This is a genomic window from Pandoraea sp. E26 (assembly GCF_000681415.1).
Classification (GTDB): domain Bacteria; phylum Pseudomonadota; class Gammaproteobacteria; order Burkholderiales; family Burkholderiaceae; genus Pandoraea; species Pandoraea pnomenusa.
In genome coordinates this window covers 57,672-161,209 of sequence record NZ_AYXJ01000027.1, presented here as the reverse complement: position 1 = coordinate 161,209, position 103,538 = coordinate 57,672, and the positions used below count along the sequence as shown (strand labels likewise).

Sequence of the window (103,538 nt, the reverse complement as noted above, 5' to 3'; positions counted from 1 at the left end):
ACCGCCTCTTCCACCGCGATCTCGTCGAACGGATTCATCGACATCTTCACGTTCGCAATGTCGACGCCACTGCCGTCGCTCTTCACGCGAACCTTTACGTTGTAATCCACTACCCGTTTGACCGGTACCAGGATCTTCATGTGAACTCGCTCCAAGTTTACGTTTACGTCAATCCGCTGCCATTATAACCACACGATGAACGACGCATTTATTGCGAATTTGCGGCATTTTGTGGCACGAGTCATGACGGCGCATTCCGATGTCTTCCCGACTTGCCGAGCCTGACGGGTCTTCGCGATAGTGGCGTCCGCCCTCGGCGGACAAGCGCTCCCCGACGTCGCCCCGGCCCCGAACGATCGTGCTATTTTTATGCAAATCGTGACGCACAGCCAGTGCCGGCGTGGTGCATTTCCTCTAGAGAAAACACCCCGCCGCGCGCACGTCTATGATCGAATGGCGCACCCGATCATCGCCACGCCGGCGTCGGGCCGCCGCGGTCGTAGTCGACGTCACGACGTCACGACGTCACGACGTCACGGCGTCCCGGCGACGGCGGCCACGCCAGCGCGTCAGGAGGAGACATGACCATGCCGAATTCGACGGTTTCGTATCAGGAATCGCGTCTGCAGGCCAGCGACGGCCTTATGCTGCACATGCACACGTGGCGGCCCGCCGACACCCACGCGCCGCTGCGCGCCGTCGTCGCCATCGTGCACGGCATGGGCGAACATGGCGCCCGCTATGCGTCGCTGGCCGGACACTTCGCGTCGTTGGGCATCGCCACGGTCGCGTACGATCTGCGCGGACACGGCCGCTCCGGCGGCAGCCGCCTCTTCGTCAAGCAATTCGACGAATATCTCGACGACACCGAGATCTTTCTCACCCAGGTGCGCACGACCTTCGGCCCGACCCCGCTCTTTCTGCTCGGCCACAGCATGGGGGGCGCGATCGCGGCGTTGTACGCGATTACGCGCGCGCCGGCGAACGTACGCGGACTGATGCTGAGCAGCCCGGCGCTCGGCCCCGGCGAGCCGGTGGCGCCATGGATGATGGCCGCAGGCCGATGGGTGTCGCGCTGGCTGCCGAAAGTGCCCGTCTTCAAGGTCGATCCGGCGCTCATCTCGCGCGACAAGCGCGTCGTCGAGGCCGCCAGGCAGGACCCGCTCAACGCCTATCGCGGCACCCCGGCGCGCACCGCCGCCGAACTGCTCGACGCAATGGCGCGCATCCATGCCAACGCCGATGCCCTGCAATTGCCGCTCTACGTGTTTCACGGCACCGCCGACCGGCTCACCGCCCCCTGGGCGAGCGAGCAATTTCACGGCAATGCCGGCTCGAAAGACAAGACGCTGCGCCTCTATCCCGGGGGCTTTCACGAAACGCTCAACGACCTCGACAGGCAAACGGTCATCGACGAGTTGACGCAGTGGCTGCTACGTCATCTGCCCGATGCACCATCGATGGCAGCCGCGCCGTCAGTGCCCCGGCAGGCCGCGTTGGGCGCCCACGGCAACGGCTGAACGCGACGGGGCGGGACGCGACGCCCGCCGCCTCCGGAACCCAGCATGCGAGGAGGGTCTCGCCGCGTCGTATCGCGCAGCGCGTTACACTGAAGCGGTGTGGAATCGCGAGGAGCCCCCGGCATGCAATCGCAGACGAAGTACTCGCCGCAAACGGTCACCGGCATGCATTTCTGGACGCCGACGATCTTCAGCATCAAGACGACGCGCCCCGCCGGCCTGACCTTCACGCCGGGCCAGTTCGTGCGACTGGGACTGCCTGGCGACGACGGACAGCTGATCTGGCGAGCGTTCTCCTTCGTGAATTCGCCCGCGGAAGATACATTGGAGTTCTATGCAATTACGGTGCCGGGCGGGCAACTCTCGCCGCGCCTGTCGCAACTCGAGGTCGGCGATGAGCTCTTCGTCGATCACACCGCCTATGGCTTTCTGACGCTGGATCGTTTCACGGGGGGCGACGATCTCTGGCTGCTCGCCACGGGCACCGGCCTCGCACCGTTCGTATCGATCCTGCGAGACCCCACCGTGTGGCAGCGTTTCGAGCGCATCTTCCTCGTGCACAGCGTGCGATGGGAGCGAGACCTCGCCTACTACGAGGAACTGAAGCATTTCTCGCATCCCGACGTCGATCCGTCGCTCGTGAGCAAGCTGCATTTCGCCGTCAGCGTCACGCGCGAGCAAACGCCCGGTGCGCTGTCGGGGCGCATCACGTCATTGCTGGACTCGGGGGAACTGGAAAAGGCGATGGGGGCGACGCTCGACCCGGCCACGTCGCGCATCATGGTGTGCGGCAACCCGGACATGATCAAGGAATTGCGCGCCTGGTTCACGCAACGCGGCTACGCCGTGAGCCGTACCGCCACGCCCGGGCCGCTTGTGCTCGAAAAGCAGTGGTGACGCGCGGGCGCCAATGTCTCAGGCCGTCGGCGGCTTTGCCCAGTCGGGCGGGCGTTTCTCGATGAATGCCTGCACGCCTTCGAGCGCGCACGCGTCCATCATGTTGCAAGCCATCGTTTGCCCGGCCATCTGATACGCGGCTTCGATACCGGTTTCGACTTGCCGGTAGAACAGCCCCTTGCCCGCCGCCACCGCAGCCGCGGGCTTGGCAAGAATCGAGCGGCACAGCGCCGCGACTTCCGCATCGAGCCGCTCCATGGCCACCACGCGATTGACCAGCCCCCGCTCGCGCGCCGTTTGCGCGTCGATGAAGTCGCCGGTGAGCAGCATCTCCATGGCCTGCTTGCGAGAGAGGTTGCGCGAAAGCGCCACGCCCGGCGTCGCGCAGAACAGGCCGACATTGATGCCGGAAACGGCGAACCGCGCCACCGAGGTGGCAACCGCCAGATCGCACATCGCCACCAGTTGACAGCCCGCGGCGGTCGCGATGCCGTGCACACGTGCGATGACCGGTTGCGGCATGCGCTGCATCGTCAGCATCACGCGGGTGCACTGATTGAACAGTTTGCGGTAGTAGTCGAGCGACGGCTCGGCGCGCATCTCCTTGAGATCGTGTCCCGCGCAGAACGCGGCGCCCGCGGCGCCCAGCACCACCACGCGCGCGCTCGCGTCGCTCGCCACCACGTCGAGGGCGCGCCCGAGCGCATCGAGCATCGCTTCGGACAACGCATTGAACTGACGCGGTCGATTGAGCGTGAGCGTCACCACGCCGGCCAGGTCACCCTCGCCGCGCGTCACAAGCACGAGAGGCTCGGGCGTCGCCGAGAGGTCCGCCGAAAGGTCGGTTGCCGTCATGGTTGTCTCCTGTGCCGTGTGTGCGCGGCCGCGAAGGGTTGCCGCCGCGAGCTCTCAGACGTCGGCGAGCACCTTCAGATGCGCAACGACGCTGCGCCCGAGCGCCGAGAGGTTGTAGCCGCCTTCGAGGCAACTCACGATGCGACCCTTCGCATGACGGTCGGCAACGGCCTTCACCCGCTCCGTGATCCAGGTGAAGTCGGCTTCGGTCAAACCCAGCCCGCCGAGATCGTCTTCGCGGTGCGCGTCGAATCCCGCCGAAATGAAGACCATTTCCGGGCGGAACGCGTCAAGTTGCCCCAGCCAGCCAAGGTCGATCGCTTCGCGCGCCTGCATGCCGGAAGAGCGCGCGGCAAGCGGGATGTTAAGCATATTCGGCGCCGGATCAAGCGCGCCGGAGAACGGATAGAACGGATGCTGGAAGATGCCGCACATCAGCACACGCTCGTCGTTGGCGAACGTCGCTTCCGTGCCGTTGCCGTGGTGCACGTCGAAATCGATGATCGCCACGCGCGAAAGCCCGTGCACTTCGAGCGCGTGCGCGGCGGCGATGGCCACGTTGTTGAACAGGCAGAACCCCATGGCCCGCGTCGGCGTGGCATGGTGCCCCGGCGGACGCACGCTGCAGAACGCATTGTCGAGTTCGCCGCGAATGACGGCATCGGTTGCCGCGACAGCCGCGCCCGCCGCACGTGTGGCTGCGCGCCACGAGTACGGATTGAGCAGCGTGTCGGGGTCGATCGGGAAATAGCCCGACTCGGGAATGTTGTCGCGAATGAAGTCGATGTGGTCCTGCGTGTGCACGAGCCGCAGGCTGGCCTCGTCGGCCGCCGGCGCTTCTCGGCGTTCGAGCAGGCCGTCGATGCGCCCGGCAATCAACTGGTCCTCGATGGCGCGCAGTCGTTCGGGGCATTCGGGATGCCACTCGCCCATTTCGTGACGGACGCAATCGGGATGCGTATAAAACCCGGTAGCCATGCCTTGTGTCGCCTATCGCTTCGAATCGTTATCGTGGGACGGGCGGGGAATGCCCGCCGCGCCGTGGTGTCGCAAGTCCGGTAGCGGCCGGACGCAGCCCCCTGGCAAACGCGGCACGCAAGCATGAAACATCACTCGCACACGCTTGCCGATGGCCGGCATTCCCCATGAGCACTGTCACCGACAGCGCACAGGCCTTAAGGTATCACAGGTGCACTCGGTTATACTGCCAAGCAGTCTCCCAGCAGACCCGTGTCAGCCGGCAACGGCCGTTCTCCCGAAATTCGGGACGGCAGTAACTGGCATGAATGGTCGATGCCCTTGTCAAAACCGCGCGTCACGCGACATCGATGCGCACCGATCCCGGCATCGACGCGACTAACGCGGCGACCATCGTTCCCCGGCGGCGCCGCATTCGGACTTCATACAGGCCTGACAGACAGCATGACATCACCGGTACGGATGTACGATTCACTCTCGCCGGCGCGCTCGCGCCTCGCACCTCGACCGGAAATGGCCGGCAACCCCTGCCGCGCGACCGACGCCCCTGGCTCGCCCCGGCACTCAACACGCGCTGCGTTCTCGCGTACTGCACGCACCTTCGGCGTCGTCCTGTCGCTGTGCCTCGGCACGTTCGCGCTCACGACGACCGCCGCGCATGCGCAGACACGCGGCAAGCAGGTTGCGCAGACCGAGTTCGAGGAGGAAGTCGTGCCGCAGCGCTACGCGGCCAATCCCGAAGTCGACGCGTTCATCAACGACATCGTGGCGCGTGACGGCTTCGATCGCGCCGAGTTGCAGCGCGTGTTCTCACGCGTGGTCTTCTCGCAAACGGCCGCTCGCCTGGCCGCGCCGCCCGCCACGCCCGGCCAGAAAAACTGGACCCGCTACGAGAAGAATTTCCTCGACAACACGCGCATCAATGGCGGCGTGCGCTTCTGGAATCAGAATGCGGCCGCGCTGTCGCGAGCAGCCCAGCAATTCGGCGTGCCCGAGGAAATCATCGTCGCCATCATCGGCGTCGAGACGATCTACGGGCGCCACATGGGCAACTTCCGCACCATCGACGCGCTCACCACGCTCGCGTTCGACTACCCGCCCGCGCGCAACCGATCCGAGCGCATGGCGCTGTTCCGCACCGAGCTGGAGAACCTGCTGCTGTACGCCCGCGAGCGCGGTGTCGACCCCTTCAGCATCTACGGCTCATATGCGGGCGCCATCGGCATTCCGCAGTTCATGCCCTCGTCGATTCGCAACTACGCCGTCGACTTCTCGGGCGACGGCAAGATCAATCTGACGACCGACGTGGCGGACGCCATCGGCAGCGTTGCGAACTTCCTCAAGCAACATGGCTGGCAGGCCGGTCAACCTGTCGTCTGGAATATCGCCAATGATCGGGGCAGCCAGGGGTTGGCCGAGGCCGGCGCGGACGGACAACCGGAGCCGCACTGGAAACTCGGCGACTTCATCAAGGCAGGCATGCTGATGAATGAGCCACGGCTCGACGTGGGGGCGAAGCTCGACACGCCGGTGCTCATCGTCGACCTGCCGACGCCGGGCCAGCCGACGCAATATCGTATGGGCCTGAACAATTTCTACGTGCTCACGCGTTACAACCGGAGCTTCTTCTACGCGATGTCGGTGTACGACCTCGCCGACGCGATCAAGGCGGCACGCGCCCCCTGAGAACGGCGTTGGCCGGAAAACAAAACGGGACCCTCGGGTCCCGTTTTTCGTGACGCGGCGCAGGCACCGCACCGGCATCGTCCCCCACATCACGCGGGGAACACCCCCGTCGACAGATAGCGGTCGCCGCGATCGCAGACCACGAACACGATGGTCGCGTTCTCGACCTCGTGCGCCAGATTCAAAGCGATCTGGCAGGCGCCGGCGGCCGAAATGCCGCAGAAGATCCCCTCTTCCGCCGCGAGGCGCCGCGCCATGATTTCGGCTTCCGCCTGCGTGACGGACACGGTGCGATCCACGCGAGCGCGATCGAAAATCTTCGGCAGATAGGCTTCCGGCCACTTGCGGATGCCGGGAATGCGGGAGCCTTCCGCCGGCTCCGCGCCGATGATCTGCACGGCGTCGCTCTGCTCCTTCAGGTATTGCGACACGCCCATGATGGTGCCCGTCGTGCCCATCGCGGAGACGAAGTGCGTGATGCGGCCTTCGGTGTCGCGCCAGATTTCCGGGCCCGTCGTCTCGTAATGCGCCAGCGGATTGTCGGGATTGGCGAACTGGTCGAGGATGATGCCGCGCCCGTCGCGCTGCATCTGCTCGGCGAGGTCACGCGCATATTCCATGCCCCCCTTGACCGGCGTGAGGATGATCTGGGCGCCATAAGCCCCCATGCTCTGACGGCGCTCGATGGACAGATCCTCCGGCATGATGAGGATCATCTTGTAGCCGCGAATCGCCGCGGCCATGGCCAGCGCAATGCCTGTATTGCCCGAGGTCGCTTCGATGAGCGTGTCGCCCGGCTTGATGCGTCCGCGCAATTCGGCGTGCTTGATCATCGACAGCGCCGGGCGGTCCTTCACCGAACCCGCCGGGTTATTGCCCTCGAGCTTTCCGAGAATCACGTTGTTGCGGCGGCGGATTTCGTCGTCGGGCAAACGCACCAATTGCACCAGCGGCGTATTGCCGATGGTGTCTTCGATAGTCTTGTAGGCCATTGCGCTAAGCTTTTTCGGTCGGGAATCGAAGCATTCTAATCCACCGGCCATGACCGCGCTCGTAGCGAGGTGACGGCCGGGCGCCGCAAGTGCGACCGCCCGGCGCCCCGACGGGCCTCAGACCTTCGGCGCACTCGCGGCCGACGGCGCTTTCTCCTTCTTCGATTTCGACGATTTCGACGACTTCGCCGGCGCCGCACCGGTCGCCGTCGGCGCGGATCCCGCCGATGCCGCGGCCTTGTCCGTCTTGTCCGTCTTGTCCGTCTTGGACTTCTTCGACTTCGGGCCACCGGCCGGTGCCGCAGGCGATGCGGGTGCGGCTGCAGGCGCGGACGCGGCACCTGGCGCGACACCCCCGGCCTTGTCGGCCCTGGACTTCTTCGATTTGCCACCCTTCGCATCGGCGGCGGCAGGTCCCGACGCGGCGCCCGGCAAGGCGGTAGCGCCCGGGGACGCCGGCTTGGCCGTCGAACCGGCGGCGGGCACCGGCGTGGGCGTATGCTGGGTGGCGCTCGGCGGCATTGCGGGCGTGGCGGGCGTGGCGGCAGGCGTGGCCGGCTTGCCCGGCGCTGCCGGGGTCTGCTGCATGGCTGGCGGCGCCGGACGGCCCGTCGTGGCAGGGACCTGAGCGGCAGGCGCCGTCGCCGCAGGGGGCTTCGTCGCGGGGACCGGCGCGGCAGGTGCCGTCGTCGCAGGGGTCTTCGCCGCAGGGGCCGGTACGGCAGGCGCCGCGCCCTGACCATTGATCGTCATGCCTTCGCTCTGGAGCGTGGCGACGGACTTGGTGCCGAGGCCCTTCACGCGCCTGGCGACGTCGGCGGCATCCTTATACGGCCCGTGGGCATTGCGTTCGTCGATGATGGCTTTGGACTTGACCGGTCCGATGCCCTTGAGCGATTCGAGCTGCGCCTGATCGGCGGTATTGATGTCGACAGCGGCCATGGCCAGGCCGCAGAGGGTGAAAAAGGTAACCACCGCCAGCAAGAGTTTGCGAAGCATGATGTATTCCCTGTAAGGTCACTCGGGACAATATCCCCACCTCGGGACACCCCCGATACTCCCTTAACGCCCGAGACTGCGCACGGATGACATATCCCGGCGCGCCAAACGAAACGGGGAGCCATGCGGCTCCCCGTCGAGACTTCGGTCCCGCCATCGCCAGGGATGGCATCGGGCCCGTGCCTGTTGGCCCGTTTGCCTATTGGGCCAACAGCCAGCGCACGTAGCGCGAGACGCCCTCACCGACCGTATAGAACGGCTGCTGATACCCACCCGCCTGGCGCAGATGCTCGACGCTCGCCTGGGTGAAGCACTGATACTTGCCACGCAGCGCGTCGGGGAACGGGATGTACTCGACGAGCCCCTGTCGCACCATCTCGTCAAGCGAGAGCGGCGCCTCGCCGGCCTCTTCGCGCAACGTGTTGATCACGGCGACCGCAATGTCATTGAACGGCTGCGCGCGGCCCGTGCCGAGGTTGAAGATGCCGCTTCGCTCGGGATGATCGAAGAAGTGCAGATTCACCTTGACCACGTCCTCGACGGACACGAAGTCGCGACTTTGCGTGCCCGCCGCATAGCCGTTGTACTCGCCAAAGAGCTTCACGCGGCCGTTGGCGCGGAACTCGTTGAAGTTGTGGAACGCCACCGAGGCCATGCGCCCCTTGTGCGCTTCGCGCGGGCCGTACACGTTGAAGTAGCGAAACCCCGCCACCTGGCTCGGCAGCTTGCCGCCCGCCTCGCGCATGGCGCGACGCACGATCTGGTCGAAGAGGAATTTCGAGTACCCGTAGACGTTGAGGGGCTTCTCGTACTCGCGCGATTCCACGAACGTTTCCGAGGCGCCGTACGTCGCCGCGGAAGACGCGTAGAGGAACGGCACCGTCTGCGTCTGGCACGCCTCGAACAACGCGCGCGTGTAGCGGAAGTTGTTCTCCATCATGTAGCGGCCGTCGGTCTCCATCGTGTCGGAGCAGGCGCCTTCATGGAAAATCGCGCGCACGCGACCGAACTCGCGGCGCTGGAAACGCGCGACGAAATCGGTCTTGTCGAGGTAGTCGCTGATTTCGCAATCGACCAGATTGCGGAATTTGTCGGCGCGTGTGAGGTTGTCGACCGCCACGATGTCGGTCTCGCCGCGCTCGTTGAGGGCTTTGACGAGGTTCGCGCCGATGAAACCGGCGGCGCCGGTGACGATGATGGTCATGTCAGATCGGAAAAGAGTTCGGTGTAATCCACGGTCGCGGTGCCCAGCTTGCCCACGACGATACTGCCCGCGCGATTGGCGAGCACCACCGCCTGCGCAAGCGGCAGACCGGCGGCGAGCGAGGCGGCGAGCGTGGCAATCACGGTGTCGCCCGCGCCCGACACATCATACACTTCGCGTGCCTGGGCCGGGACGTGCAGCGCACCGTTCTGGGTGAAGAGCGTCATGCCCTCTTCCGAACGCGTGAGCAACAACGCTTCGAGCCCCAGCGATTCGCGCAGATTCTGCGCGCGAACCGTCAAATCGTCTTCCGAATGCCATTCGCCCACGACCTGCTGCAATTCGGAGCGGTTCGGCGTGAGGATGGTGGCACCCCGATAACGCTCGTAATCGCTGCCCTTCGGATCGACGAGCACGGGCTTGCCCGCCTTGCGCGCCGCTTCGATCATCGGCTGGACATGCGTCAGGCCGCCCTTCGCATAATCGGAGAGCAACACGACGTCATAGTTCGCCAGCAACTGGCGATACTGATCGAGCACGGCGAGCAGCACTTCGCGCGCCGGCTGATTCTCGAAGTCGATGCGCAGCAATTGCTGTTGACGCGACACGATGCGCAGCTTGATCGTGGTCGACAGATCCGCATCGCGCGTGACGAACGCCGTCACGCCGCTCGCGTCGAGCAGATCGACCACCCGCTCGCCGGGCTCGTCCTCGCCGAGCACGCACAGCAGCCCGGCCTGCGCCCCCAGCGACGTGGCGTTGAGCGCCACGTTCGCCGCGCCGCCCAGACGTTCCTCGTTGCGCTTGACGTGCACCACGGGCACCGGCGCCTCCGGCGAAATGCGATTGACGTCGCCGAACCAATAGCGATCGAGCATCACGTCGCCGACGATCAGCACGCGCGCGCGGTGGAACGCCTCACGCGACACCGTGGGCACGCCGGGCGCCTGCACCGTGCGAGAAAGCGAAGTTGCCGTCAAAGTCATTCGTCGATCCTCGCGATTCAGACGGTGTCGTGCTGGCCGCGGCCGATGCCGTGGTACTCGATGCCCAGCTCCTGCATGGTCTGCGGCTCGTACAGGTTGCGACCGTCGAAGATCAGCGCAAGCGACAGTGCCGACTTCATCTTGGCGAAGTCCGGGCTGCGGAAGGCCTTCCACTCCGTGACGATCACGAGCGCGTCCGCGCCCGTCAGCGTGTCGTCTTCCGTCGCGCAGAATTCGATGCGGGCGTGTCCGGCCGGATCATCGGCAAAGTCGAGCGCGATCACGCGACGCGCCTCTTCCAGGGCCACCGGATCGTAGGCGCGCACGCGGGCGCCCCGACGCACCAGCTCCGCGATCACACGACGGCTCGGCGCCTCGCGCATGTCGTCGGTGTTCGGCTTGAACGCCAGCCCCCAAAGGGCGAACGTCTTGTCCGACAGATCGTTGCCAAGGCGCGCGACGATCTTGTCGATAAGGACCGCCTTCTGGGTTTCGTTGACCGCCTCGACGGCATTCAGGATGCGCAGCGGCAGACCGTAGTCCTCGGCTGTCCGCACGAGTGCCTGTACGTCCTTCGGGAAGCATGAACCGCCATAGCCGCAGCCGGCATACAGGAAGTGATAACCGATACGCGGGTCAGAGCCGATGCCCTGACGCACGTCCTCGATATCCACGCCCACGCGATCGGCCAGATTCGCGAGCTCGTTCATGAACGAGATCCGCGTCGCCAGCATGGCATTGGCCGCGTACTTGGTGAACTCGGCCGAGCGCACGTCCATGTACAGCGTGCGTTCGTGGTTCCGGTTGAACGGCGAGTACAACCGCTTCATCATCGCGCGCGCCTGCTGGCCCTGCGCGTCGTCGTCCACGCCGATCACGATGCGGTCCGGGCGCATGAAATCCTCGACGGCCGCCCCTTCCTTCAGGAACTCGGGATTCGAGACGACCGAGAACGACACGTCCTCGCCGCGCTTGGCAAGTTCGTCGGCGACTGCCGCGCGCACCTTGTCCGCGGTGCCGACCGGCACGGTCGACTTGTCGACGATCACCTTGAAGTTCGTGGCGTAGCGTCCGATGTTGCGCGCCGCCGCAACGACGTATTGCAGGTCGGCCGAGCCGTCCTCGTCCGGCGGCGTACCCACCGCGATGAACTGCACGTCGCCGTGCGCGACCGACGCCTCGACATCCGTCGAGAATTGCAGACGGCCGGCCTTGCGATTGCGGGCGATGATTTCCTGCAGCCCTGGCTCGTGAATCGGCACGCCGCCGTTGTTCAGGATTTCGATCTTGCGCGGATCGACGTCGAGACAGAACACGTCGTTGCCGACGTCTGCCAGACAGGCGCCCGTAACGAGGCCGACGTAACCGGAGCCGATGATGGTGACTTTCATGATTGCGCGAACTTGAGAAAATTAGGAGGCCGCCGGCACGTCGGCACGTCGCGGCGTATACGTCTCCCAGCCGTTACAGCCGGGGCACTGCCAATAGAACAATCGCGCGCGGAAGCCGCACTGGTCGCAGACGTAGCGCGGCAGCGACTTGGTGCGCTGCGTGATGAGCTTGCCCATGAGCTGCAGATCCGACTGCGTGTCGCCATGGGCGGTTGCGGCATGCGCCTCGAGCAGGCGAGCCATGCCCGGCGCGCTCGGCGCCCGGTGCATCTGCTCGCGCATCAGCGCGAGCGCGGCTTCCGGTCCCTCGAGCGCCACCGTCTTCTCGTACACGATCTCGAGCAGATCGTCCGACGGATTCCTGTTGAGCGCGTCGCGCAGTACCGCCAGTCCTTCCGGCGCACGCCCCAGGGCTTCGTAAGCGCGCATCAGGCGCTTGGCCGCCAGCCCCAGATACACCGGGTTCTGCTGCTCGATGGTGCTCAGCACACGCAACGCGCCTTCGGCGTCGCCGGCGGAGAGCAGCATGTCGCCGCGCAGCAGCGGCGCGCGCACATTCGCGGGATTCACGGCGAGGGCGGCGTCGAGCTCGCGCACGACGGCATCCACCTCCTTGCGCTGCAGCGCTTCCTGCGCCAGCTCGCAATGGAACTGCGCGATCTCCTTGCGATACGACACCGCGGGGTCGAGCTCACTGAGGGTTTCGGCCTCGCTCAGCGCCTTGTGCCACTCCTTCTCGATCTGGTAGATGGTGAGCTTGGCGTGCTGTGCCGCCTTCGCAAACGGCCCCGTGTGCAGGCGACCGAAGGCGTCTTCGGCGCGGTCGAGCAAACCGGCCTTGAGGAAGTCGTGACCGAGCTCGTAGAGCGCGTGCTCCTGATCGGCTTGCGGCAGATCGTCGCGAGAGAGCAAATTCTGATGCACGCGAATGGCGCGCTCCGTCTCGCCCCGACGGCGAAACAGGCTGCCCAGCGCGAAGTGCAGTTCCGTCGTCTCGGGATCGAGCTTGGCCACCTCGATGAATGCGTCGATGGCCTTGTCCGGCTGCTCGTTGAGCAGGAAGTTGAGCCCGCGGAAATAGGACGCGGGCAAATTGCGGCTCTCCGAGAGCAGGCTGCGCAGATCCAGGCGCGCGGCTACCCAGCCGCAGCCGAAGATCACGGGGATGGCCAATAGCCACCAGACCTCGAATTCCATGAATGCGTGTTGTCGTTGAAACAGTCGGTGAGGGGGAGTGTCGTCGCCTTAGACCGGGGGCAGCATCGGCGGCTGATCGCTCGCCTCGGGGTCACGTTGCGCACGGGCCAGGTCGCGCCGGGTGCGGCGCAGTTCCAGACGCTGCCGCATCAGGCTCGGCAAGGTGGCGAGCACGCCGATCACGCCGCCCACCACGAAGAACGCCAGGCCGATCATGATGAGCGGTGCCGTCCACGTGTGGCCCAGGAACAGGTTCAACGTGACTTCGCCCGTGTTGGCGAGCGCGAGACACAGCAACACCACGAACACGATGAGACGAATGATCCAAACAATCAGCTTCATGCCGAAAGGCTCCTGCGGCAGGATTGCCGTATGTTTTGCAACTTGAGCGGCTCGCGCACGCCGGATCGGGACCCGCCGTCGCGCCGTGCCGGCACGTGGGCGTATTGTACCGGATGTGCCCCGCGAGGCGTCGTTACTGCATGCCGCTTCGCATTTGCGTCGATTGTGCGCGCGCGGCATCGGCACTCGCGCGCGCCACGAACGCCAGACGCAAAAAAAGCGCCCGAAGGCGCTTTTCTTGCGTAGTAGATCCCAAAGGGCCTTATTGGTCCGACGCCTTGTGATCAACCCGCTCTCGCAACTCCTTGCCGGGCTTGAAGTGCGGCACGAACTTCTCCGGCACCATCACCTTCTCGCCCGACTTCGGGTTGCGGCCGACGCGCGGTGGCCGACGGTTGAGCCCGAAGCTGCCGAATCCGCGGATTTCGATTCGATGACCGCGCGCGAGCGCATCGGCCATCGCGTCGAGAATCGTCTTCACCGCGAAATCGGCGTCCTTGAGCACCAACTGGGGAAACCGCGCCGCCAACTGGTTGACCAATTCAGACTTGGTCATAGGCCTTGGACCTTACTGATTCTGGCTGTCCAGCTTGGCCTTGAGCAGGGCACCCAGGTTCGTGGTGCCGCTCGCTGCCGAGCTATCCGACGACAGCTTGCTCATTGCCTCTTGCTGTTCAGCCGAATCCTTGGCCTTGATCGACAGGTTGATGTTGCGCGACTTGCGATCGATGTTGACGATCATTGCATTGACGGCATCACCTTCCTTGAGCACGTTGCGGGCATCTTCCACACGGTCGTGCGAGATTTCCGAAGCGCGCAGGTAACCTTCGACGTCATCGCCCAGCGACACGACGGCACCCTTCGGATCGACAGCCTTGACGGTACCGTCGACGATCGAGCCCTTGTCGTGGATCGCCACGAAGGTGTTGAACGGATCGCCTTCGAGCTGCTTGATACCCAGCGAGATGCGTTCCTTCTCGACGTCGATGCCCAGAACCACGGCTTCGACTTCGTCGCCCTTCTTGTACTTGCGAACGGCTTCTTCGCCGGCTTCGCTCCACGACAGGTCCGACAGGTGGACCAGGCCGTCGATGCCGCCCGGCAGACCGATGAACACGCCGAAGTCGGTGATCGACTTGATGGCGCCCTTGATCTTGTCGCCCTTCTTGAAGTTGCGCGAGAAGTCATCCCACGGGTTCGGCTTGCATTGCTTCATGCCGAGGCTGATACGACGACGGTCTTCGTCGATCTCGAGCACCATGACTTCGACTTCGTCGCCCAGCTGGACAACCTTGGTCGGCGCAACGTTCTTGTTGGTCCAATCCATTTCCGACACGTGGACCAGGCCTTCGATGCCCGATTCCACTTCGACGAATGCGCCGTAGTCGGTGATGTTGGTGACCTTGCCGAACAGGCGGGTACCTTGCGGGTAACGGCGAGCGATGCCTTCCCACGGATCTTCGCCGAGTTGCTTGACGCCCAGCGAGACGCGGCCCTTCTCCTGATCGAACTTGAGGATCTTGGCGGTGACTTCCTGGCCAACCGACAGGACTTCGCTCGGGTGACGCACACGACGCCATGCGATGTCGGTGATGTGCAGCAGGCCGTCGATGCCGCCGAGGTCAACGAACGCACCGTAGTCGGTGATGTTCTTGACCACGCCCTTGACGATCGCGCCTTCCTTGAGCGTCTCGAGCAGCTTGGCGCGCTCTTCGCCCTGGGTGGCTTCGATCACGGCGCGGCGCGAGAGCACAACGTTGTTGCGCTTGCGGTCGAGCTTGATGACCTTGAATTCGAGGGTCTTGCCTTCGTACGGGGTCGTATCCTTGACCGGACGCGTGTCCACCAGCGAACCCGGCAGGAATGCGCGGATGCCGTTGACCATCACGGTCAGGCCGCCCTTGACCTTGCCGGTGATCGTACCGGTCACGAGGTCGCCCGATTCGAGGGCCTTTTCCAGTTGCAGCCACGAGGCCAGACGCTTGGCCTTGTCGCGCGACAGCACGGTGTCGCCGTAGCCGTTTTCCAGGGCGTCGATCGCCACGGAAACGAAATCGCCGGCCTGAACTTCGACCTCGCCCTGATCATTCAGGAATTCTTCGATGGGGATGTACGCTTCGGACTTGAGGCCGGCGTTGACGACCACGAAGTTGTGGTCAACCCGAACGACTTCTGCGCTGATGACTTCACCAGCACGCATGTCTTGACGGGAGAGCGACTCTTCGAAAAGCGCCGCGAAAGATTCGTTGGTCGAGGTTTGCAGGTCGGACATAAAAGTGGATTACGCCGCTGACGTCCGTCTCCCGAGGGGGTTGACGCTAACGTACAACGGTTGGGTTAAAGGTTAAACAAAGCCGGGCCGGATGACTGCATGAAACATCCGGTCAAGCGCCTTGCGGGTACTGCACCTGCGCGAACCATTCGAGCACCTGAGCCACCGCCTGATCGACGTTGAGCTCCGACGTGTCGAGCACCCGCGCACCCTCTGCCGGTCGCAACGGCGCCTCTGCACGGGTACGATCCCGCGCGTCACGCGCCTCAAGATCCAGCATGAGACTGTCTATGTTAGCAGAAAATCCTTTTTCTATCAATTGCTTATACCGCCTCTCGGCACGAGCCTGCGGGGTGGCCGTCAAAAACACCTTCAACTCGGCCTCCGGGAAGATCACCGTCCCCATGTCGCGGCCGTCCGCCACCAGCCCCGGCGCGGTCTTGAATCCCCGCTGGAGCGCCGTGAGCGCCTGGCGAACCGCCTTGTGCACGGCAATGCCCGACGCCCGGTTGCCGATCGCCTCGGCACGGATGGCATCGGTCACATCTTCGCCCGCCAGCCAGATTCGCTCGTCCTTGAACCGCACGTCGAGCGTCTCGGCCAGCACTGTCAGCGCCCCTACGTCGTCCGTGTCGATGCCGTGACGCGCGCTCGCCAGCGCGGTGAGCCGATACAGGGCGCCGCTGTCGAGGTAGTGAAAGCCCAGCGCATCCGCCACACGGTGTGCCACCGTGCCCTTGCCGGATGCCGTCGGGCCATCCACCGTAATGACCGGAATCGAATCGTCCACCACCGTCAAATCAGGCATCCCTTCGTCTCTGTCTATCCAACACATTGAAAAATAAAACCACACACTCAAATGATAATGATTATCATTTAAATAAAGGCGCTACGGGCGCCGCTCGGATCGGTGACCGCCATGCAAAGCCGCGATTATCCCTTACTCAATCCCGAATGGGGGCCGCCGCCCGACCCTCGGAACCGCACGCCGCGTCGCCCGCAGCGATGGATGGGATTCGCCGGGGCGGGCACGCTCATCGCCGTAGGCTATATGGATCCGGGCAATTGGGCCACGGCCATTGCCGGGGGTGCCCGATACGGGTACACGCTGCTGAGCGTCGTACTGCTCTCGAGCGTGATGGCATTGTTGCTTCAGTGGCTCGCGGCGCGCGTCGGATTGGTCACCGGGCGCGATCTCGCGCAACTCTCACGTAGCCAGTATAGCCGCCGGACTTCGCTGGCGTTATGGGGGCTGTGCGAGACGGCGATCATCGCATGCGATCTCGCCGAGATCGTTGGCAGCGCGGTCGCCCTGCAACTGCTGTTCGGCGTGTCTCTGCCGATCGGCGTCGTGGTGGCGGGCGCCCTGGCCTTCGCCATGCTCGGCCTGCAAGGTTTCGGACAACACCGCCTCGAAGGCGCCGTCGCTGCGCTGATTCTGCTCACTGCGGGATGCTTCGTCGCCCAGTTGTCGCTGGCCCACCCTGACTGGCGTGCCGCCGCACACGGCCTGCGACCGCGCGCCGAGATCGTCGCGCAGGCGGGGATGCTTTGGCTGGCCACGGGCATCCTCGGCGCCACGGTCATGCCTCACAACCTCTATCTGCACTCGGCCTTGCTGCGCATGCGAGGTGAGGCCTTGCCCGAGCGGACTCGTCCGGCCCTCGCGCGTGCATTGCGCACCACACACTGGGACACCACGCTCTCGCTTGGCTTCGCGTTCCTCGTCAACGCCGCCCTGCTGATTCTGGCTGCCGCTGCCTTCCATGCCAGCGGCAACACGTCGGTGGAGTCGTTGGGCGACGCCCACAAACTCCTCGCGCCCCTGCTAGGCAACCAGTGGGCGGGTGCCATGTTCGCCGTTGCGTTGCTCGCATGCGGCCTGAACTCGACGGTGACGGCAACGCTGGCCGGGCAGGTCACGATGGAGGGTTTTCTGAATCTGCGAATGAAGCCGTGGCAACGCGCGCTCATCACCCGCGCGCTCGCCCTGGTGCCGGCGCTGCTCATCGTCGGGCATGGCGGCGAGGCGAGAACCACGGCTTTGCTGGTCTTCAGCCAGGTGGTGCTGAGCCTACAGCTGCCGTTCGCGGTGATACCACTCGTGCGGTTTGCGGGGGACGCGACGTTGATGGGGGAATGGCGCGTTCGCGGTGCGCTGTCGATCGCCGCGTGGGGCATCGCAAGTGCGATCGTCGTACTCAACGGCCTGTTGCTTTGGCAGACGCTGACGGGTCAGGGCTAATATGGCCCCGCTCGCCCGCGCGGCTTGCGCCGAATCACGCCCAACCACGCCGAATCGCGACGCATCACGAAGCACCGCGACGAACCGGATCAAACCGCGGCGCGGCCGCGCGCCGCCGGGCGGCACCCGGATGTCGAGAGCCTCGCGGGAGGCCTCCGGATGCGGCGCGTTTGTGGCGCGTTTGTGGCGCGTTTGTGGCGCGTTTGTGGCGCGCTTCCGACCCGATTACGACGCGATTACGACGCGATCCGAACGAACTCGGCGAAATACGTCGGGAACGTCTTGCCCACGCACTTCGGGTCGTTGATCGTCACCGGCACACCGCCCAAGCTCACGAGCGAGAAGCACATGGCCATGCGGTGATCGTCATACGTATCGATGGCGGCGTTCGGCGTCAACGCGGCGGGAGGGGTCACCCGCAGATAATCGGCGCCCTCTTCCACCGTCGCGCCGACCTTGCGCAGCTCCGTGGCCATTGCCGTGAGACGATCCGTCTCCTTGACACGCCAGCTTGCGATGTTGCGCAGCGTGGTCGTGCCATCGGCAAACAACGCCGCGACCGCAATCGTCATCGCCGCGTCGGGGATGTGATTGAAGTCCATGTCGAGCGCACGCAGCTTGCCGCTGGGCGTGTCGATGCCGTTCACTTCGATGGCATCGTCGTGCAACGTCACGCGCGCCCCCATCGCCTCCAGGGCTTCGACGAAACGCACGTCGCCCTGAATGCTGTCGCGCCCCACACCCTGCACACGCACCGGCCCGCCGCCAATGGCGCCGGCCGCAAGAAAATACGATGCCGACGAGGCGTCGCCCTCGACGCGGAGGTCTCCCGGACTGCGATACTTCGCGCCGTCCGCTCCCGCCGCCGGGAGCGTGAAGCGCGACCAGCCATCCTGCCGGACATCGATCCCGAAGCGCCGCAGCAACCGCAGGGTGATGTCGATGTATGGCCTGGAGATGAGTTCGCCCTCGACTTCCACGACGATCTCACCCGATGCCGAAGCCAGCAGCGGCAACGTAAGCAGCAGTGCCGTCAGGAACTGGCTCGAGACGTCGCCCCGCACGCGAATCGGCGATTGCGGCGCGTGCACGTCGGCAGGCCTGATATGCAACGGCGGATAACCGGCATTGCCGAGGTAATCGATCCGCGCGCCCAGTTGACGCAGGCCGTCGACCAGATCGCCGATCGGCCGCTCGTGCATCCGTGCCACGCCCGACACTTCGTAGTCGCCATGACTCAGCGAGAGCGCCGCCGTGAGCGGGCGAATCGCCGTCCCCGCATTGCCCATGAACAGCTTCGCGGCCTTGACGGGAAACGCGCCGCCACATCCCTCGACGATGAAGTCACGCGAATCGCCCACCTGCGTGCACTTGACACCGAGCGCGGCGAGCGCATCGAGCATCACCTGCGTGTCGTCGGACGCGAGCAGCTCCCGCACGCGAGTCGTGCCCCGCGAAAGCGCGGCGAGCAACAGCACGCGGTTCGAGATGCTTTTCGAGCCGGGCAAGCGAAGCGTGCCTTCGGCGTGGCCGTAAGGGCCGAGATCGAGCGTTTCCATTACTTTTCCTGTTGCCTGGCCCAGTCCGTGCGCGCCTGGCTGGCGCGCGCGAATACGGCCTCGAGACCGGCGCCGTCGCCGGCATCGATCAATTGTCGCAGCGAGCCGAGCGTGGCGAGGTAACCGTCGAGTTCGGCCAGCAACGCATCACGATTGGCCACGCAGATATCGCGCCACATTTCGGGGTTCGACGCCGCGATGCGGGTGAAGTCGCGAAAGCCTCCGCCCGCGAAGCCGAACTTCAACGACGCATCGGGTGCGTCGAGAATCTGGGCGATCAACGCATACGAGAGGACGTGTGGCAAATGACTGACCGAAGCGAACACGTGATCGTGCTGTGTTTCGGACATCTCCGATACGCGTGCGCCAGTCGTCTCCCACATGCCCCGGATACGCGCCACGTCCTCGCTGCGGTTGCCCGGTTGCGGGCAAAGCACCACGCGGCGATCCCGGTACAGATCCACCGTCGCGGCCTCGACGCCAGATCGCTCCGCGCCGGCAATCGGATGACCGGGCACGAAACGCCAGGCGTCATCCCCGAGCGCCGCACTTGCGGCAGCCACGGCGTCCGACTTGGTACTTCCGGCGTCGGTGACAATCGTATTTCCGCCGAGACAGGGCCGAATGGCGCTCAGCAGCGCGGGCGTTTGCGCCACCGGCGCCGCGAGCACCACGACATCGGCGCCTGTCACGGCAGCCGCCATCGACGTGGCCGCACGATCGATCACGCCAAGCTCGCACGCCCGCCGAAGCGACGCCTCACTGCGCCCGACGCCGATCACTTCCTTCACGGCGCCTTCCGCCTTCAGCGCTCGCGCCAGCGAGCCGCCGATCAGGCCCACGCCACAGATGACGAGTTTGTTCAGGACCATCGTCCCGTCCCCGCCGCTCATGCGGAGCGCGGGTAAGACCCGAGCACCTTGCAATACGCCGCATTCTGACGCAGCGATTCGAGCGCCTTGGCGACATTCGGATCGTCGCGATGCCCTTCGAAGTCGATGTAGAAGTAGTACTCCCACGCGCCGCTCTTGGCGGGACGCGACTCGAAACGCGTCATCGACACACCGTTGTTCGCGAGGGGCTCGAGCAATGCCACCACGGCGCCAGCACGATTGGGCACGGACAGAATGAGCGAGGTCTGGTCCCGCCCGCTCGGGGCAGGGTCCTGCGTACCGACGACCACGAAGCGGGTGCGATTGTGCGGATCGTCCTGCACATGCGAAAACGCGATTTGCAGTCCGTACTGGGTGGCGGCGGATTCGCCGGCAATCGCGGCGACGCTCGGATCCGCGGCGGCCATGCGGGCCGCCTCCGCGTTGCTCGACACGGCCTGACGCTCCAACCGCGGAAAATGTGCTGTCAACCAGTGCTGGCATTGCGCGAGCGACTGCGCGTGCGAGCAGATCCGGGTCACGCCGTCGAGCGTCCCGGATTGCGACATCAGGTTGTGATGGATTGGCAGCGCCACTTCGCCACTGATCGTCAGCGGGCTTTGCAGCAGCAGATCGAGCGTGCGCGACACCACACCCTCGGTCGAATTCTCGACGGGCACTACCCCAAAGTCCGCGCTGCCGGCCTCGACCGCACGAAACACCTCGTCGAGCGACGGGCACGGCAGGCCCTTCACACTCTGACCGAAATAAGAGAAGGCCGCCTGCTCGCTGTAAGTGCCGGCCGGCCCCAGATAGGCAACGGTCAGCACCTTCTCCAGCGCACGGCTGGCCGACATGATTTCGCGCCAGATCGAAGCAAGATTGTCGCCGTACAACGGCCCGTCGTTGGCTTGCTGCAAGCGCGAAATTACCTGCAGTTCGCGCTCGGGCCGAAACACCGGCGCGCCAAAACGCTTCTTGACCTCACCCACTTCCAGGGCGACGGCCGCACGTTGATTGAGCAGCTTCAGGAGCTGCGCGTCGATGGCATCGATTTTCTCGCGCAAGGGGCGCAGCGATGCGTTCAGATCTTCATCCATGGAGCGTATTGTCTTCTTGCGATGGGACATGGTCGGACGGCTCCCGGTGCGGAGTCCCGCAGGACGTTCAAAGCATGGAAAGCATTCGAATGCACCGGTCTCGCGTCCTCGTCAGCCGTGACTGCGCTCGAATTCACGCAGATAGTCGACCAGCGCCCGGACGCCGTCGAGCGGCATCGCGTTGTAGATCGAGGCGCGCATACCCCCCACGGACTTGTGGCCCTTGAGTTGCAGCAGCCCGCGCTCGCGAGCGCCGGCCAGGAAGGTCTCGTTCAATGCGTCGTCGTGCAGGAAAAACGGCACATTCATGCGCGAGCGGCAGTCCGGCGCCACCGGCGTGCGGTAAAAGTCGCTGCCGTCGAGAAAGCCGTACAGAAGCTCGGCCTTCGCCTTGTTCTGCGCTTCCATGGCGGCCAGCCCGCCTTGGCGCTTGAGCCACTGGAACACCAGACCCGCGATATAGATCGCGTAGGTCGGCGGCGTGTTGAACATCGAGTCGTTCTCGGCCACGATCTTCCAGTCGAACGCACTCGGCGTGAACGGCAATGCCCGCCCGAGCAGGTCGTCGCGCACAATGACCACGGTCAGGCCCGACGGCCCGATATTCTTCTGCGCACCGCCATACATCACGCCGAACTTCGACACGTCCATCGGGCGCGACAGAATGTGCGACGAAACATCCGCGACGAGCGGCACGTCGGCCAGCCCCGCGGTCGCCAGATCCGGTGTCCAGAAATACTCCACGCCGTGAATGGTCTCGTTCGTGCAGATGTGGACGTAGGCCGGATCCTTCGAAAGTCGCCACTCGTCCATGCCCGGCAAGCGTGTGAAGTGCTCCGCCTCGGTGCTCGCGGCGATATTGACGTCGCAATACTTGCGCGCCTCCTTCTGCGACTTCACCGACCAGGAGCCGGTCACGACATAGTCCGCCGTCTGGCGCTGCGCCGCGCGCGCGCCGCCGAGCAGATTCATCGGGATGATCGCGTTCTCGGCGAGCGCCCCGCCCTGCATGAAAAGAATGCGGTAGTTGTCGGGCACCGCGAGCAGTTCGCGCAGATTGGCTTGCGCGTCGGCCAGGATGCTCATGAACTCACGGCCGCGATGGCTCATTTCCATCACACCCATGCCGGCCCCGTGCCAATCGAGCATCTCTTCGGCTGCCTGGGTCAGCACCTCGGCAGGGAGCGCCGCCGGACCGGCGGAAAAGTTGAAAGCGCGCGTCATGATCGTTTTGCAGCAGTAAAAGTGAAACGCAAGCCGGCGGACATTGACCCGTGCGGCTTGCGTTTCACGTCTGACGATGGACCGCGGCGGTTCGGTCGCGAGTGGCCCCGCCAAACGATAGCCCGGGATGACCCGGCGACGGTTCGACGACGCTCTGAAGCCTGAGAAATGACCGAAAGGCGTATAAAAAGCGGCGGCAAGGCCCAACTATACCGCCAGTTGGGCACGACGTGCGGGTGTCAACCGCAAATCCGGCGTCGGATGACGGAAATCTGGAAAATTCCGAGAGGAATCTGCCGTTTTACCCCATCAAAGCAAAATGGCCGTTTGCGATCGCTCGCAAACGGCCATGATCGGTCGAATCCCGCGGGACCCGCCGACGTTACTTCTTGGCCGGACCCTTCGGTGCCGACTTGGCGGCCGCGGCGATCTCGGCGTCAGCTTGCTTGCTGGTCGCGTCGATCGATTGCGGCATGTACTTCTGCATCAGACCGCCAACGACTTCCTGGCCGACCTGGTCTTGCACCTTGATGTACTTCTGGCCGACCGGGCTCTTGTAGAACGCCGTCAGACCCTTGATTTCCTCGGTGGTGTAGAACTTGCCGTAAGCGTTGTACTGCGCTTGCACGGCGTCGTTCTTGAAGCTGTCCGAAGTGAAGACCTTGCCTGCACCGTCGACGAGCTTCTGAACCGAATTCTGTTGCAGCGTCGGCACGATGGCCTGCTTCTGCGCATCGGACAGCGTCTTGTTCTCGACCAGTTGACGCTCGAGCACTTGCGGCGCAAGTTGCTTCGCCTGCTGCTGCGCGCCTTCGCCGATGGCGGTCACGAGCTTGGACGAATCGATGGCGTCGAGCAGTTCCTTGATGGCTGCCTTCTTGTCAGCGTCGAGCGGGGCGCTCTGCTGAGCCATTGCCATTGCCGGTGCTGCCAGCAGCAGCCACATCCACTTCTTGACGTTGTGTTGCATAGTAATAGTCACTCCAAAGTTCGCCGGCTATCACCGACGATAAATAGATGCATCCTCGCCTGGGCACTTCACTGCATCGGGCCAGATTCTACTGACTTTTCGGGGCAATGCACCCGTAGCTTACATCGAGTTACGCCCGTATTACTCCGTGACATCCGCCTCGGGCGTCTCGTCGTCGCCGTGCGCGTCGCCATTTTCGGCCACTTCGGCGTCGGACTCGACGATCCGCTGCAAGCCCGACAGCGTCGTGCCTTCGTCCAGGCTGATCAGCGTCACCCCCTGCGTCGCGCGGCCCATTTCGCGAATTTCCGACACACGCGTACGGATCAGCACGCCGCCCGTCGTGATCAGCATGATCTCGTCATCCGGCTCGACCAGCGTCGCCGCGACCACCCGGCCGTTACGCTCGCTCGTCTGGATCGCAATCATACCCTTAGTGCCACGGCCGTGGCGGGTATATTCCGTGATCGACGTGCGCTTGCCGTAACCGTTCACGGTCGCCGTGAGCACCGACTGCTGCTCGTTCTCGGCGACCAGCAGCGCGATGACGTTCTGGCCTTCTTCCAGTTGCATACCGCGAACGCCGCGCGCCTCGCGCCCCATCGGACGCACATCGTTCTCGTCGAAGCGAACCGCCTTGCCGGCGTCGGAGAACAGCATCACGTCGTGAGCGCCATCGGTGATGGCCGCGCCGATCAGCACGTCGCCGTCATCGAGATTCACAGCGATGATGCCCTTCTTTAGCGGACGGCTGAAGGCCGCCAGCGGCGTCTTCTTGACCGTGCCCAAGCTCGTTGCCATGAACACGAAGCGATCTTCGGTGTACTCCTTGACCGGCAGCACCACGTTGATCTTCTCGCCTTCCTGCAACGGGAACATATTGACGATCGGACGGCCACGCGAGTTCCGCGAACCCTGCGGCACTTCGTATACCTTGATCCAGTACACGCGGCCGCGGTTCGAGAAGCACAGGATCGTGTCGTGCGTGTTGGCGATGAACAGCGTGTCGATCCAGTCGTCGTCCTTCGTGGCGGCCGCCTGCTTGCCGCGACCGCCGCGCTTCTGCGCCCGGTACTCGGACAGCGGCATCGACTTGATGTAACCGGAGTGCGACAGCGTCACGACCATGTCCTGCGGCGTGATGAGGTCTTCCGTATCCAGTTCGGTCGCGTTGTGCTCGATGGTCGAGCGACGGGCGTCGCCGAACTCGGCGCGCACCGAGGTCAGCTCTTCGCTGATGATCGTCGTCACGCGGATGGGACGCGCCAGGATGTCGAGCAGGTCGGCGATCTGGGCCATCACTTCCTTGTACTCGGAGACGATCTTGTCCTGCTCGAGGCCGGTCAGGCGCTGCAGACGCATTTGGAGAATTTCCTGCGCCTGCGTCTCCGACAGCCGATACAGGCCATCGGCCTGCATGCCGACGTCGGCGTCGAGCCCCTCGGGGCGATAAGCGGCACGACCGCCCTGGGTTTCGCTTTCGGCGCGCGCAAGCATTTCGCGCACCACCGACGAATCCCAAGACTTTTCCATCAGCGCGGACTTCGCGATCGGCGGCGTAGGCGCGGCCTTGATGATCGCGATGAAGTCGTCGATGTTCGCGAGCGCGACCGCCAGCCCCTCGAGCACATGGCCGCGCTCACGCGCGCGACGCAGTTCGTATACGGTGCGGCGAGTAATCACTTCGCGGCGGTGCGCAAGGAAGTGCACCAGCATCTCGCGCAGGTTCAGCAGCTTGGGCTGGCCGTCGACCAGCGCCACCATGTTCATGCCGAACGTGTCCTGCAGTTGCGTGTGCTTGTAGAGATTGTTCAGCACCACCTCGGGCACTTCGCCGCGCTTGAGCTCGATCACCACGCGCATGCCGCTCTTGTCGGACTCGTCGCGAATGTCGGAGATGCCCTCGAGACGCTTCTCGTTGACCAGTTCCGCAATACGCTCGAGCAGTGAGCGCTTGTTCACCTGATACGGCAGCTCGTCGACGATGATCGCCACGCGCTGACCGCGATCGATATCCTCGAAGTGAGTCTTCGCTCGCATCACCACACGGCCACGACCGGTGCGGTAGCCTTCACGCACCCCGGAAATGCCGTAGATGATGCCGGCCGTCGGGAAGTCCGGCGCCGGAATGATCTCGATCAGTTCGTCGACGGTGGCATCCGGATGCTTCAACAGATGCAGGCACCCCTCGACCACTTCGTTGAGGTTGTGCGGCGGAATGTTGGTGGCCATGCCCACCGCGATCCCCGACGAGCCGTTGAGCAGCAGGTTCGGGATGCGGGCGGGCAGGATCAGGGGCTCCTTCTCGCTGCCGTCGTAGTTCGGACCGAAGTCGACCGTTTCCTTGTCGATGTCCGCGAGCAACTCATGACCGATCTTGGCCATGCGCACTTCGGTGTAGCGCATGGCGGCGGCGTTGTCGCCGTCGACCGAACCGAAGTTGCCCTGGCCGTCGACGAGCATGTAACGCAGCGAGAATGGCTGAGCCATCCGCACGATGGTGTCGTATACGGAAGCGTCGCCGTGCGGGTGGTACTTACCGATGACGTCACCGACGATACGCGCCGATTTCTTGTACGCCCGGTTCCAGTCGTTGTTCAACTCATGCATGGCGAACAGCGCGCGGCGGTGCACGGGCTTGAGGCCGTCGCGCACGTCCGGCAAGGCGCGGCCGACGATCACGCTCATGGCGTAATCGAGGTACGACCGCCGCATTTCTTCTTCGAGCGAAATCGGGAGAGTTTCTTTGGCGAACTGATCCATTATTCTCGTCTATCAAACTCTAATCGCGATAGGCGGCTGCCGGCGATATGATCCCGTGATTCTAACATGCCCGTCATGGGCATCCGAATCGGGCGTGATGCGACGCACAAGAGATCTGCGGCACACCAAAACGACGAACATCGACGAGAAATGAAACGGTTGGCGAGGGGCCTCAAAAGGTGTTGCGCTCAAACCACAACTGCGCCACGACGGGCGGCAAACTTGGGGTTTTACTCGCGGGCGGCGGAACCGCTATGGCAAAATGCCGTGGCATAAGTTAGACATTATTCGAAGTGCATGGGCCACGCTTTCGCGCGCTTGCCGATGTTATACTTCGAGCGATGTAAGACTTTGGTTCTGTCGTCTAGGCTCGCAGTAAACCTGCGGAATCTCATTTCGAGAGGAGAAATATGAATAAATTCGCTAAGCTCGCGATCGTTGCAGCTACCGCAGTGATGGCTGCTTCGGCCATGGCTCAAAACTACGTCGGAACGGTTTCGGGTCCGGTCGCGGCCTCGAAGCAAGCTGTCAACGACAACTGGGTGAACGGCAGCGGCGAGTGGGTTTGGAAGAACGGTTCGGACGAGCTCTGCTGGCGCGATGCCTACTGGACCCCGGCCACGGCCAACGCCAAGTGCGACGGCTCGATCATCGCCCAGGCTCCGGCCCCGGCACCGGCACCGACCCCGGTCGCTCCGGTCTCGCAAAAGGTCACGTACCAGGCTGACGCCCTGTTCGACTTCGACAAGGCCATCCTGAAGCCGGCCGGCAAGCAGAAGCTGGACGACCTGGCCAGCAAGATTCAGGCGCTGAACCTGGAAGTTGTGGTTGCTACGGGCCACACCGACCGTATCGGTACCGACAAGTACAACGACCGTCTGTCGATGCGTCGTGCGCAAGCTGTCAAGGCATACCTGGTCAGCAAGGGCGTCGAAGCCAACCGCGTCTACACGGAAGGCAAGGGCAAGCGTAACCCGGTCACCACGGGTTGCAACCAGAAGAACCGCAAGGCCCTCATCGAATGCCTCGCGCCGGATCGTCGCGTGGAAGTCGAAGTCGTCGGCACGAACAAGTAATACGGTTCGCCGACTACGAAAAAACCCCGCCAAGGCGGGGTTTTTTTCGTCTGCGCCTCTCGCTTCGGCCTTGCCGCGCCGCGGCGTGAGCGCTTTCCACCGGGCCAAAGCGCAAATCGACGGCGTGCAGCGAGATCGACGCCAGGCACCCGCCCCGTCAATCTCGCGACGCCTTTCGACGCCTCTCGACGCCTTTCGACGCCTTTGCCCCCTCGATCCGCCGTCAGGCCTCGCTGCCGAGCTGAGGATACTGACGCCGCACCATGAACGCCATGAGCGCCTTGACCGGACGATCCCGCCACCATGAGCCGGTCTCGAGCGGTTTGAACATCATGCGCGTCGCGGCCTCCACCGGCATGTACTGCTTCATGACGTCGCCGGACATCTCCAGGAATGTCTCCCACGTCAGCGTCTCGAACGGCGGGTCAGTGCGCCAGAAACGATTGAGCGGCTCGAAGGCGAAGGCGATGTCCTCATCTCGCACGAGTTCGCTGCGTGCCACCATGGTGCGCAACCGGCTGATCACCCCATGCTGTTCCACGGCGTTGTACCGGTCGAACGTCTTGCGGAAGTAGCGGTAGTGGCCCACCTCCTCGGTGCTCAGCTTGTGCATCATTCGCTTGAGTTCCTCGACCGGCATGTAGGATTCGAGGCATCGATAGATCATGGCGGTCTGCGTCTCCGTGACGCACCTCGACAATGCCTCCAGTGCCAGCGACGGCCGCATGTACTGCACGTCGCACCGCGGCTTGTAGCGCGCCATGAAGGCATCGTAGGCATTCTCCCAATCGAACTCGGGCCAGACGCGCGCGATGTAATCCTTGGCGAGGCGCCCGTGCTCGACTTCCTCCGGTAGCCAGGTATCTCGCAGCCATGCGGTCACTTCAGCGTCGTCGCCGTACATCTGGTTCAGGGTGGAGACGAATTCGGGAACGCTGGTCTCGATGAACGACACCGTGGCGAGGGAGTAGAAGATAAATGCGTTGTTTCGAACAGACGGCTCTGCTGCCATGACACACTCTCCTATCGGCGTAGGGGGTTGAGCGCAGGCGCGACGAACGGCATGCCATTCGCCACATGAAACGTCACACGAAGATCACAAAGGCATAGTATAGGAATTGGCCTAATATCGCAGCGCGGCAAATCATTGATGACAAATGCACGGCCTTCGGGCACGTTTGCGCGATGTTTGTTCCCGTTGCGCCCACTTACTCATCAAAAAGACATGACGCAACGTTACTGGTTGATGAAGTCGGAACCCGAAGAGGCAAGCATCGACGACCTCGCCAACGCCCGGAATCAGACCCTGCCATGGACCGGCGTGCGCAATTACCAGGCGCGCAATTTCATGCGGGACGACATGCGCGTCGGCGACGGCGTGCTCTTCTATCACTCGAGCTGTGCCGTGCCCGGCATCGCCGGCCTGGCAACGGTGGCCTCGACACCGTATCCCGACCCCACGCAGTTCGACCCCAAGAGCCCCTACTTCGATCCCAAGTCGACGCCAGAATCACCGCGCTGGCTGCTCGTCGACGTCAAGCTCGATCGCAAGACGCGACTGGTGCCGCTCACGGAAATGCGCCAGACGCCCGAACTCGACGGCATGCTGGTCCTCGCCCGTGGCAATCGCCTCTCGATCACACCGGTGTCGCCGGCCCATTGGAAATTTATCAGCAGGCACTTACTTAGCGCGTGACGCGGGAGGAGGGAACCAAAATTGCTGCGATAGCGTCTCTATAACGTCATCGACATACGCATAGCACGTAATCAGGTGCGGTGCCGTACGTTTTGCGCACCTCGTATCGCGAATGCCGTCGACGACCGGTCAAACGTTCGCCGCCAAGACGCGAACTCACATACGAAAAAGGACAATACCTATGCGCAAATCTCTCGCCGCAGCGCTTCTGATCGCGACCGCCGCCAATGTGGCCTACGCTCAATCGGGTGACGACATGAACCGTCAGGTCTCGGGTGTACTGGGTCTCGAAGCACACGCCACGAAGGAAGTCGAACAGGACACCGTTCACATCACGATGTCGGCGCAGGAACAGGGGCCCGACGCGGCCACCGTCTCGCGCAATCTCACGCAGAAGGCCAACAGCGCGATGTCGATCGCCAAGAGTCAGAGCGGCGTGCAGGTGCAGACCGGCAACGTATCCCTCTATCCGACGACGAACCGCGACGGCAAGATCACCGCGTGGCGCGGGCGTACCGAATTGCAAATGACGTCGAAGGATTTCGGCGCCGCGTCGCGTCTGGCCAGCCAGATTTCCACGCAGATGCAAATGGACGGCGTGTCGTTCTCGCTCTCACGCGAAGCGCAGGAGAAGACGCAGGCCGAGCTGACCAACCAGGCGATCCAGGCGTTCCGCGATCAGGCGCAGAGCAACACCAAGGCCTTCGGCTACAGCAGCTACACGATCCGTCAGGTGCAGGTCGGGGCGAACGCACCGGTCATGCCGCGTCCGTATGCGATGAAGGCCATGGCGATGAGCGCCAGTGCCGACGCCGCGCCGCCGATGCAACTCGAAGGCGGCAAGACGCAGGTCACCGTGACCGTGTCGGGCACCGTGCAGATGCGCTGAGTCCGCAGCGCGACGACGAGGCGACGTCCGCTCGCGGGACGCTGCCAACAAAAAACCGCCCTGTGCTCCAGGGCGGTTTTTTTGTGCCGGACGCCGCCACCACGTCGCGCCACACATCGTTGCAGGCAGCACAACGTGTTAGCGCCGACCGGGGCACCGTGCCGCAACGCGCTTACTTGAACTGCTCGCGCAGCAGATTCTTCTGCACCTTCCCCATCGTATTGCGCGGCAACTCGCTGACGAAATGAACGCGCTTGGGCACCTTGAAGTTGGCGATGCGCTGCTTGAGCGCATCGATGACGGTACGCTCGTCGGGCGTTGGCTCACCGGCGCGCGGCACGATCACGGCCACCACGGCCTCGCCGAAGTCGGGATGCGGCACACCGATCACGGCCGACTCCGCCACGCCGGCCATCTCGTCGATGAATCCCTCGATCTCTTTCGGATACACGTTGTAGCCACCGGAGATGATGAGATCCTTCGAGCGGCCGACGATGTGCACGTAGCCGTCCTCGTCGACCTTGCCGACGTCGCCGGTCTTGAAGAACCCGTCTTGCGTGAATTCCTCCGCGGTCTTCTCCGGCATGCGCCAGTACCCGGCGAACACGTTCGGCCCCTTGACCTGGATGTGGCCGATCTCGCCTTGCGCGATCGGCGCACCGTCGTCGCCGACGATGCGCACCGTCACCTCCGGCAGCGGCACCCCGACGGTCCCCGCGCGACGCACGCTTGCCGGATCGCCGTGATAGGGGTTCGACACAAGCATCACCGTCTCCGACATGCCGTAGCGCTCTAGGATGGTGTGCCCCGTTCGCTCGCGGAACGCTTCGAACGTCTCGCGCAGCAGCGGTGCGGAACCGGAAATGAACAGGCGAATGTTGCGACACACGTCGCGATCGAGTCCGGGCTCGGCGAGCAGGCGCACGTAGAACGTCGGCACCCCCATGAAGACCGTGGCACGCGGGAGCTGACGCAGCACCTCGCGGGCGTCGAACTTCGTCAGCCAGATCATCTTGCTGCCGGAGTAAAGCGCCGCATGGCTCGCAACGAACAGTCCGTGCACGTGGAAGATGGGCAGTGCGTGCAGCAGCACGTCGCCGCCTTCGCGCTCGCCCCAGCCCCAGAACCGGTGCAACACGCGCGTATTGCTCGCGAGGTTGCCGTGCGAGAGCATCGCGCCCTTGCTGCGCCCCGTGGTCCCCGAGGTGTAGAGGATGGCGGCGAGATCGTCGGGCGAGCGCGGCACGGTGTCGAACGTGTCGCCGAACCAGGCCGCGCGCTCGAGCAGCGAGCCGGTGCGATCGTCGCCCAGCGTGAAGACGTGCCTTGCGCCGTTGGTGAACGCGATCTTCGAGACCCAGCCGAAATTCGCCGGGCTGCACACGACCACATCCGGCTCCGCGTTGCCGACGAAGTAGCTGATCTCGCTTTCCCGATAGGCCGTGTTCAGCGGCAGGTAGACGAGGCCGGCGCGCAGCGTGGCGAGGTACAGCAACAAGGCCTCGGGCGACTTCTCGACCTGCACGGCAACGCGCGCGCCCGGCGCGAGATCGAGGCTCGCGAGCAGATTGGCGATCCGTGCGCTCGCGTGCTCGATGTCGTCCCAGCTGTAATACAGCCCTTCGGGTGTTTCGATCGCGCATGCCGATCTGTCGGCGGGAAAACGTTCGGCGAAGCGTCGATAGAGGTTGGCGTCTTGCGTCATAAGGAGAACTGGAGAATAGCCTGGGTGAAAGCCGGGGGTGATCCCCCCTGAAAAAGCCAATGAAAAGGAAACACGGGATCGAGTCGCACCGGGCCCCGCCTATCGCCCCTGGAAATCGGGCGGACGTTTTTCGAGGAAGGCGGCGACACCTTCACGGTGATCGTGCGAGTCCCAATACGAGAACGCCTGCTGCCATTCGGCTTCGGACAATGGCGGCACGGGCGGCGACAATCGCGCGATGAGCCATTTGTTCAATTGCGCGGCGAGCGGCGCCCCGGCGACAAGGCGCCGGGCGCTGGCATAGGCCGCTTCCTCGACGGCGTCGTCGGCCACCACCCGCGTGAGCAAGCCCTTCTCGCGGGCTTCCGCGGCATCAAACACACGCCCTTCGAGCAAAATCTCCAGCGCCGCCGCGCGTCCGGCAAGCGCCAGCACACCGCGCAGTTCGCCAGGGGCCATCGGAAAGCCGAGCTTGTTGATCGGCACGCCGAATCGTGCGCCCTGCCCGGCAATGCGCAGATCGCAGTGTGTTGCGATCTCGAGCCCGCCGCCCACGCAAACGCCCTCGATCAGCGCCACGCTCGGATGCCGGCAGCGCGCCAGCGCATCGAGCGTGGGCCCGATGATCTCGCCGTGGTAACGCCGCAGCGTGTCGTAGCTGCCGCGCTCCGCGGGGAATTCCTCGATATCGGCGCCGGCGGCGAAGTTGCCCTGCGCGCCGCGAATCACGATGGCCCGCACTCGCGCATCGTCGTCCAGCGCCTGCACCTGCGCGCGCAACGCGCGCCACATCGCGACCGAAATCGCATTGAGCTTGCCGGGATTCGACAGCGTGAGCGTAACCCACCCCTTGTCCAGCGAACTGTCGTCGCGCAGCACTTCACTCACGGGAGTCTCCATTGCGCCGATGCCGGCATCGATAAGTCGTCATGATCAAAGCAAACGGGCGACGGCGCGCCCGAGCGCGGGCTCGCCGTCGATCAGGCGCTGCAGATTGGCGTCGAGCTCGTCGGGCTCGTAGAGATAATTGACCATCATGCCGCACGATTGCTTCGCGCCCTTCCTGGACAGGTCGGCGTGCCAATTGATACGTTCGACGCGCGCGCCGTTGCCCAGGTGGAAGCGGGCGACCGGATCGCGCGGCAGCCCGCGCACCTGCTCGCGCGCGAGATAGTGCGCCGCCAGCGATTCCCCCAGCGTGCGCTGTAGCGCCTGCCCGCCCTTTCGTTCGGGCGTCGATTGCAGCCACGCCATCAGTTGCGCGCCCGTGATGTCGCCGGCCAGCGCGTCGTCCTGCGCGAGCAGCTTGCATCGTTTCGGGCCGAGCACCTGCGCGAGCGCCGATGCATTCAGTTGCCGGAGCCAGTCGTTGAACCCCGGGATCGGCGAGAGCGTGGCGAAGTTGCGCAACTTTGGGAAGTCCACCTGCAGTTCGTCGATCACGCGCTTGAGCAGGAAATTGCCGAAGCTCACGCCGCGCAGTCCCGGCTGGGTGTTCGAGATCGAATAGAAGATGGCCCAGCGAATCCGTCGCAGGTCCTCGAGCGGTGCCTTTTCGTCGAGCAGCGAATGCACGTCGGCCGCCATGTCGGGCACGAAGGCCACTTCCACGAAAATCAGCGGCTCGCGCGGCATGCGCGGGTGGAAGAACGCGTAGCAGCGGCGATCCGAGTCGAGTCGGTTGCGCAAATCGGCCCACGACGAAATCTCGTGCACCGCCTCGTAGCGCATGAGCTTTTCCAGCAGCGACGCGGGCGAATCCCACGTGATCGGATGCAGCTCCAGCAGGCCGACGTCGAACCACGTCGAAAAGAGACTTCCCAGATCCTCTTCGAGCGAAGCCAGTCCGGGCAATGCCGCCCGGTGGCGAAGCATGTCCGCGCGCCAGCGCACGAGAAAGGGCAGGCCGTCCGGCAAGGCGTTGAAGCGCTTGAGGAAACGCACTCGGGCACTGCCCAGCGCCCCCGCCAGCCCACCGGCGGTGCGTTTGACGCTCGCGCCCTCGCCCTCCTTGGCGCCGTCCCTGCTTGCGTCGGCGCCGGCATGTCCGTCGTTCGCGCAAATGTCGGCAACGACGCCGAGCAGCGCCAGTTTCTCCTCGGGCGAGGCGGCGTCGTAGCGCGTCATGAAGTCGCGCGCAGCCTCGTTCGCGGCCGAGTCGGTCAGACGTGCCGAGAGGCACTGCGACAGCTGACGCCGCAGCGCATTTTCCGCTCGCGGCGAAAGTCTGGCCGCGTCGATCTTGCCGTCCTTGCCGTCTTTCGGGCCACCGCCTTGTCCGCCGGACTTGCCGCCGCGTCCGAACCATTGGCCCAGCCGCTCGCCCAGCGAGGGCTTGGGCGACGGCACTGGCGCGCTCACCTCCGACACGCTCTCGGGCGACGTGCGGCCCGGGGCGGACGACGGCGCCGACGACGCCATGGCCCCGGCAGCGCCCGACGAAGCCGGCGCGGACAAGGCCGACGTAGCGAATACAGCGGACATGGCAGACATCAGCGGCGCATCCTTCATGACGTTTCCTCACATGGCAAGACACTTCACCCCATCAGCTGATCGGGAAGCCACAGCGACAGACCGGGCATCAGACAGATGAGAACGACGGCAAGCACCATCAGCACCACGAACGGAAGCACCCCCCAGACGATGTCTCGCAAGGCGATATCGGGCGCCGTGTTCTTGATGACGAATATGTTGAGCCCCACGGGCGGATGGATCAACCCCAGTTCCATCACGATCGTCATGACCACGCCGAACCACACGAGGTCGAAGCCGGCGTCGCGCAGCGGGGGCAGGATGATCGGTGCGGTCATGAGGATGATGCTCACCGGCGGCAGGAAGAAGCCGAGCACCACGACCATCAGCAAAATCGCCGTAAGCAGCACCCAGCGCGACAGATGCAGTCCCACGATCCACTGCGCCGCGGACTGGCTGATGTGCAGATAGCTCATCACGTAGGAGTAGAGCAGCGACATGCCAATGATGAACATGAGCATGGTCGACTCGCGCAGCGTGCCGGTCAGGATCGGTGCGATCTGGCGCGGCGTCCACATCCGGTAGATCACCGCGATGAGGGCGAGCGCGAGCAGGCCGCCAAGTCCGGCCGTCTCCGACGGCGTGGCATAGCCGCCGTACAGTGCCGCCATCACCCCGATGAGCAGCGTGACGAACGGCAGCACGCGCGGCAGCAGCGCCAGCTTCTCGCGCAGGGTTGCCGGCGGCTCGGCGGGAAACGGCGACGGCGTGCCATCGCGCGCGAGCGCCGCCTGCGCCGCTCCGTACTCGCGCCGGTAGCGCCACGCCGCGTAACAGGAGAACAACCCCACGAGCAGCAGCGCGGGGACGATCCCCGCGAGGAACAGGCGGCCCAGCGACTGCTCCGCGGCCACGGCGTACAGGATCATCGTGATCGACGGGGGCAGCAGAATGCCCAGCGTGCCGCCCGCGGCGATGATCCCGGCGGCAAAGCCCGGCGAGTAGCCGCGCTGGCGCATCTCCGGAATGCCCGCGCTGCCGATCGCCGAACATGTCGCAGGACTCGAGCCCGCCATGGCCGCGAACAACCCGCAGGCGAACACGTTGGCAATGCCCAGCCCCCCGGGAATTCGACGCATCCACGCGTGCAGCGCGAGATACAGATCCTGTCCGGCACGCGACTTGCCGATGGCCGCTCCCTTCAGGATGAACAGCGGGATCGACAGCAGCGTGATGCTGGCCATCTCCTCGTAGACGTTCTGCGTGATCGTGTCGAGCGAAGACGCGGGCATGAACCCGAACATGAACGCCACGGCGACCGCCCCGAGGGCGAACGCAATGGGCATGCCGGAGAACATGACGACCAGCGTGGCGCCCCCGTACAGCAATCCGATACCGAGCTCGCTCATGCATGGCCTCCCGTCCGATCCTTCGTTGGCGCGGCGGCGTCCACGCCATGCGCGCGCCCCCCGTCATGCCGGCCCAGCTCGCATGCGCCGATGGCCACCTGCAACAGCAACTGCACCGAGAGCAGGCTCATGCCGAAGGCCATCAACCCGTAGGGAATCGACAGCGGCGGCCCCCACGTCGAACTGCTCGTCTGGCCGTCGACATAGGCCTCCCAGAACAGCGTCCAGGATTTCCACGCGAAAAAGGCGCAAAAGGCGAAGGTGACGATGTCCACCACCCAGCGCCGCACGCGATTCACGCGCGCCGAGAGCAGCGTGGTGATCGCCTCGATGCCGATGTGTCCTCGCAGATGCTGCACGTGAGCGGCGGAAACGAAGGTCGCCCCCACCAGCAGGAAAACCGCGGCTTCGTCCTGCCAGTCGGTGGCGAGCTTGAGCACATGGCGGGCGAACACGCTGTAGCTCAGCACCAGCGCGGCCCCCACGAGCGCCACCATGCACACGGCCATCAGCAAACGGCTCACGCCCTGGAGCCAGGCGTCGAGCCGCCGCAGCATGCGCGTGCGCGCCACCGCAGGTTCCGCGCTCACGGCAGCCCCGCTCATGCAGGCACCTTCTTGGCGAGGTCGAGCAGCTTCGCGCAGGTGTCCGACTTGCTCGCGTAATCCTTCCACGCGGTGCGCTCGGCAATCTCGCGCCACTTCATTACCGTGGCCTCGTCGAGGTCATAGACCTTGGCGCCGGCCTTCGTGTAGACGCTGGCGATCTGCGCATCGTCCGCCTTGGCGGCCTGCGTGCCGAACGCCTCGAGCTCCGCGCCCACTTGCAGGATCACCTGCTGCTGGTCCTTGGGCAGCTTGTCGAAGACCTGCTTGGACATGAGCAGCGGCTCGAGCATGAACCAGTACGACTTGTTGCGCCCCGTGGTCAGGTGCTTCGAGACCTCTTCCAGACGGAACGACATCAGACTCGTCGACGACGTCATCGCCGCATCCATCGCGCCCGTCTGCATGGCCGCGTAGAGTTCGTTGGACGGCAACGAAATGACGGCCGCCCCCGCCTCCTTGAGCATCATGTCCATCTCGCGGCTGCCGCCGCGCACCTTGAGCCCCTTGGCGTCATCGGGCGTCACAAGCGGCCTGGCCCGGCTGGCCACGCCGCCCGCCTGCCAGACCCAGCTCACGATCACCACGTTCTTCTCGGCGAGCACATTGGTCAGCACCTTGCCGATCTCGCCGTTGCGCCAGGCGGCGCCCTGCGCGTACGAGGTCACCAGACCAGGCATCAAACCGATGTTGAGCTCGCGAACCTCGCCTCCCGCATAGGGCAGCGGGTAGAGCGAAAGATCGAGCGCGCCACGCCGCAGCGCGGAGAACTGCGCGTTGGTCTTCATGAGCGAGCTGCCCGGATAGATCTGGAATTTCAGCGCGCCGTTGGTGCGCTTCTCGACTTCCTGCGCGAACTTGCGGCACAGCCGGTCGCGGAAGTCACCTTCCGTGAGCGTGCCGCCGGGGAATTGATGGGAAATCTTGAGCGGGCCGGACTGCGCGAATGCACTGCCCCACGGACCGGCCATCGCGCCGGTCGCCAGCGCCGAAGCGGCACCGAGCATGAGTTGCCGCCGAAGCGGGGAATGGTTTGTCTCCATGGCGTCTCCTGTCACTTGTGTCAGTGATGAACCGGCGAAGCCAGGTGCTGACATCTCCCGACGCGAGTCGCAAAACCCGCCCCGGGTGCATCACCGGCCCACCGGCACTGCATGTACGGATGACTGCTTGTTTTTCTGACGTTTCGAGGGCGCGAGTTGCCGCTCTCGGAATGAAATCGTATAGTTAAACGAAAATCGTGTATACAAATTGGCCGATTAAAAAATACATTTTTCGCGTAAACCCCGATCTTCAAGCCGAGGCGCGCGCGTTACTTTGACAGCCATGCATTCCATGTCTCCCCTATCGACGGGGCCGAATCCGGACCGAGCGAGAGCGTCATGACGGTAAAACCGAAGCGATCCGAAGCGCTGCGACAGGCGATCGAGGAGAAGATTGCCGTGGGCGAGTACCCCCCCGGCATGCGCCTCGACGAAGTCGAACTCGCCACCGCGTTCGGCGTGTCGCGCACCCCCCTGCGCGAAGCGCTGATTCAGTTGGCGTCGTCAGGCGTGATCGAGATCCGGCCTCGCCGGGGTGCGGTTGTCGCCCAGATCGACCCGCAGCGGCTGTGCGAGATGTTCGAGGTGATGGCGGAACTCGAGTCGATGTGCGGACGGCTCGCCGCGCGCCGCATCACCGATGAGGAACTCGCCGAGCTGCGCGCCACGCACGAGGCCAGCCGCGCGGCCGCCGAGGCGCGCGACATCGACACCTATTACGAGGTCAATGCGCACTTCCATGCGCTCATCTATCAGGCAAGCCACAACGCCTATCTGCAGGAAACGGCATTGCAACTGCACCGGCGTCTGCGCGTCTACCGTCGCCTGCAGCTTCGCGTGCGCGATCGGCCACACCAGTCCTTCTCCGAACACGACGCCGTGTTTCGTGCCATCGAAGCGGGCGACGCCGACGCCGCGTCCGAGCATCTGCGTGGGCACGTCACCGTGCAGGGCGAACGATTCGCGGATCTGATGGCCTCGTTGCGCGCCCTGGAGCGCAAGGCGAGTTAGCGCCCGGCGGGGTGCCGACGTCGTGTCATGCACGCAAAGCAAAGGGCCGCCGGAGCGAAACTCCGGCGGCCCTTGGTTCGTGTTCGATGCCCGACGGGGGCGTGTCAGGCGGGCGACCCCACCGGACGGCGGCGGTACGACCACACCAGCATGGCGATGCCCGCCACGATCATCGGCATCGACAGCCACTGTCCCATCGACAGGCCGAACGAGAGCAGACCAAGGAAGGCATCCGGCTCACGCGTGAATTCGGCGAGGAAACGGAACGTCCCGTAGCCGACGAGGAACATGCCCGAGACCGCACCGATCGGACGCGCACGACGCGCGAAGATCCACAGCAGCAGGAACAGCGCCACGCCTTCGAGCGCGAACTCGAACAACTGCGAGGGATAGCGAGGCAGGCCGTGGAACTGGGCGAACACGGTGGCCATGGCCTGATCGGCCATCGCCTGCGGATGCGCGAACACCCACTGGGCGTCTTCCGCGGCGGCTTGCGGGAACAGCATGGCGAAGCGCGAGTCGGGCGACGTCACGCGGCCCCACAGCTCGCCATTGATGAAGTTGCCCAGACGGCCGGCGGCGAGGCCGAGCGGAATCATCGGCGCGATGAGATCGGTGCCCGCGAGCAGCGATTGACCGCGACGGCGCGTGAACAGCCACATCGCGACGAGTACGCCGAGAAAGCCACCGTGAAACGACATGCCGCCTTCCCACACCCTGAAGATGTCGAGCGGATTCGCCAGATAGAACGCCGGCTTGTAGAAGAACACATAGCCCAGCCGTCCGCCAAGAATGACGCCGAGTACGCCGTAGAACAGCATGTCGTCGAGATCCTGCGCCTTCCAGCCTTGCGCGGCAATGGAAGGCTGGCGCACGCGCAGCCGGCCCACGAGCAGGAAAAGGATGAAGCCGACCAGATACATCAGGCCGTACCAGCGGATGGCGAGCGGGCCGAGATGAATCGCGACCGGGTCGAATTGAGGATGAATCAGCATGGATCAGAAGAATCGATTCGTGAACAAAAGTTCCGCCTGACGACGAACGGGCGGCGCGTCGTCTGTTACGACATATTGTCGAGCGCGCATGAAGCGCCGGCGCCCGCGAGCCGGTGCATGTGCACGGGATGGCCAGCACAATACCACGAGCCCGTGCCATCGCGGCAGGCCGATCGAGGCGCCGCGGCAAGACCGAGGCTCAGGCGAACAGGGTCGCGCCCGGCGGCGTGTGCGCCACCGCGCGCGCCGTCTCGAGAAAGCCGTGGAGTACCGGCGAGACCTCCGCGGTGCGCCAGAGCAGTCCTGTCTCGATGAGCGTGCTGGACTCGCGCAGCGCGCGATAGGTCACGCCGGTGCGGCGCAGATGGCAAAGCGACTGCGGCACCAGCGCCACGCCCATGCCGGCCGACACGAGACTGACGATGGTCTGCATCTGGATCGCCTCCTGTCCCACGCGGGGCGTGAGCCCGAGCGCCGCGTAGCAGCCCATGATGATGTCGTGGAACGCTGGCGCCACGCGACGCGGGAAGATCACGAGCGGCTCGTCGGCGTAATCGGCCAGACTCACCGCCGCGCCCGATGCCGTGGCGTCGGCATTGCCGTCCGGTCCGGCAGGCAGCGCCAGCATCAGCGGCTCGCGCACGATGGGCAGGTACGACAGTTCGTTGGCGTAGCGCGCCGGCACGGGCGGGATGAAAAGCCCGGCGTCGATTCGCCCGTCCATGAGCGCCTCGACCTGGACGTCGCTCGTCGCCTCGAGCAGTTGCAGGCGCACGCGCGGGTAGCGCTGCCCGAACTCGCGCAACAGCGGCGGCAGGATGCCGTAATCGGCCGTCGAGACGAAGCCCAGCGCGAGCGTGCCCACCTCGCCGTGCGCCAGGCCCTGCGCCAGTGCGGGCAAGGCCTCGGCGTCCGCCAGAATGCGCCGCACCTCGGGCAGCAGCTGGCGCCCCACGGCGGTGAGTTCCACCGAGCGATTGGTGCGCACGAAGAGCGGTGCGCCGAGCGACGCTTCGAGCGCCCGGATCTGTTGCGAGAGTGGCGGCTGCGTCATCGACAGCCGCTGTGCCGCGCGCCCGAAATGCCGCTCCTCGGCCACCGCCACGAAGTATCGAAGTTGACGTAAATCCATGATATTTTTTTCGACTCAATCCAAGTCAAATAATATATTTGACAAGCATTCGAGGAAAGACGAATCTTGACGTCCGAACAGAGCCTTGACGGCCCCGACCCACAAGCCCAGCGTTACAGAGACGACCATGCCTGAATACCGTTCCCGCACCTCCACCCACGGCCGCAACATGGCCGGCGCCCGCGCCCTGTGGCGCGCCACCGGCATGAAAGACGGCGACTTCGGCAAGCCGATCATCGCCGTGGTGAACTCCTTCACGCAGTTCGTGCCGGGTCACGTGCACCTGCGCGATTTGGGCGCCATCGTCGCCAAGGAGATCGAGGCGGCGGGCGGCGTGGCCAAGGAATTCAACACCATCGCCGTGGATGACGGCATCGCCATGGGGCATGGCGGCATGCTGTACTCGCTGCCCTCGCGCGAGCTGATCGCCGACTCGGTGGAATACATGGTCAACGCGCACTGCGCCGACGCCATGGTCTGCATTTCCAACTGCGACAAGATCACCCCGGGCATGCTCATGGCCGCCATGCGCCTGAACATCCCGGTCGTGTTCGTCTCGGGCGGTCCGATGGAGGCCGGCAAGGTCAAGTCGGGCGACGGACAGGTGATCGCCAAGATCGACCTGATCGACGCCATGATCAAGGCCGCCGATCCGAAGGTCAGCGACGCCGAAGTCGCCGAAGTCGAGCGCAGCGCCTGCCCGACGTGCGGCTCGTGCTCGGGCATGTTTACCGCCAACTCGATGAACTGCCTGACCGAAGCCATCGGCCTGGCCCTGCCGGGCAACGGCACCATCGTGGCCACGCACGCCTGGCGTCGCGGCCTGTTCGAGCAGGCGGGCCGCCTCGTGGTCGACCTGTGTCGTCGCTACTACCAGGAAGACGACGCCTCGGTGCTGCCGCGCAACATCGCCACCAAGGCCGCGTTCGAGAACGCCATGGCGCTCGACGTCGCCATGGGCGGCTCCACCAACACGGTGCTGCACCTGCTTGCCGCCGCGCAGGAAGCGGGCGTGGACTTCAAGATGGCGGACATCGACCGCATCTCGCGCAACGTGCCTTGCCTGTGCAAGGCCGCGCCGGCGACCGACAAGTACCACATCGAAGACGTGCACCGCGCAGGCGGCATCATCGGCATTCTGGCCGAGCTCGCCCGCGGCGGACTGCTCGACACCTCGTGCGGCAACGTGCACAGCGGCACGCTCGGCAACGCCATCGACGCCTGGGACGTGAAGAACAGCGCCAACGATCGCGCGCAGACGTTCTACAGCGCCGCGCCGGGCGGCGTGCCCACGACCATCGCATTCAGCCAGTCGTCGACCTATCCGGCGCTCGACCTGAACCGTGAAACGGGGTGCATTCGCGACAAGGAGCACGCCTACACCAAGGACGGCGGCCTGGCCGTGCTGTACGGCAACCTCGCCGAGAAGGGCTGCATCGTGAAGACGGCCGGCGTGGACGAGTCGCAATGGGTCTTTACGGGTCGCGCCCGCGTGTTCGAGAGCCAGGACGACGCCGTCGAAGGGATTCTTGGCGACAAGGTCCAGCCGGGCGACGTGGTCGTCATTCGCTATGAAGGCCCGAAAGGCGGCCCCGGCATGCAGGAAATGCTCTACCCGACCTCGTATCTGAAATCGAAGGGCCTGGGCAAGACCTGCGCCCTGTTCACCGACGGCCGCTTCTCGGGCGGCTCGTCGGGACTGGTGATCGGCCACGCGTCGCCGGAAGCGGCCGAGGGCGGCACCATCGGCCTGGTCGAGGACGGTGACGTGATCGAGATCGACATCACGCAGCGCAAGATGCATCTGGCCGTGTCCGACGACGAACTGGCGCGCCGCCGCGCCGCCATGGAAGCCCGTGGCGACAAGGCATGGCAGCCGGCGAACCGCGAGCGCGTGGTGTCTCAGGCCCTGCAGGCCTACGCCGCGCTGGCTACCTCGGCCGACCGCGGCGCCGTGCGCGATCTGTCGCAGTTGAAGACGGCCAAGCGCGGCTGACGCCGCGCGGCGGCACTCCCGGTGAACCCGGGGGTGCTGCCGGCCCGGCAGCGTGATACAACAACACCTATGCGCAACGCTGCGGCAGTCGAGGGTGGCCAAGCGCATCCCCACAGGAGACCGTCATGGCATTCAACCGTCGTTCGCGAAACGTCACGCAAGGCGTGGCGCGCTCGCCCAACCGCTCGATGTACTACGCGCTGGGCTATCAGGAAGAAGACTTCGACAATCCGATGATCGGCGTGGCCAACGGCCACTCCACGATCACCCCGTGCAACGCGGGGCTGCAACGACTGGCGGACGCCGCCGTCGACGCCATCAAGCGCCATCAGGCCAACCCTCAGATATTCGGCACCCCGACCATTTCCGACGGCATGTCGATGGGCACGGAGGGCATGAAGTACTCGCTCGTCTCGCGCGAAGTCATCGCCGACTGCATCGAGACCGCCGTGCAGGGCCAGTGGATGGACGGCGTGGTCGTGATTGGCGGCTGCGACAAGAACATGCCCGGCGGCATGATCGCCCTCGCGCGCATCAACGTGCCCGGCATCTACGTCTACGGCGGCACCATCAAGCCGGGCAACTGGAAGGGCAAGGATCTCACCATCGTCTCCTCGTTCGAGGCCGTGGGCGAGTTCACGGCCGGACGCATGACCGAAGCCGATTTCAAGGGCATCGAGAAAAACGCCTGCCCGTCGACCGGTTCGTGCGGCGGCATGTACACGGCCAACACGATGAGCTCCTCGTTCGAGGCGCTGGGCATGTCGCTGCTGTATTCGTCGACCATGGCCAACCCCGATCAGGAGAAGGTCGACTCGGCCGCCGAATCGGCCCGCGTACTCGTCGAAGCCGTCAGGAAGGACCTCAAGCCGCGCGACATCATCACGCGCAAATCCATCGAAAACGCCGTGGCGCTCATCATGGCGACCGGCGGGTCGACGAACGCCGTGCTCCACTATCTGGCCATCGCGCACGCGGCGGACGTCGAGTGGCGCATCGAGGACTTCGAACGCATTCGCGCACGCGTGCCGGTCATCTGCGATCTGAAGCCCTCGGGCAAGTACGTGGCGACTGACCTGCACAAGGCGGGCGGCATTCCTCAGGTGCTGAAGATCCTGCTCGACGCCGGGCTGCTGCACGGCGACTGCATGACGATCACCGGCCGCACGATCGCCGAGGAACTGAAGGACGTGCCGTCGGTGCCGCGCGCCGACCAGCACGTGATCTTCCCGATCGACAAGGCGCTCTACAAGGAAGGCCACCTCGCCATTCTCAAGGGCAACCTCGCCGAAGACGGCGCGGTGGCCAAGATCACCGGTCTGAAGAACCCCATCATCACGGGGCCGGCGCGCGTGTTCGACGACGAACAAAGCGCGATGGACGCAATCCTCGGCGACAGGATCCAGGCGGGCGACATTCTCGTGCTGCGCTATCTCGGCCCGAAGGGCGGCCCCGGCATGCCGGAGATGCTGGCGCCGACGTCGGCCATCATCGGCAAGGGACTCGGCGAGTCGGTCGGCTTCATCACCGACGGGCGGTTCTCCGGCGGCACATGGGGCATGGTGGTCGGGCATGTCGCGCCGGAGGCATTCGTGGGCGGCACCATCGCGCTGGTGCACGAGGGCGACTCGATCACCATCGATGCGCACCGGTTGCTGTTGCAGTTGAACGTGCCTGACGATGAACTCGCCCGGCGTCGCGCGGCGTGGAAAGCACCGGCGCCGCGCTACACGCGTGGTGTGCTGGCCAAGTACGCCGCGCTCGCGCAACCGGCCAACAAGGGCGGCGCGACAGGCTGAGCGTCACGTCCACGGAGACGGTTCGCGCCTCTGTCGCATTGGATCACCCCGCGGCACGCTCGTCGACAGCGACGGACGTGCCGCTTTTTCGTTGCACCGGCCGAGCGACGACAAATGCTATATTCCGGCCAGACGTTTCGAGACCGGCAGACAAGAAAGACGAAAGGCTGCCGGGCAGGCGGCGCCATGCCGACCCGGCCCGGCTGCCCCCGGGGCCTGCCGGCGACTTTCCGGACATACGTAGCCAATGAAAACCACTACCGGTAAACCTGCGGGCGCGATGGTCGGTGCCTGGTTGATGATCGCGGCAAGCGCCGCGTTCGCGCAGACCGGCGCGTCGCCCGCCTTCGATGCACAGGACAAGTCCGACGCGCGCGCGATCGAATCGCTCGCGCGCGCCCGCAACTGCATGACATGTCACGCCACCGACCGCACGCTGCTCGCGCCGTCGTACCGGGACATTGCCAAACGCTACGCGGGCAAGCCGGGCGCCGCCGAGGAACTCGCGCGCTCCATCGCCGACGGCAGCCGGGGAAAATGGGGCAGCCTGCCGATGCCCGCCGGTTTGCAGCTCGCGCCGGGCGAGGCCAACCGCCTGGCGCGCTGGATTCTGGGCATGTCGCGCTAGCCGCCTCGGCTCAGCCCTGCGAGCGCACCTGCTTGGCGACTTCTTCGATGACCGCCTGCCGGATCCGGTCGGGCAACTGCGCCTGAAGCGCGTCGGCCACCTGCTTGCCGATCAACTGGACCAGCCATGACGTCTGGTCGATCAGCGCGTCGTGACAACGGCGCTCCACCATCGTCGTGATCTCGTCGGCCAGTTGCAACGTAAGCCGCGCGCTGACGCGTTCGGCGAAAACGGCGACGTCGGCGGGCACGCCCTGCTCCGGGGCGGAAGTCGCCGCGGACGTGTGCCCCGGAGGCGACGGCGCCGCCTCGCCGGGCGCGAGCACTTCGGTCAGCGTGGGGATGCCGGGGTCGGTGCGCTCGGGCTCGTTCGTCACGGTCAGCCTCGTTGGTCGTAGTTGTTCAGGGTGTAGCCGCGATCGCGATAGAAGCGGTACCGCTCGCGTGCGCCGGCGAGCTCGTCGGGGGCGTCGCCGACGATTTCCACCACGCGTTCGAAGCGCGCGAAGTGCGTGGGTACCACGCCCGCGAGATTGAGCAGCACCTGATGATGCTGTGCGGGCTCATCGGGCGCGGCGAGCACCACGGGCGTTTGCGCGGCGAGCGGGTCCTGAGTGAAGCAATGCGGCACGAACTCGAGCGGCGAGAAAGTCCACAGCGTCTGGTCGAACGCCTTGAGCACGTCCGGCTCGCCGACGACCACGAGGGTCTGACCGGCGCCGTAGACCTTGCGCGCGAACCGGCACGCATACTCGACCCGGTTCGGCACATGGGTGTGAAAGTCGACGCGCGTCACCGGGCTTCGCGATCGATCAGGAACTGCGTGAGCAACGGCACCGGACGGCCCGTCGCGCCCTTGGCTGCCCCGCTCTTCCATGCCGTACCGGCGATGTCCAGGTGAGCCCACTCGTATTTCTCGGTGAAGCGCGCCAGGAAGCAGGCCGCCGTCACGCTGCCGGCCGGGCGCCCGCCGATGTTCGCCACGTCGGCGAAGTTCGACTTGAGCTGCTCCTGGTACTCCTCCTCGACCGGCAGACGCCAGGCCGTGTCGCCCGTCGCACGGCCGGCGGCCAGCAGTTCGTCGGCCAGCGCGTCGCTCTTGGAGAACAGGCCCGAGTTCACATGACCCAGCGCGATGATGCAGGCGCCCGTGAGCGTGGCGACATCGATCACGGCCGCCGGCTTGAAGCGCTCGGCGTAGGTGAGCGCGTCGCACAGGATCAGACGGCCTTCGGCGTCGGTATTGAGCACCTCGATGGTCTGGCCAGACATGCTGGTGACCACGTCGCCCGGTTTCGTCGCCTTTCCGCCCGGCATGTTCTCCGTGGCCGGCACGACCGCGATGACGTTGAGCTTCAGGCCCATCTCGGCGACCGCACGGATCGTGCCGAGCACGGAACCGGCGCCGCACATGTCGTATTTCATCTCGTCCATGGCCTCGCCCGGCTTGAGCGAGATGCCGCCCGTGTCGAACGTCACTCCCTTGCCGACCAGCACGATCGGCGCCTGCCTGGCGGGTCCGCCCTCGTACTTGAGCACGATGAACTGGGGTGGCTGAACCGAGCCGCGCGCCACCGACAGGAACGACCCCATCTTGAGTGCCTCGATCTGCTTCGGCCCGAGGATCTCGGCCTTGAGCTTGAATTCGCGCGCCAGCTTGCGGGCGGTGTCGGCCAGATACGTGGGCGTGCAGACGTTGCCCGGCAGATTGCCCAGGTCCTTGGTGAGCGCCATGCCGTTGGCGATCGCCTCGCCATGCCGCGCAGCGACCCTGGCGGCCTTGAGTTCGTCGGGCGCGACGGCGAAGACGACCTTGCGCAGCACCGTGTTCGACGGTTCGGCCTTGCTCTTCATCTGGGTGAAACGATAGGTGGCGTCGCGCAGCGCGATCACCGAGGCGCGCACCGCCCAGGCGGCGTTCTGGGCCGTGACCGTCGCCTGGGGCAGCGTCCACAGGGCGTCGACGGCGCGCGAGGCGAGCACGGCGCGCGCGGCGGCGCGCGTGGCTTCGTTGAACGCCTTTTGCGAAAGCTTGTCTTCACGACCGAGGCCGACGAACAGCACACGTGCCGGGCTCCAGCCGGCGACCTCGTGCAGCATCAGCGTGCTGCCGAGCTTGCCGTCGAGTTCGCCGCGCTTGACCATGCGCGCGAGCAGACCCTTGCTCGCGGCGTCGAGCGCCTTGGCAAGGCCGGCGAGCGGTTGCTGCTCGAACACGCCCACCACCAGACACTCGGTCTTTGCGTTGGCAAGACCGGCCTGGCCCGCCTTGGTCGAATCGAAGGCTTTTGTGCTAAAGTCCATCGCGCTTTCCTCGGGTAAAATTCGTACGAGCCGCAATTATCCGCTTTTTTCCCCGCTCGCCCAACCGCGAGAGCACCCCTATCGTCATCACATGATTTTTCAGCGTTCCCTGCAGCGCGAGCTGAACTACACCGCCGGGGCCGTCTTCATGGTGCTGATCACCGTCATGCTCACCACCATGATGATCCGCATCCTGGGTTTCGCCGCGTCGGGGAAAGCCGACCCGCGCGACGTGCTCGTGCTCATCGGCCTGGCCGTGATCGGCTACCTTGCCGTCATTCTGATCGTGACGCTGTTCGTCTCGATCCTTTTCGTCCTTACCCGCTGGTACCGCGATTCGGAAATGGTCGTGTGGTTCGCCTCGGGATTGTCCATCACCGATTTCATCAAGCCGGTGCTGCGCTTCGCCGCGCCCTATCTGGCCGTCATCACGTTCTGCGCCCTGGTCGCCTGGCCGTGGGCGAACCAGCAGATTGCCGCGCTCGAAGCGCGCTTCGCGCAACGCGACGATGTCTCGATGATCTCGCCGGGGCAATTCCGCGAGAGTGCGTCGAGCCATCGCGTGTTCTTCGTCGAGACCGTGTCGCCGGACGCGACCAAGGTGCACAACGTGTTCGTCTCGGGAACCGAGAACGGCAAGGTGAACGTGGTCGTCTCGAAGGACGGTCATATCGAGACCGCCAAGGACGGCAACCGCTATATCGTGCTGGAAAAAGGCCGCCGCTACGACGGCGTGCCCGGGCAGCCCGATTACCGCGTGATGGAATTCGAGCGCTACGGCGTGAAGATCGACAATCCGAACGCCACCTCCACCGACAACACCCCGACCAAGGGCGTGCCGACGGCCCGTCTGTTCCGCGAGATCCAGAATCCGATCTTCCGCGGGGAAATCGTGTGGCGCATCGGTCTGCCGCTGCTCGCGCTGTCGCTGGTGCTGCTCGCGGTGCCGCTGGCCTACCAGAATCCGCGACACGGCCGCACCATCAACCTCGTCATGGCCGTACTCATCTATCTGGGCTATACCAACCTGCTGAGCCTGTCGCAGGCGTACGTCGCGCAGGAGCGCCTGCCGCTCGCCATCGGCGTATGGCTGCTGCATGCGCTCGCCCTGCTCGTCATCGTGCTGTTGTACGTGCGCCGTGTGCGCTTCCGCGGGTTGCTGGGCCGCCGCCGCAACGGCGCCGTGCGCGCCGCCGGAGGCGCCCGATGATGCGCGTCTACGAGAAGTACCTTGCGCGCCAGATTTACCTGGCGTTCCTCTTCGTCCTGCTCGCGTTCGTCGGCCTGTTCGTCTTCTTCGACCTCGTGAGCGAGCTGGGCGACGTGGGCCGGGGCGGTTATCGCTTCCAGCACGCGCTGGCCTACGTGCTGCTGTTCGCACCGCAGCGCATGTACGAAATCATTCCGGTGGCCTCGCTCATCGCCGCCATCTATGTCTGCGCGCAACTGGCCGGGAACTCGGAGTTCACGATTTTCCGCGTATCGGGGCTCTCGACCGGACAGGCGCTGCGCTCGTTGCTCAAGATCGGGTTCCCGATCGTGCTCGTCACGTTCGTCATCGGCGAGTACGTCGCGCCCAATGCCGAGCAGCTCGCGCAGAAGATTCGTCTCGAGGCGTTGGGCAGTTCGGTGTCGTCGGGCTTCCGCTCGGGCGTCTGGGTCAAGGACACGGTCGATCAGGATGGCTCGCGCGTGACCCGCTTCATCAACGTCGGCACGCTCAACCCGGACAACACGATTGCCAACGTGCGCATCTACGAGTTCGACGACAAGCTCCGGCTCGACAGCGTGCGCCTGGCCAAGCTGGGCCAGTTCGAGGCGCCGAATTTCTGGAAGCTCACCGACGTCTCCGAGACGGTATTCACCGCCACCGACACCGCCACGACCAGCACCGATCCGCTGCGCGCCCTCGTGCAAAGCAAGCAGGTCCATATCGACACGGTGCAGATGCGCTCGGAGCTCACGCCGCAGATCCTGTCGGTGCTGATGGTCTCGCCCGACAACATGGCCATCGGCAGCCTGTACAAGTACATCGGGCACCTGAAGGAAAACCAGCAGAACACCGACCGTTACAGCCTGGCGCTTTGGCAGAAAATGCTCTATCCGTTCGCGGTATTCGTGATGATGGCGCTGGCCCTGCCGTTCGCTTATCTGCACGCCCGCGCGGGGGCCATCGGCCTGAAGGTGTTCGGCGGGATCATGCTCGGCATGAGCTTCCAGTTGCTCAACAACCTGTTCTCACATCTGGGGCTGCTCAACACGTGGCCGTCGTGGTTTACGGCGGCATTGCCGTCATTGCTCTATCTGGTGCTCGCCATTGGGGCGTTGCGCTGGGTGGACAAGCACTAGGAACGTCGTCATGCCGGACAAGCCAGGTCTCGTGCTGTTTGCGCACGGTTCGCGCGATCCGCGCTGGGCCGAACCGTTCGAGCGACTGCGCGAGATGCTGCGCGCGCAGCGCCCCGACGTCGATGTCCGGCTCGCGTTTCTCGAACTCATGACGCCGAGCCTGGCGCAGGTCGTCGACGAACTCGCGGCCGCCGGCAGCCGCGAGATCACCGTGGTGCCAATCTTCCTCGGTCAAGGCGCTCACGCGCGGCGCGATCTGCCGGCGCTCGTCGAAACTTGCCGCACCACGCATCCGGCGCTGTCGATTCGCCTGTGCGCCGCGGCAGGCGAAAGCGACACCGTATTGCTCGCCCTCGCCGCCTACTGCACGGACGCGCTCGATCTCGCCTGAGCGGCCCGGGCGCTCGCCCCCTCCGATCGTCCCTCACCCACCCACCCGCCGTCCCGATCCTGCGCCAACGGGGCCACGATCCGCCCCTGCGGACGTGCCGCCCCCTCCTGTCTCAGCCTTCGCGCGAGCCCCGCATCGCAAGCGAAATCTGCAAGTCGCCGCCTCGGCGCCTCGGCAAGACTAACGCCAAGCGATCCGCGCCGACACGCCTTCCGACTTGCCTTGCGCCCGTCCCGTCGTCCGCCCCCTCGCCCGCCGTTGCGTGAGTCGGCTTTGGGCACGACAGCGGCGCCATCGGCGCATGCGCTTGCGACGCGCTCGTCGCGGTCATGCCCCCGAGACATCCTCGTCATCGACTGGAGCGCAAGCCATGCATTTGATCTCCGCAGCCCCTTCGTTCGCTTCGATCATCGCGCCGGCATCCGACGCGGTGGTGCCGATTCCCCTGCCGGTCGGGTTCGCGACGGAGGTGGCGCATTTCGAACGCCTGACCGACATCGGCCGCGCCGTGTTCGACGCCCCGCCGCAGGCGGGTGCCGCGCTCGGCCTGTTGCTTGCACTGGCCAGGGAGGCAGTGCCATTCGACGATCTGGAAGATCTCGACCCGCACAACGTGGATCGGCTCGCGGACCTCTTCGACGAACGGCCCGCGCTCGCGCCGTATGTCCTGGCGACACTACCGGCAAAGATCGTGAACAGCCCGCCCTGGGAACATGTGGATACGATCATCGGACGCGCCGTGAGCGCGAGCACGCTACGCGACCTCGAGCGCTCGCTGCATCGTGCCAACGTGCCCCTGCCGGACTTCGCGCAATACGGCGGCGGATGGCGCGCCGACTTCAACGCATGGCGAGACGAAATCGTCGATTGGGCCACCTATTTCCGATGGCTCGGGTCGGGGCATGACCCGTTCTCGGGAACACACCCGGCCGAGCGCTTCGACAATGCGTCCGCGCACGCGTCCCTCGCGGGCACGCCACTGCGCACCAGCCGGACCGGCTTCGAGCTGGCGCTGATTTATGCCGCCGAGCTCGAGTTCGATTCGGCGGAAGACCTCCTTGCGCTGCTGGCGCAGCCGATTCCGCGCGAGGGTTCCCGCATGCCGTCGCATCGCCGCCGCTCGGAAACATGACGGAGCGAGCCAACGCATGCATGCCACCGCCCCTGCCCCCAGACCCTGCGCCGCCGCCTCCCGCCCATCCATCCGGGCGCCCGCCGGCGGCGCATCGGCCGATTTGCACGCCGCATCCCGGGAGACCTTCCGTCAGACGTTGCTCATGTGCACGCAAGGCTCCAGAGTCATCGGCATGTCGTGCGCCCCCTCGTCGGTAGGCGGCATGGCTTCCGAGGTACGACGATCGCTGACCGACGCCGGTGTCGCCGCGCACGAGATCGATCTTCTCACCCACGTCGTGACCGGTCACGTCGAGCCATACGTCGACGAGATGCCCTTCTTCCTGGTACTTCACGCCGTGCGCATGGCGGGACAAAAATTGCGCGACCGCGCCCCCTGGGCATCTCCCGACGATATCTGCCGGCGCGCGCTGAGCCAGTCAACGTGGCGCAGTCTCTCGCGCTCGCTGAATCGCTCGGTTGCCAACGTGCCGGAGATCGGGCGGTGGGGCGACTGGCAACGCGTCTCGTCCAACTGGCGCCACGGGATGTGCGACGCGATCGTTAAGGCCGCACAAATGGGGGCGGGTGCCACCCCGTCGCATCGGCGCGCGCGCCGGGATGCGGGTCACGACGGCGACGCTACCTCGCCGGCGCCATCGCTCGACTTCACCTGCGCGGGCAAGACCGGCTACCTGCTCGGGGCACTATACGCGTCGTCGCTGCTGCCGCAGCAGCATTGCGTGGCCAGGACCCGACATGGCGCACCCACCAACGGGACCGCCATCGCGATCGCGCCGGCTACCCTCGCGCGCGGTGAGCACGTGCCAGATCCGACGCCGCGACAAGCGCGCACGCCATCCGGCGGCGCGGCATGCGAAGCGAGTCAGGCGTCGGCGACAGGCACATCGTTGCCCCCGAGCGAGCCCGAGTCACATCGCGTCACGCCGAGGCAGGCACGGCCGGTGCCGATCGACGGCGCGCAGGCGCGACTGGTGAACTTTGTGAAGGACATCGGCGCGGCCATCGCGTCGCTGGCCGCGCTCCGACTGCCGGGCGCCGAAGCCGCCGGGGCGGGAGCGTTCCGCACGCCGGGCATCGTGCTTCGCTCGGCCGCATGGTCCGCGCCGCCACGGGCCGACGATGTCACCTTTCTGACGAGCTCACCAGCGGTACGGCAACTGGTGGATTCGGCCAATGCGTGGCGTCACCGCAATGCCGTGCAGAGCGAATTGCACAAGACATTCGCGCCGTTGATGGCGTTCGCCATGCCGGCCGACAAAGAACAGTTGCTCGAAGACCTGCTGGAAGCCCAAGCCAGCCTCGAGGGGATCGATCCGGGTACGCTCAGACTGCGTCGGCACCGATCGATCGCGGGGGCGCAGCGCCACAAGGCCGTCAAGTACTGGCGCCTGTACGACGCCGCCGAACGGATCGTGCGCGGCGAGCTGGACATCACGGCACATGCGGCCGACGTGACGTTCGACGTCAGTCAGGAAACGCCGGTGGGCGCCGTCTACGAGGCGCCCACGTTGCTCACGGCCTCGCGCTGGATGATGATCGTGACGCAATGGGGCGTCCGGTGCCAGGCGCGGGCGAACATGACCTGGACCGTACCCGCGCGGCTGGCGGACGATGCGAACAGCGAGCTCACGCACGCGCTGCAAACCGCCCTCGCACTGAGCGACCTCGCGATGGCCAATGCCTACGGCCTGGTATCTCGCACGGCGGTGCAGACGGCTAGACATGCCCTCGTCGCCGCGCTCATTCCGGGCATTGCGGGGACCGCCAGTCACGCGCATGCGTTGCAACTGTCGCTCGATGCTGGCGGGTCGACACACCATGCCACGCCCGCGGGCACATTCGTGATCACCCAGCATGCCCGCGACGGCATCGCACTGCTCTATCTCATGGGCGAGCCGCTGGCATGGCGCGCCTTCGATTCGCCCGATGCGTTGCACGACGCCATCGCCCGAAACCTCGGTGGCTTGCGCGACACGCTGCTCGCGCGCACACCCGACACGTTCCGCCGGTCAGCACAGACCGGCGGGCTCACGTCGGGCCTCGGCGACGGCACCGCGACGGCGCCGATGCAAATCGCGCGGCAGGCCACGTTGGCGGTCATGGATGCCGAAGCGCCGCTCGTGCTCGTGGCGCCCGCGACACCCGCGCGCGTCGACGACTATTGCCGATGGCTGAGCGGCGAGCCCAATGCCGCGATCGAGCAGGCGCTGGAGCGCTGGTACGCCGCGCGCCAGGCCGACGGGTCGTCCGCAGCCTCGCGGACTCCGCTCGTCGGCCTGCGGGACATCCAGTACATCGAGCGCATCCAGCGCCTGCGCGCCTCGCTGTCGATGGCGATCCCCACGCCAGAGACCATGGCTCGCCGGCTTGCGAGGGCGATGCTCGCGCGGCGTGGGCTGGCCGACGTCGATCCCGACGATGTCTACGTCACGTTGTCGGAGCCGCCGGTCACGGTCTCGCTCACGAACGCGACGATGACGAAGATGACCTCGCCGCGGACCACCGCCACCGGACAGCTCTTGCAACCTGCGACGCGCACGGCAATCGCCATGGTGCCCTTGCGACGAGACGGCGAAGCCCCAGCGCCCGGTGCCCGGGAGCTGCTTGCGGACGTGACGCCGCAGGGCTACGCCCAGCAGGCAATCGAAGCGTTCGAAGCGTTCTGGCATGCGCATCGGCGCGAGGTGCGAAGCGTGCTCAAGAGCGAGTTCATCGCGCAAGTGTGGCTGCAACGCGCAACCAGGACGCTTTCGGTCGAGCAGGCCAACATCGCGGCGCGCATTGCCGGGCCGATCGAATTGCCGCGACTCGACGCCGCACAACTCGGTCAACGCATTCCCGCGCCAAATGTCCGGCGCGAGTGGCTTACCGTGCAAGGGCGCGCGTCGACGTTGCTGATGATCGGCGCGCCGCGACGCGACGCGAAGTTACTGCTCGCCGCCTATCCGGACGGTCTGCAAGTGCACGGCTTCGAGAGCCGTCGGGCACTCGACGCGTGGTTCCTGTCGCAGACCCGGGATGACGAGACCCGGCGCAAGCTGGCCCGTACATTTGCTTCGCCCGCCGCTTCGTCCACCGGCTCGCCCGCCTCATCGGCCGCCGTGGCCGGCGACTGGCTTGCCGGTCGCGGCCCCGACGCCCTTGGGGCTGCCGTGTCGCAGCCGGAGGACACCTTCGCGCTCATGACCGACGCCTACCGGCGGCTGTCCACGCACACGCTGGCCGACGACGCCGAGTCCGGCAACGGCGCGCGCTGGCTGAACGTCATGGGCGCCATCGCGAACGCCGATCTGGCGTTCGGCCTGGGAAGCTGGGTGTTGCCCGCAACGCGTCCCGTCGGCATCGGCATCTCGATGCTGGACCTGGCGCTGGGCGCCGTGGGCGAAATCGTGGGCGTCGCCACCGACCGCGACGATCTGCGCCACCAGGGGTGGCGTTCGATGCTCTCCGCAGTCGGCAGCCAGGGCATCGCATTGGCGAGATTCAGGGCGCTGGGCTTCCTGACCGGCGACGCGAAGTTTCGGTATTTTGTCGAAGAAGCGCCAAACCGCGACGAGCGGCTGATCCCGGGGCTCCATCGAAGCGCCGGGCGACTGTACGCCTCGGTCGACATGGCGACACGCGCCTACATCGAGTTCGACCCCGCAACGGGCTTCTTCCGGCTGGTTCCCGCCGAGCGGGCCACCGGCGTCGCCGCCGACGGCCCGCTTGCACGCCTGTCGTCCGGGGGGCACTGGCACACCGTTTCGCCGGGCGACAGCGCCGCGCCGCCGCTCGACGATCCGCTCATTGCATGGCGCATCGAACAGGGATTTCGCCGACGGTTCGATGCCTTGACATCGCTTCGGAACCGCCGCTTCGACGACGCCCGGCGTGCCGTGACCACGGCGCAGGCGCTTCAGGGTCAGCGTCTGCCGGCAGAGCGCATTCGCTGGCAGCTTCGCCTGCTCAAACTGGAATTTCTGGATCCGGCCATCGACGACGTCGAGACCCTTGGCACGCTTGCCGGACGTATCGGTGAGTTGCAGAACCTGTTCGATTCCAGCGCGGTGATCGCCGTCGGCTCTCTCGAGCAACGCGCGCGAGCCGTCGGTGCGGGCTATATTCAGATCACGCAATCGCCACGCGTGTTTCTGAGCCATATCCGCGCGGGGCTGGTGCGGGCAACCGCCGTTGCCGGGCTGCGAGGCACCCCGCATCTGGTCGTGCAACGCTTCAACATGCTCGCGCGTCTGCCGCCGCAGGCGTCAGAGCCGTTGATGGGAGATTTGAGCTGGATCGGAAACGTCGAGGGTGGAATGCGCGAAGTGCCCGCCGCTCCGGGCGCCCTGGGGCCCGAATTCACCACGCTGTTCGAGCGCGCGCCCGACACGTCGCTGGCGTACGAACTGAACATCGGCGCACGTCGCTATCTGCTGGGCAGGAGCGTCAACTCGCGCGGTGCCGCGAGCTACTACTTCCTCGATCCCGACACGGGCATGGTGATCCATCACGACCCCGAGGCGCTGCTCGACCTGGCCCGCGAGCATCTGAGCGACGCAGCGCATGCTTATGGGCAGCCCACCGATGGGACACCGCCGCTCGTCGATATTCTCGAAGTGGACGCCGAGCGCCTGGGTCGGACGGACATCTACCGCGACTCATTTCGCGTCCAGTCGGTGCGCGAGGCGCTCGAGCTCTGAGCCCGAACGAAATGCCGGCCTGTCGGCGATCGGCCGGCGTCGTTCACCGCGGCGGGATCGCGGCTCGGCGCGCGCGTGACGCGCAGCGCCTGTTCGTCCCTTGCGCCGGATCAGGCCGCGGCGCGAGGCAGGTCCGCGACCGGTGTCGCAATGTCGTCCGCACGCGCATCGGCGAAGACTTCGCCGATGAGCAGCACGCTCGGCTGCGAGGCGTCGAACCATGGCGCGGCAAGGCCGTCGGCCAGCGCCCCGAGCGAGAGTCGCGCGCGGCGCTCCCGCGCCGTGGTGGCCGCTTCGACGATGGCCACCGGCGTGGAGCGCGGCTTGCCCTGCCCGATCAATTCGGCGGCGATGCGTTGCGCGGCGTCGCGCCCCATGTAGTAGACGAGCGAGTCCGCACTTGCCTGTGCCGAGATCTGCGCGGAATCGGCGGCGCGGCTCTGCGTGGCGAATGCAACGCTGCGGGCCACGCCGCGCAGGGTGAGGGAGCGCCCGAGCGTTGCCGCACTGGCCAGCGCCGCCGTGATCCCCGGCACCACCTCGACATCGATGCCCGCCGCTTCCAGCGCGCGCAGTTCCTCGTCGGCGCGCCCGAACAGCATGGGGTCGCCGCCCTTGAGGCGCACCACGAGTGCATGCGTGCGCGCATGGTCGATCAATTGCTTGTTGATGAAGTGCTGCGCACTCGAGTGCTTGCCGCAGCGCTTGCCCACGGCCACCCGTTTCGCCTGCGGACAAAGCGCCAGCATCTCGGGCTCGACGAGTGCGTCGTGCAGCACGACGTCGGCCTGCGCGAGCAGGCGAGCGCCGCGCACGGTGATGAGGTCGGCCGCGCCGGGGCCGGCGCCCACCAGATAGACCTTGCCCGGCAGGGCGGCGGAGGAGGATGGCGTCGTCATGATGCGATTCGGGTCAGGGCAGCGCTGATGGAGCGAGGTGAGGCAGAGCGGGACCGAGCGAGACCCGGCGCGGCGCCCTGCGCAGTGCGCGTCGGGGCGTCAGGCAACGAGTTCGCGGATCATGCCCGCGGCCACGGTGTGATGGGTGGCTTCGTCGATCAGCACGAAGGCGCCCGTCGCCGGGTTGACGTCGTACGTGTCGGCCGCCACCGGCTTTTGCAGGCTGAGCTGGACACGGCCGATGTCGTTCATCGCAAGCGTCGACTTGTCCGTGCCGTGCGAGAGCGTGCTGACGTCGAGCACCGTGTCCACGTTGCCGACCTTCACGTACACCGTGCTCGTGGCCTGCTTGAGCAGATACTTGCGCTGCGGGGCCAGGGCGTCTTCATCGAACCAGCACACGTCCGCCGACAGTTTGCGCGACGGGGCGAGCGCCGACTCGGCGCTCACGAACGTATCGCCGCGCGACACGTCGACATCTTCCGTCAGACGAATCGTCACGCACTGGCCGGCGAACGCTTCGTCGAGCAAGCCGCGCGGACCGACGATTTCGCCGACCGTGGCCGTGCGCCCGGCGGGCAGCACGCGCAGCGTCTGACCTACGCGCACCGAGCCCGATTCCACCCGGCCCATGTAGCCGCGGAAGTCGTCGGCGTGCGAGCCGTCCTGACGCGCCACCAGTTGCACCGGGAAACGCAGCTCGCCGCCCGTTTGCGCGACCGGCAGCGATTCGAGCACGTCGAGCAGCGGCTCGTCCTGATACCAGGGCATGCGCTCGCTCGCGTACACGATGTTGTCGCCCTTGAGCGCGGAGACCGGCACGAAGCGCACATCCTGCAGGCCCAGCCGGTGCGCGAGCTCCAGATACGCGGCGCGAATGGCATCGAACGTCGTTTCGCTGTAGTCGACAAGATCCATCTTGTTGATGGCGACGATGACGTGCTGAAGGCCGAGCAGCTTCACGATGGCGCTGTGGCGCTTGGTCTGTGCGAGCAGTTCGGTACGCCCGTCGACTTCGGTCACGCGCGTGGCATCGACCAGAATGATGGCGGCGTGCGCGGTCGACGCGCCGGTGACCATGTTGCGCGTGTATTGTTCGTGTCCCGGCGTGTCGGCGATGATGAACTTGCGGCGCGCCGTGGTGAAGTAGCGATAGGCCACATCGATGGTGATGCCCTGCTCGCGCTCGGCTTCGAGGCCGTCGGTGAGCAGGGAGAAGTCGATGTCCTCGCCGGCGGTGCGCTTGTGCTTGGCGCGCGCCAGCGCCGAGAGCTGGTCGGTCAGCACCGACTTGCTGTCGTACAGCAGGCGGCCGATCAGCGTGCTCTTGCCGTCGTCAACGCTGCCTGCCGTGATGAAACGCAGCACGCCGAGGTCTTCCTGATGCGGGGTAAGGCTCATGATCTCTTCAACTCGATTGCGTGGCCCCCGGCGCCCTTTCGCTGCGCGCCCGGCGGACCGGTATCTCGGATGTGGGGACTGACGACGGCAATGTGCCGCCTCAGAAATATCCCTGCTTCTTGCGCTGCTCCATGGCCGCCTCGGACGCCTGGTCGTCCATGCGAGTGGCGCCGCGCTCGGTGATGTCGGTCACGGCCGTCTCGGCGATGATCTCCACCGGGCTCGACGCGACGCTCGATACCGGGCATGTGCAGCTGATGTCGCCGACCGTGCGAAAACGCACCGATGCCAGCTCGCTCGTCTCGCCGTCCTGCTTCGGCGTGAGCGGCGTGACGGGCACGAGCAGGCCGTTGCGACGCACGATCTCGCGCTCGTGGGCGTAGTAGATCGACGGCAGATCGAGCTTCTCGCGGGCGATGTACTGCCACACGTCCAGCTCGGTCCAGTTGGAGATGGGGAATACGCGCAGGTGCTCGTCCCTGTGCAGGCGCGCGTTGAACAGATGCCACAGCTCCGGGCGCTGCGCTTTCGGGTCCCACTGGCCGAACTCGTCGCGGAACGAGAAGATGCGCTCCTTCGCGCGGGCCTTTTCCTCGTCGCGACGCGCGCCGCCGATCATGGCGTCGAAGCCGTGCTCGGCGATCGTCTCGAGCAGCGTCACCGCCTGCGCCGCGTTGCGCGAATCGTTCTCGCGACGCAGACGCACCGTGCCGCGGGCGATCGAGTCTTCCACTTGGCCCACGACCAGCTCCGCACCGAGCGCCTTCGCGTGGCGATCGCGAAACTCGATCACTTCGGGGTAGTTGTGTCCGGTGTCGATGTGCACCAGCGGGAACGGCAACACCGTCTTGCGGTTCGGACCGAGACCGAAGGCCTTGAGCGCCAGATGCAGCACCACGACCGAATCCTTGCCGCCCGAGAACAACAGCGCGGGCTTGCGGCACTCCGCCACGACCTCGCGCAGGATGTACATCGATTCGGCTTCGAGCCAGTCCAGATGATCCATACGCGAGCCATTGGCCTGCGCGACTTCGTGCATCGCACCCATAGTGTTCCCTTCCTTGACGATTCCGAGTTTGCCGAGATTCGCTTCGGACGATGCGCCGCCGGGCGGCGCATCGTCATGTGTTCTTCGTGTCTTTCGTGTCCTGCCGGTGCCGAGCGTGCTCAGCCCTGCTGCACCGACACGGGGATCTTGCTCAGGTTGGCCGCGTGCAGCCCGCATTCCTTGCTGTCGCGCGACTCCCACCACCAGCGCCCTGCCCGGCTGTCCTCGCCCGGGCGAATCGCGCGCGTGCACGGCTCGCACCCGATGCTCGGATAGCCGCGTGCGTGCAGCGGGTTGACCGGCACGTCGCGCGCGGTGAGGTACGCCCACACCTGCGCTTCCGTCCAGTCGAAAATCGGGTTGTACTTGGCGATGCCGCGTGCGTCGTCGTGCTCGGCGAACGCCAGCTCGCCACGCGTGACCGACTGCTCGCGGCGCTGTCCCGTCAGCCAGGCGTCGGCGTCGGCAAGCGCGCGGCCGAGCGGCTCGACCTTGCGAATCTGGCAGCACGCCTTGCGCAGATCCACGCTTTCGTAAAAGGCGTTCGCGCCATGCGCGCTCACGTACTGCTCCACGGCCTCGGCGTTGGGCGCGTACTGCGCCACGTCATAGCCGTAGCGCGCCTTGATCTTGTCGATCATGCCAAGCGTCTCGTCGTGCAGACGCCCCGTATTGAGCGTGAACACGGTGATGGGCAGTCGCTGGCGCAGGATCACGTGCGTGATCAGCATGTCCTCGGCGGCCAGACTGCTGGCGAATTTCACGTTACGATGCGCTCCCGCGATACGGGCCAGGCGCTCGGCCAGCACGGCTTCCATTTCGTCGAGCAACGCCATGTCCCGATGCTCGGCATCGGATGCCGCCGGCGTCACGGCTGCCGGGGTGGGTTCCCGGCGGGATTCGTTTCGCATCTCGCGAACTCCTTGTTGTCTGTGGGGTTCTCAGCCGACCAGCTTGACGGCCGCGAGCGTGAGCGTTGCCGCCAGCGCCCCGCGCACGACGCGCTCGGGCAGGTGGCGGGTGAGCTTCGCGCCCAGCCAGATCCCGGGCAGCGAGCCGATCAGCAGACTGCCAAGCAACGCCCAGTGCACCGTCTCGAGCCAGATATGGCCGAGCGCGGCAATGGCAGTGAGGGGCACGGCGTAGGCGATGTCCGTACCCGCGACTTCGGCCGGCTCCAACTGTGGGTACAGCATCAGGATCAGCGTCGCGCCCACGGCACCGGCGCCAATCGAGGAAATCGTCACGAGCACGCCGATCACGGCGCCCACCAGCACCGTTGCAACCGCCTGCGCCCGCCCCGTCAACTGCCAGTTGGGATGCGCGCGCAACGCGCCGAGCAGCTTCGCGCGGAACAGCAGTGAAAGCACGGTCAGCAGCACCGACGCGGCAATCGTGAGCTTGATGACGTGCAAGGCGCCGTCGTCGATGCCGCCGAGCCGCTTCAGGAAAACGATGGTGACCAGCGCCGCCGGCAGTGCGCCCAGCGTGAGACGCCGCACGATGTGCCACTTCACGTGGCCGTGCGAGCGATGCGCCACCGTGCCGAAGCTCTTGGTGATCGCCGCGAACGCCAGGTCGGTCCCCACCGCCACGGGCGCGGCGTAGCCGAGCAGCAGCGTGAGCAGAGGCGTCATCAGCGAGCCGCCTCCCACGCCGGTCAGGCCGACCAGCAGGCCGACGCCAAATCCGGAAAGGGGTTCGAGCCACAGCGACATGGAGGACGTTCCTGGTGGGTGCTAAATGCCTGACGGGAATAACGTTATCGAAACAGTGGCACCCACTGTAATAAAAAGGCTATATACTTCAAACGAATTAAAAATTGTTTGTATATTTTCGAAAGTTATACAAATGAACTTGCATCAGTTCCGTTTCGTGCGCGAAGCCGTCCGTCAGAATTTCAACCTGACCGAGGCCGCCAAGGCGCTGTTCACCTCACAGCCAGGGGTGTCGAAGGCGATCATCGAGCTGGAAGAAGAGCTCGGCGTGGACATCTTTGCGCGGCATGGCAAGCGCATCCGCAACCTGACGGAGCCCGGGCGCATCATCTTCGAGTCCGTCGAGCGCATCCTGCTGGAGGTCGAGAGCCTCAAGCGCATCGGCAAGGACTATGCGGCGCAGGATCAGGGCAGTCTGACCATCGCCACCACCCATACGCAGGCGCGCTATTCGTTGCCGCACGCGGTGGCCGAATTCAAGAAGCGTTACCCCAAGGTGCGCCTCTCGATCCTGCAGGGCAGCCCGACGCAGATTGCCGAAATGGTGTTGCACGACCAGGCGGACCTGGCCATTGCCACCGAGGCGATCGCCGGCTACAAGGATCTGGTCTCGCTGCCGTGCTATCAGTGGCAGCACGTGGCCGTGGTGCCGCCGGATCATCCGCTGCTTCAGTTGCCGTCCGTGGGCATCGAGGATCTGGCCAAGTTCCCCCTGATTACGTATGACCCGCAGTTCGCCGGCCGCGCCAAGATCGATCAGGCGTTTGCGCTGCGTCACGTGCAGCCGGACATCGTGCTCGAAGCGATCGATGCCGACGTCATCAAGACCTATGTCGAGCTGGGGCTGGGCGTGGGCATTCTCGCGGGCGTGGCGTTCGATCCGGAGCGCGACCGCAATCTCCGGGCGATTCAGGTGGGGCATCTGTTCGGCACGAATGTGACCCGCGTGGCCCTCAAGCAGGGCGCCTATCTGCGCGGCTATGTTTTCACGATGGTCGAACTGCTCTCGCCGATCCTGACCCGCAAGCTCGTCGAACAGGCGCTGCGCGGCGAGCACGAGAGCTACGAGCTGTAATGGGGCGCCGCCGGACACCGGCGGCGTTCCCGTCTTGCTGACACGCACGCAGCTCGCGCGCCATTTTTTCTCCGCTGGCCGAACGCAACCGGTGCGGTATGCTTACGCGATTCGACCCAAAGGAGACCCCATGCGCTCAACTCTTCGCGGCATCCGCCTGTCGGGCGTGGTGCTTGCCATGACCCTGGCCGGCATCGCAACGGCCGCCCGTGCCGACATCACGGTCGGTATCGATCTGTCGTCCACCGGACCGGCAGCGGCCATCGGTATTGCCAGCAAGAACGCCATGCAGCTCTGGCCGGCACGGATCGGCGGGCAGAAGGCGCATTACATCTTCCTGGACGACGCCTCCGACCCCGGCACCGCCGTGAAGAACACCCGCAAGCTCATCAGCGAGAACAAGGTCGACGTCATCGTCGGTCCGAACATCACGCCCAGCGCGCTCGCGATGCTTGACCCGGTATCCGAGGCGCAAACGCCGATGATCACGCTGATCGGGTCGGCCGTCGTTGTCGAGCCCCAGGACGCCAAGCGCCGCTGGGCGTTCAAGATGGCCGCGAACGACTCCGCCATGGCCGACGTCATGACCCGTTACATGGCCAATCACGGCATCAAGACGGTCGGTTTCATCGGTTTCGCGGATGCCTATGGCGAGAGTTGGCTCAAGGAATTCTCGAAGTTCGCCGAGTTGCGCAAGCTCAAGCTCGTGGCGCAGGAGCGATTCAATCGCACCGATACGAGCGTGACCGGGCAGGTGCTGAAGGTCATGGCCGCCAAGCCTGACGCGATTCTGGTCGCCGGTTCGGGCACGCCGGCGGCATTGCCCCAGCGCACGTTGCAGGAACGCGGATACACCGGGAAGATCTATCAGACGCACGGCATCGCCACGTACGACTTCGTTCGCGTCGGCGGCAAGGATGTCGAGGGCACGCTGTTCCCGACGCAGCCGGGCGTCGTTGCAAAATCGCTGCCGGCCGGGCATCCGGCGCGCGCGGCCGCGCTGGCGTTCACGAAGCAATACGAGGCGAAATACGGCGCGGATACCGTGACGCAGTTCGCCGCCGACGCCTATGGCGTGTGGGATCTGCTCAATGACGCCGTGCCGCGCGCCGTCAAGGTGGCCGCCCCCGGCACGCCCGCGTTCCGGGTGGCGCTGCGCGACGCGCTCGAGTCCACCCACAATCTGGCGATCCCGAACGGCATCATGAACCTGAGCCCGCAGGACCACGTCGGCCTGGATCAACGTGCCGGTGTGATGGGCCAGATCAAGAACGGCAAGTTCGTCTACGTCTCGGACTGAGCGCGGCATGACGACTTACACGGTAGCGTTTATTGGCCTGGGGGCCATGGGCGGTCAGATGGTGCGCCATCTGATCGCGGCCGGCCATCGGTTGCATGTCTATGCGCGTCGGCCGGAAGCGGCGGCACCCTACGAGGCGTTGGGCGCGAAGCGGTTCGAAACGCCGGCCCAGGCTGCCGCCGACGCCGACTTCGTGATCACGAACGTTACGACCACGCAGGACGTGGAGGACGTGCTGCTGGGCAGGGACGGGGTGGTTCACGGCGCTCGGGCGGGCACGATCTGCGTGGATCACAGCACGATTTCGGCGGAGGCGACGCGGCGCATGGCGGCGCGACTGGCGCGTCACGAGATTCAGCTTGTCGACGCGCCGGTGTCGGGCGGGCCGTCACGTGCCGCCGATGCGTCGCTGTCGATCATGGTGGGCGCGCCGGACGTGGTTTTCGCGCGGGTGCGGCCATTGCTGTCGGTGCTGGGCTCGACCATCACGCATGTGGGCGACGTCGGCGCCGGGCAGGTGGCGAAGGCGTGCAACCAGATCGTTCAGGTGATCAATATCCAGGGCATTGCGGAGGCGATGTTGTTCGCGGCGCGCAACGGCGTCGATCAGGACAAGGTCATCGAGGCGATTTCGCAGGGTCTGGCGGGCAGCCGCATGCTCGACATGATGGGTCCCAAGATGGCGCATCGCGACTTCTCGGCGGGCATCGAGGCCCGATTGCACGACAAGGATTTCTCGATGATCCTGGAAGCGGTGGCCGACGCCGGCCTGTCGTTGCCGGCGCTGTCGCTGGTCAAGAGGCAACTGAGCGCGCTGATGGAAAACGGCTGGGGGCGCGACGATACGTCGTCATTGCTGCGTGTGCTGGAAGGCCAGCAGCAGGTCCACTGACGGCGGACGAGGCGGGCTTGTGGCCGGCAGGAATTTCGGTCATAATCTCGCCTTCGTCCGGTGAGCCATCAAATGCGCCGAACGAATCACGCTGCGCCACCATTCGGTGAACGCACACCCGCCCAGGTGGTGAAATTGGTAGACGCAGGGGACTCAAAAATAGGTACTTTTACCTATAGTTAGCTTGGGTTCAGCGTCCGCAGAGCTATGACAGGCAAGGGTTTGCAGGAAATTTCGGCTCCTGAGCGAAAGGCCAGCTTTTCGCGCTGGGAGCCAACTAGGAGCCGGTACGGCGCGTACTGGCTCAAAGTAAGTCGTAGTAGGTAGTGATGTAACATCGCGTCATGCCCGAGTGGTGAAATTGGTAGACGCAGGGGACTCAGACCAAATTTGAGCCCTCTCGAAGAAATTCTTGAGGTGAAGCCCGTCAAACTCGGTGAAGGCCCTGGACGAATTCAGTCCGAGCTAATGCCGAGCCAAGCCCTCGGATCGAAAGATCCAAGGGAAGGTGTAGAGAGCAGACGGCGGGCACCTAAGGCAAAGCGGTAATACGCTGCGCTATGGTGAAGGCGTGCTCCAGACCACGAACGCCGCTTCTTCGGAAGCGTCGGCGGCGAAAGCCGAAGTGGGAAGAAAATCCCCCGCCGCAAGGCGTGCCGGTTCGATTCCGGCCTCGGGCACCAATTCGGAAGCCGCCCCTGTTCACACACAGGGGCGGCTTTTTTCTTGTGTTGGCTGGACAATAGCTATCTGCTCCGCCTGCTTTCCCTCGACAAGTTGATGGAAGCATGTACTGACCTCGAAACCAATACAAACAAGGCGAGCGCATAACGTCTAAAGGAACCGGTCGTGACTCGCAACAATCAAGACGAATTTCTAAAAGAAACGAGACATCACCTCGCAATGAGGGCCGGTTTTCGCTGTTCAATGTCAGGGTGCCGCGCACTTACTGCCGGCCCTAGCAACGAATCACCCGATGCGGTCGTCAGCGTAGGAGTGGCGGCGCACATCCACGCCGCCTCACCTGGCGGTCGACGTTACGATTCCAACATGACGTCAGATGAGCGAAGGAATATTCGGAACGGCATCTGGCTCTGCGCAACCCACAGTGTCGAGATTGACCGAGATGAGGTGCGCTATACCGCAGACGTACTCCGGCAGATGAAGGCCGAGCACGAGCGAGCCATCTCCAGCGAATTGAACACAGGACGCGGATGCTTTCACAATTCGGACCTTGTGGCCATCGGCCCAAATATAGTCGGCATCGGCGAGTTATTGGGCACATCTGGCAATGACTGGTCAGTTCGAATTGGTTACTTTGTAGAAGGAGATGTCCGGCAACTAATCCGATTCATTGATCAATTTGAGACCCACGATCCTTTCGACCGCTATCTTGTTGTCAATGCACTTGGCGATGGTCGTCAGCTTGCCAGAGCACCGTCTTGGCGTAGAAATGGCTCAGCTATCGAACTCACCTGTACCGTTGAAAATCAATTTCCGCGCGTCAACGCCAACAAACTTGGCGCCACAATCGCAACAAATAGCGCCAACGATCTGTTCGTGGAAAAGGGAAATATCGCGATGGTTTCGGGACTGGATTCGCTGCCTCAGATAATCAAGCAAACCCTCTCTATGTTGCAAGGCGAGTCTCCGTTTCATCCCAAAGCGGGGTCCCGTATCAAGAAATATTTCGACGAGTTCGAAGACACCCCTTGGTTGGAACGCTGGGTAAAACTCGAAGTCGTTAGGCTGTCGTGCGTACCTTACCAAGACCGCACACAAGGCACCGTCTACACCTTGCTCCAAAGTATCCTGCATGTTCATAAAGTCGAGCAGCTTACTTCGGAGCGTACTGACAATTGGCACAAGTTCAGATTTTCTCTCGATGTCGAAGGCGTTGGCCCTTGGGAGCAAGTTATCCCAATCTTTGTGCCACGAGGTGATATCCCTCCCAAGCCTCCAGGGTGGGAGCCTTTGGCGATCAACTGATCGGGCCGCTCCGTTTCACCGAGCCACCGGAGAATTATTCCCCGCCTGGACTCCCGCCCGTCGAAAGTTTCGATCTCCCGCCATGAACGCCTCCAGCATGTATGGGATTAACGTTGTGGCATCGACCGCCTCATCATAGGTCTGCGCGTGCAGCGCGGCGTAACGGTCAAGGTCAGCCTTGAGCATGGCCGGACACGCGAAAGTCACTTTGACGCTTTCGGTCTTGGGCAGCGGCCCGAGCCGCAGTTTCCTGGTCGTGTTCATTGCGAAGCTCCCCGGTTGAAAAACAGCGGCTGGTACGGCCGCAGCACGATGTCGCGGTTGACGATGATGCTGACTGGCAGGCCCGGTCGTTCGGTCAAGGTCGGCTGGATGTTGAGGTTCCGGCGCGTGAACTCCTGGCCGACCTGATTGGCCGTGTCCTGTGCGCTATTCCGGAACGCGATGACGGTATTGCCGTTGGCATTGCCCTGGTTCGAGACGGCCAACTCGGAACCCACGCCCAATAGGGTGGACAGCGCGGCACCCGCCAGAATGCGTCCCCAATGCCAATCGACGCCATCCTCCAGACCGGCATAGCCAGCCGGGTCGGCGCCGGCCAGGTTGTCCAGCGTAAGCGAAGACGTGTCCGGCAGGATGATGCGGTTCCACACGATCTGTACGCGACTCTGCCCGTAGGCGACCTGGCTGTTGTATTTGCCGAGGATGCGCGAACCCTGCGGAATCAGCAGATAGCGGCCCGTCGCCGTGTCGTACACCGGCGCCGTCACCGTACCGATCACATCGCCCGGCAAGTCCGACTTGATACCTGTCACCAGCGCTGCCGAGATCACGGTGCCGGCCATCACCTGATACGGCGAGGCCGGCGTTTGCAGACTGCCGGAATTACGGGTTTGCGTGGTTCCGGCTTTCTGGAACGCCTCTTTCTGGTCTTGCCGGTTCTGCACGGTGGTCGGATCGGCCGGCTGCGCCGCCGTCGAGGCCGGGCCGGCGGCCTGTGGGTCGAAACCCGCGAGGCCGGAGGCCGGCGCAGCCGATGCAATCTGCGTGGGCGCAGCGGTCGCGGCAGCGGCGCGCTGCGAGTTGCTGGAACGGAAGAACACCGACGAACCCGCCGCCGCTTCGGCCTCCTTGCGTAGGGCGTCGCGCTCGGCCGCCGCGGCATCCTGGCCAGGTGGCGCGTAGTTCGCCACCGCCGGCTGCTGCGACCTCACGATGGCCGGGCCGAGGTCGCCCGGCAACGGCGGCCCCAGTTCCGGCACCTTCGGCAGAGCGGGCTGCGGCAACTTCGAGTAGTCGGAGGGAAGCTGCCCAAGCGCTTCGGACTTCGACACGCGATCCACGTTGTACAGCTCGGTCGCATCGTTGTTCCCGCGCGAGTGCTTCGGCTGCAACGACCACATTGTCCCGCCCAGCACCGCGACGCCAAGGCCACCGGCCAGCAACGCGAGCGTGCGGCGATTCAGGCGCGTCACCGGGCGCGGCTGCGCCCGCAGTGTTACGTTCTCCGGCGCGACCTTCGGGGCGGCGTCGGCAGCCGGCACATCCGGGGTTTCATCCTGGCTCATGGTCAGTTCCCCCGTGTGCCGTCCGTGCGCTCGATGCGCACTACTTCGCTCTTGTCACCGCCCAGGCGCAGCTCGGCCGCACCGAACAGGCGATCCACGATGTAGTACGGCGAGCGGAAACGGTAGTTCACCAGTTGCCCGTCGCCCTGTGCGCCGATGACGAACAGGGGCGGCAGCTCGCCCTGGGCGATACCCGGCGGAAACTGGATGTAGACCTTCTCGCCGTCATCAAAGGCACGCAGCGGCTTCCACGGGGCATTGCTGCCGCTGACCGCATAGCGGAAGCGGATCTTCTCCAACGCCAGGCCAGTATCGACCGGCGCGGCGGCTTGCGCGGCCCGATCCTGGCGCTGCAAAGCCAGCATCTGGTCTTTCGGGTACTCCCAGGATACCGACGCCATCCATGCTTTCTCCGTGGAAGTCAGCTCGATCAGGTAGGTGCGCCGGCTGGTGGTGATAACAAGGTTCGTCTTCAGGCCCGAGCGGATGGGTTTCACCAGCACGCTCACGCGCAGGTCGTTGCCGGCGCCGCTAGAGGTATCGCCGACGATCCAGCGCACGGTGTCGCCGGCGGCGACCGTCACCAGCTCCTCGCCCGGCTGGAGCGAAATCACGGTCACGCGCCCCGGCGCGGCATAGACCTGATACAGCGCGCCGTCGGTGAAGGGCCAGACCTGGATCGCGTTGACGTAGCCCTCGCGCGTGGGCGCCATCCGCGCCTCGGCGTTGGCCTTCGATACCCGGACAGTTTCGTCGGCCGATTCCGGTGCCGGCTTGGCGTCGTCCGCCTCCGGCAACGGCTTCATCTGCGCCGGCATCGGCAGCACCTTGGGCACCTCCACCACTTCGACCGGCTTGGGCGGCTCGGGCAGTGGCGTCGCCTGCACCGGCTCGTCGAGCGATATGTGCGGCGGCGGTTTGCCTTGCGAGGCGCAGCCCAGCAGTGACGACGTGGCCGCCAGGGTCAACACAAAAGCGTAAAAGCGGAAAGGCAGGTTCATGGCTTGGCTCCTTCGGAAGCATCGAGTTCGCGGCTCCACGACAGTCCGTTGACGTAGATGCCCAGGGGGTTCTTGCGCAGGCGTTGCTCGGTGCGCGGGGTTTGCAGGACGATGGAGATCACGGCGTTCCAGCGTTCGGTGCCGGCGGGCGCGCCATTGGCAAACCTCTGCTCCGTCCACCGGACGTTGAACGACGAGTCGCTGGCGCGCGTGACGCTGGTGATCTGCACCGTCACCGACTCCTTGCCGACGCGGGCGAACGGATCGTTCTTGCTGGCGTAGTCATTGAGCACAGCCGCGCCATGGTCGGTGGTGTAGTCGTAGGCGTTGAGCCAGCTCTGCCGCACCACGATGGGGTCAATCGAGAGCGAGCGAACCAGCGTGATGAAGTTGGCCAGGTGGTAGGCGATCTGCGCATCGGCCGGCCGGTACGGCGTGGCGGCTTCGCCGATGGCGCGTACCTGGCCGGTCTTGTCCACCTCCACGACGTAGGGCGTGACGATGGACTGCGCTGAGCGCCAGACCAGGCCGCCGGCCATCAGCAGCGCAAGCACAAGACAGCCAAAGGCCATCCACCGCCAGTTCCTGGCCTGCACCCGGGCCGAGCCGATGCGATCGTCCCAGACTTGGGCTGCGGCTTGATACGGAGTGGCAGGTTGCGGCGTGTGGGCGTAGCGCACCTGCGGTCGTTTGAATCGCATGGCGAGTTCTCCTCAAGAGTCGTTCATTCGTCGGATTGGCCCAGGCTGGGGCCTTGGGCCGAGCCGCCGCCATCGCCACCGTGCAAGGTGTGCGCGGCGGCGGTCGCGGCATGGGTGATCTGCTGGCGGCGGTGCAGCCGCTTCGCCCAGGCGGGTTGCGGCTGGTCAGCGGTATTTGCGGATTCGCCGGATGGGGCTGCGCCGGATGCCGCGCTTCCCGCGCCATCTGCCCGAAAAGCGGCCGCAGCCTTCTTGCCAACCGCCTGCGCGCCAGTCTTGGCGACGTTGCCCAGGCCCGCCATCGCGCCTTTCGCACCGCCGCCAGCCGCTGCGGAACCGGCCTGGAATGCCGCGCCGGCACTGCCCGCGGTCGAGGCTGCCATGCGCGCGCCAGCCATAACCGCACCGCCGACGCCCGTGGCCGCCGCGCCAATGGCGACAGCGGCGCCGGCTGCGCCCACAGCGGCACCGGCCATCGCGCCCGCGCCGAGCTGCGGCGCGCCGGAGACGAGCCCCGTGGCGATGCCCGGCCCGTAGATGCCGAGCGCGAGCATGGCGAGCGAAGCCAGCATCACGACCAGCGCGTGGTCGATGGACGGCTCGCTCGGCGTGGTCGGAAACTGCCCGAACAGGCCCGTGCCAATGCCGACGATGACAGCCAGCACCAGCACCTTGATGCCCGAGGACACCACATTGCCGAGCACCTTTTCGGCGAGGAACGCGGTCTTGTTCCAGAGCGCGAACGGCACCAGCACGAAACCGGCGAGTGTGGTCAGCTTGAACTCGATGAGCGTGACGAAAAGCTGCACGGCCAGCACGAAGAAGCAGACGATGACGATCAGCCAGGCGAGGAACATCACCACGATGGGCACGATGTGGATAAACACCTCGGGAAAGCCCGCCATGTCGCCGATCTGGGCGAGGATCGGGCTCCCGGCGTCGATGCCGGTCTTGGCGAGATGCCCCGGTTGCAGGAACGTCTCCATGCTCACGGCCGAACCGGTGGCCTTCAGGCCCAGACCCGCAAAGGATCGGAACAAGACACCCGCCAGCATGTTGAAGTTGCCAATGATGTAGGCGAAGGCGCCGACGTAGAGCGCCTTGCGGATGAGCTTGGCCATCACGTCTTCGCCCTGGCCCGTGGCATGGCCGAGCGCCCAGTACAGGCCCGCCAGCGTCATGTCGATCACCACCAACGTCGCGGTCAGAAACGCGACTTCACCACGCAGCAGACCGAAGCCCGAGTCGATGTAGATCGAAAAGACGTTCAAAAAATGGTCGATGACGGATACGTCGTTCATGGCCACACCCGTCAGTTGCCGTAAAAATTCACGGCCTGCGGCGTGTACGGCGTGCCGGTGCCGAGGAACCGCTGCGTGATGACACGGCCTTGTTCGACGGCGGCGGCCTGCCGCGCCAACTCCAGCGATGTCGCGCGGCCCTGCGTGAGCTGGAGCTGCTGCGCCTGGATAGCCTGCTTGGCCTGCAAGGCCAGAAGCTGGTTGGTCGCCTGCTGGGCCTGCAAGGCACCGGTGGCCGACTGGCTCTGGTTCACGAGATCAGCCAGCACGCCTTCGTCGATGGTCGCGTTCTGTGAGACCTGCGCCTGCATCTGCATCGCGGTCTGCAAGCCGTTGAGCGAGTTTTGCCAACGCTGGTGCGCGTCCTGGTACATCTGGTTGCTGCTCACGGTTGTCGCGTACTGCTGCGGATACAACTGCGAGAACTGCTGATCCATGCTCTGCATCTGGAACGCCAGCCCTTGCGCTTGCGTGATGAGCTGCTGCGTGCTCGCCAGCGTCGATTGCAGCCGGCTGACGACGTTGAACGGCAGGCTCTCCAGATTGCGCGCCTGATTGATCAGCGACTGCGCCTGGTTCTGGAGTTGCCGGACTTGGTTATCGATCTGCTCCAACGTGCGTGCGGCCGTCATCGTGTTCTGCACGAGATTGGTCGCGTCGATGACGGCCCATTGCGCGTGCGCAACAGGCATCACACCGATGAACGTGGCAACGGCGATGGCAAGAAAGCGAACCTTCATGGCGAAACCTCCAGCGGTTGAGGAGCGAGGAACGACGCGGCGGACGGCAACAGGTCGGCCGCCCAATCGAGGCCGCGATGGCGTAGCCATGCACCGGCAAAGCCGGAAGCGCCGGCCTGCGTGAGCACGCGGTCGATGTCGCGTTGGTCTTGGGGAGTCGAGGCGCCGGCGAAGGCGAGCGTGACCGGCCCCAGGTCGAGGTCGAACAGGCGATTGCCTGCGCGGGACTGGTAGTAGTAGTCGCGCTTGGGCTGCGCGGTGGCGACGATCTCGATTTGCCGGCTGTTCAAACCGAACCCCTCGTAGATCGTGCGAATCTGCGGTTCGGTCGCCTGCGGGTTGGGCAGGAAGATGCGGCTCGCGCAGCTTTCGATGATCGCGGGCGCGATGCTCGAATCCTTGATGTCGGCCAGCGACTGCGTGGCGAAGATCACGCTGACGTTCTTCTTGCGCAGCGTCTTCAACCACTGGCGGATGCGCGCGGCGAATACCGGGTCATCGAGGAACAGCCAGGACTCGTCGAGAATCAGGAGCGTCGGTGCGCCGTCGAACCGAGCATCGAAGCGCGCGAAGAGATAGCCCAGCACGGCCAGCACCGCGGCCTTGCTGTGCATCAACTCCTCCATCTCGAAGCACTGCACATCGGCTGCGCCCAGGCGGTCGTGGTCGGCATCGAGCAGCTTGCCGTGCGCGCCGCCCAGCACATAGGGCGCGAGCGCCTGGCGCAGCGCGTTCGATTGCAGCAGCACCGACAGGCCGGTCAGCGTGCGCTGTTCGAGCGGCGCGCCGGCCAGGCTCCCAAGCGCCGACCAGATCGCGGCTTTCTCGTCGGGGCCGACGGCGATGCCCTCGTGCGTGAGACGGCCTTCGACCCATTCGGCGGCCCAGGTGCGATAGCCCTCCTGGTCGATGCGGGCGAGCGGCTGGAAGGCGATCGCGCCGTCAGCGCCGAGGTCGTAGTGTTCGCCGCCCAGGCCCAGCACCGTGGCCCGCATCGAGCGGCCCATGTCGAAGGCGAAGATGCGCGAGCCGGGATAGCGGCGGAACTGCATCGCCAGCGTGGCGAGCAGGACGGATTTACCCATGCCGGTGGGGCCAGCGATCAGCGTGTGCCCCACGTCGCCGATGTGCGTCACCAGCCGGAACGGCGTGGCACCCTCGGTGCGGGTGACGATCAGCGGCGGGCCGTCAAGGTGGGCGTTTTTCTCCGGCCCGGCCCAGACCGCCGAGACCGGCATCAGGTGCGCGAGGTTGAGCGTGGAAATGATGGGTTGGCGCACATTGGCATAGGCGTTGCCTGGCACCGACGACAGCCACGCCTCCACCGAATTGAGGGTTTCGGGGATGGTGACGAATCCCCGGCCCTGAATCACGCGCTCGACCTGGCGCAGCTTCTCGTCGGCCGTGTCGGCGTCGGCATCGAACACGGTCACGGTGGCGGTGACGAAGCCGAAGGCGACCTGATCGCTGCCCAGCTCCTGCATCGCGGCGTCGGCGTCAGCCGATTTGTTGCTGGCGTCGGTATCGACCAGCGGGCTTTCCTGCTGGAAGATGGTTTCGCGCAGCAAGGCCAGCACGTTCTTGCGCTTCGCGAACCACTGCCGGCGCAAGCGACCCAGTTCCTTTTCGGCCTCGGCCTTGTCCAGACAGAGAAAGCGCGTGCTCCAGCGGTAGGCGAAGCCAAGCCGGTTCAAGTCATCCAGAATCCCCGGCCAGGTCGAAGTCGGAAAACCGCGCACGGTGACGACGCGCAGATGCGCATCGCCCAGCATGGGCGCCAGTCCCCCGACCAGGGGCATGTCGGCCAGCAGCGCGTCCAGATGAAACGGCACCTCGGGCATGCCAACGCGATACCGCCGCGTCGAGATGGTCGCGTGCAGATAGGTCAGCGTCTGGGCATCGTCGAGCCAGTCGATCTCCGGCATCACGCCGTTGATAAGGTCGAAGATGCGGCTAGTTTCCGCGACGAAGGCGGCCAGGCGCTCGCGCCAGTCCACGCCCGCCGTCGGGGTGTTCTCATAGAGCAGCTTGGCCGCGCGAGCGCGCGATTCCTCCGGCGGCAGGTATTGCAGCGTGAGGTGGTAGCCGCTCTCGAAGTGGTGGCCGGATTCCTCGAAGGTGGCCCGGCGCTCCTCGTCCACCAGCCAGGACAGCGGTTCGGGGAAAACCGAATGCGGATAGTCGGCCGACGGCCGGCGTTCGGCTTCGACATACAGCGCCCAGCCGGCACCGAGCCGGCGCAGCGCGTTGTTCAGGCGCGCGGTCGTGGCGATCAGCTCGCTTTGCGTAGCGCTATCCAGGTCCGGCCCGCGAAAGCGCGCCGTGCGCTGGAACGAACCATCCTTGTTGAGCACGACGCCGGGCGCAACGAGCCCGGCCCACGGGAGCCAGTCGGCGAGCAATGCTGGACGATGGCGGTATTCGGCGAGATTGAGCATCGCGGCGTCCTCCGTCACACGTCCAAGAGCGGCTTGTGCCGCAGGTGCCGGGCGAACACCTGCATGAACTGCGCGTCCACGCGCGCGCCCCACACCGCCAGCGATTGGCCGACGATCCAGAGCGCGATGCCCGGAATCCACAGTTGCAGGCCCAGCCCGACCGCCCCGGACAGCGTGCCGTTGGCAATCGCCACGGTGCGAGGTGCGCCGCCCATCAGGATCGGCTCGGTCAGCGACCGATGCAGGGGCACCTCGAAACCCGGCAGATCAGTGGCCGCGCTCATACGACGGCCCCGCCGGAGAAGCTGAAGAACGTCAGGAAGAACGAGGATGCGGCGAACGCGATGGACAGACCGAAGACGATCTGGATCAGCTTACGAAAGCCCCCGCTGGTGTCGCCAAACGCCAGCGCCAGGCCCGTCGAAATGATGATGATGACGGCGATGATCTTGGCGACCGGCCCCTGGATGGAATCGAGAATGGATTGCAGCGGGGTTTCCCAGGGCATCGAGGAGCCGGACGCCTTGGCCGTGCCCGCCGCCATCAGGAAGACGGCGGCCGTCAGCAGGCCATGGTGCGCGGGAGCCACCAGACGGCGCAGCCGTGCGACGCAGGAAGCCGGATTGACGGAAAGGCGGGAAACGTGGGTGTGCATCTGCGTCATGACAGTTCTCCAGAGTGATGGGGGGATGGGGAAGACAGCGATGGTTCGGAAGGTGGTGGTGCGGAAGGCAGCGGTTCCATCGCATCCGCGAGGCGGTAGCCCGTACCGTCAAAACCCAGGACGCGGGCGATGGTCTCGATGCGACGGCGCTGACCTCGCCCGGCAATGTGGATGACGACGTTGACGGCCTCGGCCACCAGCGCGCGCGGCGGGTTCACCGCCACTTCGAGAATCAGTTGTTCCAGGCGCAGAAGCGCCCCGACTGCGGAACCGGCGTGGATCGTGGCGATGCCGCCGGGATGGCCGGTGCCCCACACCTTGATGAGATCCAGCGCCTCGCCGCCACGGACTTCGCCCACGACCACGCGGTCGGGGCGCAGACGCATCGTGGCGCGCACGAGTTCGGTCATCGTCACGACGCCCGCGCGCGTGCGCAGCGGTACGTGGTCGCGGGCAGCGCATTGCAGCTCCACCGTGTCTTCGAGCACCAGCACGCGGTCGCCCGTGGCGGCGATTTCCGCGAGTAAGGCATTGGCAAGGGTGGTCTTGCCGGTGCTGGTGCCGCCGGCAATCAGGATGTTCTGCCGCTCGCGCACGGCATGACGCAGAAATCCGGCTTGCGCGGTGCTCATCATCCCGTCGGCAACGTAGCGTTCCAACGGGATCACGCCGACGGCGCGCTTGCGCAGCGCGAAGGCCGGGCCCGGTGCGGCGGGCGGCAGGATGCCCTCGAAGCGTTCGCCGGTTTCGGGTAGCTCGGCGGTCAGAAGCGGCTGGCCGCGATGCACTTCCGCACCGACGTGGGCGGCGACCAGGCGGATGATGCGTTCGCCGTCTTCCTCCGACAGCTCCGCGCCCATCGGCGCGCGGCCCGAGGACAAGCGATCGACCCATAGGGTGTGGTCGGGGTTGAGCATGATTTCCACCACGTCCGGGTCTTCCAGCGCGGCGGCGATCAGCGGCCCCATCGCCGTGCGCAACATGCGGATGCGCCGGTCGAGCGAGGTGGTGGCCAGGGACTGGGGTTGTGCACTCATGACGCGCGCTCCTGCGCTTCGGCCAGCGCCGCCGCGTCATCGAACCGTGCGGCGTCCGGGTTCAGTTCCTCCACCACGTCACGCACCAGGCTTTTCCCGCGCATCAGGTGACGCCCGAGCTGTTCGACGAACTGCTCGAAGCGCGCCTTGCCCTGCGCGCGGGCGGCGTCCTGATGGGCTTCGGGAACGGGCGTGCTGACCGTCAGGTAGTAGCGGACGAACAGCGCCAGCGTCTCGATGGCGATGTTCTGGTCGCGCTCGATGCGCTCGAACTGGCGAGACAACCTGTCCAGCCGTTTGGCGATGGCCGCCTCGCGTTGGTCGCCGGCGTCGGGCGACAACCAGGAGGCCAGCGCGGCGGCAACGATGGAGGATTTGGAGACGCCTTTCTTGGCGGCCAGCTCATCGAGACGCCTGGCGTGCTCGTGGGCGATGAACAGATTGAGGCGGTACTGACTCATAGCTTGATCCCATCCTGTTGGTCGAGGGACGCCAGCCGGGCCGTGCGCTGCATGGCCGGGTCGAGCTGGCGGGGGGAAGAGAAAAAAGCAGGTAGCGGCGCGTCGTCGTCATCGAGCAGCGCCAGGTCGTTCTCGGCGAACGACGGTTCGGGGCTGTATTCGGCGACCTCGGATAGCTCGGGCTGACGGCGCGGGCCACCGTCGTCCGCGGTGCCGTCACCGGCAAACCCCGCAGCGGCGGACGCAGCCGGAACGGCGGGGATGGCCAGCCCGCTCCAGTCATCGGGCCGCAGCGGCGGCGCATCGGCATAGCGCCCGACAGCGAGCACGGGCGGCGGCAGGACGCGCTGCTTGAAATTGGCGTCGGCGTAGTAGCGCAGCTTCCTGGCCTTGATCGGCGGACTGCTGCCCACCATCACCACTTCGTCATCGGGCGGGAGCTGCATCACCTCGCCGGGCGTGAGCAACGGGCGCGCGGTTTCCTGGCGCGACACCATGAGGTGCCCGAGCCAGGGTGCGAGCCGGTGGCCGGCGTAGTTGCGCTGCGCACGCAGTTCGGTCGCGGTGCCGAGTGTCTCGGAGATCCGCTTGGCGGTGCGTTCGTCATTGGTGGCGAACGTCACGCGCACATGGCAGTTGTCGAGGACGGAATGGTTCTGGCCGTAGGCCTTGTCGATCTGGTTGAGCGACTGCGCGATGAGAAAACTGCGGATGCCGTAGCCGGCCATGAAGGCGAGCGCCGTCTCGAAGAAATCGAGCCGGCCCAGGGCCGGGAATTCGTCGAGCATCAAGAGCAGCTTGTGCCGGCGGGCGATGCCATCGCTGCCGTCGAGCGATTCGGTCAGGCGCCGGCCGATCTGGTTGAGGATCAGCCGCACCAGCGGCTTGGTGCGGCTGATGTCCGAAGGCGGCACGACGAGATACAGCGAGACGGGGGATTCGGAGGCGATCAGGTCGGCGATGCGCCAGTCGCAACGCGAGGTGACTTCAGCCACCGTGGGATCGCGGTACAGGCCGAGGAAGGACATGGCCGTGGACAACACTCCCGATCGTTCGTTGTCCGACTTGTTGAGCACTTCGCGCGCGGCGGACGCGACCACGGGGTGCGGTGCGTCACCCAGGTGCCGCGTGGTCATCATCCGGTGCAGCGTCAACTCGAAGGGACAGGCGGGGTCGGACAGGAAATTGGCGACACCGCGCAGCGTCTTGTCCTCGCCCGCATACAGCACATGCAGGATGGCGCCGACCAGGAGCGCGTGCGAGGTCTTCTCCCAGTGATTGCGCTTCTCCAGCGCGCCTTCGGGATCGACCAGGATGTCCGCGATGTTCTGCACGTCGCGCACTTCCTGCGCGCCGCGCCGCACTTCGAGTAGCGGGTTATACGCGGCCGACTTCGGATCGGTCGGGTTGAACAGCAGGCAGTGTGAGAAGCGCGAGCGCCAGCCGGCGGTGATCTGCCAGTTCTCGCCCTTGATGTCGTGGATGACGGCCGAGGCAGGCCAGGACAGCAAGGTCGGCACCACGAGGCCCACGCCCTTGCCCGAGCGCGTCGGCGCGAAGGTTAGAACGTGCTCCGGGCCTTCATGGCGCAGGTACTGGCCGTGATGCAAGCCAAGAAAGACGCCAGCCGGTTTGTCGAGACCGGCCTTGCGGATGTCGGCGGCCTCAGCCCAGCGTGCTGAACCGTAGGTCGTGACCAGCTTCGATTGCCGCGAGCGCCACACCGACATGGCGATGGCGATCAGCGCCGCCGTCAAACCGCTGGCGCCGGCTATCGCGCCGCCTTCGTTGAAGATGCGCGGGGCGTAGCCGTCGTAGAGGAACCACCACTCGAATAGCCGCCACGGGTGATAGACCGGCGTATCGAAGCAATCGAACCAGGGCGAGCCAAGGCGTAGCTGATAGCCCAGGGCGGCGGCGGTCCATTGTGTGGCTGCCCACACGCCGGCGAACACGATGCCGAACACGACGGCAATCTGCCCGAACAGCACGCCTTGACCTTTCATCCCGGCCTCCGCTTTCTCCCGCGCAACGCGCGGCACAAAGGCGTGCCGCACCCGCGAGGATCGGAGTCAGGTCAAGGTTCGGTCAAAGGCCGTTATGGCCGTGATTCAGGCCGAAAAAGCCAGATTTCTTGCAGGAGCGAAAGCCATAAGAACGCAGCGTGCACGAACACGTTGCGGCGTGATGAGGTCACGGCGAAAACTTTGTCGCTGCGAAGCGACTACAACAAGGCTACTTGGACTTCTGCTCAGGTCGATCACCGAAGAAACGGCGATTGGCGGCTTCAGCCGCACGGCGGCAAAGTTCATCGCCGACCTTCTCACGATCTTCCTTGCATTGCCGTTGAAGTTCCTTGATGCGCTCAGGATTGGCGACGAGCGCGTCCACGGTTTCCGAAGGTTGAGAGGGGCCACATGCCGTCAACGTGGCGGCCACCATCAGCAGCATCACTTTGTTCATGGTTACAGGTCTTTCATCGGATGGGTCGGGAGTCGTCGGAGGTATCGAGACCATCCGCCGAATCAATGTAAGACACTCGTTCAATGAACCGGGCCAGCATCTCAGAAGGCTCTGCGTTACGGCGCAGCAGATAGGTGGTGAGCTTCGGCGGCCGCCCCGCCAACGGCCGGGCTACGACACCCAATTCGCGGCTGGATGCGATGTGCGCCGTGCCTGCCAGGCCCAGTGCGAGCCCAGCGGAGACCAGGGCCATCATCAGATCGAACGTAGCGACATACTGCGCAATCAGTGGTTCTTGCTCGTGCTTGCGCAGGATGCGATCAACCTGCCGCGCATGGCCTTCGCATACCGCCGGGTCGCCCAGTACCAAGGGATAGCGCAGCGCCTCCCCCAGTGGAACGCGCCTGAATGCAAGCACAGGGTGGCGAGCCGGCACCGCCACCATCAATTCGTCCTCCCAGGCCGGGCAAGCCAGGATGCCATCGTCCATCTCATCGGCCATCGAAAAACCAGCGTCGTAGAGATCGCCGTGCAGGCCTTTGATCTGCTCGGCCAGTGGCACCTCGAACAGCCGTATCTCGATCTCTGGGTCTTCCTCGCGGCATTGAGCCAACAGGGCTGGCAGGCGCGATGGCGTAATGCCGTCGGACAAGGCAATGCGCAACTGGCCGTGAAAACCATTGGCAGCGGATTTAACGCTATCGCGAGCTTGCTCCAACGCAGCAAAGATACGTGGCACGTGCTCCAATAAAAGTTGGCCTGCGTGGCTCAGTTGTGTACTGCGGGTGGTGCGAACGAAAAGGCGAGCACCAAGTTCTTCTTCCAGCTCCTTGATGGTACGGGATAGCGGCGATTGGTCAATGTGCAGTCGTTCGGCAGCGCGGGCAAAATGGAGCTCCTCCGCGACTGCAAGAAAGCATCGTAGATGACGTAGTTCCATGTTCGTGGATCGCACTACAGTAGCGGCTTGCGTTCGCTGCGAACCCGAATGGCCTCCATCAGCCCCACAAGCCAGCAGGCAGGACATCCCCGCATGAAGTAGATGGCCAGGGGCAGTAGCACCAGTGCCGGCCAGAAATACGGTGTCAAAAAGATTGCACCCGCAATGGATGCTGCTGCCAAGACGCCACGAATCAGTTGCGCCGTCACGGAAGTGCTGCAGTACATGATGAGCCCCCATCGCCTGAAGCGGTCTGTTGAGAGAGACGCCGGTCACAGGGAAGAAGGCCGCCGTGGGGTCGTTCTTCCCTGTGGGTACTTAGAAGAGGCACAAAAGTGCCAAAACGGTTCGCGCTTAAACAAAAAAGTTCGCGGCTGCATGGGTAGGGGTGGATGGCCGTGAAGGGGGCCCGCCTGATGCGGCGGGACATCGGGTGGGCAAGGTCGTCGGGTCACCTGAAAACGACGTAGCTTGCATATCGGCGACCCGCCAGCCGCCGATGTCCATCGAAACGACGACAAGCGTCGTGGCCGAGAACGCGCCGAGGTTGCCCGCAGCAACCATCAGCGCGGCGATTTTCGACGTGTCGTTGAGACCCCGCGTGAAGCTGACGGCCGCAGCACTGGCCAGATGCAGCCGATCGATCCAGACGCTTGCATCGACTCGTGCGATTTGGCGCGTCATCGGAGCGCTGCAGACCGGATCGTCAACCGGCGTGATCGTGACGCACGGCTCGCTCTCAACGATCGTCTTTCCGTCGGTGGCGAGGACGGCGGATGACGGGCGCGCGCAGACCTGCGCAGCATCAGCGCGAACCTTCATGCGGCTCAGCAATGGTGTCAAGATGAACGCCATCGCCGGAGACACCAGCAGTGGAAGCAGCATTTCCCGAAATGCGGTCGCTGCGTGAACTTCGGACAGCGCTGCGCCGAAGCCCGCGCCGACCAGACCGCCGAGCAGCGCATGGGTTGTCGAAATCGGTAGCCCGAGTCCCGTCGCCAGGCCGACTGTCAGCGCGGCACCGACGCCCACGGAAGCCAGGAACGGCAGCGAACTCGTGACTTCCGCCGGGATGATGCCCTTGCCGCTGAAGGCGGCAAGCAGGCCATTGGCGAGAAATATCGACAGTATTCCGCCGGCAGCCGTAGCCAGTGTGGCGAGCGCGATGGCGGTGCGGTACCCGGCAACACCGGATCCCAGCAGCGTGGCCGCACCCTTGATGTTGTCGTTGGCTCCGTTGACTGCCGCCAGCAACGCCATCACCAAAATGATCGTTGTCAACATAGTCCGAATGCCCCCGCCGGCGCGGTGATTGGATGAAGTGGGCCGGCGCGGCGGCCCAGGAGGACTGGAAGCGGCGTTCGAATGCTTATGACTTGACGCCACAGACAATCGAATAGCCCAGTTTTTCCTGTCTGATGGCTTCGAGAGCGGCCTGTGCCATCGCCTTTGCGGCCGGCAAATCGACGTCGGGCAACGCAAGCTTTTTCAATCCGGTCATGATTTCGACGCCTAGCAGCTTCATGCGTATTTGGTGAACCATCTCTGCCAGGGCACCGTCATGGGCTTCCGTCCGGCTCACGCGAAAGCCCGCGCCCATCAGATAGTCGCTGTAGCTTTGCAGCGGCTGAGCGTCGGCAATGCAGGCGACCCATGCGAGCAGCCCCTCCAACTCCTTCGGCAGGTCTGTAGCCCGCGTCAAATCGCTCAGACCGACTGCGCCAGTGCAGCACAGAACTCTGGCGAATTCACGGGCGGCGGACGACTTATCCGGGAAGGTACAGAAAGCGCATTCGCAGACAACGGCGTCAAAAACTCCATCATCGACGGGTATTCGCTCGGCATCGGCCCGCTGGAAACGTACTCGTGGCGCGAGTCCTTTCGCGGCAGCAGCGGCCATGGCCTGCTCGACGTTGTGCGCGCTGTAGTCGATCCCGACAATCTCGCAGCCGAAGCGCTCGGCGAGAAAAATCGCGCTGGCGCCTTTGCCGCAGGCCACATCCAATACCTTCGATGTGCCATTGAGCCCCAGCAGAATCCCCAGCCGTTCCGTAAGTGCGAGACCGCCGGGATGAAAAGATTCGCCCAGCAGGACTCGCGCCAAGTCGCTCTCATACAGCTGCGCGCAGCACTGCTTGATGTTTTCGTGCCCGGCTGGGGCCGTGCCCCCCGGGTTCATGGGGTCTTCCGCGCCTTGGACGGCGCTGCTTGCATTGGAAAGCTGTTACCCTGCGTGAAATCGAACGTGACCGGCTGCGGCTCGTATTTGCGTCCCTCGGCGCGGGCGCGCCGGCGCTCCGGCTCCTGCGCTTCGAGTTGTTGCCTGGCTTGCTCGCGGTATCCAACGGAGTTGTAGGCGCAAAAAGGAACCTGCTTGCCGCCCGGCAGGAGGAACTCCTTGCAGCACTTCATGAGATTCTTTTGATTGAAGGTCCAAGGGTCCATGAAGTCTTGCAGCATGATCATGATCATGTGTTCCGCCAGGTCCCCAGCCGTCAGCCCTTCGGGAACACCGCAGGCTTCGCAGGAGAACTTGAGCTGGTTCGAGGACTTCTGTGAGCCCGCAACCGATGCCGAGGACCACAGCCCCTCCAGAGCCCCTTTGATCTGCAGATCCGGGTCGGGGATCGCGCGGTTGGTGATGTAGTCGAGATAGTCGTTCACGTTCACGATACGCGGCAGCGGTGTGACCTGATCGCCATCCACAAAAGCATAGGTCACGGCGTTGCAGGTCGGAAAACAGCAGGGCACCGGCACAAAATCGGTGGATCTAAACATTCCCGCCGTTTGCTCCTCGATCAATTTCACGATGTCCGGGATGGTCATCCGCTGCATGGGATCGTGGCGCGGATGGCGCCCGGCGTGGAAGGCCGGCTGGAAGTTGACGCCCCGGACGGCCGGATGCTTGATCGCGAACTCGACGATGTGGCCGATTTCGTGTTCGTTCACGCCACGCTCGATGGCCGGAACGAGCGTGACGGTCAGTCCCACAGACGCCAGCCGGTCGAGCGCCCGGATTTTCTCTTCCAGAATGTTCGGTTCGCCGCGCAAAACACGGTAGGTTTCCGATTCGAATCCGTCGAACTGGAAATAGAACGACGGCCGGACTTCGGCCAACTGCGCCAGAAAGCGGTCGTCCTTTGCGATCCTCTTCCCGTTTGTATTGATCATGACGTAGGGAATGCTACGCGAGTTCGCCGCCCGCACGAAATCGATAATCTGCGGGTGCACCGTCGGCTCTCCTCCGGAGAATTGCACGATCTCGGGATTACCCTCGGCTCGTACATAGTCATCGAGTATCTGCTCGACTTCTTCGAGCGTGAGGCTGAAGCCCGTGCGCGCCGAGGCAAAACACAACGGGCAATCCATATTGCACGCACTGTTGATTTCGATAATGCCTACACAAGTGTGTTGTTGATGGTCCGGACACAGGCCGCAGTCATGCGGACAACCGTGGCGCAGTTCCCCGTTGAAGGCGAGCGGGATGGTGCCCGGCTTGTTGTACCGGCTGAGAGAAACATACGCGTCGGCATCGCCGTAGACCAGCCCTTCGAATGGCCCGCACACTGGACAGCGCTTGCTCATGTAGACCTTGTTGTCGCGCAAGAGAATCTTGGCGTCGATCACCTTCCGGCACACGGGGCATATGCTGCGCGTCAATTCGTAGAAAACATAGCCGGCGTCTTTCTTGTTCTTCGCCGTCGCGGTGGTATTTTTCGATTCTGACATGGTGTCGTCTTTCACAAAAAACTCCTGTTTTAACTAACGAGTGACTTTGGAGAGCCACCGAATGGCATCTCCCGAAAAACCGGAGAGTGTCCGCGCCACGGTCATTTTGGCCACCAGTTGCTGGACAGCGCTTGAATAGCTTGGGTAGGCGTGTATGGGGCGGGCCAGGTCCGAGACATTCATCCCGTGTTCGATGGCGAGGATGAATTCCGTGACGATTTCGCCCGCCCGGCTGCCGACCACCGTCGCCCCGACAATCTTGCCGTTTTTTTTCGCAATGACTTTGATGAAACCGTCGCGCTCGTTCTCACAGATGGCGCGGTCCGCGCGACTCATTTCGGTGCGCTCAACCGTGACATCGTCCGCAAATCGTTGCCGCGCCTGCTCCTCCGTGAGCCCGATATGGGCGACTTCGGGATCGGTGAACGTCACCCAGGGCACGAGATCCGTCAGACCCTTGCTGCTTCCCGGAATGAGCGCGTTTCGCGCGGCAAGAAATGCCTGCCATGCCGCCAGATGCGAGAACTGATGCCGGCCGGCCACGTCCCCGGCCGCGTAGATGTGCTTGACGTTCGTCCGCAGTTCGTCATCGACAGGGATGCCCTGCTCGGAATAATTCACGCCCGCTTTTTCGAGACCGAGATCGTCCACGGCGGGCGCGCGGCCGGCGGCCACCAGCAGCAATTCCCCGCGATCTTCGCCCGCCTCGGTCGCGACGACGATCTGATCGCCATCGCGCCGCACGATTGTGGCGCGGCCGCGCACTATCTTCATGCCGTCGCGTTGAAGAACGGCCTCCATCACGTTGCGCACCTCTGGCTCGTCCTTGGGCAGCAAGCGCTCAGCGACAACGGTGACCTGCGCGCCCAGACGCTGATACGCCTGCGCTATCTCGATGCCTATAGGCCCGCCGCCAATGACAAGCATGGTGCGCGGCAAGCGCTCGTTGTCAAAAATATCCTCGTAGGTGGCGAACGGCACGTCTTCGATCCCGTCAATGGCCGGAACCTTTGGACGGGCGCCAGTTGCGACGAGGATTTTTTTCGCGCGCAGGCTCCGCTCTGCGACGGCGATGGTGCGGGGATCGACGAACCGTCCCGGCCCCAAAATAACGTCGATGCCTTTTTCCCGCAAAGCTTGTGGCGTATGCGACGGATAAATCGCCTGAATCGTCTGGCGCACATAGTCGCGCACGCGTTTCATATCGACGACGGGCGCGCTCGTGCCGATTCCGAACTGTTCCGCGCGGCGCACGTCATGCGCGATCTTCGCTGCCTTCAGCAGAGACTTGCTTGGGACGCATCCGGTCCATGTACAGTCTCCCCCGATGCGGCTTTTCTCGATCAGTGCGACTCTCGCGCCAAGCTGCACGGCAAAATTGGCAGCCTCCAGACCGCCTGCGCCGGCTCCAATGATGGCGAGATCATAGTCATCGTGCGACATGGAAAGCCTCCTCGGGGCGCAGCCGGTTGAGCAGCACAAGCGCCACGAGCGCCATCGCCAATGTGCCCAATATAAGACCGTCCACCGCAAGCCACCGGCCCAGCCCTGCGGCCAGTAGTGAACCCCCGATCGCCCCGATACCCAGCAACATGGAATAGATGCCCATGGCGGCCCCTTGTCCGGCCTGAGCGCCGACGATGCCTGTCAGCAAGGCCAATGCCGCCGGTGTAAATCCGCTTTCGACCATGATGCCGACGGCCGTTACCATGCCTATCGCCCATTGCAGGTAGGGGCTCCAGGCCCCAGAATGATTGAGCATCAGGAGTCCCGCACAAACGCAAAGCATGGCGACCAGAGCAATCCGCAGCACGCGTTGGAGCGGTACGCGCGGCAACACCACGCTCCACAGGCTGACGCCTGTACCGAACACCAGCGCATAGCCGAGGAGCAGCCACCCCATACGCTGCGGCTGCTCGGCAAAGATTCCGGCCAGAAACTGGCCGCTGTGCGGCTTGCTGGCCATCAGAAAGCTCAAAGTTGGTCCGAGCCACAAGCCGATAATCGCATTGACGCAGACCCAAACTGGCGCAAGCCGGCGTAGAGTATGATCGCTCAACGCCCGCCAGAAGCCCGCGATCGCCGCCTGTCCGTCATGCGCTCGACTCCCCGCTGTGCCGTAGTGCAGCAGGGCGCTGCATAGCAGGTAGGCCACGGCCAATACCGTGAAGGCATCTCTATGGGCAACACGCCATAACTCGCTTCCCAGCAGTCCCCCGAACGCCAGCCCCGCGAGCAACGACACCTCGAAATAGCTCATCACCCGCGCCCGCAGCGGCGGGTTTCGATCTGTCATATCCGTCAGGTGGGCAAGCATGGGCGGCGCGGTCGCCGCGGCGCTGAGTCCTTCGGCGGCGCGGCTCAAAAAGAAAATGCCGGTCGATCCTCCCATGCCAAACATCTGCATGGCGGCGGCGCCAATCACGGCTCCGCCCGTCATCAGCGCGCGCGGCGACAATGCGTCCGACAGCAGACCCATCGGCAGGGCGCCCGCCACCTCGGCGACGAACGAGATCGTGCCGAGCGTGCCGACGAGCGTGGTGTTCACGGGGGCTCCGTTCTTTGCCATATCGGCAAGAAATAGTCCCGTCAGGACCGAGCTGGCGCCGCCGGCTATCCGCATCAGCGCATTCCCGAGCAGCAAAATGGTCAAGCGCGCGCCATACGGATGGGCCGCTGTCGCCGCCTTGGCCGACGTGTCTTTAGAACCCGGTTCTTCCATCTGCATGTCCACCGCCTTCAGGCGCTTGAGGCAGCTAGCTCACCAGCCAGCTTTCCATCGAGATCAAGTGAGAGTTCCGAAAGAATCTCAAGTGACTCGTCTGCGAGCACTTCGCTACCGGCAAAGCCAAATAGGACACGGTCACGTTCCTCCAGCAACCCGCGAATCTCGCCAGCGTAGAGGCGAATGACGGACTGCACCACGGCATCGACATGCGGATGACCGGTGTTTAATGAGATCCGACCGAGCAAGGCGGCCGTGGACGAGGCGGACAGCATCGAGTCGCCGGTGACCCAACTGTTCACCGTGAACAAGCTGGTGGGCAGGCCCTTGGCGTCGAACCCGATGGCAAGGAGATGCCGGGTGTCGCCCTTCTTGATCGGCGCTCCCTCCAGACGCGAAAAATGCACCTCCGATTCGCTGTGGGCACTCAGGAAACGTGACCAACGCTTGCGCCTGGCAAACAAATGGATGTGGCCATGCTCGGCGGAACTTGAACGATCCTGCGGCGAGTGCGAGTGATAGAACCATTGGAATCCGCCGCTGGGGTCGATCGCGTCGTCCTCTGGGTAGTGCGCCCATTGCGTCGGGTGTTCCCCTGCGAGCAAGCTGCCAAAAAGATGCTCGCCGCGCTCGGCGAGGCTTGCATAGGTCCCCAGCAACTGCAGGCCAGCGGCGCGAACAGCACCGCTGGCGGCAGGCATGGCGGATCTTGTCCGAGCCACTCAGGTCAGTTCTTGGCGCCGCACTTGGGAGTGCACTTCGGGGCGCATTTCACGCCACACTTGGCGGCACATTTTTTCGCCCCGCACTTGGCGGCGTGCTTCTTCGCCCCATGCTTGGCGGCGGTTTTTTTCGTTCCGCACTTGGCACCGCACTTGCCAGCACATTTCGCCGCGCACTGGGCCATGCCCGCCTTGGGTTGGCACTTCGCAGTGTCGCTCGTCCCCTGCGCGGCAGCGGGCAGCGCAAGGGTAGCCGCCGTCAACGCGGCCAGGGTCAGGGATGCAAGTTTCGAAGATGTTTTCACGGGTGTTCCTCTGTGGTGGGTGAATCGAGATCGCAAAAGGCTGCCTCGCCCTACTAAGAGGTGACCGAGAGGGCCGTTGGGTTCGCGTGGCGCGAAATATTTTTCTCGGCACCCGCGAACCGTTTTGACCGTATTCCAGCTCTTATGACAAGGCGGCCCACCCGGTAGCCGAGTTCCCCCCTTACAGGACATTGCACCCATGAAGCTGCGCACGACCATCTCATTTCTCGCGCTCTCCGCGCTGGCAGGTATCGCCAACGCAGGAGAAATCAAACCGTTCAGCCAGGTCGAGTTCGACCGCCTGACACATGCTGGCCAACCCGTAGTGGTGGATGTCAGCGCGACGTGGTGCCCCACGTGCAAGGCGCAAAGGCCCATCCTGGAAAAGCTGATGAAGCAGCCCACCTACAAGGACGTGACCTTGCTGACCGTGGATTTCGACAGCGAAAAGAACACCGTTCGGGCGTTCAAGGTGAGCATGCAAAGCACGCTGGTGGGCTTCAAGGGCACCAAGGAAGTGGCCCGCTCGGTGGGTGACACGACCGAGGCCGGCATCGACGGCCTGATTCAGAAAACCGTGCGCTGATGACACTCGGCCTCGGTTCCTACGGCTTCGGCCTGCTCGCGGGGGTTCTTTCGACGCTTTCCCCCTGTGTTCTGCCCATCGTGCCGATCTTGATAGGTTCGGCAGTAAACGCCCATCGGCACGCGCCGCTGGCCCTGGCGGCGGGCCTTGCGCTGTCCTATGCCATCGTCGGCACGGCCCTGGCCTGGGCAGGCGCCTCGCTTGGCATCGACACCTCAATCTTCCGTGGCCTGGGCGCGGCCGTCCTGGGAGTGCTGGGTGTGGTGCTCATGTCCAGCGTCCTCCAGCAGCGCTTCGCGTCGCTGACATCGGGCATCGGCAACGCCGGAAACAACCTGCTCGCGCGCGTTCAACTGGATGGGCTAATGGGGCAGTTCGTAATCGGCTTGGTGCTCGGCGTGGTCTGGAGTCCCTGCGTGGGGCCGACGCTCGGGGCCACCATCGTCCTGGCCAGCCAGGGCACGAACCTGGCGCAGTCCTCCCTGATGATGGCGGTGTTCGGCGTCGGCGCAGCGCTGCCGCTGGTGGCCCTTGCCTATGTATCGCGCAGCGCCATGGGCCGCACCCGATCCAAGCTCATGCACGCAGGCAAGACCGGAAAAATCCTGTTGGGCGCGATCATGGTGGCCTTGGCCGTCCTGATCCTGACGGGCACCGACAAGCCGATGGAAGCATGGCTGGTCGAGCATTCGCCGGCTTGGCTCACGCAACTGACGACGAGATTCTGAGCCATGCTCGGCCCGAAGTTCACCGTCATTTCGACCGGGTAACGCCATGACAGGTATTTTGGACAGCATCGCGCGCAAGTGTGGGGCGGGACTGAGCCGCTACCTCAGTCAGCCTCATTACGTGCAGGCTGTGTGGACGAGATCCTTTATGTCCGGCACCGCAGCCTGTTCGCCCCGCGCGACTTCGGTGTTTCACCCTGCTTCGCCATCATCAAACCCAACCTGGAAGCAGGATTTCTTTCTACGAGGACCAACCCATGAACGCCAAACTGACACTCCCCCTGGTTTCCGAAGACACCGCCGACGAAAAGGCGCTTGAAATGCTGAGCAACACGCGCAAGAAGATGGGACGTATTCCCAACATGTACGGGGAAATGGCCAACGTCCCCGGCGCGCTCTCGACCTATCTGCATGGGTACGACTGGTTCCGCAAGGAATCCGGCTTCACGCCGGCCGAGCAGGAGGTCGTATTCCTGATCATCAGCCGGGAAAATGCCTGCCACTACTGCGTGGCCGCTCACAGCATGATCGCCGAGAAGGTATCCAAGGTGCCGCCGCAGACGATCCAGGCGATTCGTGAGGGCGGGACGATTGATGATCCGAAGCTGCGCGCCCTAGCCGAGTTCGTCAAAGAGATGGTGCAAACGCGGGGCAACCCGTCCCAAGGAAGTTTGCAGACCTTCACCAGCGCAGGCTACAGTCAGCAGCAAGCCCTACAGGTCGTGCTCGCCATCGCCGTCAAGACGATCTCTAACTACACCAATCACCTGTTCGATACGCCGGTGGACGCGGCTTTCGCGTCCTATGTCTTGCCGTCGGAGACGAAGTGAGCACACGGACCGGAACGAGCACGGCAAGCGGAACGGGCTCGGGTACATCGCAATTGCCCCGATCGAGCGGCCAAGCGGCCCTGGCCTGCTTCGCTTGTATCGACCCGGGGCCGGCGTTCCCGCCAGGTCGGGCAATTTCGCTGCTGATGCGGACGTGCTCATTTCATTGAGAGATTGTTATGCACATCAAGGCACTGACATTTGACACTGGGGGCACGATCCTCGATTGGCACTCGGGTCTATTTGGCGCCATCGAGCGTGTCGGCCAGCGGCGCGGCCTCTCGGTCGACTGGCATGAAGTCGTGAACGACTGGCGGCGTCGCGCCATGAAAGCGATCGTCGGGCAGCTACAGCCTGAATTCAACATGGACGATGTACACCGTCGAACCCTGGACGAGTCTCTTACGCACTTCGGGCTGAAGGAATTCACCGCCGATGACCGGCATGAGGTGTGGAGTGCCTGGCACGCTCTGGATACCTGGCCGGACTTCCCGGGCGCGCTGGCCGAGCTGAGGCGGGAACTGCCTGTGGTCTCTTTCACCATGTTGCCCACGTCGCTGGTCGTTGACGTGTCGCGCAAGAATGGGTTGAACTGGGATGCCGTCATCTCTTGCGAGATGATCGGCGCGTACAAGCCCCATGCGCAGGCCTATGCCACCGCCGCGAAGTGGCTGGATCTGCAGCCGTCGCAAATTATGATGGTGGCTTGCCACAACTTCGACCTCAACGCCGCGCACAAAGCCGGATTCCGCACCGCATTCGTGTACCGGCCCGAAGAATGGGGGCCGTCCGGTCCACCCGACCCCCACCCAAACATGGCTTACAACCTCGTCGAAAACGACTTCGATGGTCTCGCCCGCAGCATCCTTGAAAGGAAAGCAAGATGAATGCGGCTCTTGCTTCCTATACCGTGCCGGCGGAGCTGAAATAGGTGTTGCCGGGGGATGCTGCGCGTAGAAAGCATGAGATTGTTTCGTATCCGGCGGTCGTCGCCCCCGCCGGGGTTCTTTGGCGAACTGCTGACGGCACTCTACATGGGAGCGATCGCGTGGATCGCTGCCGCCACGCAGGTTCACTACATCCTTTTCCCCGAACTGGGCGCCCTGGCCCATGACGTGATCAAGCGGCCACACGGCACCTGGGCCAACGCGCCGGGGATGCTCGTTTTCACGCCGCTGCTCACCGGGCTCGCAGGAACAATCCTCGTCCGAAGCATGGGCAGCGGAATCGTGCCAATTCTGCTGGCGACTGTTGCCGCCATCCTCATCATCCGCGTCTTGCGGTCGCTGATCGCCCCGGCCATCTCGGCGGGCGTCCTGCCGATCTCGCTCAACATCACGAGCTGGTACTACCCGGCATCGTTGCTGGTCGGGCTGGTATTGCTCGCCGCAATCTCCCTCATCTGGCGCCGCATCGTTGCGCCGCCGCCAGTGCCAACCCCTGCCGATGTGGCCGACGACATGACCGAAGAAGCGCCCCGCAGCTATGCTTGGTTTCCTGCCTTTGTGGTCTTCTTGGTCGGTACGGCCGTGCTGGCCGAAGTCACCGGGTGGCGGCTGATCCTGTTCCCGCCGCTGATCGTGATCGGCTTTGAAATGTTTGCCCATTCGGATGTTTGCCCTTGGGCCAGGAAGCCGCTCTTGCTGCCGATTGCAATCACCCTGAGCGCACTGGCCGGCGTTGCATTGGTCACGACCTTTGGGGACGCGCCGCTGGCAGTGATCGCCAGCACGGCATGCGGCACCCTGATCTTGCGGGTATTCGATCTGCATGTGCCGCCGGCGCTTGCCGTGGGCCTGCTGCCGTTCGTCATCCCGGCCGTCGATTACAAGTTCGCTGCCTCCGTGGGCATTGGCACCTTGTCACTGACCCTGCTGTTCCTGATGTGGAGCAAGCTACGAAAATAAGTCTCTCACCATCCTGAAGGCTAGGCGCACCGCTCCAGGGCGTGGACATCGTAGAGGCCATGGCCGCCTTCGGTATGGCCCGCTGGCACGGGCAAGACGCGCAGCACATCGTCGCGCACCACGCTTACGCCCGCGTCCTGCGCCATCTTGGATACCGCGTAGATGCTTTCGGTGAATCTCCTTCCTTGCTTCTGCTATCCCGCGCAGCAGGACAGTTGCTTCACGTCCTTGCTGAAGGTCTGCGCGGCGAGCTTCAAGCCCTCGACCATCGTTAGGTAGGGAAACAACTGGTCGGCCAGCTCCTGCGCCGTCATCTGGGCACGGATCGCCAGCGCCGCGGTCTGGATCAGCTCGCCGGCCTCCGGCGCGACCGCCTGCACGCCAATCAGCCGACGGCTGCCTTCCTCGATCACCAGCTTGATGAAGCCGCGCGTGTCGAAGTTGACGAGCGCACGCGGCACGTTGTCCAGCGTGAGCAGGCGACTGTCGGTCGCTATGCCGGCGTGGCGCGCTTCCTGCTCGCTCAAGCCTACGGTGGCGACCTGCGGGTCGGTGAACACCACCGCCGGCATGGTGGCGAGGTCCAGCGCCGCGTCACCGCCGGTCATGTTGATGGCAGCACGCGTACCGGCCGCCGCCGCGACATAGACGAATTGCGGCTGGTCGGTGCAGTCCCCGGCGGCGTAGATGTCCGGGGCGCTGGTGCGCATGCCCTGATCGATGACGATGGTTCCTTGCGCATTGACGGTGACGCCAGCAGCATCGAGATCGAGGCTGCGCGTGTTCGGCGTGCGGCCGATGGCGACCAACAGCCGGGCAGCGTGCAATTCGCCAGCTGAAGTTGTCAGCACGAATTCACCGTTTGCATGCTCGATTTGGCTGGCCTGGGTGTGCTCCAATACCTCGATGCCTTCGGCGCGGAACGCGACCGTGACGGCTTCGCCAATGGCCGGGTCTTCGCGCAAGAGCAGCGTGCTGCGCGCCAGGATCGTGACCTTGGAACCGAGCCGCGCGAAGGCTTGCGCCAGTTCCACAGCCACCACCGATGAGCCGATCACGGCTAGGCGCTCCGGGATGGTGTCGCTCACCAGCGCTTCGGTCGAAGTCCAGTAGGGCGTGTCCTTGAGGCCAGGGATCGGCGGCACGGCGGAGCTTGCGCCGGTAGCGACCAGGCAGCGGTCGAAGCGCACGATGCGCTCGCCGCCATCGTGCAGCCGTACTGTGAGGCTATGGCCGTCGTTGAAGCGCGCTTCGCCGTGTAGCACGGTGATTGCGGGGTTGCCGTCGAGGATGCCTTCATACTTGGCGTGACGCAGCTCATCGACACGCGCCTGCTGCTGAGCGAGCAGCTTGCCGCGCAGAATGGCCGGTGGTACGGGCGGCAGGCCGGTATCGAACGGGCTTTCACGGCGCAGGTGGGCGATATGGGCGGCGCGGATCATGATCTTCGAGGGTACGCAGCCTATGTTAAGGCAGGTACCGCCGATGGTGCCGCGCTCGATCAGGGTTACATGCGCCCCTTGTTCGACCGCCTTCAGCGCCGCCGCCATTGCTGCCCCGCCGCTGCCGATGACGGCTATATGCAGCCTGCTACTTTCGCGACCGGCCTTGCTTCCGCCGTCTCTCCACTCGCGCACGCGGTCGAGCAGCTCGCCACTCACGGGCGCGGCCGGCGCGTCGGCCAGCGCCGCGCGATAGCCGAGTCCGGCAACGGCGGCGATCAGAGCGTCGGGCGAGGTGTCGGAATCGAGCGCCAGTTGGGCACTGCCTTGGGCATAGGACACGTCGGCCGACTGCACGCCGGGTACGCTTTCCAGCGCCGCCTTGACATGGACGGCGCACGAGTCGCAGGTCATGCCGGTGATTGTCAACTGTGTCATGAGGTCCTTCCTCTTCAATTGGTGGTGGCCGGCAAGGTCGCAGCCAGACCGTACCGGCTCAGCGCTTGACGCTGGACGGATAGCCGGCGTCTTCGGTGGCCTTGGTCAGTTTCTGCACGCTGGTCTTGGCGTCGTCGAAGGTAACGACCGCTTGGCGTTTCTCGAAGGTCACGTCAACCTGGCCGACGCCCTCGACCTTGGAGAGCGCTTTCTTGACCGTGATTGGGCAGGCCGCGCAGGTCATGCCAGGTACGGACAGTGTGACGGTTTGCGTAGCCGCCCAGGCCGGTGCGACGATGACAGCGAGAGCGAGCGAGGCAAGCAGCTTGTTCATGATGGACTCCTGATCAGTAGAAGAATGGCAGCACATAGGGGAACCCGAGCGCGACCACGACCAGCGCGGCCACGATCCAGAAAATCAGCTTGTAGGCGGTGCGAACCTGCGGAATCGTGCACACCTCGCCCGGCTTGCAGGCTTGGACCGACCGGAAGATGCGCCGCCAGGCGAAGAACAGGGCGACCAGCGCAGCGCCGATGAAGAGCGGCCGGTACGGTTCCAGCACCGTGAGGTTGCTGATCCAGGCCCCGGAAAAACCCAACCCGACCAGAACCAGCGGCCCCAGGCAGCAGGTCGAGGCGAGGATAGCGGCCAAGCCGCCGGCGGCGAGCGCGCCGCGGCCGTTTTGCGCTTCCGACATCAGGTTCTCCTTTCTGGATTTCGCTTGATGCTGTAACGTTACTTCCGTAGTCAAGTACGGAGTCAAGCGAAATGGAAACCGATTTGGAAAACCTGACCATTGGCGCTTTTGCGAAGGTGGCCGAGGTCAATGTCGAGACGATCCGCTTCTATCAACGCAAGGGCTTGCTGCTGGAGCCGGCCCGGCCCTATGGCAGCATTCGCCGCTACGGCAGGGCCGACGTAGCGCGGATGAAGTTCGTGAAGTCGGCCCAGCAGCTGGGCTTTAGCCTGGATGAGATCGGCGATCTGCTGAAGCTGGAAGACGGCATCCATTGCACCGAGGCGGCCGAACTCGCCGCGCTGCGGCTGGCAGACGTGCGCACTCGTCTGACCGACCTCATGCGGATCGAGACGGCGCTGTCAAAACTGGTAGACGAATGTTGCGCGCATCACGGTCAGGTATCCTGTCCGCTGATTGACGTGCTGCATGGTGGCTGAGCATTCTGAGAAAAATGCGTCTCTCATCGTTCTGAATGCCAGCGAAGTCGAGGGAGTGCGGTCATTTCTGGATAGCCTCTTGCGTCAAACCTCCCAACGCCTTGGACAGGTTCTCCACGATGGGGCCACAGTTGTCGGCGCCGTGGCGTGACGCGAGATACTTCGGGTCGTTGTAGGTGAGCCAGACGCTCCCGGTCACGTCTTGCCAAGCCAGTGCCTTGAGCGGCAAGTCGATGCCGGCGGACTGCGCGCACTCCATCAGGGGCGTGCCGCCCTGAGGATTACCGAACACTAGAAGCTCGGTCGGTCGCAAGTTCTTGCCGATCTTCCTGGCGCCCTCCGCGTGATCGAGGCGAAGGAAGATGTTGAGGCCCCGAGACTTGGCGGCTGTCTCGAAGCGGTCGATCGTTTCCTTGACGCTGTACGGACTCTGCACGGTAATCAGCCCTTCGGCGGCTCCGGCCGCCGAGGCGAAGCAACAGGCCATCAAGAAGATGGGGGTGATGCGCAGTGCAAGCATTTTCACTTCCTTTCAATTTGAAGTCGTGCGAAGCCCGAAGTAGCCGCGAATCCAATGGTCAAGGGAAAGCCGGCCTGGCCCGATGGCGATCAATGCAATCGCCATAGTCGCCCAAGGCAGATGAAAGTTCGCCCACCCCTCCGGCACGATGAGCTGGATCACTGCCGTCATGCCCAGCAGGCCCAGGGCACTGAAGCGCGTGGCAAGACCAAGAATCAACAGGATCGGAAAGATGATCTCGCCCGAGCCGCTGGCGAACGCGAGCACATCCGGGAAGGGCAGGTCATAGACCTGCCCGAGGATGTGCAGCTTGAACTCCTCCTGGAACAGAAAGCTCGCGGCCGGGGACAGCGACAGAAAGCCGTCCCATTTGGTGAGGCCGGACTTGAAGAAGGGCAACGCCAAGGCCACCCGGAGAAAGAGCGGCGCGGCCATGCCGGCGGCCTTTGCCATCCAATGGAGCACGCAGTTCACCATGCCCGCTGCACCAGACCAACTTTTGACCACTTGCGTGTTACTCATATTTGTTCTCCTCGGCTTCCAGCTCGAAGCCGACAAAGGCACCCATCTGGATCAACTCCCGCAGGTTCTCCGACAGGTCGAAATCGCCGTCAGCGGCGAGGGTTATTTCCAAGGCCTCAGATAACGTCAGCCCCTGGCCGAGCGCGGCCACGAAGTCATGGCTCGCGGGCAGCACGCGGCGAACGTCCACCTCGGCGTTGGGACGCAGCACCATCGTGTCCTGCGCTTCGGAAAGATCCACCGGTGCCGGCGTGCCATCAGCGGCGTTCATTCGCCAGACCGTGAAGGCTGGGAATGGCGAGCGCATCAGGCGAACGGATGGGTGGAGCCTGAACCTTAGTCCCGGCGTCTGGTCCGGTGGTACAGCCGCGAGCACGCTGAGCGTCAAGGGAGCCGCCTCGCGCTCGTGGTAAGCCTCGGTCGCGGCGCGCTCGATGCGGGCCACGTCGGCTAGATAGGGCAAGGATTCGGCGGGCGGGAAAGACGCGATGAAGTCCGGGAACTCGGCGCCGTAGTGCAGCAGCACCGGCGAGTCGGGCAGCGTGGTGGCCGCGAAGACGCGGGCCATCGCGGCAAAGAATTCGTCTCCGACCAGCCTGACGACGCGGGGAAAGCCCGCGCGCAGCGCCTCGGTCAGCCCGACGAAGACGTTGTTCCGGTAGACGGCAAACCGCCGGGCGCTGGTCTCGCCATCGGGGCCGACGAGGCCCGCAGGTACTCCACGATCGGGGTCGAGCAGCGCCGAGGCAAACTCCTCCAGACGTTCAGCCAAGCGTGCCATAGCGCCGTTTCTCCGCGTTCGACATATCCATCAGCACTTCGGCCATCATCGCCTCTGCTTGCAGCTCGGCCCATGCGGGCACGTTGGAGTCCCATTCAATCAACGTGGGGACTGGCCCGATGCGCTGGATGACCTGCCGAAAGAGGTTCCAGACCCGTTCATCCACGTGCTGGTCGTGCGAGTCGATCAGCAAGGGGCGCCCCTTCTCGTCCTCTTGGCGGGAGTGGCCGGCCAGGTGAATCTGCTGCACGTGGCCAAGGGGGAAGTCTCGAATGTAGGCGTGTGCGTCCCACTGCTGGTTCGTGCTCGCCACGTAGACGTTGTTCACGTCCAGCAGCAGGCCGCATCCGGTTCTTTGAGCGATCGCCCGAATGAAATCCGTCTCGCGCCAGGTGCTCTCCTGGAACCAGAGGTAGGTGGATGGGTTCTCCAGCAGCATTTGCCGGCCCAGGACGGTTTGCACCTGGTCGATGTGCTGGCAGATGTGGTTCAGCGTTTCGCCGGTGTAGGGCACCGGCAGCAGGTCATCGAGGTAGCCGGTGCCGTGCGAAGACCAAGCAAGGTGTTCGGAAAACAGGGCGGGTTCGTACCGCTCGTTCAGCGCCTTGAGGCGCTGCAAATGCGCTGGGTCGAGCGGCCCGTCGGCACCGATGGACAGGCCCACGCCGTGCAGCGACAGGGGGTAGTGTTCACGGATAGCCGTCAGGTAGCGATGCGGCGGTCCGCCGGCTCCCATGTAGTTTTCCGCATGGATTTCAAAGAAACCCATATCCGGCCGCGTCTCGATGATGGCGCGGTAGTGGTCGGCCTTGAGGCCGACGCCCGCACGCGCAGGGATTCCCCGCCCAGCGGCGTGCGCAGTTGGGTGAATGCCCATGGTGATCCTCATGCTTTAGCGTAGGGGCGGGCGAGGCGAAATGCCACCGCCCACCTATTCGGAAGCCGGTATCAGCTTTTGGCCGTGAGGCTACCTTTGCCGGCAGGCGTCGAGATCGACGTGCAGGTACCCTTGGCAACGAGCTTCCAGGCGTTGCCCTGGTAGTCGGTCATGCTGGTGCCTGCACAGGTCGTTCCGGCACCGGCGAAGCAGTCGTTCTGTCCCTTGAGCGCAACGCCGTAGCACTTCTCGAAATGGCCCGTCTTCATTTTTTCCATGTTCTTGGCCTGGGCTTCCTTCTGCATCTTTTCCATGTCGGCTTTGCTCATGCCCATGTTTTGGGCAAAGCTGGGGGTGGCTACAGCGCCGAGCGCGGCAACGAAAGCCGTGGCGACGGCGGCGGACAACATACGGTTGGACATGTCACTTCTCCTGAAGGAAAGAAGCAGCCGGTGAGCTGCGGGAACAGGCCAGCAGTTGCAAGCCTCAGCGACTAAGAGGAGGCGGCCGGGCAAAACGGTTCGGGGGAGCAGAAAAAAACCCTCATCCGCCAGCCGAAACCTGACGTATGAGGGTTGTCCGCGAGAGGAGCGTGCACCCCTGCGGTCGCAAGGGAGTGCGGCTCGTCTGGCTATTTCAACGCAGCGCGGTGTCCCGAAGACGGCTCCGTACCGAGCATGTATTCACGCACCAGCTCACGGGCACGATGCAGTCGGCTCTTGACCGCGCCGGGCTTCTCGCCCAACTGCTGCGCGATCTCGGCGATGGTCAGTTCCTTGAAGTCACGCAGAAGCACGACTTCGAGGTAGTGCGCTGGCAATGATTCCAGGGCGTGAGCGAGGTCAATTCTCAGATCGTCGGTCGGTCGGTGCAACAGCAACTCCTCGGCCAGATCGTCGGGCAGCGGCTCATGCTTGAACATCGCTCGCGCGAGCTTTCGACACTCGCGCTTGATCACGGTGAATAGCCAGGAAGAGAAGGCGGCTGCCGCCTTGAGACCCTTGACCTTGCGCGAGATGATCAGCAACGACTCCTGGATCGCATCATCGACGTCGCTGGCGTGGCAGTGTTTGTACGCATAGCGGCGTGCGTCGGCTTGACAGACCGCGAGAAGGCAGGTGATGGCGGCCGCATCGCCCGTCTGTGCGGCCATGATCAGGTTGTCGCGGTCACTTACGTGGGCGCTCATGATTGATCTCCCGTGTCTGATTCAAAGCATACCCAGCAAGAAAGCTGAATGGGTAGATGGATCAGCGCACTCCCGGCTGTCCTATCAGCATTTCGCTCCCATTCTTGGGCTCGCGCTTTCTGTTTCTCATCTTCTGATACACGCCAGTGGCAATCAGGGCCGGCGCCGCCACAACGCATGTCGGGCATACAAAGCCCGCGAGAATGGCCGCCACCGTGGCATAGCCGCCGAGTCCCAGGCCCAGCCCGAGATAAAGCGTGCTGTTGTCCGGGCTCTCGCTTTCAGCGGTGGTTTCGATTTCTTTCGTCATGTTGATACTCCAAGGCGGTTTTCATTCATTGCGGCAGATGGAACTACGAAGACCTGGCGGATGAATTAGCGCACGCTGGCTGAGAGTCGGCCATAGGTGTAGCCCAGAACGGCGCCCCAAATGAGGTGCATCATCAGAGTCATTACCGGAGCCATCATACCGAGCTTCAAGCCGAACAGGCCCGCGCCGGCCATCGGCATCGGCAGGAGCATCATCATTAGCCAGGCCAATGCGGAGAAGGACATCCCCTTGAGCAGCGCGTTCCCGCCCGGTAGCCGGTCATACAGCAGCCTGAACAGGATGCCCCACAGGACGGTGCCGATCATGAAGTGCGCTAGCCATCCGACCATGGGGGAATCCGGCATCCCCATCTTCATGTGCGCCATGCTGCTGAGCATGTCCACCGGGTTCAACTCCGGCATCACGCCCATAGCGGCCTTCATCAACATCAGCAGCGACAACACCACGGTGGCGATGAAGCCGGCCGCCATCGAGCGGACGTAACATTTCATGATCTCTAGCTCCTTTGGTTGGGGATCGTTGACCCGGACTCGGGTGGAGGCACCCACGGCTCCCACTTGCCCTATAGAGGCGCTGAACGGCTAAAACGGTTCGGTCGATCCACTAAATTGCTGGGCCGAGCTGTCTCCCCCAACTCCAGGACACCCCGCCACCATGTACCGTCGCGGCAAGCTGCCGCCCCAACTGCTGCTCGATCACCGGCTTCCACGGCACCAGGCTGAACCCCCTGCCGTCATCCAGCATCGCGTAGCGCCCACTGGCAAGAATCACGCTGCGCCGGTAGATGCCGGCCACGCGCTGGCCGTCGGACACGGGCCGATGCTCCAGGCCGGTTTCGGCGACGATGGCCTTGGCAGCGTGTGCCAGTTCCCGGTTGCGCAATGTGCCCAGCAGGTTGCGCGCCAGGATCACGCGCTGGCCGCGCCGCTCGGCCAGTCCCTGTTCGGCCAGGAAGTCGGCGCGCTGCTGCATCGCCTGCTTGGCCTTTGCGCCAAAGCCCAGGTCGCCCAGGCCCGGGCCGCCGCAGATCAGTTGCTGATCGAGCCAGGTGGCCCCTATCACGCGGGCCTGCCGCTCGATGGGCAAGTGCGACTTCAGTTCCACAGCCACGCCGCCCAGGCGCTGCGCGTCATACTGGCGGCCACGCTCGGGCAGGTCGTCCGGCACCTTCCATAGACCTTCGGCGACACGCTCCACGATGCCGGCCCGGCGCAGGGCTTCCAGCCGGCGGACATGGGCAGCTACGACTTCCTGCGGATCGCGGCCGGGCACGGCCTGACCCTGCGCAATCGCGAGGTGATGGTCGGTACGGTACAAGCCATCGCTCACCAGCGCGGTGATGGTCTTGTCGGCCGCGCGCACGTCGGCTGAACCCTTCACTTTCACCACGGCGCCGGCCGGATAGTTCGCCAGCTCGTCGCCGGCTTTGAGCGCGACGTAATGGGCCTTGCCGTCCACCCCGTCGATGACCAGATAGCCCCGGTCGCGCAGCTCGTCGGCCAGCCCCTTCGCGGCCACGCGGCCGAGGATGGTTCGACCATCGTCGCCCGGCTCGAACACCGCCAACTCGCGCGGCTCACCGCGCATGGCTCGCTGCATGGTGCGGATGATGTCGCCACGCTCACCCAGTGCGCGCAGCGTCTTTTCTGCATCGGCATGGACGGCCCAGGTTCCGGGTTGCGTCTCGTCGGCCAGGCCCAGGCGCTGCAAGCGTTGCAGACGGTCGATCAGCAGCAGGCGCTGGCGTTGCAGCCGCGGTTCGTTGAAGCGTTCGATCTGCACTCGGCCGTCCTCGCCAACCTCGCGGTGCAGGGTGCGATCCAGGTTCGTCCACCGTTCCTGCCCCACCTCGCGCTGCAAGGTTTGCTGGATCTCCAACTCGGTGCGCGGCCCCAGCCATTCGGTCGCCAGCTCGGCAGCGCGATGGCGGAAGCCGTTGGCGATGTAGTCGCCCGCGATGATGAGGTCTTTGCCGGTGTCGTCGCGTCCGCGCAAGACGATGTGCGTGTGCGGGTTGTCGGTGTTCCAGTGGTTGACGGCCACCCAATCGAGGCCCGTGCCCAGGTCGGCCTCCACGTGGCCCATGAGGTGCCGTGTGTAGGTGCGCAGGTCTTCCAGCTCCGCGCCATCCTCGGGTGAGAGGATGATGCGGAAATGGTGCCGGTCATCGGCGCAGCGTTCCTTGAAGGCGTCGAGGTCGGCTTCATCCGTCTGCGGCCCGTAGGTTTGACCAGGCTCGCCATCGCGGCCCACGCCATCGCGCTCGATGTAGCGCACGTGCTTGGCGAGCGACTGCGGGCTGGCCCGCTGCTGATTGACCAGCAGCGTCTTGATGGTCACGCGTCGCGATAGGGGCGTCAGCTTCGCCCCGGCGAAGCGCACCGTCGTGTGTCCGCGCCCCAGGCGCGAGCTGGGCCGCTGGCCAGTGCCACGCGCTGACGCCGGGCGACGCATCGAAGACTTGCCGCTGCTGGCCTTGCCTGCCTGCTTGAGCACCTTGGAGACGAAGCCCTGGCCCTGGTTCTTCGGGGCGCTGGGGCGAATGCGGAAATCGTCGTCGCGGCGGTCGGTCATGGCTGTGCTCCCTGCAAGCTCTGGCGTGTCCGGTCGTGCGAAGCACGCGGACATGCCTGCATTGGCGCGGGCCTCGCGCCACAAGCGGCACGGCGGCGAAGCCGCATCGTGCCGCGCCCCCCCCACGTGCAACCTGGCTTTGCGGGCCGGCAGGTGCCGCACCCTTTTGTCTTGCCTTCCGCCTTTGCCCCTCGCTCTCGCTCCGGGCCTCGGCGGCCCGGCGGCGCCGCTGCACCAGCAGCTAGCCCGCCGGCGAACGCGCCGATGGCCGCAGGCCAGGCACGTTCGAGGCAAGACGCCTGCACACTGGACGGCTGCGCAGGATGTTGCGCGAGGCGCGGCGCGAATGCGCCCGCGCTGCACGCGTAACGACACGGCAGCAGCAGCGAGAACGACATGCCCGATGGCACGCCAAAGCGCAGCGAATCGGCGGCCATCATGGGCGTGTCTCCAGCCAAACAGGATGCGCAACGCCGATCACGGCGGACGCGCTGACCGGCCCGAAGTACCGGCTGTCGAACGAGGCCGGATTCGTCACGCTCAACAGGAACAGTTCACCCGATTCGAGACGGCGGCAAAGCTGCAAGGATGGCAGCGTCCGGCCCAGCCGGTCGGCGGACAGCACGGCGGCCGAAGGCACGCCGTCGATGCGTACCTGACCCGCGACGATGCAAACGTGTTGCGACGCGACCGCGCCCACACGTTTGAGCAGCGGAACGCGGATCGGGAGGTAGCCGCGCTGCGCAGCGAGCGCGGCAGCGTCGGCAGGCAATCGGGTCAGGACGATGCTGCCGACCGGCAGCGAGGCAACCCGATGGTCGAGCGGCTGCACGCGATACCAGCCGACCGCCACGCTGTCGGACGGGTTGTAGATCAGGCGCGGCAGCGGCTGCACGAACGCCGCCCAGGCCAGCGCAGCGAGGCCGGCGGCGGTGAAGCCCGCCAGCACGATGCGAGCGCGCAAACCTGCGCGGGGCGAGCGAGGATGCGGCGCGGGGCCGGTCGTGGAAAGCGTGGTCATGGGAATGTCCTCCCGGCCAGCCAGGCGGCGTGCCGCTCGGCGGTGTATTCGGGCAGCGGCAGGTGGGCCGCCAGGCGGTTGGCGAGCGTGCGCCAGTACGCGGGCGACACGTCGATGGCGGCGATACCCTGCGCGTCGATACCGTCGATGCGTTCCAGCACGGCGCGCACCGCGTTCTCGCCTTCGGCGTGCAGCAGCAGGCGTGCGCCGGGCCGCACGCCGGGGATGCGCTGCACGGCATCGAGCGGCGTGGCCGCCTGCATCACCATGAGCTGCCAGCGCACGGTGCCGTAGTCGTTGGCCTGCCAGCGGATGCGGCAGAACATCGAACCGGGCAGGAACACCGCGCAGCGCCACCAGCGGTCGAGCCGCAACGTGCGCGCCGGCTCGCCGAAGCGCAGGTAGAGCTTGAATTTCGGCTCGATGTAGGCGAGCGATACGCGGGTCAGCGGCACGTTGCCGGCTTGACCGGCGAGTGCCGAAAGCGCAGGCGGCGGCGCAGCAGCCGGTGCAGCCGTCGCCGCGTGAGCGGCAGGCAAGGCGGATGCGTTCATGGCAGGTTCTTCGGGCGCTTGTCGGGAAACTCCCGCTCCAGCAGGCCGCGCAGCAGTTCGGCCACGGTCGTGCCTCGCGTGAAGGCCGACACCTTGATGCGGGCCCGCATGGCGGGCGTAATGTCGAGCGTCAGGCGGGCCGTGTAGCGGTCGCCTTTGTTGAGTGCATCGGCGTTGCCCTGGCGAATCCACGCCTCGGCGTGCGGATTCGCGGGCGGACGTGCGCCGATGCCGACGCGCTTGCTGCGTGGGCTGCTCATATCGGCCACCGCAGCAGTTCATCGGTGAGCGCGGCAATCTCGCGTGCGGCGGCGCTGTCGGGCGCGGTTTCGCGGGCGAGCCGGCCAGCGGCTACGCTGTCGGCGAAGACGATGCGTTGGTGGATCTCCGAGCGCAGCGCGGGCAACGGCTGTTCGGCCAGCGATTGCCGCGCTTCCCTGCCGATGATGGTGGTGCTGACGCGCCGATTGATGACGAAGGCCGCTGCTAGCTGCGGCCGGAATACCTGCGCCTCGCGGATCAGCGAAACCATCTCGGCGCTGGCCCACACGTCATAGGGGCTGGGCTGCACCGGGATCAGCACGCGCTCGGCCGCCAGCAGCGCGGAGCGCGCCAGGGCGGCGATGCGCGGTGGGCCGTCGATGATGACGTGATCGGCACGGCGGGCCAGTTCCGGCGCTTCCTGATGCAGCGTCTCGCGGGCCAGGCCCACGGCGCTGAACAGACGGGGAAGGCCCTGCTGGCCACGCCGCTGCGTCCAGTCGAGCGAGGAACCCTGTGGGTCGGCATCCAGCAGGATGACGTGCAGGCCGCGCATTGCCAGCTCGCCGGCGATGTGCGTGGCGAGCGTGGTCTTGCCGACGCCGCCTTTCTGGTTGAGAAACGCGAAGATCATGGCGCGGCCCTCCCTGTTAGAAAGCCGGCCTGGCCGTGCCGTTTCGTGGTTGTCCACCGAAACGGCGCGCTTCTACTAAAAGTTATGTATTTCTTGTTAGGTAAGTTAGATGGAACGCAAACCCGCGCCGTTATTGGCTTTGCGGCGTTTTCGCACTCCTGATAGCACGAGGATCGTACTCCTGATAGCACGATACCCTGTACTCCTGATAGCACGAGGCTACGCACAGGTTTTCCCGCAGTTATCCCCGTGCCGTATGCAGCACGGGCCGGAAGGTCAGCAGTTCCGTTGCATCGTCCGGCATCCGCTCGATACCGAGGATGTAGCCGGGCAAGGACTGTCGCGCCACCAGGGCGCGCAGGTCGTAGGCGAAGTCCGAGAAACGGGCCGCGCTGCCCGATTTGCGGTACAGGTGCCGGAAGTCGAACTGCCAGCCGTGCTCCTGCCGCCCGCCGTGCTTGCGCACCAGGCGGTACAGCCACCGCTCGATGCCGCCTTTGAGCCGGAAATACGCGGGGTCGATGGTCAGCACCAGGGCGGCGTCGAGCACGCCGGCATAGAACCAGTCCGGCAGGATCAGCTCGATGCCGAGCGGCGTGCCGCTGGCATCGGCCAGTTCCTTCCATTCGTTGATCCACGAGAAGCGATGCAATCGCCTTCCCGTGGTTTCGCGGATGGA

98 protein-coding genes and 1 pseudogene (1 of these 99 only partly in view) are annotated in these 103,538 nt (G+C 64.8%); 26 read left to right on the top strand and 73 right to left on the bottom strand.

What is annotated here, in order from left to right; translation table 11 throughout:
• Positions 1–140 (bottom strand): annotated as a pseudogene (locus W930_RS29695) (electron transfer flavoprotein subunit beta/FixA family protein); the annotation flags it as partial.
• 447 nt (positions 141–587) lie between these two features.
• Here W930_RS29695 and W930_RS27870 point away from each other — a divergent pair.
• Both W930_RS27870 and W930_RS0117195 read left to right on the top strand, forming a co-directional pair.
• Entirely contained in the window at positions 588–1,520 is a 933-nt protein-coding gene (locus W930_RS27870) for an alpha/beta hydrolase (protein WP_235195553.1), read from the top strand.
• 123 nt (positions 1,521–1,643) lie between these two features.
• On the top strand, positions 1,644–2,417 hold the full coding sequence (locus W930_RS0117195; protein ID WP_023597138.1) for a ferredoxin--NADP reductase: 774 nt from the start codon (positions 1,644–1,646) through the stop codon (positions 2,415–2,417).
• Between the two features lie 18 nt (positions 2,418–2,435).
• On the opposite strand, the gene W930_RS0117190 is transcribed toward W930_RS0117195, so the two are convergent.
• Both W930_RS0117190 and W930_RS0117185 read right to left on the bottom strand, forming a co-directional pair.
• Complete coding sequence (locus W930_RS0117190; RefSeq protein WP_023873459.1) at positions 2,436–3,272, bottom strand: enoyl-CoA hydratase; 837 nt, start codon at positions 3,270–3,272, stop codon at positions 2,436–2,438.
• 54 nt (positions 3,273–3,326) lie between these two features.
• Entirely contained in the window at positions 3,327–4,250 is a 924-nt protein-coding gene (locus tag W930_RS0117185) for a histone deacetylase family protein (protein ID WP_023597140.1), read from the bottom strand.
• A 444-nt stretch (positions 4,251–4,694) separates the two neighbouring features.
• On the opposite strand from W930_RS0117185, the gene mltB reads away from it, so the two are divergent.
• Positions 4,695–5,936 carry a lytic murein transglycosylase B gene (gene mltB, locus W930_RS0117180; RefSeq protein WP_224785305.1) on the top strand — a complete coding sequence of 414 codons (1,242 nt, stop codon included), beginning with the start codon at positions 4,695–4,697 and terminating at the stop codon, positions 5,934–5,936.
• Positions 5,937–6,025: 89 nt separating this feature from the next.
• Here the strand turns inward: mltB and cysM are convergent, their stop codons facing one another.
• The 10 genes from cysM to cmk all read right to left on the bottom strand — a co-directional run bounded on the left by cysM (position 6,026) and on the right by cmk (position 16,127).
• Positions 6,026–6,928 carry a cysteine synthase CysM gene (gene cysM, locus W930_RS0117175; RefSeq protein ID WP_023597142.1) on the bottom strand — a complete coding sequence of 301 codons (903 nt, stop codon included), beginning with the start codon at positions 6,926–6,928 and terminating at the stop codon, positions 6,026–6,028.
• A 117-nt stretch (positions 6,929–7,045) separates the two neighbouring features.
• A complete protein-coding gene (locus tag W930_RS27865) occupies positions 7,046–7,927 on the bottom strand; it encodes a helix-hairpin-helix domain-containing protein (RefSeq protein ID WP_023873458.1) in 882 nt (293 codons plus the stop codon).
• Between the two features lie 199 nt (positions 7,928–8,126).
• Entirely contained in the window at positions 8,127–9,131 is a 1,005-nt protein-coding gene (gene rfaD / locus W930_RS0117165) for an ADP-glyceromanno-heptose 6-epimerase (RefSeq protein WP_023597144.1), read from the bottom strand.
• Positions 9,128–10,117: a D-glycero-beta-D-manno-heptose-7-phosphate kinase gene (gene rfaE1 / locus W930_RS27860; protein ID WP_023873457.1), complete on the bottom strand. Its 990-nt coding sequence runs from the start codon at positions 10,115–10,117 to the stop codon at positions 9,128–9,130. The genes rfaD and rfaE1 overlap by 4 nt, the downstream gene beginning before the upstream one ends.
• Positions 10,118–10,134: 17 nt before the next feature.
• On the bottom strand, positions 10,135–11,508 hold the full coding sequence (locus tag W930_RS0117155; protein ID WP_023597146.1) for a UDP-glucose/GDP-mannose dehydrogenase family protein: 1,374 nt from the start codon (positions 11,506–11,508) through the stop codon (positions 10,135–10,137).
• A gap of 21 nt (positions 11,509–11,529) precedes the next feature.
• Positions 11,530–12,705 (bottom strand): lipopolysaccharide assembly protein LapB, encoded by a 1,176-nt coding sequence (lapB, locus tag W930_RS0117150; RefSeq protein ID WP_023873456.1) that lies wholly within the window; start codon positions 12,703–12,705, stop codon positions 11,530–11,532.
• Positions 12,706–12,753: 48 nt separating this feature from the next.
• On the bottom strand, positions 12,754–13,047 hold the full coding sequence (locus tag W930_RS0117145) for a lipopolysaccharide assembly LapA domain-containing protein (RefSeq protein WP_023597148.1): 294 nt from the start codon (positions 13,045–13,047) through the stop codon (positions 12,754–12,756).
• A gap of 262 nt (positions 13,048–13,309) precedes the next feature.
• Entirely contained in the window at positions 13,310–13,603 is a 294-nt protein-coding gene (locus W930_RS0117135; protein WP_017232087.1) for an integration host factor subunit beta, read from the bottom strand.
• 12 nt (positions 13,604–13,615) lie between these two features.
• The gene (gene rpsA, locus W930_RS0117130; RefSeq protein ID WP_023597149.1) at positions 13,616–15,319 is read right to left on the bottom strand and encodes a 30S ribosomal protein S1; all 1,704 of its coding nucleotides are present in this window, start codon (positions 15,317–15,319) and stop codon (positions 13,616–13,618) included.
• A gap of 112 nt (positions 15,320–15,431) precedes the next feature.
• Positions 15,432–16,127, bottom strand: coding sequence for a (d)CMP kinase (gene cmk, locus W930_RS0117125; protein ID WP_023597150.1), 696 nt, complete (start codon positions 16,125–16,127; stop codon positions 15,432–15,434).
• A gap of 111 nt (positions 16,128–16,238) precedes the next feature.
• On the opposite strand from cmk, the gene W930_RS27855 reads away from it, so the two are divergent.
• Positions 16,239–17,564, top strand: coding sequence for an Nramp family divalent metal transporter (locus W930_RS27855; protein ID WP_048806551.1), 1,326 nt, complete (start codon positions 16,239–16,241; stop codon positions 17,562–17,564).
• A 236-nt stretch (positions 17,565–17,800) separates the two neighbouring features.
• Here the strand turns inward: W930_RS27855 and aroA are convergent, their stop codons facing one another.
• From aroA to gyrA, 6 genes are all read right to left on the bottom strand, one after another.
• Complete coding sequence (gene aroA / locus W930_RS0117115) at positions 17,801–19,123, bottom strand: 3-phosphoshikimate 1-carboxyvinyltransferase (RefSeq protein WP_023873453.1); 1,323 nt, start codon at positions 19,121–19,123, stop codon at positions 17,801–17,803.
• A complete protein-coding gene (locus W930_RS0117110; protein WP_024788822.1) occupies positions 19,123–19,995 on the bottom strand; it encodes a prephenate dehydrogenase/arogenate dehydrogenase family protein in 873 nt (290 codons plus the stop codon). The genes aroA and W930_RS0117110 overlap by 1 nt, the downstream gene beginning before the upstream one ends.
• A gap of 17 nt (positions 19,996–20,012) precedes the next feature.
• Positions 20,013–21,095: a prephenate dehydratase gene (pheA, locus tag W930_RS0117105; protein WP_023873451.1), complete on the bottom strand. Its 1,083-nt coding sequence runs from the start codon at positions 21,093–21,095 to the stop codon at positions 20,013–20,015.
• 111 nt (positions 21,096–21,206) lie between these two features.
• A complete protein-coding gene (serC, locus tag W930_RS0117100; RefSeq protein ID WP_023873449.1) occupies positions 21,207–22,319 on the bottom strand; it encodes a 3-phosphoserine/phosphohydroxythreonine transaminase in 1,113 nt (370 codons plus the stop codon).
• A 382-nt stretch (positions 22,320–22,701) separates the two neighbouring features.
• Positions 22,702–23,289 (bottom strand): DUF2059 domain-containing protein, encoded by a 588-nt coding sequence (locus W930_RS0117095; RefSeq protein WP_023597154.1) that lies wholly within the window; start codon positions 23,287–23,289, stop codon positions 22,702–22,704.
• Between the two features lie 141 nt (positions 23,290–23,430).
• Complete coding sequence (gene gyrA / locus W930_RS0117090; RefSeq protein WP_023597155.1) at positions 23,431–26,052, bottom strand: DNA gyrase subunit A; 2,622 nt, start codon at positions 26,050–26,052, stop codon at positions 23,431–23,433.
• 410 nt (positions 26,053–26,462) lie between these two features.
• Here gyrA and ompA point away from each other — a divergent pair, with 410 nt between their 5' ends.
• On the top strand, positions 26,463–27,128 hold the full coding sequence (gene ompA, locus W930_RS0117085; RefSeq protein ID WP_023597156.1) for an outer membrane protein OmpA: 666 nt from the start codon (positions 26,463–26,465) through the stop codon (positions 27,126–27,128).
• Between the two features lie 223 nt (positions 27,129–27,351).
• Here the strand turns inward: ompA and W930_RS29245 are convergent, their stop codons facing one another.
• The gene (locus tag W930_RS29245) at positions 27,352–28,140 is read right to left on the bottom strand and encodes a hypothetical protein (RefSeq protein WP_023597157.1); all 789 of its coding nucleotides are present in this window, start codon (positions 28,138–28,140) and stop codon (positions 27,352–27,354) included.
• A 213-nt stretch (positions 28,141–28,353) separates the two neighbouring features.
• On the opposite strand from W930_RS29245, the gene W930_RS0117075 reads away from it, so the two are divergent.
• Both W930_RS0117075 and W930_RS0117070 read left to right on the top strand, forming a co-directional pair.
• A complete protein-coding gene (locus W930_RS0117075) occupies positions 28,354–28,824 on the top strand; it encodes an EVE domain-containing protein (protein ID WP_023873447.1) in 471 nt (156 codons plus the stop codon).
• A gap of 181 nt (positions 28,825–29,005) precedes the next feature.
• A complete protein-coding gene (locus W930_RS0117070; RefSeq protein WP_023873446.1) occupies positions 29,006–29,713 on the top strand; it encodes an SIMPL domain-containing protein in 708 nt (235 codons plus the stop codon).
• 172 nt (positions 29,714–29,885) lie between these two features.
• Here W930_RS0117070 and W930_RS0117065 read toward each other — a convergent pair whose 3' ends face one another.
• The 6 genes from W930_RS0117065 to dctP form a co-directional block, all read right to left on the bottom strand.
• On the bottom strand, positions 29,886–31,418 hold the full coding sequence (locus tag W930_RS0117065; RefSeq protein ID WP_023597160.1) for a malonyl-CoA synthase: 1,533 nt from the start codon (positions 31,416–31,418) through the stop codon (positions 29,886–29,888).
• A gap of 99 nt (positions 31,419–31,517) precedes the next feature.
• Positions 31,518–32,318 (bottom strand): enoyl-CoA hydratase/isomerase family protein, encoded by an 801-nt coding sequence (locus tag W930_RS0117060; RefSeq protein ID WP_080685303.1) that lies wholly within the window; start codon positions 32,316–32,318, stop codon positions 31,518–31,520.
• A 33-nt stretch (positions 32,319–32,351) separates the two neighbouring features.
• Positions 32,352–33,839 carry a malonyl-CoA decarboxylase domain-containing protein gene (locus W930_RS0117055; RefSeq protein WP_051399331.1) on the bottom strand — a complete coding sequence of 496 codons (1,488 nt, stop codon included), beginning with the start codon at positions 33,837–33,839 and terminating at the stop codon, positions 32,352–32,354.
• 116 nt (positions 33,840–33,955) lie between these two features.
• Positions 33,956–35,299: a TRAP transporter large permease gene (locus W930_RS0117050; RefSeq protein ID WP_023597163.1), complete on the bottom strand. Its 1,344-nt coding sequence runs from the start codon at positions 35,297–35,299 to the stop codon at positions 33,956–33,958.
• Complete coding sequence (locus W930_RS0117045) at positions 35,296–35,904, bottom strand: TRAP transporter small permease (RefSeq protein ID WP_023873443.1); 609 nt, start codon at positions 35,902–35,904, stop codon at positions 35,296–35,298. Before W930_RS0117045 ends, W930_RS0117050 begins: the two co-directional genes overlap by 4 nt.
• Positions 35,901–36,947 (bottom strand): TRAP transporter substrate-binding protein DctP, encoded by a 1,047-nt coding sequence (gene dctP, locus W930_RS0117040; protein ID WP_031627368.1) that lies wholly within the window; start codon positions 36,945–36,947, stop codon positions 35,901–35,903. The genes W930_RS0117045 and dctP overlap by 4 nt, the downstream gene beginning before the upstream one ends.
• 339 nt (positions 36,948–37,286) lie before the next feature.
• Here dctP and W930_RS0117035 point away from each other — a divergent pair, with 339 nt between their 5' ends.
• Positions 37,287–37,958: a GntR family transcriptional regulator gene (locus tag W930_RS0117035; RefSeq protein WP_023597166.1), complete on the top strand. Its 672-nt coding sequence runs from the start codon at positions 37,287–37,289 to the stop codon at positions 37,956–37,958.
• Between the two features lie 104 nt (positions 37,959–38,062).
• Here the strand turns inward: W930_RS0117035 and lgt are convergent, their stop codons facing one another.
• Positions 38,063–38,953, bottom strand: a complete 891-nt coding sequence (gene lgt / locus W930_RS0117030) for a prolipoprotein diacylglyceryl transferase (RefSeq protein WP_023597167.1) — start codon at positions 38,951–38,953, stop codon at positions 38,063–38,065.
• A gap of 199 nt (positions 38,954–39,152) precedes the next feature.
• Positions 39,153–40,085 (bottom strand): LysR family transcriptional regulator, encoded by a 933-nt coding sequence (locus W930_RS0117025; protein WP_023597168.1) that lies wholly within the window; start codon positions 40,083–40,085, stop codon positions 39,153–39,155.
• A gap of 127 nt (positions 40,086–40,212) precedes the next feature.
• On the opposite strand from W930_RS0117025, the gene ilvD (W930_RS0117020) reads away from it, so the two are divergent.
• The 3 genes from ilvD (W930_RS0117020) to W930_RS0117010 all read left to right on the top strand — a co-directional run bounded on the left by ilvD (W930_RS0117020) (position 40,213) and on the right by W930_RS0117010 (position 44,508).
• Entirely contained in the window at positions 40,213–42,081 is a 1,869-nt protein-coding gene (ilvD, locus tag W930_RS0117020; RefSeq protein ID WP_023597169.1) for a dihydroxy-acid dehydratase, read from the top strand.
• Between the two features lie 125 nt (positions 42,082–42,206).
• Positions 42,207–43,880, top strand: coding sequence for a dihydroxy-acid dehydratase (gene ilvD, locus W930_RS0117015; protein WP_023597170.1), 1,674 nt, complete (start codon positions 42,207–42,209; stop codon positions 43,878–43,880).
• A 247-nt stretch (positions 43,881–44,127) separates the two neighbouring features.
• Positions 44,128–44,508, top strand: coding sequence for a c-type cytochrome (locus tag W930_RS0117010; protein WP_141571010.1), 381 nt, complete (start codon positions 44,128–44,130; stop codon positions 44,506–44,508).
• Between the two features lie 10 nt (positions 44,509–44,518).
• Here W930_RS0117010 and W930_RS29240 read toward each other — a convergent pair whose 3' ends face one another.
• Genes W930_RS29240 through W930_RS0116995 form a run of 3 tightly spaced genes read right to left on the bottom strand, consistent with a single transcriptional unit; the run spans position 44,519 to position 46,811 of the window.
• A complete protein-coding gene (locus W930_RS29240; protein WP_023597172.1) occupies positions 44,519–44,884 on the bottom strand; it encodes a DUF2486 family protein in 366 nt (121 codons plus the stop codon).
• Positions 44,885–44,886: 2 nt separating this feature from the next.
• Positions 44,887–45,303 (bottom strand): DNA polymerase III subunit chi, encoded by a 417-nt coding sequence (locus tag W930_RS0117000; RefSeq protein ID WP_023597173.1) that lies wholly within the window; start codon positions 45,301–45,303, stop codon positions 44,887–44,889.
• Complete coding sequence (locus W930_RS0116995; RefSeq protein ID WP_023597174.1) at positions 45,300–46,811, bottom strand: leucyl aminopeptidase; 1,512 nt, start codon at positions 46,809–46,811, stop codon at positions 45,300–45,302. Before W930_RS0116995 ends, W930_RS0117000 begins: the two co-directional genes overlap by 4 nt.
• Before the next feature lie 91 nt (positions 46,812–46,902).
• On the opposite strand from W930_RS0116995, the gene lptF reads away from it, so the two are divergent.
• The 5 genes from lptF to W930_RS0116970 all read left to right on the top strand — a co-directional run bounded on the left by lptF (position 46,903) and on the right by W930_RS0116970 (position 55,370).
• Complete coding sequence (lptF, locus tag W930_RS0116990; RefSeq protein ID WP_023597175.1) at positions 46,903–48,021, top strand: LPS export ABC transporter permease LptF; 1,119 nt, start codon at positions 46,903–46,905, stop codon at positions 48,019–48,021.
• On the top strand, positions 48,021–49,160 hold the full coding sequence (gene lptG / locus W930_RS0116985; RefSeq protein ID WP_023873439.1) for an LPS export ABC transporter permease LptG: 1,140 nt from the start codon (positions 48,021–48,023) through the stop codon (positions 49,158–49,160). The genes lptF and lptG overlap by 1 nt, the downstream gene beginning before the upstream one ends.
• Before the next feature lie 10 nt (positions 49,161–49,170).
• The gene (locus tag W930_RS0116980) at positions 49,171–49,551 is read left to right on the top strand and encodes a sirohydrochlorin chelatase (protein WP_023873437.1); all 381 of its coding nucleotides are present in this window, start codon (positions 49,171–49,173) and stop codon (positions 49,549–49,551) included.
• 370 nt (positions 49,552–49,921) lie between these two features.
• Positions 49,922–50,683, top strand: a complete 762-nt coding sequence (locus tag W930_RS0116975; protein ID WP_023597178.1) for a hypothetical protein — start codon at positions 49,922–49,924, stop codon at positions 50,681–50,683.
• Positions 50,684–50,888: 205 nt separating this feature from the next.
• Positions 50,889–55,370 (top strand): dermonecrotic toxin domain-containing protein, encoded by a 4,482-nt coding sequence (locus W930_RS0116970; protein ID WP_023873436.1) that lies wholly within the window; start codon positions 50,889–50,891, stop codon positions 55,368–55,370.
• 110 nt (positions 55,371–55,480) lie between these two features.
• Here W930_RS0116970 and cobA read toward each other — a convergent pair whose 3' ends face one another.
• The 5 genes from cobA to W930_RS0116945 form a co-directional block, all read right to left on the bottom strand.
• Complete coding sequence (gene cobA, locus W930_RS27840; RefSeq protein WP_023597180.1) at positions 55,481–56,269, bottom strand: uroporphyrinogen-III C-methyltransferase; 789 nt, start codon at positions 56,267–56,269, stop codon at positions 55,481–55,483.
• 99 nt (positions 56,270–56,368) lie between these two features.
• On the bottom strand, positions 56,369–57,670 hold the full coding sequence (locus W930_RS0116960; RefSeq protein WP_023597181.1) for a sulfate adenylyltransferase subunit 1: 1,302 nt from the start codon (positions 57,668–57,670) through the stop codon (positions 56,369–56,371).
• A gap of 100 nt (positions 57,671–57,770) precedes the next feature.
• Positions 57,771–58,718 (bottom strand): sulfate adenylyltransferase subunit CysD, encoded by a 948-nt coding sequence (gene cysD / locus W930_RS0116955; protein WP_023597182.1) that lies wholly within the window; start codon positions 58,716–58,718, stop codon positions 57,771–57,773.
• Between the two features lie 119 nt (positions 58,719–58,837).
• Complete coding sequence (locus W930_RS0116950) at positions 58,838–59,554, bottom strand: phosphoadenylyl-sulfate reductase (protein WP_048806550.1); 717 nt, start codon at positions 59,552–59,554, stop codon at positions 58,838–58,840.
• 105 nt (positions 59,555–59,659) lie between these two features.
• Positions 59,660–60,436, bottom strand: coding sequence for a sulfite exporter TauE/SafE family protein (locus W930_RS0116945; RefSeq protein WP_023597184.1), 777 nt, complete (start codon positions 60,434–60,436; stop codon positions 59,660–59,662).
• Positions 60,437–60,569: 133 nt separating this feature from the next.
• Between W930_RS0116945 and W930_RS0116940 the strand changes: the two genes are divergently transcribed.
• The 4 genes from W930_RS0116940 to W930_RS30175 all read left to right on the top strand — a co-directional run bounded on the left by W930_RS0116940 (position 60,570) and on the right by W930_RS30175 (position 65,692).
• Positions 60,570–61,511: a CysB family HTH-type transcriptional regulator gene (locus tag W930_RS0116940; protein WP_023597185.1), complete on the top strand. Its 942-nt coding sequence runs from the start codon at positions 60,570–60,572 to the stop codon at positions 61,509–61,511.
• A 178-nt stretch (positions 61,512–61,689) separates the two neighbouring features.
• Entirely contained in the window at positions 61,690–62,811 is a 1,122-nt protein-coding gene (locus W930_RS0116935) for an ABC transporter substrate-binding protein (RefSeq protein WP_174234939.1), read from the top strand.
• A 7-nt stretch (positions 62,812–62,818) separates the two neighbouring features.
• Entirely contained in the window at positions 62,819–63,703 is an 885-nt protein-coding gene (locus W930_RS0116930; protein ID WP_023597187.1) for an NAD(P)-dependent oxidoreductase, read from the top strand.
• Positions 63,704–64,552: 849 nt separating this feature from the next.
• Entirely contained in the window at positions 64,553–65,692 is a 1,140-nt protein-coding gene (locus W930_RS30175) for a hypothetical protein (protein WP_152552662.1), read from the top strand.
• 15 nt (positions 65,693–65,707) lie between these two features.
• On the opposite strand, the gene W930_RS0116920 is transcribed toward W930_RS30175, so the two are convergent.
• The 20 genes from W930_RS0116920 to W930_RS27820 form a co-directional block, all read right to left on the bottom strand.
• Positions 65,708–65,956: a DUF2274 domain-containing protein gene (locus tag W930_RS0116920; protein ID WP_028731166.1), complete on the bottom strand. Its 249-nt coding sequence runs from the start codon at positions 65,954–65,956 to the stop codon at positions 65,708–65,710.
• Complete coding sequence (locus W930_RS0116915) at positions 65,953–67,260, bottom strand: TrbI/VirB10 family protein (protein WP_028731165.1); 1,308 nt, start codon at positions 67,258–67,260, stop codon at positions 65,953–65,955. Before W930_RS0116915 ends, W930_RS0116920 begins: the two co-directional genes overlap by 4 nt.
• 2 nt (positions 67,261–67,262) lie before the next feature.
• Positions 67,263–68,261, bottom strand: coding sequence for a P-type conjugative transfer protein TrbG (trbG, locus tag W930_RS0116910; RefSeq protein ID WP_028731164.1), 999 nt, complete (start codon positions 68,259–68,261; stop codon positions 67,263–67,265).
• Positions 68,258–68,962 (bottom strand): conjugal transfer protein TrbF, encoded by a 705-nt coding sequence (gene trbF / locus W930_RS0116905; protein WP_028731163.1) that lies wholly within the window; start codon positions 68,960–68,962, stop codon positions 68,258–68,260. The genes trbG and trbF overlap by 4 nt, the downstream gene beginning before the upstream one ends.
• 23 nt (positions 68,963–68,985) lie before the next feature.
• A complete protein-coding gene (gene trbL, locus W930_RS0116900) occupies positions 68,986–70,263 on the bottom strand; it encodes a P-type conjugative transfer protein TrbL (protein WP_028731162.1) in 1,278 nt (425 codons plus the stop codon).
• Between the two features lie 11 nt (positions 70,264–70,274).
• Entirely contained in the window at positions 70,275–71,003 is a 729-nt protein-coding gene (gene trbJ, locus W930_RS0116895; protein ID WP_028731161.1) for a P-type conjugative transfer protein TrbJ, read from the bottom strand.
• On the bottom strand, positions 71,000–73,441 hold the full coding sequence (trbE, locus tag W930_RS0116890) for a conjugal transfer protein TrbE (RefSeq protein WP_028731160.1): 2,442 nt from the start codon (positions 73,439–73,441) through the stop codon (positions 71,000–71,002). Before trbE ends, trbJ begins: the two co-directional genes overlap by 4 nt.
• Positions 73,442–73,455: 14 nt before the next feature.
• Positions 73,456–73,725, bottom strand: a complete 270-nt coding sequence (locus W930_RS0116885) for a VirB3 family type IV secretion system protein (protein ID WP_028731159.1) — start codon at positions 73,723–73,725, stop codon at positions 73,456–73,458.
• Positions 73,722–74,105, bottom strand: a complete 384-nt coding sequence (locus W930_RS0116880) for a TrbC/VirB2 family protein (RefSeq protein WP_028731158.1) — start codon at positions 74,103–74,105, stop codon at positions 73,722–73,724. Before W930_RS0116880 ends, W930_RS0116885 begins: the two co-directional genes overlap by 4 nt.
• On the bottom strand, positions 74,102–75,142 hold the full coding sequence (gene trbB / locus W930_RS0116875) for a P-type conjugative transfer ATPase TrbB (RefSeq protein ID WP_028731157.1): 1,041 nt from the start codon (positions 75,140–75,142) through the stop codon (positions 74,102–74,104). Before trbB ends, W930_RS0116880 begins: the two co-directional genes overlap by 4 nt.
• Positions 75,139–75,603, bottom strand: a complete 465-nt coding sequence (locus tag W930_RS0116870) for a CopG family transcriptional regulator (RefSeq protein WP_028731156.1) — start codon at positions 75,601–75,603, stop codon at positions 75,139–75,141. The genes trbB and W930_RS0116870 overlap by 4 nt, the downstream gene beginning before the upstream one ends.
• On the bottom strand, positions 75,600–77,609 hold the full coding sequence (locus tag W930_RS0116865; RefSeq protein WP_028731155.1) for a conjugal transfer protein TraG: 2,010 nt from the start codon (positions 77,607–77,609) through the stop codon (positions 75,600–75,602). The genes W930_RS0116870 and W930_RS0116865 overlap by 4 nt, the downstream gene beginning before the upstream one ends.
• A 229-nt stretch (positions 77,610–77,838) precedes the next feature.
• Complete coding sequence (locus W930_RS0116860; RefSeq protein ID WP_023873421.1) at positions 77,839–78,066, bottom strand: EexN family lipoprotein; 228 nt, start codon at positions 78,064–78,066, stop codon at positions 77,839–77,841.
• 13 nt (positions 78,067–78,079) lie between these two features.
• A complete protein-coding gene (locus W930_RS0116855; RefSeq protein ID WP_028731154.1) occupies positions 78,080–79,006 on the bottom strand; it encodes a LysR family transcriptional regulator in 927 nt (308 codons plus the stop codon).
• Positions 79,007–79,360: 354 nt separating this feature from the next.
• Complete coding sequence (locus W930_RS27830; RefSeq protein WP_051610650.1) at positions 79,361–80,290, bottom strand: inorganic phosphate transporter; 930 nt, start codon at positions 80,288–80,290, stop codon at positions 79,361–79,363.
• Positions 80,291–80,375: 85 nt separating this feature from the next.
• On the bottom strand, positions 80,376–81,185 hold the full coding sequence (locus W930_RS0116840) for a class I SAM-dependent methyltransferase (protein ID WP_023873418.1): 810 nt from the start codon (positions 81,183–81,185) through the stop codon (positions 80,376–80,378).
• Complete coding sequence (locus W930_RS27825) at positions 81,182–82,750, bottom strand: radical SAM protein (RefSeq protein WP_200873097.1); 1,569 nt, start codon at positions 82,748–82,750, stop codon at positions 81,182–81,184. The genes W930_RS0116840 and W930_RS27825 overlap by 4 nt, the downstream gene beginning before the upstream one ends.
• An 18-nt stretch (positions 82,751–82,768) precedes the next feature.
• Positions 82,769–84,178, bottom strand: coding sequence for an NAD(P)/FAD-dependent oxidoreductase (locus tag W930_RS0116830; RefSeq protein WP_028731153.1), 1,410 nt, complete (start codon positions 84,176–84,178; stop codon positions 82,769–82,771).
• The gene (locus tag W930_RS0116825; protein ID WP_028731152.1) at positions 84,165–85,463 is read right to left on the bottom strand and encodes an MFS transporter; all 1,299 of its coding nucleotides are present in this window, start codon (positions 85,461–85,463) and stop codon (positions 84,165–84,167) included. The genes W930_RS0116830 and W930_RS0116825 overlap by 14 nt, the downstream gene beginning before the upstream one ends.
• Positions 85,464–85,474: 11 nt before the next feature.
• Positions 85,475–86,161 (bottom strand): hypothetical protein, encoded by a 687-nt coding sequence (locus W930_RS27820; protein WP_051610649.1) that lies wholly within the window; start codon positions 86,159–86,161, stop codon positions 85,475–85,477.
• Between the two features lie 525 nt (positions 86,162–86,686).
• Here W930_RS27820 and W930_RS0116815 point away from each other — a divergent pair.
• From W930_RS0116815 to W930_RS27810, 5 genes are all read left to right on the top strand, one after another.
• The gene (locus tag W930_RS0116815; protein WP_028731151.1) at positions 86,687–87,073 is read left to right on the top strand and encodes a thioredoxin family protein; all 387 of its coding nucleotides are present in this window, start codon (positions 86,687–86,689) and stop codon (positions 87,071–87,073) included.
• Entirely contained in the window at positions 87,073–87,801 is a 729-nt protein-coding gene (locus tag W930_RS0116810) for a cytochrome c biogenesis CcdA family protein (RefSeq protein ID WP_028731150.1), read from the top strand. The genes W930_RS0116815 and W930_RS0116810 overlap by 1 nt, the downstream gene beginning before the upstream one ends.
• A 257-nt stretch (positions 87,802–88,058) precedes the next feature.
• Positions 88,059–88,631 (top strand): carboxymuconolactone decarboxylase family protein, encoded by a 573-nt coding sequence (locus W930_RS0116805; protein WP_028731149.1) that lies wholly within the window; start codon positions 88,059–88,061, stop codon positions 88,629–88,631.
• A gap of 179 nt (positions 88,632–88,810) precedes the next feature.
• Complete coding sequence (locus tag W930_RS27815; RefSeq protein WP_051610648.1) at positions 88,811–89,518, top strand: haloacid dehalogenase type II; 708 nt, start codon at positions 88,811–88,813, stop codon at positions 89,516–89,518.
• A 57-nt stretch (positions 89,519–89,575) separates the two neighbouring features.
• A complete protein-coding gene (locus tag W930_RS27810) occupies positions 89,576–90,538 on the top strand; it encodes an HPP family protein (protein ID WP_235195552.1) in 963 nt (320 codons plus the stop codon).
• Positions 90,539–90,732: 194 nt separating this feature from the next.
• Here W930_RS27810 and merA read toward each other — a convergent pair whose 3' ends face one another.
• From merA to merT, 3 genes are read right to left on the bottom strand one after another with little or no spacing between them, the layout of a single operon-like run.
• The gene (merA, locus tag W930_RS0116785) at positions 90,733–92,418 is read right to left on the bottom strand and encodes a mercury(II) reductase (RefSeq protein WP_028731148.1); all 1,686 of its coding nucleotides are present in this window, start codon (positions 92,416–92,418) and stop codon (positions 90,733–90,735) included.
• A 58-nt stretch (positions 92,419–92,476) separates the two neighbouring features.
• The gene (merP, locus tag W930_RS0116780) at positions 92,477–92,752 is read right to left on the bottom strand and encodes a mercury resistance system periplasmic binding protein MerP (RefSeq protein WP_028731147.1); all 276 of its coding nucleotides are present in this window, start codon (positions 92,750–92,752) and stop codon (positions 92,477–92,479) included.
• Between the two features lie 13 nt (positions 92,753–92,765).
• Entirely contained in the window at positions 92,766–93,116 is a 351-nt protein-coding gene (gene merT, locus W930_RS0116775; protein WP_023873405.1) for a mercuric ion transporter MerT, read from the bottom strand.
• Between the two features lie 71 nt (positions 93,117–93,187).
• Here merT and merR point away from each other — a divergent pair, with 71 nt between their 5' ends.
• Complete coding sequence (gene merR / locus W930_RS0116770; RefSeq protein ID WP_028731146.1) at positions 93,188–93,595, top strand: Hg(II)-responsive transcriptional regulator; 408 nt, start codon at positions 93,188–93,190, stop codon at positions 93,593–93,595.
• A gap of 61 nt (positions 93,596–93,656) precedes the next feature.
• On the opposite strand, the gene W930_RS0116765 is transcribed toward merR, so the two are convergent.
• The 14 genes from W930_RS0116765 to W930_RS0116700 all read right to left on the bottom strand — a co-directional run.
• On the bottom strand, positions 93,657–94,115 hold the full coding sequence (locus tag W930_RS0116765; RefSeq protein WP_023873403.1) for a DUF302 domain-containing protein: 459 nt from the start codon (positions 94,113–94,115) through the stop codon (positions 93,657–93,659).
• A 12-nt stretch (positions 94,116–94,127) separates the two neighbouring features.
• Positions 94,128–94,637 (bottom strand): DoxX family protein, encoded by a 510-nt coding sequence (locus W930_RS27805; RefSeq protein ID WP_023873402.1) that lies wholly within the window; start codon positions 94,635–94,637, stop codon positions 94,128–94,130.
• On the bottom strand, positions 94,630–95,418 hold the full coding sequence (locus W930_RS0116755) for a DUF2063 domain-containing protein (RefSeq protein ID WP_028731144.1): 789 nt from the start codon (positions 95,416–95,418) through the stop codon (positions 94,630–94,632). The genes W930_RS27805 and W930_RS0116755 overlap by 8 nt, the downstream gene beginning before the upstream one ends.
• Entirely contained in the window at positions 95,402–96,307 is a 906-nt protein-coding gene (locus tag W930_RS0116750) for a DUF692 domain-containing protein (RefSeq protein ID WP_028731143.1), read from the bottom strand. Before W930_RS0116750 ends, W930_RS0116755 begins: the two co-directional genes overlap by 17 nt.
• A 59-nt stretch (positions 96,308–96,366) precedes the next feature.
• Positions 96,367–96,609: a DUF2282 domain-containing protein gene (locus tag W930_RS0116745; protein WP_235195554.1), complete on the bottom strand. Its 243-nt coding sequence runs from the start codon at positions 96,607–96,609 to the stop codon at positions 96,367–96,369.
• Positions 96,610–96,926: 317 nt separating this feature from the next.
• Positions 96,927–97,484, bottom strand: coding sequence for an RNA polymerase sigma factor (locus W930_RS0116740; protein ID WP_023873398.1), 558 nt, complete (start codon positions 97,482–97,484; stop codon positions 96,927–96,929).
• 61 nt (positions 97,485–97,545) lie between these two features.
• On the bottom strand, positions 97,546–97,794 hold the full coding sequence (locus tag W930_RS0116735) for a hypothetical protein (RefSeq protein WP_028731142.1): 249 nt from the start codon (positions 97,792–97,794) through the stop codon (positions 97,546–97,548).
• A 65-nt stretch (positions 97,795–97,859) separates the two neighbouring features.
• Positions 97,860–98,306 carry a DUF6789 family protein gene (locus W930_RS0116730; protein WP_028731141.1) on the bottom strand — a complete coding sequence of 149 codons (447 nt, stop codon included), beginning with the start codon at positions 98,304–98,306 and terminating at the stop codon, positions 97,860–97,862.
• Positions 98,307–98,418: 112 nt separating this feature from the next.
• Positions 98,419–100,389, bottom strand: a complete 1,971-nt coding sequence (locus W930_RS0116725) for a relaxase/mobilization nuclease and DUF3363 domain-containing protein (protein ID WP_028731140.1) — start codon at positions 100,387–100,389, stop codon at positions 98,419–98,421.
• 436 nt (positions 100,390–100,825) lie between these two features.
• Positions 100,826–101,410, bottom strand: a complete 585-nt coding sequence (locus tag W930_RS0116720; RefSeq protein ID WP_028731139.1) for a S26 family signal peptidase — start codon at positions 101,408–101,410, stop codon at positions 100,826–100,828.
• Positions 101,407–101,964 (bottom strand): DUF2840 domain-containing protein, encoded by a 558-nt coding sequence (locus tag W930_RS0116715; RefSeq protein WP_028731138.1) that lies wholly within the window; start codon positions 101,962–101,964, stop codon positions 101,407–101,409. Before W930_RS0116715 ends, W930_RS0116720 begins: the two co-directional genes overlap by 4 nt.
• Positions 101,961–102,224 carry a hypothetical protein gene (locus W930_RS0116710; RefSeq protein WP_036656038.1) on the bottom strand — a complete coding sequence of 88 codons (264 nt, stop codon included), beginning with the start codon at positions 102,222–102,224 and terminating at the stop codon, positions 101,961–101,963. The genes W930_RS0116715 and W930_RS0116710 overlap by 4 nt, the downstream gene beginning before the upstream one ends.
• Positions 102,221–102,859 carry a ParA family partition ATPase gene (gene parA / locus W930_RS0116705; protein WP_028731136.1) on the bottom strand — a complete coding sequence of 213 codons (639 nt, stop codon included), beginning with the start codon at positions 102,857–102,859 and terminating at the stop codon, positions 102,221–102,223. The genes W930_RS0116710 and parA overlap by 4 nt, the downstream gene beginning before the upstream one ends.
• A gap of 241 nt (positions 102,860–103,100) precedes the next feature.
• On the bottom strand, positions 103,101–103,538 hold the 3' portion of the coding sequence (locus W930_RS0116700; protein ID WP_036656036.1) for a replication initiator protein A. The gene runs 408 nt beyond the window's last position; the window shows 438 of its 846 coding nt (coding positions 409–846); the start codon falls outside the window, past its right edge — the gene reads right to left on this strand; the stop codon is at positions 103,101–103,103.

Excerpts from the sequence above, each read along its gene's own strand:
- W930_RS0116745 (WP_235195554.1), bottom strand. The coding sequence starts at position 96,609 with ATGGAAAAGATGCAGAAGGAAGCCCAGGCCAAGAACATGGAAAAAATG.
- lptG (WP_023873439.1), top strand. The coding sequence starts at position 48,021 with ATGCGCGTCTACGAGAAGTACCTTGCGCGCCAGATTTACCTGGCGTTC.
- W930_RS0116715 (WP_028731138.1), bottom strand. The coding sequence starts at position 101,964 with ATGAACGCATCCGCCTTGCCTGCCGCTCACGCGGCGACGGCTGCACCG.
- W930_RS27815 (WP_051610648.1), top strand. The coding sequence starts at position 88,811 with ATGCACATCAAGGCACTGACATTTGACACTGGGGGCACGATCCTCGAT.
- W930_RS0116950 (WP_048806550.1), bottom strand. The coding sequence starts at position 59,554 with ATGGCGTTGCTCGACGAAATGGAAGCCGTGCTGGCCGAGCGCCTGGCC.
- W930_RS0117095 (WP_023597154.1), bottom strand. The coding sequence starts at position 23,289 with ATGCAACACAACGTCAAGAAGTGGATGTGGCTGCTGCTGGCAGCACCG.
- merA (WP_028731148.1), bottom strand. The coding sequence starts at position 92,418 with ATGACACAGTTGACAATCACCGGCATGACCTGCGACTCGTGCGCCGTC.
- W930_RS0116885 (WP_028731159.1), bottom strand. The coding sequence starts at position 73,725 with ATGAGCGCGGCCACTGATCTGCCGGGTTTCGAGGTGCCCCTGCATCGG.
- W930_RS27830 (WP_051610650.1), bottom strand. The coding sequence starts at position 80,290 with ATGTTGACAACGATCATTTTGGTGATGGCGTTGCTGGCGGCAGTCAAC.
- W930_RS0117195 (WP_023597138.1), top strand. The coding sequence starts at position 1,644 with ATGCAATCGCAGACGAAGTACTCGCCGCAAACGGTCACCGGCATGCAT.
- W930_RS0116915 (WP_028731165.1), bottom strand. The coding sequence starts at position 67,260 with ATGAGCCAGGATGAAACCCCGGATGTGCCGGCTGCCGACGCCGCCCCG.
- parA (WP_028731136.1), bottom strand. The coding sequence starts at position 102,859 with ATGATCTTCGCGTTTCTCAACCAGAAAGGCGGCGTCGGCAAGACCACG.
- W930_RS0116995 (WP_023597174.1), bottom strand. The coding sequence starts at position 46,811 with ATGGACTTTAGCACAAAAGCCTTCGATTCGACCAAGGCGGGCCAGGCC.
- cysM (WP_023597142.1), bottom strand. The coding sequence starts at position 6,928 with ATGGCCTACAAGACTATCGAAGACACCATCGGCAATACGCCGCTGGTG.
- W930_RS0116810 (WP_028731150.1), top strand. The coding sequence starts at position 87,073 with ATGACACTCGGCCTCGGTTCCTACGGCTTCGGCCTGCTCGCGGGGGTT.
- rfaE1 (WP_023873457.1), bottom strand. The coding sequence starts at position 10,117 with ATGACTTTGACGGCAACTTCGCTTTCTCGCACGGTGCAGGCGCCCGGC.
- W930_RS0116945 (WP_023597184.1), bottom strand. The coding sequence starts at position 60,436 with ATGTCGCTGTGGCTCGAACCCCTTTCCGGATTTGGCGTCGGCCTGCTG.
- W930_RS0117025 (WP_023597168.1), bottom strand. The coding sequence starts at position 40,085 with ATGGATTTACGTCAACTTCGATACTTCGTGGCGGTGGCCGAGGAGCGG.
- W930_RS0116960 (WP_023597181.1), bottom strand. The coding sequence starts at position 57,670 with ATGAGCCTTACCCCGCATCAGGAAGACCTCGGCGTGCTGCGTTTCATC.
- lgt (WP_023597167.1), bottom strand. The coding sequence starts at position 38,953 with ATGCTGATTCATCCTCAATTCGACCCGGTCGCGATTCATCTCGGCCCG.
- W930_RS0117075 (WP_023873447.1), top strand. The coding sequence starts at position 28,354 with ATGACGCAACGTTACTGGTTGATGAAGTCGGAACCCGAAGAGGCAAGC.
- ilvD (WP_023597170.1), top strand. The coding sequence starts at position 42,207 with ATGGCATTCAACCGTCGTTCGCGAAACGTCACGCAAGGCGTGGCGCGC.
- W930_RS0116730 (WP_028731141.1), bottom strand. The coding sequence starts at position 98,306 with ATGAAATGTTACGTCCGCTCGATGGCGGCCGGCTTCATCGCCACCGTG.
- W930_RS0117155 (WP_023597146.1), bottom strand. The coding sequence starts at position 11,508 with ATGAAAGTCACCATCATCGGCTCCGGTTACGTCGGCCTCGTTACGGGC.
- W930_RS0116755 (WP_028731144.1), bottom strand. The coding sequence starts at position 95,418 with ATGGCACGCTTGGCTGAACGTCTGGAGGAGTTTGCCTCGGCGCTGCTC.
- rpsA (WP_023597149.1), bottom strand. The coding sequence starts at position 15,319 with ATGTCCGACCTGCAAACCTCGACCAACGAATCTTTCGCGGCGCTTTTC.
- pheA (WP_023873451.1), bottom strand. The coding sequence starts at position 21,095 with ATGGATGAAGATCTGAACGCATCGCTGCGCCCCTTGCGCGAGAAAATC.
- W930_RS27865 (WP_023873458.1), bottom strand. The coding sequence starts at position 7,927 with ATGCTTCGCAAACTCTTGCTGGCGGTGGTTACCTTTTTCACCCTCTGC.
- trbB (WP_028731157.1), bottom strand. The coding sequence starts at position 75,142 with ATGAGTGCACAACCCCAGTCCCTGGCCACCACCTCGCTCGACCGGCGC.
- ilvD (WP_023597169.1), top strand. The coding sequence starts at position 40,213 with ATGCCTGAATACCGTTCCCGCACCTCCACCCACGGCCGCAACATGGCC.
- W930_RS0117060 (WP_080685303.1), bottom strand. The coding sequence starts at position 32,318 with ATGGAGACTCCCGTGAGTGAAGTGCTGCGCGACGACAGTTCGCTGGAC.
- W930_RS0117035 (WP_023597166.1), top strand. The coding sequence starts at position 37,287 with ATGACGGTAAAACCGAAGCGATCCGAAGCGCTGCGACAGGCGATCGAG.
- W930_RS0116735 (WP_028731142.1), bottom strand. The coding sequence starts at position 97,794 with ATGACGAAAGAAATCGAAACCACCGCTGAAAGCGAGAGCCCGGACAAC.
- trbL (WP_028731162.1), bottom strand. The coding sequence starts at position 70,263 with ATGAACGACGTATCCGTCATCGACCATTTTTTGAACGTCTTTTCGATC.
- W930_RS0117145 (WP_023597148.1), bottom strand. The coding sequence starts at position 13,047 with ATGAAGCTGATTGTTTGGATCATTCGTCTCATCGTGTTCGTGGTGTTG.
- W930_RS0116930 (WP_023597187.1), top strand. The coding sequence starts at position 62,819 with ATGACGACTTACACGGTAGCGTTTATTGGCCTGGGGGCCATGGGCGGT.
- cmk (WP_023597150.1), bottom strand. The coding sequence starts at position 16,127 with ATGCCTGATTTGACGGTGGTGGACGATTCGATTCCGGTCATTACGGTG.
- W930_RS0116720 (WP_028731139.1), bottom strand. The coding sequence starts at position 101,410 with ATGACCACGCTTTCCACGACCGGCCCCGCGCCGCATCCTCGCTCGCCC.
- W930_RS0116840 (WP_023873418.1), bottom strand. The coding sequence starts at position 81,185 with ATGAACCCGGGGGGCACGGCCCCAGCCGGGCACGAAAACATCAAGCAG.
- W930_RS0116920 (WP_028731166.1), bottom strand. The coding sequence starts at position 65,956 with ATGAACACGACCAGGAAACTGCGGCTCGGGCCGCTGCCCAAGACCGAA.
- W930_RS0116865 (WP_028731155.1), bottom strand. The coding sequence starts at position 77,609 with ATGAAAGGTCAAGGCGTGCTGTTCGGGCAGATTGCCGTCGTGTTCGGC.
- W930_RS27855 (WP_048806551.1), top strand. The coding sequence starts at position 16,239 with ATGCAAAGCCGCGATTATCCCTTACTCAATCCCGAATGGGGGCCGCCG.
- W930_RS0117055 (WP_051399331.1), bottom strand. The coding sequence starts at position 33,839 with ATGGCGTCGTCGGCGCCGTCGTCCGCCCCGGGCCGCACGTCGCCCGAG.
- W930_RS0116710 (WP_036656038.1), bottom strand. The coding sequence starts at position 102,224 with ATGAGCAGCCCACGCAGCAAGCGCGTCGGCATCGGCGCACGTCCGCCC.
- W930_RS0116980 (WP_023873437.1), top strand. The coding sequence starts at position 49,171 with ATGCCGGACAAGCCAGGTCTCGTGCTGTTTGCGCACGGTTCGCGCGAT.
- W930_RS0116750 (WP_028731143.1), bottom strand. The coding sequence starts at position 96,307 with ATGAGGATCACCATGGGCATTCACCCAACTGCGCACGCCGCTGGGCGG.
- W930_RS0116860 (WP_023873421.1), bottom strand. The coding sequence starts at position 78,066 with ATGAACAAAGTGATGCTGCTGATGGTGGCCGCCACGTTGACGGCATGT.
- cobA (WP_023597180.1), bottom strand. The coding sequence starts at position 56,269 with ATGACGACGCCATCCTCCTCCGCCGCCCTGCCGGGCAAGGTCTATCTG.
- rfaD (WP_023597144.1), bottom strand. The coding sequence starts at position 9,131 with ATGACCATCATCGTCACCGGCGCCGCCGGTTTCATCGGCGCGAACCTC.
- W930_RS0117070 (WP_023873446.1), top strand. The coding sequence starts at position 29,006 with ATGCGCAAATCTCTCGCCGCAGCGCTTCTGATCGCGACCGCCGCCAAT.
- W930_RS0116880 (WP_028731158.1), bottom strand. The coding sequence starts at position 74,105 with ATGACGCAGATGCACACCCACGTTTCCCGCCTTTCCGTCAATCCGGCT.
- W930_RS0117045 (WP_023873443.1), bottom strand. The coding sequence starts at position 35,904 with ATGAGCGGGGCTGCCGTGAGCGCGGAACCTGCGGTGGCGCGCACGCGC.
- W930_RS0116940 (WP_023597185.1), top strand. The coding sequence starts at position 60,570 with ATGAACTTGCATCAGTTCCGTTTCGTGCGCGAAGCCGTCCGTCAGAAT.
- merR (WP_028731146.1), top strand. The coding sequence starts at position 93,188 with ATGGAAACCGATTTGGAAAACCTGACCATTGGCGCTTTTGCGAAGGTG.
- W930_RS0116740 (WP_023873398.1), bottom strand. The coding sequence starts at position 97,484 with ATGAGCGCCCACGTAAGTGACCGCGACAACCTGATCATGGCCGCACAG.
- lapB (WP_023873456.1), bottom strand. The coding sequence starts at position 12,705 with ATGGAATTCGAGGTCTGGTGGCTATTGGCCATCCCCGTGATCTTCGGC.
- gyrA (WP_023597155.1), bottom strand. The coding sequence starts at position 26,052 with ATGGATCAGTTCGCCAAAGAAACTCTCCCGATTTCGCTCGAAGAAGAA.
- W930_RS0117185 (WP_023597140.1), bottom strand. The coding sequence starts at position 4,250 with ATGGCTACCGGGTTTTATACGCATCCCGATTGCGTCCGTCACGAAATG.
- W930_RS0117010 (WP_141571010.1), top strand. The coding sequence starts at position 44,128 with ATGAAAACCACTACCGGTAAACCTGCGGGCGCGATGGTCGGTGCCTGG.
- W930_RS0116975 (WP_023597178.1), top strand. The coding sequence starts at position 49,922 with ATGCATTTGATCTCCGCAGCCCCTTCGTTCGCTTCGATCATCGCGCCG.
- W930_RS27820 (WP_051610649.1), bottom strand. The coding sequence starts at position 86,161 with ATGCCTGCCGCCAGCGGTGCTGTTCGCGCCGCTGGCCTGCAGTTGCTG.
- W930_RS27810 (WP_235195552.1), top strand. The coding sequence starts at position 89,576 with ATGCTGCGCGTAGAAAGCATGAGATTGTTTCGTATCCGGCGGTCGTCG.
- W930_RS27805 (WP_023873402.1), bottom strand. The coding sequence starts at position 94,637 with ATGAGTAACACGCAAGTGGTCAAAAGTTGGTCTGGTGCAGCGGGCATG.
- W930_RS0116970 (WP_023873436.1), top strand. The coding sequence starts at position 50,889 with ATGGCTTCCGAGGTACGACGATCGCTGACCGACGCCGGTGTCGCCGCG.
- aroA (WP_023873453.1), bottom strand. The coding sequence starts at position 19,123 with ATGGAAACGCTCGATCTCGGCCCTTACGGCCACGCCGAAGGCACGCTT.
- W930_RS0117190 (WP_023873459.1), bottom strand. The coding sequence starts at position 3,272 with ATGACGGCAACCGACCTTTCGGCGGACCTCTCGGCGACGCCCGAGCCT.
- lptF (WP_023597175.1), top strand. The coding sequence starts at position 46,903 with ATGATTTTTCAGCGTTCCCTGCAGCGCGAGCTGAACTACACCGCCGGG.
- trbJ (WP_028731161.1), bottom strand. The coding sequence starts at position 71,003 with ATGAAGGTTCGCTTTCTTGCCATCGCCGTTGCCACGTTCATCGGTGTG.
- W930_RS0116935 (WP_174234939.1), top strand. The coding sequence starts at position 61,690 with ATGACCCTGGCCGGCATCGCAACGGCCGCCCGTGCCGACATCACGGTC.
- W930_RS0117065 (WP_023597160.1), bottom strand. The coding sequence starts at position 31,418 with ATGACGCAAGACGCCAACCTCTATCGACGCTTCGCCGAACGTTTTCCC.
- W930_RS0116815 (WP_028731151.1), top strand. The coding sequence starts at position 86,687 with ATGAAGCTGCGCACGACCATCTCATTTCTCGCGCTCTCCGCGCTGGCA.
- W930_RS0116725 (WP_028731140.1), bottom strand. The coding sequence starts at position 100,389 with ATGACCGACCGCCGCGACGACGATTTCCGCATTCGCCCCAGCGCCCCG.
- W930_RS0116805 (WP_028731149.1), top strand. The coding sequence starts at position 88,059 with ATGAACGCCAAACTGACACTCCCCCTGGTTTCCGAAGACACCGCCGAC.
- W930_RS0116870 (WP_028731156.1), bottom strand. The coding sequence starts at position 75,603 with ATGAGTCAGTACCGCCTCAATCTGTTCATCGCCCACGAGCACGCCAGG.
- W930_RS0116855 (WP_028731154.1), bottom strand. The coding sequence starts at position 79,006 with ATGGAACTACGTCATCTACGATGCTTTCTTGCAGTCGCGGAGGAGCTC.
- mltB (WP_224785305.1), top strand. The coding sequence starts at position 4,695 with ATGACATCACCGGTACGGATGTACGATTCACTCTCGCCGGCGCGCTCG.
- W930_RS0117110 (WP_024788822.1), bottom strand. The coding sequence starts at position 19,995 with ATGGTCCTGAACAAACTCGTCATCTGTGGCGTGGGCCTGATCGGCGGC.
- W930_RS0116765 (WP_023873403.1), bottom strand. The coding sequence starts at position 94,115 with ATGCTTGCACTGCGCATCACCCCCATCTTCTTGATGGCCTGTTGCTTC.
- W930_RS0116830 (WP_028731153.1), bottom strand. The coding sequence starts at position 84,178 with ATGTCGCACGATGACTATGATCTCGCCATCATTGGAGCCGGCGCAGGC.
- merP (WP_028731147.1), bottom strand. The coding sequence starts at position 92,752 with ATGAACAAGCTGCTTGCCTCGCTCGCTCTCGCTGTCATCGTCGCACCG.
- cysD (WP_023597182.1), bottom strand. The coding sequence starts at position 58,718 with ATGGGTGCGATGCACGAAGTCGCGCAGGCCAATGGCTCGCGTATGGAT.
- ompA (WP_023597156.1), top strand. The coding sequence starts at position 26,463 with ATGAATAAATTCGCTAAGCTCGCGATCGTTGCAGCTACCGCAGTGATG.
- trbG (WP_028731164.1), bottom strand. The coding sequence starts at position 68,261 with ATGAACCTGCCTTTCCGCTTTTACGCTTTTGTGTTGACCCTGGCGGCC.
- W930_RS27870 (WP_235195553.1), top strand. The coding sequence starts at position 588 with ATGCCGAATTCGACGGTTTCGTATCAGGAATCGCGTCTGCAGGCCAGC.
- W930_RS0117050 (WP_023597163.1), bottom strand. The coding sequence starts at position 35,299 with ATGAGCGAGCTCGGTATCGGATTGCTGTACGGGGGCGCCACGCTGGTC.
- serC (WP_023873449.1), bottom strand. The coding sequence starts at position 22,319 with ATGACGCGCGCTTTCAACTTTTCCGCCGGTCCGGCGGCGCTCCCTGCC.
- trbE (WP_028731160.1), bottom strand. The coding sequence starts at position 73,441 with ATGCTCAATCTCGCCGAATACCGCCATCGTCCAGCATTGCTCGCCGAC.
- W930_RS0117135 (WP_017232087.1), bottom strand. The coding sequence starts at position 13,603 with ATGACCAAGTCTGAATTGGTCAACCAGTTGGCGGCGCGGTTTCCCCAG.
- trbF (WP_028731163.1), bottom strand. The coding sequence starts at position 68,962 with ATGCGATTCAAACGACCGCAGGTGCGCTACGCCCACACGCCGCAACCT.
- W930_RS29245 (WP_023597157.1), bottom strand. The coding sequence starts at position 28,140 with ATGGCAGCAGAGCCGTCTGTTCGAAACAACGCATTTATCTTCTACTCC.
- dctP (WP_031627368.1), bottom strand. The coding sequence starts at position 36,947 with ATGGAGACAAACCATTCCCCGCTTCGGCGGCAACTCATGCTCGGTGCC.
- W930_RS0116825 (WP_028731152.1), bottom strand. The coding sequence starts at position 85,463 with ATGCAGATGGAAGAACCGGGTTCTAAAGACACGTCGGCCAAGGCGGCG.
- merT (WP_023873405.1), bottom strand. The coding sequence starts at position 93,116 with ATGTCGGAAGCGCAAAACGGCCGCGGCGCGCTCGCCGCCGGCGGCTTG.